The organism is Mesobacillus jeotgali (assembly GCF_900166585.1).
GTDB lineage: Bacteria > Bacillota > Bacilli > Bacillales > Cytobacillaceae > Mesobacillus > Mesobacillus jeotgali_A.
Genome location: NZ_FVZC01000009.1, coordinates 345,311 through 460,653, shown reverse-complemented (window position 1 = coordinate 460,653; position 115,343 = coordinate 345,311). Strand labels below are relative to the sequence as shown.

At 41.6% G+C, this 115,343-nt stretch carries 113 protein-coding genes and 1 riboswitch (1 of these 114 cut by a window edge); of the genes, 34 read left to right on the top strand and 79 right to left on the bottom strand.

Translation table 11 applies throughout. The features are described 5' to 3' along the window. The first annotated feature begins 35 nt into the window (after positions 1 to 35). Together B5X77_RS12260 and def are read left to right on the top strand one after the other, a co-directional pair. A complete protein-coding gene (locus B5X77_RS12260) occupies positions 36 to 161 on the top strand; it encodes a YjcZ family sporulation protein (protein ID WP_079508273.1) in 126 nt (41 codons plus the stop codon). 110 nt (positions 162 to 271) lie between these two features. Further along, on the top strand, positions 272 to 826 hold the full coding sequence (def, locus tag B5X77_RS12255) for a peptide deformylase (protein WP_079508272.1): 555 nt from the start codon (positions 272 to 274) through the stop codon (positions 824 to 826). Between the two features lie 378 nt (positions 827 to 1,204). Here def and B5X77_RS12250 read toward each other — a convergent pair whose 3' ends face one another. Next, positions 1,205 to 1,975, bottom strand: a complete 771-nt coding sequence (locus tag B5X77_RS12250; RefSeq protein ID WP_079508271.1) for a Cof-type HAD-IIB family hydrolase — start codon at positions 1,973 to 1,975, stop codon at positions 1,205 to 1,207. Between the two features lie 633 nt (positions 1,976 to 2,608). On the opposite strand from B5X77_RS12250, the gene B5X77_RS12245 reads away from it, so the two are divergent. Together B5X77_RS12245 and rnjA are read left to right on the top strand one after the other, a co-directional pair. Beyond that, on the top strand, positions 2,609 to 2,821 hold the full coding sequence (locus B5X77_RS12245) for a DNA-dependent RNA polymerase subunit epsilon (protein ID WP_079508270.1): 213 nt from the start codon (positions 2,609 to 2,611) through the stop codon (positions 2,819 to 2,821). Between the two features lie 3 nt (positions 2,822 to 2,824). Continuing rightward, positions 2,825 to 4,492, top strand: a complete 1,668-nt coding sequence (gene rnjA / locus B5X77_RS12240) for a ribonuclease J1 (protein ID WP_079508268.1) — start codon at positions 2,825 to 2,827, stop codon at positions 4,490 to 4,492. Between the two features lie 62 nt (positions 4,493 to 4,554). Here rnjA and B5X77_RS12235 read toward each other — a convergent pair whose 3' ends face one another. The 10 genes from B5X77_RS12235 to B5X77_RS12190 form a co-directional block, all read right to left on the bottom strand. Beyond that, a complete protein-coding gene (locus tag B5X77_RS12235; protein WP_257391802.1) occupies positions 4,555 to 5,502 on the bottom strand; it encodes a DUF4349 domain-containing protein in 948 nt (315 codons plus the stop codon). 99 nt (positions 5,503 to 5,601) lie between these two features. Then, positions 5,602 to 7,419 carry an ABC transporter ATP-binding protein gene (locus B5X77_RS12230; RefSeq protein ID WP_373887810.1) on the bottom strand — a complete coding sequence of 606 codons (1,818 nt, stop codon included), beginning with the start codon at positions 7,417 to 7,419 and terminating at the stop codon, positions 5,602 to 5,604. Positions 7,420 to 7,475: 56 nt separating this feature from the next. Beyond that, positions 7,476 to 9,224: an ABC transporter ATP-binding protein gene (locus B5X77_RS12225; RefSeq protein WP_079508266.1), complete on the bottom strand. Its 1,749-nt coding sequence runs from the start codon at positions 9,222 to 9,224 to the stop codon at positions 7,476 to 7,478. A 1,168-nt stretch (positions 9,225 to 10,392) separates the two neighbouring features. Continuing rightward, the gene (locus B5X77_RS12220; RefSeq protein ID WP_079508265.1) at positions 10,393 to 10,860 is read right to left on the bottom strand and encodes a TlpA family protein disulfide reductase; all 468 of its coding nucleotides are present in this window, start codon (positions 10,858 to 10,860) and stop codon (positions 10,393 to 10,395) included. Positions 10,861 to 10,920: 60 nt separating this feature from the next. Further along, the gene (locus tag B5X77_RS12215) at positions 10,921 to 12,045 is read right to left on the bottom strand and encodes an N-acetyldiaminopimelate deacetylase (protein ID WP_079508264.1); all 1,125 of its coding nucleotides are present in this window, start codon (positions 12,043 to 12,045) and stop codon (positions 10,921 to 10,923) included. A 125-nt stretch (positions 12,046 to 12,170) separates the two neighbouring features. After that, positions 12,171 to 12,881, bottom strand: a complete 711-nt coding sequence (gene dapD / locus B5X77_RS12210; protein ID WP_079508263.1) for a 2,3,4,5-tetrahydropyridine-2,6-dicarboxylate N-acetyltransferase — start codon at positions 12,879 to 12,881, stop codon at positions 12,171 to 12,173. A gap of 131 nt (positions 12,882 to 13,012) precedes the next feature. Then, the gene (locus B5X77_RS12205; RefSeq protein ID WP_079508262.1) at positions 13,013 to 13,906 is read right to left on the bottom strand and encodes a LysR family transcriptional regulator; all 894 of its coding nucleotides are present in this window, start codon (positions 13,904 to 13,906) and stop codon (positions 13,013 to 13,015) included. Between the two features lie 81 nt (positions 13,907 to 13,987). After that, on the bottom strand, positions 13,988 to 15,493 hold the full coding sequence (locus B5X77_RS12200; RefSeq protein ID WP_079508261.1) for an MDR family MFS transporter: 1,506 nt from the start codon (positions 15,491 to 15,493) through the stop codon (positions 13,988 to 13,990). A gap of 56 nt (positions 15,494 to 15,549) precedes the next feature. Further along, entirely contained in the window at positions 15,550 to 15,996 is a 447-nt protein-coding gene (cbpB, locus tag B5X77_RS12195) for a cyclic-di-AMP-binding protein CbpB (RefSeq protein ID WP_079508259.1), read from the bottom strand. Between the two features lie 144 nt (positions 15,997 to 16,140). Further along, positions 16,141 to 16,377 carry a YkuJ family protein gene (locus B5X77_RS12190; RefSeq protein WP_079508258.1) on the bottom strand — a complete coding sequence of 79 codons (237 nt, stop codon included), beginning with the start codon at positions 16,375 to 16,377 and terminating at the stop codon, positions 16,141 to 16,143. Positions 16,378 to 16,559: 182 nt separating this feature from the next. Here B5X77_RS12190 and B5X77_RS12185 point away from each other — a divergent pair, with 182 nt between their 5' ends. Together B5X77_RS12185 and B5X77_RS12180 are read left to right on the top strand one after the other, a co-directional pair. Beyond that, positions 16,560 to 17,522 (top strand): MBL fold metallo-hydrolase, encoded by a 963-nt coding sequence (locus tag B5X77_RS12185; protein ID WP_079508257.1) that lies wholly within the window; start codon positions 16,560 to 16,562, stop codon positions 17,520 to 17,522. Position 17,523: 1 nt separating this feature from the next. Continuing rightward, positions 17,524 to 17,763 carry a glutaredoxin family protein gene (locus tag B5X77_RS12180; protein WP_079508256.1) on the top strand — a complete coding sequence of 80 codons (240 nt, stop codon included), beginning with the start codon at positions 17,524 to 17,526 and terminating at the stop codon, positions 17,761 to 17,763. 40 nt (positions 17,764 to 17,803) lie between these two features. On the opposite strand, the gene B5X77_RS12175 is transcribed toward B5X77_RS12180, so the two are convergent. From B5X77_RS12175 to B5X77_RS12165, 3 genes are all read right to left on the bottom strand, one after another. Next, the gene (locus B5X77_RS12175) at positions 17,804 to 18,478 is read right to left on the bottom strand and encodes a DUF3993 domain-containing protein (RefSeq protein ID WP_079508255.1); all 675 of its coding nucleotides are present in this window, start codon (positions 18,476 to 18,478) and stop codon (positions 17,804 to 17,806) included. 212 nt (positions 18,479 to 18,690) lie between these two features. Further along, positions 18,691 to 18,933, bottom strand: a complete 243-nt coding sequence (locus B5X77_RS12170; protein WP_079508254.1) for a hypothetical protein — start codon at positions 18,931 to 18,933, stop codon at positions 18,691 to 18,693. Between the two features lie 73 nt (positions 18,934 to 19,006). Further along, on the bottom strand, positions 19,007 to 20,215 hold the full coding sequence (locus B5X77_RS12165) for an EAL domain-containing protein (RefSeq protein ID WP_079508253.1): 1,209 nt from the start codon (positions 20,213 to 20,215) through the stop codon (positions 19,007 to 19,009). A gap of 175 nt (positions 20,216 to 20,390) precedes the next feature. Between B5X77_RS12165 and B5X77_RS12160 the strand changes: the two genes are divergently transcribed. Continuing rightward, positions 20,391 to 21,176 (top strand): C39 family peptidase, encoded by a 786-nt coding sequence (locus B5X77_RS12160; protein ID WP_079508252.1) that lies wholly within the window; start codon positions 20,391 to 20,393, stop codon positions 21,174 to 21,176. A gap of 42 nt (positions 21,177 to 21,218) precedes the next feature. Here the strand turns inward: B5X77_RS12160 and B5X77_RS23305 are convergent, their stop codons facing one another. Further along, positions 21,219 to 21,626, bottom strand: coding sequence for a hypothetical protein (locus B5X77_RS23305; protein WP_176167310.1), 408 nt, complete (start codon positions 21,624 to 21,626; stop codon positions 21,219 to 21,221). Between B5X77_RS23305 and B5X77_RS12150 the strand changes: the two genes are divergently transcribed. Continuing rightward, a complete protein-coding gene (locus tag B5X77_RS12150) occupies positions 21,610 to 22,491 on the top strand; it encodes a metallophosphoesterase (protein ID WP_079510219.1) in 882 nt (293 codons plus the stop codon). The genes B5X77_RS23305 and B5X77_RS12150 overlap by 17 nt on opposite strands. Here B5X77_RS12150 and B5X77_RS12145 read toward each other — a convergent pair whose 3' ends face one another. Further along, positions 22,492 to 24,609 carry an EAL domain-containing protein gene (locus B5X77_RS12145; protein WP_079508250.1) on the bottom strand — a complete coding sequence of 706 codons (2,118 nt, stop codon included), beginning with the start codon at positions 24,607 to 24,609 and terminating at the stop codon, positions 22,492 to 22,494. A gap of 196 nt (positions 24,610 to 24,805) precedes the next feature. On the opposite strand from B5X77_RS12145, the gene B5X77_RS12140 reads away from it, so the two are divergent. Together B5X77_RS12140 and B5X77_RS12135 are read left to right on the top strand one after the other, a co-directional pair. Further along, the gene (locus B5X77_RS12140) at positions 24,806 to 25,309 is read left to right on the top strand and encodes a L,D-transpeptidase family protein (RefSeq protein WP_176167412.1); all 504 of its coding nucleotides are present in this window, start codon (positions 24,806 to 24,808) and stop codon (positions 25,307 to 25,309) included. A 105-nt stretch (positions 25,310 to 25,414) separates the two neighbouring features. Beyond that, a complete protein-coding gene (locus tag B5X77_RS12135) occupies positions 25,415 to 25,885 on the top strand; it encodes a YkyB family protein (protein WP_079508248.1) in 471 nt (156 codons plus the stop codon). 45 nt (positions 25,886 to 25,930) lie between these two features. Here the strand turns inward: B5X77_RS12135 and B5X77_RS12130 are convergent, their stop codons facing one another. Together B5X77_RS12130 and B5X77_RS12125 are read right to left on the bottom strand one after the other, a co-directional pair. Next, positions 25,931 to 26,836, bottom strand: coding sequence for a chemotaxis protein (locus tag B5X77_RS12130; protein ID WP_079508246.1), 906 nt, complete (start codon positions 26,834 to 26,836; stop codon positions 25,931 to 25,933). A 160-nt stretch (positions 26,837 to 26,996) separates the two neighbouring features. After that, a complete protein-coding gene (locus B5X77_RS12125) occupies positions 26,997 to 27,470 on the bottom strand; it encodes a DinB family protein (RefSeq protein WP_257391801.1) in 474 nt (157 codons plus the stop codon). 136 nt (positions 27,471 to 27,606) lie between these two features. Between B5X77_RS12125 and B5X77_RS12120 the strand changes: the two genes are divergently transcribed. Beyond that, a complete protein-coding gene (locus B5X77_RS12120; RefSeq protein ID WP_079508245.1) occupies positions 27,607 to 28,755 on the top strand; it encodes an aminotransferase A in 1,149 nt (382 codons plus the stop codon). A 35-nt stretch (positions 28,756 to 28,790) separates the two neighbouring features. On the opposite strand, the gene B5X77_RS23300 is transcribed toward B5X77_RS12120, so the two are convergent. Next, entirely contained in the window at positions 28,791 to 28,967 is a 177-nt protein-coding gene (locus B5X77_RS23300; protein WP_176167309.1) for a hypothetical protein, read from the bottom strand. A 62-nt stretch (positions 28,968 to 29,029) separates the two neighbouring features. After that, positions 29,030 to 29,911 carry an NAD(P)-dependent oxidoreductase gene (locus B5X77_RS12115; RefSeq protein ID WP_079508244.1) on the bottom strand — a complete coding sequence of 294 codons (882 nt, stop codon included), beginning with the start codon at positions 29,909 to 29,911 and terminating at the stop codon, positions 29,030 to 29,032. A 233-nt stretch (positions 29,912 to 30,144) separates the two neighbouring features. On the opposite strand from B5X77_RS12115, the gene B5X77_RS12110 reads away from it, so the two are divergent. Further along, positions 30,145 to 30,813, top strand: a complete 669-nt coding sequence (locus tag B5X77_RS12110; protein ID WP_079508243.1) for a GNAT family N-acetyltransferase — start codon at positions 30,145 to 30,147, stop codon at positions 30,811 to 30,813. A gap of 267 nt (positions 30,814 to 31,080) precedes the next feature. On the opposite strand, the gene ptsP is transcribed toward B5X77_RS12110, so the two are convergent. From ptsP to B5X77_RS12075, 7 genes are all read right to left on the bottom strand, one after another. Next, positions 31,081 to 32,796, bottom strand: a complete 1,716-nt coding sequence (ptsP, locus tag B5X77_RS12105) for a phosphoenolpyruvate--protein phosphotransferase (protein WP_079508242.1) — start codon at positions 32,794 to 32,796, stop codon at positions 31,081 to 31,083. Then, complete coding sequence (locus tag B5X77_RS12100) at positions 32,796 to 33,062, bottom strand: phosphocarrier protein HPr (protein WP_079508241.1); 267 nt, start codon at positions 33,060 to 33,062, stop codon at positions 32,796 to 32,798. The genes ptsP and B5X77_RS12100 overlap by 1 nt, the downstream gene beginning before the upstream one ends. A 312-nt stretch (positions 33,063 to 33,374) precedes the next feature. Then, a complete protein-coding gene (locus B5X77_RS12095) occupies positions 33,375 to 34,634 on the bottom strand; it encodes a hypothetical protein (protein ID WP_079508240.1) in 1,260 nt (419 codons plus the stop codon). Beyond that, entirely contained in the window at positions 34,631 to 35,827 is a 1,197-nt protein-coding gene (locus tag B5X77_RS12090; RefSeq protein ID WP_079508239.1) for a DUF58 domain-containing protein, read from the bottom strand. The genes B5X77_RS12095 and B5X77_RS12090 overlap by 4 nt, the downstream gene beginning before the upstream one ends. Before the next feature lie 4 nt (positions 35,828 to 35,831). Next, positions 35,832 to 36,776, bottom strand: coding sequence for an AAA family ATPase (locus B5X77_RS12085; protein WP_079508238.1), 945 nt, complete (start codon positions 36,774 to 36,776; stop codon positions 35,832 to 35,834). Positions 36,777 to 36,866: 90 nt separating this feature from the next. Next, positions 36,867 to 37,040, bottom strand: a complete 174-nt coding sequence (locus B5X77_RS12080) for an aspartyl-phosphate phosphatase Spo0E family protein (protein ID WP_079508237.1) — start codon at positions 37,038 to 37,040, stop codon at positions 36,867 to 36,869. Positions 37,041 to 37,134: 94 nt separating this feature from the next. After that, a complete protein-coding gene (locus B5X77_RS12075; RefSeq protein ID WP_079508236.1) occupies positions 37,135 to 37,329 on the bottom strand; it encodes a hypothetical protein in 195 nt (64 codons plus the stop codon). Between the two features lie 296 nt (positions 37,330 to 37,625). Here B5X77_RS12075 and B5X77_RS12070 point away from each other — a divergent pair, with 296 nt between their 5' ends. Next, on the top strand, positions 37,626 to 37,814 hold the full coding sequence (locus B5X77_RS12070) for a YkvS family protein (protein ID WP_079508235.1): 189 nt from the start codon (positions 37,626 to 37,628) through the stop codon (positions 37,812 to 37,814). Positions 37,815 to 37,951: 137 nt separating this feature from the next. Here the strand turns inward: B5X77_RS12070 and B5X77_RS23730 are convergent, their stop codons facing one another. Next, complete coding sequence (locus B5X77_RS23730; RefSeq protein ID WP_257391800.1) at positions 37,952 to 38,068, bottom strand: DUF6254 family protein; 117 nt, start codon at positions 38,066 to 38,068, stop codon at positions 37,952 to 37,954. A gap of 125 nt (positions 38,069 to 38,193) precedes the next feature. Between B5X77_RS23730 and B5X77_RS12065 the strand changes: the two genes are divergently transcribed. Both B5X77_RS12065 and B5X77_RS12060 read left to right on the top strand, forming a co-directional pair. Then, a complete protein-coding gene (locus B5X77_RS12065) occupies positions 38,194 to 38,805 on the top strand; it encodes a CPBP family intramembrane glutamic endopeptidase (RefSeq protein ID WP_079508234.1) in 612 nt (203 codons plus the stop codon). A 190-nt stretch (positions 38,806 to 38,995) separates the two neighbouring features. Continuing rightward, a complete protein-coding gene (locus B5X77_RS12060) occupies positions 38,996 to 39,652 on the top strand; it encodes a hypothetical protein (protein ID WP_079508233.1) in 657 nt (218 codons plus the stop codon). Between the two features lie 166 nt (positions 39,653 to 39,818). On the opposite strand, the gene B5X77_RS12055 is transcribed toward B5X77_RS12060, so the two are convergent. After that, positions 39,819 to 40,865, bottom strand: coding sequence for a YkvI family membrane protein (locus tag B5X77_RS12055; protein ID WP_079508232.1), 1,047 nt, complete (start codon positions 40,863 to 40,865; stop codon positions 39,819 to 39,821). A 249-nt stretch (positions 40,866 to 41,114) separates the two neighbouring features. Here B5X77_RS12055 and B5X77_RS12050 point away from each other — a divergent pair, with 249 nt between their 5' ends. Next, positions 41,115 to 43,271 (top strand): ATP-dependent Clp protease ATP-binding subunit, encoded by a 2,157-nt coding sequence (locus B5X77_RS12050; protein WP_079508231.1) that lies wholly within the window; start codon positions 41,115 to 41,117, stop codon positions 43,269 to 43,271. A 127-nt stretch (positions 43,272 to 43,398) separates the two neighbouring features. Further along, on the top strand, positions 43,399 to 46,425 hold the full coding sequence (locus B5X77_RS12045; RefSeq protein WP_079508230.1) for an efflux RND transporter permease subunit: 3,027 nt from the start codon (positions 43,399 to 43,401) through the stop codon (positions 46,423 to 46,425). Positions 46,426 to 46,689: 264 nt separating this feature from the next. On the opposite strand, the gene B5X77_RS12040 is transcribed toward B5X77_RS12045, so the two are convergent. Further along, positions 46,690 to 48,384 (bottom strand): M3 family oligoendopeptidase, encoded by a 1,695-nt coding sequence (locus B5X77_RS12040; RefSeq protein ID WP_079508229.1) that lies wholly within the window; start codon positions 48,382 to 48,384, stop codon positions 46,690 to 46,692. 155 nt (positions 48,385 to 48,539) lie between these two features. After that, complete coding sequence (locus B5X77_RS12035) at positions 48,540 to 48,977, bottom strand: MarR family winged helix-turn-helix transcriptional regulator (RefSeq protein WP_079508228.1); 438 nt, start codon at positions 48,975 to 48,977, stop codon at positions 48,540 to 48,542. Between the two features lie 287 nt (positions 48,978 to 49,264). On the opposite strand from B5X77_RS12035, the gene B5X77_RS12030 reads away from it, so the two are divergent. Then, positions 49,265 to 49,834 (top strand): LemA family protein, encoded by a 570-nt coding sequence (locus B5X77_RS12030; protein ID WP_079508227.1) that lies wholly within the window; start codon positions 49,265 to 49,267, stop codon positions 49,832 to 49,834. Further along, positions 49,834 to 50,571, top strand: coding sequence for a TPM domain-containing protein (locus B5X77_RS12025; RefSeq protein ID WP_079508226.1), 738 nt, complete (start codon positions 49,834 to 49,836; stop codon positions 50,569 to 50,571). The genes B5X77_RS12030 and B5X77_RS12025 overlap by 1 nt, the downstream gene beginning before the upstream one ends. A 113-nt stretch (positions 50,572 to 50,684) precedes the next feature. On the opposite strand, the gene B5X77_RS12020 is transcribed toward B5X77_RS12025, so the two are convergent. Continuing rightward, entirely contained in the window at positions 50,685 to 51,677 is a 993-nt protein-coding gene (locus B5X77_RS12020; protein WP_079508225.1) for a phosphotransferase enzyme family protein, read from the bottom strand. A gap of 143 nt (positions 51,678 to 51,820) precedes the next feature. Here B5X77_RS12020 and B5X77_RS12015 point away from each other — a divergent pair, with 143 nt between their 5' ends. Together B5X77_RS12015 and B5X77_RS12010 are read left to right on the top strand one after the other, a co-directional pair. After that, positions 51,821 to 53,053, top strand: coding sequence for an MFS transporter (locus B5X77_RS12015; protein WP_079508224.1), 1,233 nt, complete (start codon positions 51,821 to 51,823; stop codon positions 53,051 to 53,053). A gap of 109 nt (positions 53,054 to 53,162) precedes the next feature. Continuing rightward, positions 53,163 to 53,357, top strand: a complete 195-nt coding sequence (locus B5X77_RS12010; RefSeq protein WP_079508223.1) for a hypothetical protein — start codon at positions 53,163 to 53,165, stop codon at positions 53,355 to 53,357. A 46-nt stretch (positions 53,358 to 53,403) separates the two neighbouring features. Here the strand turns inward: B5X77_RS12010 and B5X77_RS12005 are convergent, their stop codons facing one another. Beyond that, positions 53,404 to 53,931, bottom strand: coding sequence for a hemerythrin domain-containing protein (locus B5X77_RS12005; RefSeq protein ID WP_079508222.1), 528 nt, complete (start codon positions 53,929 to 53,931; stop codon positions 53,404 to 53,406). 217 nt (positions 53,932 to 54,148) lie between these two features. Here B5X77_RS12005 and B5X77_RS12000 point away from each other — a divergent pair, with 217 nt between their 5' ends. Further along, on the top strand, positions 54,149 to 54,484 hold the full coding sequence (locus B5X77_RS12000) for a hypothetical protein (RefSeq protein ID WP_079508221.1): 336 nt from the start codon (positions 54,149 to 54,151) through the stop codon (positions 54,482 to 54,484). Between the two features lie 398 nt (positions 54,485 to 54,882). Here B5X77_RS12000 and B5X77_RS11995 read toward each other — a convergent pair whose 3' ends face one another. The 10 genes from B5X77_RS11995 to B5X77_RS11950 form a co-directional block, all read right to left on the bottom strand. Then, entirely contained in the window at positions 54,883 to 55,167 is a 285-nt protein-coding gene (locus B5X77_RS11995; RefSeq protein ID WP_023615122.1) for a ferredoxin family protein, read from the bottom strand. Next, positions 55,167 to 56,462, bottom strand: coding sequence for an FAD-dependent oxidoreductase (locus tag B5X77_RS11990; RefSeq protein ID WP_079508220.1), 1,296 nt, complete (start codon positions 56,460 to 56,462; stop codon positions 55,167 to 55,169). Before B5X77_RS11990 ends, B5X77_RS11995 begins: the two co-directional genes overlap by 1 nt. Continuing rightward, positions 56,455 to 57,480, bottom strand: coding sequence for an electron transfer flavoprotein subunit alpha/FixB family protein (locus B5X77_RS11985; protein ID WP_079508219.1), 1,026 nt, complete (start codon positions 57,478 to 57,480; stop codon positions 56,455 to 56,457). The genes B5X77_RS11990 and B5X77_RS11985 overlap by 8 nt, the downstream gene beginning before the upstream one ends. 27 nt (positions 57,481 to 57,507) lie before the next feature. Further along, complete coding sequence (locus B5X77_RS11980) at positions 57,508 to 58,335, bottom strand: electron transfer flavoprotein subunit beta/FixA family protein (protein ID WP_079508218.1); 828 nt, start codon at positions 58,333 to 58,335, stop codon at positions 57,508 to 57,510. Positions 58,336 to 59,017: 682 nt separating this feature from the next. Beyond that, positions 59,018 to 59,263, bottom strand: coding sequence for an aspartyl-phosphate phosphatase Spo0E family protein (locus tag B5X77_RS11975; RefSeq protein ID WP_257391799.1), 246 nt, complete (start codon positions 59,261 to 59,263; stop codon positions 59,018 to 59,020). A 157-nt stretch (positions 59,264 to 59,420) separates the two neighbouring features. Continuing rightward, on the bottom strand, positions 59,421 to 59,954 hold the full coding sequence (locus tag B5X77_RS11970) for a 1,2-dihydroxy-3-keto-5-methylthiopentene dioxygenase (RefSeq protein WP_079508217.1): 534 nt from the start codon (positions 59,952 to 59,954) through the stop codon (positions 59,421 to 59,423). A 93-nt stretch (positions 59,955 to 60,047) separates the two neighbouring features. After that, entirely contained in the window at positions 60,048 to 60,683 is a 636-nt protein-coding gene (locus B5X77_RS11965) for a methylthioribulose 1-phosphate dehydratase (RefSeq protein WP_079508216.1), read from the bottom strand. Then, complete coding sequence (locus B5X77_RS11960) at positions 60,680 to 61,342, bottom strand: 2-hydroxy-3-keto-5-methylthiopentenyl-1-phosphate phosphatase (RefSeq protein ID WP_079508215.1); 663 nt, start codon at positions 61,340 to 61,342, stop codon at positions 60,680 to 60,682. Before B5X77_RS11960 ends, B5X77_RS11965 begins: the two co-directional genes overlap by 4 nt. After that, on the bottom strand, positions 61,339 to 62,562 hold the full coding sequence (gene mtnW, locus B5X77_RS11955; protein ID WP_079508214.1) for a 2,3-diketo-5-methylthiopentyl-1-phosphate enolase: 1,224 nt from the start codon (positions 62,560 to 62,562) through the stop codon (positions 61,339 to 61,341). Before mtnW ends, B5X77_RS11960 begins: the two co-directional genes overlap by 4 nt. A gap of 214 nt (positions 62,563 to 62,776) precedes the next feature. Further along, positions 62,777 to 62,884, bottom strand: a riboswitch (SAM riboswitch). Positions 62,885 to 62,946: 62 nt separating this feature from the next. After that, positions 62,947 to 64,140, bottom strand: coding sequence for a pyridoxal phosphate-dependent aminotransferase (locus B5X77_RS11950; protein WP_079508213.1), 1,194 nt, complete (start codon positions 64,138 to 64,140; stop codon positions 62,947 to 62,949). A gap of 127 nt (positions 64,141 to 64,267) precedes the next feature. Here B5X77_RS11950 and B5X77_RS11945 point away from each other — a divergent pair, with 127 nt between their 5' ends. Beyond that, a complete protein-coding gene (locus tag B5X77_RS11945; protein WP_079508212.1) occupies positions 64,268 to 65,050 on the top strand; it encodes a carbon-nitrogen family hydrolase in 783 nt (260 codons plus the stop codon). 250 nt (positions 65,051 to 65,300) lie between these two features. On the opposite strand, the gene B5X77_RS11940 is transcribed toward B5X77_RS11945, so the two are convergent. From B5X77_RS11940 to B5X77_RS11925, 4 genes are all read right to left on the bottom strand, one after another. Next, positions 65,301 to 65,885 carry a DUF2087 domain-containing protein gene (locus tag B5X77_RS11940; protein ID WP_079508211.1) on the bottom strand — a complete coding sequence of 195 codons (585 nt, stop codon included), beginning with the start codon at positions 65,883 to 65,885 and terminating at the stop codon, positions 65,301 to 65,303. 247 nt (positions 65,886 to 66,132) lie between these two features. Continuing rightward, positions 66,133 to 67,710 (bottom strand): PAS domain-containing sensor histidine kinase, encoded by a 1,578-nt coding sequence (locus tag B5X77_RS11935; protein ID WP_257391798.1) that lies wholly within the window; start codon positions 67,708 to 67,710, stop codon positions 66,133 to 66,135. A gap of 265 nt (positions 67,711 to 67,975) precedes the next feature. Continuing rightward, positions 67,976 to 70,270, bottom strand: a complete 2,295-nt coding sequence (locus B5X77_RS11930) for a thiamine pyrophosphate-dependent enzyme (RefSeq protein WP_079508209.1) — start codon at positions 70,268 to 70,270, stop codon at positions 67,976 to 67,978. Further along, positions 70,270 to 71,283 (bottom strand): 2-oxoacid:acceptor oxidoreductase family protein, encoded by a 1,014-nt coding sequence (locus tag B5X77_RS11925; RefSeq protein WP_079508208.1) that lies wholly within the window; start codon positions 71,281 to 71,283, stop codon positions 70,270 to 70,272. Before B5X77_RS11925 ends, B5X77_RS11930 begins: the two co-directional genes overlap by 1 nt. Before the next feature lie 358 nt (positions 71,284 to 71,641). On the opposite strand from B5X77_RS11925, the gene B5X77_RS11920 reads away from it, so the two are divergent. Together B5X77_RS11920 and B5X77_RS11915 are read left to right on the top strand one after the other, a co-directional pair. Further along, positions 71,642 to 72,685, top strand: coding sequence for an acyltransferase family protein (locus B5X77_RS11920; RefSeq protein WP_079508207.1), 1,044 nt, complete (start codon positions 71,642 to 71,644; stop codon positions 72,683 to 72,685). 145 nt (positions 72,686 to 72,830) lie between these two features. Further along, a complete protein-coding gene (locus tag B5X77_RS11915; protein WP_079508206.1) occupies positions 72,831 to 74,591 on the top strand; it encodes a B12-binding domain-containing radical SAM protein in 1,761 nt (586 codons plus the stop codon). Positions 74,592 to 74,750: 159 nt separating this feature from the next. Here B5X77_RS11915 and B5X77_RS23295 read toward each other — a convergent pair whose 3' ends face one another. Beyond that, entirely contained in the window at positions 74,751 to 74,912 is a 162-nt protein-coding gene (locus tag B5X77_RS23295) for a hypothetical protein (protein WP_023615140.1), read from the bottom strand. A 136-nt stretch (positions 74,913 to 75,048) separates the two neighbouring features. Between B5X77_RS23295 and B5X77_RS11910 the strand changes: the two genes are divergently transcribed. Then, positions 75,049 to 75,396, top strand: a complete 348-nt coding sequence (locus B5X77_RS11910) for a DUF3905 domain-containing protein (RefSeq protein WP_079508205.1) — start codon at positions 75,049 to 75,051, stop codon at positions 75,394 to 75,396. A gap of 35 nt (positions 75,397 to 75,431) precedes the next feature. Here B5X77_RS11910 and B5X77_RS11905 read toward each other — a convergent pair whose 3' ends face one another. Continuing rightward, complete coding sequence (locus B5X77_RS11905; protein ID WP_079508204.1) at positions 75,432 to 76,787, bottom strand: TrkH family potassium uptake protein; 1,356 nt, start codon at positions 76,785 to 76,787, stop codon at positions 75,432 to 75,434. A gap of 274 nt (positions 76,788 to 77,061) precedes the next feature. On the opposite strand from B5X77_RS11905, the gene B5X77_RS11900 reads away from it, so the two are divergent. Beyond that, positions 77,062 to 77,262 carry an alpha/beta-type small acid-soluble spore protein gene (locus B5X77_RS11900; RefSeq protein WP_079508203.1) on the top strand — a complete coding sequence of 67 codons (201 nt, stop codon included), beginning with the start codon at positions 77,062 to 77,064 and terminating at the stop codon, positions 77,260 to 77,262. 59 nt (positions 77,263 to 77,321) lie between these two features. Here the strand turns inward: B5X77_RS11900 and B5X77_RS11895 are convergent, their stop codons facing one another. The 10 genes from B5X77_RS11895 to B5X77_RS11850 all read right to left on the bottom strand — a co-directional run bounded on the left by B5X77_RS11895 (position 77,322) and on the right by B5X77_RS11850 (position 92,545). Continuing rightward, entirely contained in the window at positions 77,322 to 78,386 is a 1,065-nt protein-coding gene (locus B5X77_RS11895) for an anti-sigma factor domain-containing protein (protein ID WP_079508202.1), read from the bottom strand. After that, entirely contained in the window at positions 78,383 to 79,129 is a 747-nt protein-coding gene (gene sigI / locus B5X77_RS11890; protein WP_079510216.1) for an RNA polymerase sigma factor SigI, read from the bottom strand. The genes B5X77_RS11895 and sigI overlap by 4 nt, the downstream gene beginning before the upstream one ends. A gap of 117 nt (positions 79,130 to 79,246) precedes the next feature. Next, entirely contained in the window at positions 79,247 to 80,398 is a 1,152-nt protein-coding gene (locus tag B5X77_RS11885) for a DUF5667 domain-containing protein (RefSeq protein WP_079508201.1), read from the bottom strand. Between the two features lie 196 nt (positions 80,399 to 80,594). Continuing rightward, positions 80,595 to 81,080, bottom strand: coding sequence for a hypothetical protein (locus tag B5X77_RS11880; protein WP_079508200.1), 486 nt, complete (start codon positions 81,078 to 81,080; stop codon positions 80,595 to 80,597). Between the two features lie 243 nt (positions 81,081 to 81,323). Then, positions 81,324 to 82,871 carry an aldehyde dehydrogenase family protein gene (locus B5X77_RS11875; protein ID WP_139378348.1) on the bottom strand — a complete coding sequence of 516 codons (1,548 nt, stop codon included), beginning with the start codon at positions 82,869 to 82,871 and terminating at the stop codon, positions 81,324 to 81,326. A gap of 29 nt (positions 82,872 to 82,900) precedes the next feature. Next, positions 82,901 to 83,998, bottom strand: coding sequence for an SDR family oxidoreductase (locus tag B5X77_RS11870; RefSeq protein ID WP_079508198.1), 1,098 nt, complete (start codon positions 83,996 to 83,998; stop codon positions 82,901 to 82,903). 189 nt (positions 83,999 to 84,187) lie between these two features. Further along, positions 84,188 to 87,454, bottom strand: a complete 3,267-nt coding sequence (locus B5X77_RS11865; protein WP_079508197.1) for an efflux RND transporter permease subunit — start codon at positions 87,452 to 87,454, stop codon at positions 84,188 to 84,190. Positions 87,455 to 88,247: 793 nt separating this feature from the next. Further along, entirely contained in the window at positions 88,248 to 89,645 is a 1,398-nt protein-coding gene (locus tag B5X77_RS11860; protein ID WP_079508196.1) for a Na+/H+ antiporter NhaC family protein, read from the bottom strand. A gap of 677 nt (positions 89,646 to 90,322) precedes the next feature. Continuing rightward, positions 90,323 to 90,805 carry an IS200/IS605 family transposase gene (gene tnpA / locus B5X77_RS11855; protein WP_079508195.1) on the bottom strand — a complete coding sequence of 161 codons (483 nt, stop codon included), beginning with the start codon at positions 90,803 to 90,805 and terminating at the stop codon, positions 90,323 to 90,325. A 165-nt stretch (positions 90,806 to 90,970) separates the two neighbouring features. Beyond that, positions 90,971 to 92,545 (bottom strand): peptide chain release factor 3, encoded by a 1,575-nt coding sequence (locus tag B5X77_RS11850; protein ID WP_306807381.1) that lies wholly within the window; start codon positions 92,543 to 92,545, stop codon positions 90,971 to 90,973. 149 nt (positions 92,546 to 92,694) lie between these two features. Between B5X77_RS11850 and B5X77_RS11845 the strand changes: the two genes are divergently transcribed. After that, positions 92,695 to 93,570: a metal-dependent hydrolase gene (locus tag B5X77_RS11845; RefSeq protein ID WP_079508193.1), complete on the top strand. Its 876-nt coding sequence runs from the start codon at positions 92,695 to 92,697 to the stop codon at positions 93,568 to 93,570. Between the two features lie 30 nt (positions 93,571 to 93,600). On the opposite strand, the gene B5X77_RS11840 is transcribed toward B5X77_RS11845, so the two are convergent. The 5 genes from B5X77_RS11840 to treP all read right to left on the bottom strand — a co-directional run bounded on the left by B5X77_RS11840 (position 93,601) and on the right by treP (position 99,202). Then, positions 93,601 to 93,816, bottom strand: coding sequence for a hypothetical protein (locus B5X77_RS11840; RefSeq protein WP_079508192.1), 216 nt, complete (start codon positions 93,814 to 93,816; stop codon positions 93,601 to 93,603). 234 nt (positions 93,817 to 94,050) lie between these two features. After that, positions 94,051 to 95,229 (bottom strand): alanyl-tRNA editing protein, encoded by a 1,179-nt coding sequence (locus B5X77_RS11835; protein WP_079508191.1) that lies wholly within the window; start codon positions 95,227 to 95,229, stop codon positions 94,051 to 94,053. Positions 95,230 to 95,333: 104 nt separating this feature from the next. Further along, entirely contained in the window at positions 95,334 to 95,744 is a 411-nt protein-coding gene (locus tag B5X77_RS11830) for a YugN family protein (RefSeq protein WP_079508190.1), read from the bottom strand. Positions 95,745 to 96,071: 327 nt separating this feature from the next. Then, positions 96,072 to 97,757 (bottom strand): alpha,alpha-phosphotrehalase, encoded by a 1,686-nt coding sequence (gene treC / locus B5X77_RS11825; protein WP_079508189.1) that lies wholly within the window; start codon positions 97,755 to 97,757, stop codon positions 96,072 to 96,074. A 38-nt stretch (positions 97,758 to 97,795) separates the two neighbouring features. Continuing rightward, positions 97,796 to 99,202, bottom strand: coding sequence for a PTS system trehalose-specific EIIBC component (treP, locus tag B5X77_RS11820; RefSeq protein WP_079508188.1), 1,407 nt, complete (start codon positions 99,200 to 99,202; stop codon positions 97,796 to 97,798). Positions 99,203 to 99,488: 286 nt separating this feature from the next. On the opposite strand from treP, the gene B5X77_RS11815 reads away from it, so the two are divergent. Together B5X77_RS11815 and B5X77_RS11810 are read left to right on the top strand one after the other, a co-directional pair. Then, positions 99,489 to 99,941 carry a YkvA family protein gene (locus B5X77_RS11815; RefSeq protein WP_079508187.1) on the top strand — a complete coding sequence of 151 codons (453 nt, stop codon included), beginning with the start codon at positions 99,489 to 99,491 and terminating at the stop codon, positions 99,939 to 99,941. 188 nt (positions 99,942 to 100,129) lie between these two features. Continuing rightward, entirely contained in the window at positions 100,130 to 100,366 is a 237-nt protein-coding gene (locus B5X77_RS11810; protein WP_079508186.1) for a hypothetical protein, read from the top strand. A gap of 43 nt (positions 100,367 to 100,409) precedes the next feature. Here B5X77_RS11810 and B5X77_RS11805 read toward each other — a convergent pair whose 3' ends face one another. The 11 genes from B5X77_RS11805 to B5X77_RS11750 form a co-directional block, all read right to left on the bottom strand. After that, complete coding sequence (locus B5X77_RS11805) at positions 100,410 to 101,270, bottom strand: carbohydrate ABC transporter permease (protein WP_176167411.1); 861 nt, start codon at positions 101,268 to 101,270, stop codon at positions 100,410 to 100,412. A gap of 5 nt (positions 101,271 to 101,275) precedes the next feature. Further along, on the bottom strand, positions 101,276 to 102,268 hold the full coding sequence (locus B5X77_RS11800) for a carbohydrate ABC transporter permease (protein ID WP_079508184.1): 993 nt from the start codon (positions 102,266 to 102,268) through the stop codon (positions 101,276 to 101,278). 137 nt (positions 102,269 to 102,405) lie between these two features. Further along, the gene (locus B5X77_RS11795; protein WP_079508183.1) at positions 102,406 to 103,698 is read right to left on the bottom strand and encodes an ABC transporter substrate-binding protein; all 1,293 of its coding nucleotides are present in this window, start codon (positions 103,696 to 103,698) and stop codon (positions 102,406 to 102,408) included. A gap of 138 nt (positions 103,699 to 103,836) precedes the next feature. Beyond that, positions 103,837 to 104,292: a hypothetical protein gene (locus B5X77_RS11790; protein WP_139378347.1), complete on the bottom strand. Its 456-nt coding sequence runs from the start codon at positions 104,290 to 104,292 to the stop codon at positions 103,837 to 103,839. Between the two features lie 245 nt (positions 104,293 to 104,537). Next, positions 104,538 to 105,065 (bottom strand): RNA polymerase sigma factor, encoded by a 528-nt coding sequence (locus B5X77_RS11780; RefSeq protein WP_079508180.1) that lies wholly within the window; start codon positions 105,063 to 105,065, stop codon positions 104,538 to 104,540. Positions 105,066 to 105,259: 194 nt separating this feature from the next. Further along, on the bottom strand, positions 105,260 to 105,391 hold the full coding sequence (locus tag B5X77_RS11775; RefSeq protein WP_079508179.1) for a YjcZ family sporulation protein: 132 nt from the start codon (positions 105,389 to 105,391) through the stop codon (positions 105,260 to 105,262). Between the two features lie 26 nt (positions 105,392 to 105,417). Then, the gene (locus B5X77_RS11770; RefSeq protein ID WP_079508178.1) at positions 105,418 to 105,516 is read right to left on the bottom strand and encodes a YjcZ family sporulation protein; all 99 of its coding nucleotides are present in this window, start codon (positions 105,514 to 105,516) and stop codon (positions 105,418 to 105,420) included. A gap of 150 nt (positions 105,517 to 105,666) precedes the next feature. Next, positions 105,667 to 106,032 (bottom strand): hypothetical protein, encoded by a 366-nt coding sequence (locus B5X77_RS11765; RefSeq protein ID WP_079508177.1) that lies wholly within the window; start codon positions 106,030 to 106,032, stop codon positions 105,667 to 105,669. A 267-nt stretch (positions 106,033 to 106,299) separates the two neighbouring features. Next, on the bottom strand, positions 106,300 to 106,599 hold the full coding sequence (locus B5X77_RS11760; protein ID WP_176167308.1) for a metal-sulfur cluster assembly factor: 300 nt from the start codon (positions 106,597 to 106,599) through the stop codon (positions 106,300 to 106,302). Positions 106,600 to 106,798: 199 nt separating this feature from the next. Then, a complete protein-coding gene (locus tag B5X77_RS11755; protein WP_079508175.1) occupies positions 106,799 to 108,271 on the bottom strand; it encodes a UDP-N-acetylmuramoyl-L-alanyl-D-glutamate--2,6-diaminopimelate ligase in 1,473 nt (490 codons plus the stop codon). 197 nt (positions 108,272 to 108,468) lie between these two features. Further along, entirely contained in the window at positions 108,469 to 109,200 is a 732-nt protein-coding gene (locus tag B5X77_RS11750; protein WP_079508174.1) for a protein-glutamine gamma-glutamyltransferase, read from the bottom strand. Between the two features lie 323 nt (positions 109,201 to 109,523). On the opposite strand from B5X77_RS11750, the gene B5X77_RS23725 reads away from it, so the two are divergent. The 4 genes from B5X77_RS23725 (at position 109,524) to B5X77_RS11735 (ending at position 112,020) form a co-directional block, all read left to right on the top strand. Continuing rightward, on the top strand, positions 109,524 to 109,646 hold the full coding sequence (locus B5X77_RS23725; RefSeq protein WP_257391797.1) for a hypothetical protein: 123 nt from the start codon (positions 109,524 to 109,526) through the stop codon (positions 109,644 to 109,646). Positions 109,647 to 109,676: 30 nt separating this feature from the next. Then, entirely contained in the window at positions 109,677 to 109,910 is a 234-nt protein-coding gene (locus B5X77_RS11745) for a hypothetical protein (RefSeq protein WP_079508173.1), read from the top strand. A gap of 195 nt (positions 109,911 to 110,105) precedes the next feature. Next, positions 110,106 to 110,525: a pyridoxamine 5'-phosphate oxidase family protein gene (locus tag B5X77_RS11740; protein WP_079508172.1), complete on the top strand. Its 420-nt coding sequence runs from the start codon at positions 110,106 to 110,108 to the stop codon at positions 110,523 to 110,525. Positions 110,526 to 110,787: 262 nt separating this feature from the next. Then, entirely contained in the window at positions 110,788 to 112,020 is a 1,233-nt protein-coding gene (locus B5X77_RS11735) for an NAD(P)/FAD-dependent oxidoreductase (protein WP_079508171.1), read from the top strand. 58 nt (positions 112,021 to 112,078) lie between these two features. On the opposite strand, the gene B5X77_RS11730 is transcribed toward B5X77_RS11735, so the two are convergent. The 4 genes from B5X77_RS11730 to B5X77_RS11715 form a co-directional block, all read right to left on the bottom strand. Beyond that, on the bottom strand, positions 112,079 to 112,597 hold the full coding sequence (locus B5X77_RS11730; RefSeq protein ID WP_079510215.1) for a M15 family metallopeptidase: 519 nt from the start codon (positions 112,595 to 112,597) through the stop codon (positions 112,079 to 112,081). Positions 112,598 to 112,757: 160 nt separating this feature from the next. Further along, positions 112,758 to 113,465 (bottom strand): GDSL-type esterase/lipase family protein, encoded by a 708-nt coding sequence (locus tag B5X77_RS11725; protein WP_176167307.1) that lies wholly within the window; start codon positions 113,463 to 113,465, stop codon positions 112,758 to 112,760. A 245-nt stretch (positions 113,466 to 113,710) separates the two neighbouring features. After that, positions 113,711 to 114,574: a YsnF/AvaK domain-containing protein gene (locus tag B5X77_RS11720; RefSeq protein WP_079508169.1), complete on the bottom strand. Its 864-nt coding sequence runs from the start codon at positions 114,572 to 114,574 to the stop codon at positions 113,711 to 113,713. 288 nt (positions 114,575 to 114,862) lie between these two features. After that, positions 114,863 to 115,343 carry the 3' portion of a hemolysin family protein gene (locus B5X77_RS11715; protein WP_079508168.1) on the bottom strand. 863 nt of this gene lie beyond the right edge of the window, so the window shows 481 of its 1,344 coding nt (coding positions 864-1,344); its start codon lies beyond the right edge, outside the window — the gene reads right to left on this strand; it ends in the stop codon at positions 114,863 to 114,865.

Here is a 115,343-nt window from a genome sequence, read left to right as displayed (position 1 = left end):
TTGCGGGCGAATTACAGAATAGAGGAGGTTTCCATATGTACGGTTACGGTTATGGATGTGGTTATCCTGCAGCAGGAGTAGGTTATGGCGGTGGATTCGCTTTGATCGTTGTGTTGTTCATCCTTCTGATCATTGTAGGCTGCGCTTGCTGGAGATTCTAATGATGAAAAGAGAGAAGAGATTTGATCTCTTCTCTCTTTTTCGATTTCTAGTTAACTTTTTGTACTACATTTGTTAGACTTAACATTATTACATACCAGAGGTGAAATTTATGTTGACGATGGATGATATCGTCCGTGACGGACATCCCGTGCTCCGAAAAGTTGCGGATGAAGTTACAATGCCTCCTTCACAGGAAGATACCGCAATTCTTGAAAGCCTGATTGAATATGTGAAAAACAGCCAGGACCCTGAAATAGCACAGAGACACGGTCTTCGACCAGGTATTGGTCTTGCTGCTCCTCAGATAAATGTTTCAAAGAGAATGATTGCCGTTCATGTGGCAGATCAAAACAACAACCTGATCAGCTATGCCCTTTTTAATCCTAAAATTATCAGCCACTCGGTAGAACGCTCCTATCTTGCTGCGGGTGAAGGATGTCTCTCAGTCGATGAGTCAATCCCCGGATATGTCCCGAGATATGCCAGAGTAACAGTAAAAGGTATCGACCTGGATGGAAATGAAGTTAAAATCCGCCTTAAAGGTCTGCCAGCAATTGTATTTCAGCATGAAATCGACCATCTGAACGGCATCATGTTTTATGACCATATCAATAAAATCGACCCATTTGCAGACATCCCAGACGCAACTCCAGTGGAACGATAAAAGCCGAATCTGATCAGATTCGGCTTTTCATTTACTTAATTATTCTCACATTGACTTAGCACGGATGCATGACGAAACTTTTGGAGGCTGAACCCAGCCACCAGTCTAAGTTCATTCTTATTCTTGCCTGGTTCGGGGCTGCTCCGTTAACCAATCATAATTCCATGGGGTTTTTGACAGCTTTTGGCCTTATCCCCGTCACCCTGTTTTAATTCCCTGGGTTTCTTGACAGCTTGGAAGCTTTTCTTCGTCAACCTGTCTTAATCCCCCGGGTTCCTTACAGCTTCTCTGGTCCCTCTTTAATCAATTGGAAATTTTTTAACAACTTCTCCGAACTGCCCAGTAAAAATTATCTTAATCCTTGCCGAGGTATTTACCCTAAATCAATTTGAGCTCTTTCAATCCATGCCAAATTCCATCGTCATCCACATCACGTGTTACCATATTCGCAAGCTTCTTCAATTCCGGTACGGCATTTCCCATGGCAACTCCAGTGCCTGCTGCCTGAAGCATTTCAAGGTCGTTAAGGCCATCTCCAAATGCATAAACATCTTCTGGCTTAAACCCTAAACGTTCTACCATCTTCTTTATGCCTTCCGCTTTTGACCCTCCTGCTGGAAGGATGTCAACAGAATAAGGATGCCATCTGATAAAAGTAAATTCAGGATAGTTCTCCCGGTAAAAATTTTCCTGGCCATCTTCACAAAACAAGAGGGTTTGGAATAAGTTCCTGTCAACATAAAAACGATCATCATGTTCCGGGTGGGGGAATTTAAGTCCGCCCAGGCTTGTTTCAATGTAATGGTGGTGCTTAACGGATGACTTCATTGTCTGATGATTCATAAAGACAACCGGATGGTTCTTGTTAGCAGCTTCCCTATAAAGCTCCTCTAATTTTTGGCTGTTCAAGGGATTCTTATAAATTGGTTCTCCTTCAAATACAACATATTGTCCATTAAAGCTTACAAATGAATCTATATCCAGATCGTTTCTAAGGTTCTCAAACATAAATGGAGCCCTCCCTGTAGCAATCGCTACAAATACTCCATTATCCTTCAATGTTTCGATTGCCTCCCTTGTGGAGGCCGGCAGATTTTTATCGTCGTCTAATAGTGTTCCATCAATATCAAAAAATACGATTTTGCTCATGATCTTCTCCTTTGATGCTCTTAATGAAGGTATTCTTCTACCCAAGGTATTTATTTATGTAATCTTGGTAGTCTACCAAATCGTCACGTGCATGTACAGAAAAACGCAGTACCTATCTGTGTCAATAAGATGACAATTATATCATTCCATGAATATCCATGAAAAAATTTGCTATTTCATCATATAATATAAATAAAAAGATAGGAATTTGAAAAATAATCTTTGCTAAACTTTTCCTTGTTTACTTTACATTGGACAAGGATAGTTTAAAATAAGAATTAAGGAGATGATCCACTATGTTAAAGAAGCTAAGAAAAAAGCTTTTAAAACAGTGGAAAGAATTGCTTCGTAAAAAAACAATCGCTTAACTTTTTGAGCCCTTCAAACTTGCGAAGGGCTCCTTCCTTATTGTAAATTGGTTAATAGCGGAAAACATGGCACGGTTGATAATAACAATGGCAACATTGTTCATTTTTTATATAGGGCTTATTTCGAATTGATTTTTTATAGCTATACAACATTCCAGTTGTGGAAAAGATATGAATTCCATCATTTGAATCACGTACTGGCTTAAATCAGTTCAGTGAAAAACATCCTATAAAATAGAAGTTAATTTAAGGAGAGAGATTTTTAATGATTTTTAAAGTTTACTTCCAGGAATCCAACAAGCAAGTACCAGTTCGTGAGAAAACACAGACCATTTATGTTGAAGGTGACTCTGAAAGAGATGTACGGACAAAAATAGCTGACCGTCAGTATAATATTGAATACGTTGAGGCAGTTCAGGGTAACTATCTGGAATATGAGAAGCAAAAAGAAGACTTTGAAGTATTGGAGATCGAATAATTTATGAAATTCGTTAAAAATGACCAAACAGCCGTTTTCGCGCTCGGAGGATTGGGCGAAATTGGCAAGAACACCTATGGCGTGCAGTTTCAAGATGAAATCGTTTTGATTGATGCAGGCATTAAGTTCCCTGAAGATGAATTGTTGGGAATTGACTATGTTATCCCAGACTATTCTTATCTTGTAAAAAATGAAGACAAAATCAAGGGCCTTTTCATTACTCATGGCCACGAGGATCATATCGGCGGCATCCCTTATTTGCTCCGCGAAATCAATATACCGATTTATGGAGGCAAACTCGCGCTGGGTTTGATTAAGAACAAGCTTGAAGAGCATGGCTTGCTGCGCAAGGCAAAGTTGATTGAAATCAAAGAAGACGATATTATCAAATTCCGGAAAACATCTGTTACGTTCTTCAGGACCACCCACAGTATTCCAGATTCATACGGGATAGTGGTGAAAACACCTCCAGGACAAATTGTCCACACTGGTGATTTCAAGTTTGATTTCACCCCTGTTGGCGAACCAGCCAATTTAACGAAAATGGCTGAAATTGGCAAAGAGGGAGTATTGTGCCTGTTATCTGACAGTACAAATGCAGAGGTCCCTCATTTTACAATGTCTGAACGCCGTGTGGGCGAAAGCATTCAGGATATTTTCCGGAAAGTGGATGGCCGTATCATCTTTGCTACCTTCGCTTCCAATATCCATCGCTTGCAGCAGGTAGTTGAAGCAGCAGTGGCAAACGGCAGAAAAGTGGCCGTATTTGGCCGCAGTATGGAATCAGCAATCAATATCGGACAAGATCTTGGTTATATTTCTGCACCAAAAGAAACATTTATTGAAGCGCAACAGATCAACAGGCTGCCCGCCAATCAAGTCACCATCCTTTGTACAGGCAGCCAGGGTGAACCTATGGCAGCTTTATCACGGATTGCAAACGGGACACACCGACAAATCCAGATTCAGCCGGGAGATACAGTCGTTTTCTCATCATCTCCTATTCCTGGGAACACCATCAGCGTAAACAGGACCATCAACATGCTTTCCCGTGCCGGGGCTGATGTTATCCATGGTTCGTTAAACGACATCCATACCTCTGGCCACGGTGGCCAGGAAGAGCAGAAATTGATGCTTCGACTGATCAAACCGAAATACTTTATGCCGATTCACGGCGAATTCCGTATGCAAAAGATGCATACAAAACTTGCTACCGACTGTGGTGTACCTGAAGAGAACTGCTTCATTATGGATAACGGCGAAGTACTTGCTCTTGGAGATAATGAGGTTAGTGTGGCTGGTAAAATCCCTTCTGGCAATGTCTATATTGACGGAAGCGGTGTAGGCGACATCGGGAATATTGTTCTTCGCGATCGTCGTATCTTATCAGAGGAAGGCCTAGTGGTTGTAGTGGTAAGCATCAATATGAAGGAATTCAAAATTGCTGCTGGCCCTGACCTGATTTCACGCGGATTTGTTTATATGAGAGAATCCGGTGACCTGATCAACGATGCCCAAAGCCTGATTAATAAGCACTTGAATAAAGTAATGGAAAGAAAAACAACTCAGTGGTCTGAGATCAAAAACGAGATCACTGATACACTTGCTCCTTTCCTTTATGAAAAAACAAAACGACGTCCAATGATCCTGCCGATCATTATGGAAGTATAATAAAAAACCGTTGCGAAGTCGCAGCGGTTTTTCTCTTTATCATTCCTTCAAAAAAAGTCTGTCTAACTATTTGAATCAATATTATTATTTTGGCCAGGTCTATTCCTCTTTCTTACAATAAAAATAATCGCTGCTACGAACAATCCCACTATGATGATAATCGGTAGATTCCCAACAAAAAATACAATGATTCCCGACCCTGCGGCAAGAAGTATGTTGATATTATCTGCGAACTGTTTCTTGATTTTTTGCCACGTATTGAGATTCTCTTTATCGATTTCCGGTACAGCAACCAGATTTTCCTGCAAAGAAATAGTTACAGTGGAATACGCAGTTTGATTTTCGAGAAACTTTTTCCTCCCTGCAATCTGTTCAATTTCTTCCTGGACATCAGCCAGATCTGAAGATATTTTTAATAAGTCCTCTGTTTTTTGGGCTTCTTTCATAAATTCAAGCAGCCTGGTCTCCACTGCTTTTTTCGATTTTAATCGTGATTCCAAATCCACATACTCCTCGGTAACATCCTGCCCGCTCACTCTCCGGTTATTGACCTGGACAGAGAGACCTTCTGCATCATTCAAAAAAGCATGAAAATGCTCTTGTGGAATCCTGAACGTCATTGCACCGCTTTGCTGTTCCTCATCATATCTGCTTGAATCAGATTGTACTATATAACCATTGTAGCGCTTAGCCTTCTCTTCGAGTCTTTTACGAGCAGTCTCAAACTTTTTTACAGTGATATCCATTTCTGCATTATAAATCACCATTCGCTGGATATCAGATACCTTTTCTGACACACCTGCTTTATTCCCGTCTTTAGCTTTCTCCCCATCCGCATCCTGTTCTTCACCTTCTGACAAACCTATCTCGCCTTCACTTCCGTTCTCCATATCTGCTGACTTTGCATCTCCAGCAGAATTGTATTCACTTTTTTCACTGGATGACCCACCACTGCAGCCGGAAAGCAACACAATAAACATAATAAACAAGAACAAATTCTTTTGTAACACTGAAAGGCCCCCTTGGAATCTTTATCTTTATGGAATAGACGGCATTTCTGTAAAAATGTTACATGCGCCCAATAAAAAAAGCCTTTTAAAAAAGGCTTTTTAAACTGCATCCAGCATATTGAACTGTGCCTTGACCAGGTCATGATATTCTCCCTGGAGGTCCATCAACTGTTCATGATTCCCTCGTTCGATGATCAATCCATTTTCCAGAACGAAAATATTATCCGCTTCCCTGATGGTAGACAGCCTATGGGCAATGATTATTGCTGTTCTGCCTTTCAACAGTGTCTTCAGCGCTTTCTGGATTTTCATTTCTGTTTCTGTATCGATGCTTGCTGTTGCTTCATCCATGATCAGGATACGCGGATTAGCAAGCAATGCCCTGGCAAAGGATAGAAGCTGCCGTTCCCCTACAGAGAGGATATTTCCCCGTTCTTCCACTTCTGTTTTATAGCCATTTGGCAGCTTTTCAATGAACTCGGCTGCTCCTACCGCTTCAGCTGCAGCCTTGACTTCCTCCTCTGTTGCATCCGGCCTTCCGAAAAGAATATTATCATAAATCGTTCCGGAAAAAATAAAGGTATCCTGCAAAACAATACTGATATATTTTCTGAGGCTGCCGATTGAAATATCTTTTAGATCATACCCGTCAACCAAGACTTTTCCTGATGTCGGGTCATAGAACCGGCTGATCAGATTTGCGATTGTGGTCTTTCCTGATCCGGTATGCCCTACCAGCGCCACAGTCTGGCCAGCCTGCATCTCAAGGCTGATTCCCTTCAGTGCTGTACGTTTATCATCATAGGAAAATACAACTTTTTCAAATTTTATTTCACCGCGGAGGTCTTCCAATTCGATAGGATTATCAGCTTCTGAGACAATTGGCTTTTCATCAAGGAATTCAAAGATCCGTTCAGATGATGCCATCCCCATCAACAGCTGATTATACACCTGCCCCAATCTGGAGATTGGTTCCCAAAACATCCCAAGATAAAAGGCAAAAGAAACGAATACGCCAATGGAAATGGTTCCATTTTGGATTAAGCTGGCGCCATACCAGATTAAAACTGCCGTTCCAAGGGCATTTGTTAATTCCACCATTGGCCTGAACATGGCATTTTTTTGTGAAGCTGACTTCCAGCTTTGAAACGTTTCGTCATTAACTCCATCGAAGAAAGCCATATTTTCTCTTTCTTGAGTAAATGATTGTGTAACCCTGATTCCCTGTATGCTTTCATTCAAGTGTGAATTGAGCTTAGATTGCTTCATACGAACATCCTGCCAGGAGCGCCTGATATTTTTTCTAAGCTTTGTTGAAATTAAGAACATTATTGGCAGGATCACCATGATTGCCAATGTAAGCTGCGGACTTAACGAGAACAGGATAAAAAATATTCCGATCAACAGGACCATATCCATCAGCAGATTGATGACACCATTAGTGAACAGTTCCTGGAGTGAATTTATATCATTCATGATCCGGACTAGTATCGAGCCAGCAGAACGCTGATCAAAAAAACGGTGAGAAAGATTCTGCACATGCGTGAACAAGTGCTTACGCAAATCATATATGACATTTTGCCCCAATTGATTCATCCAGCGAATCCGGAAAATATTCGCGATATAGGAGGCTGCATATAATCCCCCAATGAAAGCAACCAGCCAAAAAAGCATCGTTCCATCCTTGTTTTTCACAGCCCTGTCAAGAGTGTAAATTCCAATTAAAATTGGAATAACAAGCCTGACCGCCGTTGTGATTAATACCATCGCAATCGACAGAGGCACTAGTGTTTTATTGTACGGCAGCATGTAACTGAAAAGCCTTAACATCTGTTTCCAGTTAAAAGGCTTATCGATTACTTGATCCGTTGAATAGTGAAACCTTTTTAGCACTTGCGTATTGCTTTTCCTGCTCAAATACATTCCCCCCGGTAAAACTGATTTCAATTCTTATAGATGATTTACAGATTTTATCAGCCAGTTTGCATCACCTTTTTACGGTCTTTGAACTGGATATCATAGATTTTTTGATATGTTCCGCCGTTCTTTATCAATTTTTCATGGGTCCCGCGTTCAGCAATGGATCCATTCTCGAGCACAAGAATTTCATCGGCATGCTTTAGTGAGGAAATGCGGTGTGCGATAATAAAGGTAGTCCGTCCCTTCATGACTTCCAATAATGCCTGCTGTATTTTGAATTCAGTCTCCATATCAACAGCACTTGTGGCATCATCCAGGATCAAAATGCTCGGATTGACACAGATTGCCCTTGCAATGGCAATCCTTTGCTTTTGGCCTCCTGAAAGCCCCATGCCTCTTTCGCCAAGAATTGTATCGTATTGATCTGGCAGTTCCATTATGAAACTATGAGCCTGAGCCCTTTTTGCTGCAGCAATGATTTCATCCATCGTCGCGTTTGGATTTCCATAAGAAATATTGGCTTTAATTGATGAAGAAAACAAGAATGATTCCTGCAGAACAATTCCGATATTGCTGCGAAGTGAACGGAGCGAATAATCCTTGATATCCCTGCCATCAATGAGTACCTCGCCTGAAACAGGTTCATAAAATCTTGTCATCAGCTGGGTTATGCTAGTTTTTCCTGACCCTGTCGATCCAATCAGTCCAATCGTCTGTCCGGGCTTTGCCTTAAAGGAAATATCATATAAGGCCTCATTTTCATCTTCTCCATATCTTAGGGTCACATGATTAAATTCTACCTCTCCGGAAAGCTTCTCTATCTGCAATGCTCCTTCTTTCTCTTCAATATCAGCATCAGCTTCCAGGATTTCTAATAATCTTTCACCAGATGCTTTTGATTGTGAAAATAAATTCACCACAAATCCCAGGTTCATGATGGGCCACATAATGTACCAGACAAGGCTGTAAAAAGCGACTAACTCTCCTGGAAGCAGGGAACCATCCATGACAAGAAAGCCGCCATAACCTAATAACAGTACAACACTTAAATTTCCCAGAAACTCCATGAGCGGAAAATATTTCGCCCAAATCTCTGATGTAAATAGATACTGATCCTTATAATTCCCATTCGAATCATTGAATCTCCCAATCTCATAATCTTCACGTGAAAGGGATTTAACCGTGTTGATACCACTGATATTTTCCTGAACTTTCGTGTTCAATTTTCCAAAAGATTTTCGGATCCCCCTGAAAGCGGGATGAACTGCCTTGTCAAATTTATAAACAACTACTGCCAGAAAAGGAAGTGTCGCCAGGGTCACCAGGGTCAGTGGTATGGAATAATAGAACATCACAGAAAAGCTAATGCCGATTAAAAGAACAAAACGAATCAGTTCAGAAAAGCCAAAGCTAAGAAAAAAGCGAAATCCTTCAACATCTGCAGTGAGGCGAGACATCAAATCCCCTGTCTTTGCATTGTCATAATAACGAAAGGAAAGAAATTGAAGTTTCTCATAAAGCGAGTTTCTCAGTTTATATACAGATAGGATCCCGAATAGGTCCCCTGTATATTGATAAATATAAGTACAAATCCCTTTAACAATCATGAATCCTACGAATCCTGCAGCCAAAACTGGTATCATTTCATACCTTCCGCCAATGACAGCTTCGTCGATTGTTAGCTGAAGAATCATCGGATAAACCACCGTGATTGCCGTTACAATTAACATAAAGAATATCGACCATATAAAGTAGTTTTTAAAAGGCCAATAATACTCCTTCAATTTTTTGAATGTCTCCATTCATTTCCCTCCTTTGGAAAAGCTTAACAAAAAGAAAAGGCACGTATACATTAATATATCGATTTTCGAAATATTTTTCCAGACTTTTTTATGAATTTTTCAATTTTTTTGGATATAGGAATTATCTGACTTTATTTGCAAGTTAGAGATATACAGGGAAATAACTTATAGGAAGCGAAAAAAGAAATAGAGGATTTTGCCGGCTCTATCGGACAATTCAAACATCATCTTCATGAAAAAAAGTCCGATAGCAGTGTTCTATCGGACTTTTAGATGACTGTTTCCTTATAAAGTGTCCGTTATTAGGGCTCTATTGGACATTCTGATGACTATTTTCTTGTAAAGTGTCCGTTAGAAGGACTCTATCGGACTTTCTTATTACTGTTTCCTTGTAAAATGTCCGTTAGAAGAGCTCTATTGGACATTCTGATGACTATTTTCTTGTAAAATGTCCGTTAGAAGAGCTCTATTGGACATACTTATTACTGTTTCCTTATAAAATGTCCGTTAGAAGAGCTCTATTGGACATTCTTATGACTATTTTCTTGTAAAGTGTCCGTTAGAAGGGCTCTATTGGACATTCTGATGACTATTTTCTTGTAAAGTGTCCGTTAGAAGGGCTCTATTGAACATTTTGATCATTATATTCTTGTAAAGTGTCCGTTAGAAGGGCTCTATTGGACATTCTGATGACTATTTTCTTGTAAAGTGTCCGTTAGAAGGGCTCTATTGGACATTCTGATGACTATTTTCTTGTAAAGTGTCCGTTAGAAGGGCTCTATTGGACATACTTATTACTGTTTCCTTATAAAATGTCCGTTATAAGAGCTCTATTGGACATTCTTATGACTGTTTCCTTGTAAAGTGTCCGTTAGAAGGGCTCTATTGGACATTCTGATGACTATTTTCTTGTACAAGTGTCCGTTAGAAGGGCTCTATTGGACATTCTGATGACTATTTTCTTGTACAAGTGTCCGTTAGAAGGACACTATCGGACTTTCTTATTACTGTTTCCTTGTAAAATGTCCGTTAGAAGAGCTCTGTTGAACTTTCAAAAAACAGCAAATTGTCCTAAGGAGTACTTTATCAGACTTTATATATATAATTTTTAAAGAAAACGGATCGATGAAGTGGTGTTACCCGGGCATAGCTCAGGCTGGTACAGTCTTTAAGATGATGTCATATTTTGGTTTTCTGTTTCTTCGACCACTCGGTTTAATCGCTGTTCCAGCATCTTCAATCCGCTTCCGCCAGCCTGGAAATGCCTTAACAACCCATTTTTATCAAAAAGGTAATATGCTGGGACGTATTGGTTTTCAAACAGCTCTGTCAATATATGTTTATCGTCAATGAAGATGGGCTGGATGATGTTATGTTCTGCTGCAATCTGTTTGATTGTTTCCATATTCATGTCATTTTCTGACCGGGGCATATGGACAGCCAAAACATTCAATTTATCTTTGTAATTGTCACGAAGTTCATTCACCAGTGGCATCGCTACCTTGCATAAATGGCAGCTGATTGCCCAAAAGTGGATCAACGTCGGCTTTTCACCAACCAGTTGCTCTCTGGTTACTTCCCCATTCAGCCATTCAGTGGCTCCCGATATTTCTGGCATTGGATGACGTAATCTCATATCTAGCACCTCTTTTTGAAATGTTAATTTCAACTCTTAGTTAAAGCCAGACTGATATTTTTATTTACTTTTATACACAATATATTCTGTCAATAACTCAATGGCAGTTTTGATGGCTTCTTCATCGGGGTTCAATTTGGCATGATGGAGCCCATGACCTGAATTTACACCCAGCCAGAACATGATTCCTGGAATCTCTTTCAGCATGTAGCCGAAGTCTTCGCCAGTCATAGCTTCATTGCAAACCACCACTTCTACGTTTTCCTTTTTTTCGGCGAAGGCGATAAAGTCACGTGCTATTTCCTCATTATTATAAACCTGATGGTACATGGCTCCATAGTCTATTGCAGTTTCACATTGATAGCCTATTTCAATGCCTTTGACCAGTGCCTCGATTCTCTCCTTGACTCTTGCCATGGATTCTACAGACAAAGTACGGATTGTTCCTTCCAGTCTAGCTGTTTCAGCGATGATGTTCTGCACAGTTCCTCCGGTGATTTTGCCGATTGTGATCACAGCACTATCAAGGGGATCAACATTTCTTGAGACAACCGATTGAAGCTGGTTCACAAGGGCACATGCAGCAACGACCATGTCGTTTGTTTGGTGTGGATAAGCGGCATGTCCCCCTTTCCCTTTAAGGTCTATGAACAATTCTGAAGTATTGGCAAATAACAGGCCTTCCTTTGTTGCAATCGTACCCACAGGATATTCAGGGGCTATGTGCAAGGCAAGGATCATATCAGGCTTCCATTCCTGCATGACTTCGGTCTTGAGCATAGGTTCTGCACCACCTGGTCCTTCTTCTGCCGGCTGGAAAATAAACAGCAAATGATCATCGATCGGATGCTCTGTGAAGAATGTAATCAGTCCAAGAGCGATAGTCATATGCAAATCATGGCCACAAGCGTGCATCTGTCCTGGATGAAGGGACTGGAATTCCAGCCCTGTTGCTTCGGATATCGGAAGGCCGTCAATATCTGCCCTGTATCCGATCGTCTTCTTCGGGTTCTTTCCTTCAATTTTAACAAAGATACCCGTTTTCCATGTCCGTACTTCCAGTCGGTCCTGAGGAAGATTTTTTAAAACATCAAGGAGATACGCCTGCGTCTTGAACTCCTTGAACCCCAATTCAGGAATCTGATGTAAATCCCTTCTAATTTTAATGAAAGTGTTCCATTTCATTTTATTTCTCTCCCTTAAAGAGCAAGCACCTTGGTAAGCATGCCAATCGTTGCCCGGCGAAAATTTAACATTTCATTTCTTATAAAAAAAGCGCGGACCAATAATCCACGCTTTCATGCTTGCTATTAAAGCTGGCGAAGCTCCTGCTTGATTTCAGTTTTTGATTTGGTTTTTTCATCGATTTCCTTGATGACACGGGCGGGTGTTCCGGCTACGACTGTGTACGGAGGCACATCATCGATGACAATTGCACCTGCAGCAACCACTGCTCCCTTGCCAACTGTCACCCCTTCAAGGACAACTGCATTTGCCCCGATGACTACATCATCTTCAACAATAACAGGCTTTGCTGAAGGTGGCTCAATAACACCAGCAAGAACAGAACCTGCACCAATGTGGCAGTTCTTTCCGACTGTCGCGCGTCCTCCAAGGACTACATTCATATCAATCATCGTGCCTTCGCCGACGACAGCACCGATATTGATGGAGGCTCCCATCATGATCACGGCGTTATCGCCAATTTCAACCTGGTCCCTGATGATGGCGCCCGGTTCAATACGCGCTTTGATATTCTTCATATCAAGTAATGGGATTGCAGAATTTCTGCGGTCATTTTCAATTACATAATCTTCGATTTTAGCCTGATTGGCTTCGATAGCCGGGTTGATTTCGGCCCACTCACCGAAAATGACACCAGTGTTGCCGGAGATGAAGGACTTGGTATTCTCGCCAAAGTCGATTCCTTCCAGGTCACCTTTAATATATACTTTTACCGGTGTGGCTTTTTTGCTATTTTGAATGAACGAAATAATTTCGTTCGCATCCATCATCTTCATAATCTTAACCTCCAAATATGTATGTGATCTTAGACTCTTTCCCGTAGCCTGTTATTTACCAAAGCAATTGAAGGAAAACAGCCTTTTCTAAAAATTACTTTAACAAACAAAAGTCCTTAAAACAAGAAAAACTAATTAATGGTTTTCTTTGAATCCACTATGTGTTCCTTGACGATTTCAATGAAGGCCTGAACCTGCTTTAATTGGAAAGCTGACTCGTAGCCAAGAAGCCAGGTGTCCCTCCCTAATGGTTCATTGTTTTCGTCGTGAAGAGGGACTTTGAAGATGTCCTTTTCAGCACCATTGAGAGTAATTGCCGGAAGGATTGCATAACCGATGCCATTGAAGGTCATTTGCTTGCAGGTCTCAATTTGGTCGACAATGATTGTTCTTTTAGGCGCTGTCTGGAATTGCCGCAGCCACCAATCCTGAATTTCCTGATAGTAATTAGAATCACTTTTAAACTGGATGAACGGCCGGTCTGTTTCCAACACTTGTTCCGGACTGGTAATCTCAGTGTCAACCAAGTAGAGATTGTCTTTGAAAAGGTGGATCTTGACACCCTTCCAGTCTGGTGTTCCCCTTATGATTCCAACATGAACCTGATCCTCGTAAAGTGCCCTTGATATTTCACTGCTCCAGCCGGTCACCAGCGAAATTTTAGCTTGAGGATAACGGTTAACATATTTCTTCAGCACCTGAGGCAGCCAATTTTGGCCTACAATCGAAGCCACAGCTATTTTAAGAGTGCCATATACTTCCGCATTTAAAGCATGGATTGTTTCTCTCGCTTTTTCTTCCCTGGCAATTGTCTCATTAACAAATTGGAGTACAACCTCTCCCGCGGGAGTCAGGGTTAGCCCCTTTTGAGACCGAAGAAAAAGCTTCGTGCCCCAATCCTTCTCTATGGATTGCAGGCGCTGAGACAAAGCCGGCTGAGAAACAAATAGTCTTTCCGCGGCCTTTCTCATATTCATTTCCTGTGCTAGCACTGATAATAAATGAAATTCTGAAATTGATGACATCTCTTAACCTCTATATTAGATTTCATATTATATAGTACCATTCATATGGGTTACTTCGTAAATAAATAAACTGCAGATATATTAATCTGCAGCTTTTTCTTCTTTTGGCAGGAATAGAATGAACAGCAAGCTAACGACTGAGAATATGAACACAACAATATAAACAGAATGCAGGGCGTTTGTCAGAGCATCCTGGAGAATGCTTTTCATTTCCGGAGATAGCTTCATTCGTTCTGCTTCATTGAGCAGCACGTTAGCTGCATCGATTGAAAGATCCTGATCTTCAGCTCCTTTTCTTTTCATATAGCTCAATATACTGCTGTTAAGCACACCGCCCAGTAAGGCCGCACCAACTGTATTGCCAAGGTTCCTCATGAACATATTGGCTGCTGTGGCAATTCCCCTTTGCTGCCAGGCAACCGTACTTTGGATTGACACAATGAAAGCGGTACTTGTCAGTCCCATCCCCACTCCTACGAAAAATGATGCGGTAGCCGCCCATAATGGACCAGCTTCAGGGGTAAGTGTAACAAACAGAATGCTGCCAAGGATTAATGCAGCACCTCCTAACAGCGAGGTTTTTCGATAGCCAATACTAAGTAAAAGGTTTCCGCTGGCTGCAGATGCAATAGGCCAGCCAATTGACATAGCCGTCAGTGTAAAACCAGCTACGATAGGTGACCTTTCCATGACACCCTGGACAAATGCTGGCAAAAAGCTTGATATGCCAATGAGCATGACACCTGTTGTCAACGAAGTCATATTCGCGATAAAAATCGACCGTTCACGCCAAATATTAAATGGCATCATCGGCTCTTCTACCCTTCTCTCCTGAAGGATAAAGAAAATGAATCCGAGAACGCTCAAGCTGATTAACCCGATTGTTTTTGGAGAAGTCCATGCCCAGTTCGTTCCAGCCTCCACCAGGACAATCATCAATGAACTAACTGATACAGTCAGCAATATAGCTCCTGGATAATCAATTTTATGCTTCTTTTTCTCGACATTCTCATGGAGATACAGCCAGAGTCCTGCAATGGCAAGTATACCGAGTGGAACATTGATCCAAAATACGTATCTCCAGCTTGCATATTCCACAAGAAGGCCTCCGAGTGCAGGTCCTGAAACAGCTGAAATCCCCCACACACTGGAGAGGTACCCCTGAACTTTAGCCCTTTCCTCCCGTGAATAGATATCCCCTACAATCGTTGTAGCTATAGGCATGACAGCCCCTGCGCCAAACCCCTGGATAAACCGGTAAAAAATCAGCATCTCCATGGTTTCTGCAGTTCCGGAAAGGATAGAGCCGATTAAAAAGATAACAATGCCAAATGTCAGGATGGGTTTCCTTCCAAATAAATCGGACAGTTTTCCGTAGATTAGGACCGTAACAGCATTCATAAGCAAGTATGACGAGAAAACCCAGCTGTATAACGCAAACCCTCCTAAATCCCCGACTATTGCCGGCATTGCGGTTGAAATGATGGTTCCCTCAACAGCCCCCATAAACATGGCCAGCATAACTGTTGCCAGGACCAGAGGACGTTTTGTTTCTTTCTTGGCCAGCTCTTGTTCTGCTTGTCCCATACATGCACCTCAAAAGTAAAAAATTCAGCTCCCGAATCCGGGAGCTGCCTCAGACACTATTTTTTATGATTCCTTTTAACATTGTTTGTCATTTTTTGCAAAACGGTTCGCCTTGTCAAAATACCCTCAAATAATCCGGTTTCATCTTCTATGCAAAGGAATGGGTGATCCACCAGCAAATCCAATGATGACTGCAAGTTTGACTTGATGTTGATTCTTGGGATATTTGTATTCATTGCGGCTTCGACTCTTTTGCTCTCAAGCTGCTCAAATTCGATTCTCTCCAGGCCAAGGATAGAATCCATTATGATAGGTGTACTGATCAAACCCATTAAACGATAATGGGGATCCAGAACAGGAATCGCTGTATATCCGCTTTTTGTCAGCACAAGGAGAGCGTGCTCAAGACTATTGCCAACTTGGACATGGGCAACACGTTCAGAAGGAATCATCAGGTCCTTAACCGATAATTCCAAAAACTCAGCGCTGTAAAGACTAATCATGACGAAAACTCCCTAAAATGGATTTCATTCCATTTCATTTTATCATAAATTATATGGTGGTGCTTTTATTTAGGTTCTCCCAGTGAACAATACTGAGAACAAAAAAGGACCGCTATATGGGTCCCTTTGTTTACAGACCTTTCGTTATTGAATAAGGTCAAAGATCTCGATCGTAATCATATCAATGTTATCAAATTGATATTTCTTAGGTTTTTCCTTGTCGTTGTATACTTCCAATTCGTACGTTTCCGTTTTTGGATGGTATGTAACCTGGCATTTGCGCTCCCCATTCACTTCGAAAAAGCGCTGAGAAGGCTCTCCTCCATTAGACTGCTCTTGCAAATTCTTTAAGCGGGTTATTATTCCTTGAAGCTGTGACATAGCTCCCTCTCCTTTCCAAACAAAAACCAATAACTTATCAATAGATTTTGCAATTGGCCTATTTATATCCATGTAAAATGATTTCAGAATTTTCTATACATAATTCTTTACATGTCAATATTAACAGAATAAAATATTGTCAGACGATGTACAAGTAAAAGCTTTGCGAAAGGAGTGTTTTTTTGAAAAAGCCCGTACAATTATCAAAAAATGTCTATCTGATAGATGATTACGACCTGAAAATGGAAGAACGTACCGGTACATATGTTTTAACAGAGGACCGGGTTACGCTCATTGAAACTTCTGCCAGTCCATCCATTCCCTTTATTTTAGAAGGCTTGCAGACCCTGAGAATATCCTCAGAAGATATATCATACATAATCGTTACACATATTCATCTCGATCATGCTGGCGGTGCCGGGTTGATGCTGAAGCATTGTCCTAACACAAAAGTCATTGTCCATCCAAAAGGTGCAAGACATCTCGCTGAGCCATCCAGATTGATACAGGGAGCAAAAGCCGTTTATGGCGACAAGTTTACCGAACTATTCGACCCGATTGTTGAAATAGCGGAAGATCGATTAATCATTAAAGGTGAGGGCGATACACTTAAAATCAGCGAGAAGCTGACACTGGAATTTTTGGATACCCCGGGACACGCCAATCATCATCTCAGTGTTTTTCATCCCATAACAAAAGGAGTTTTCACGGGTGATACTGCAGGAATTTTTTATCCGCAGATTTACCGCGAAGGGATTGAATTCTATCTTCCTACAACCTCGCCAAACCAGTTTAATCCTGAAAAAATGCTGCAATCAATGAATAAATACAAGGAATTGGGAATTGAAAGGATTTACTTTGGACATTACGGCATGTCTGAAAATCCTGGAGAAGCATTCAGACAGGTGGAGAACTGGCTCGATGTTTTCATTAGTGAAGCAGAGCGAGTTTTTTTAAATGAAAACCAGCGGGAGAAGCTGGTCGAAAATATTACCATAAACCTATATAATAAAATTTGCTCCCATTTAAAACAGCAAGGTCTTGCGGAAGATCATCCGATTTACGAGCTGCTCTACCTGGACATCAATGTAAGTTCTATGGGGCTGGCAGATTATCTGACAAAACTAAACGGAGGAAAGCATTAAAATGAATGACATCATTGTATATACTCAGAATGATTGTCCTCCTTGCAAAATCATTAAAATGTTCCTGATGGAATTCGGTTTTTCTTTTACCGAGAAGAATATCAATGATGATGAGACAAGCAGGCAAGAGCTGACACAGACTTACAATTCCTACTCAACTCCTACAATCGTAATAGGAGAAGAAATTATTACAGGTTTCAATCTGGATAAGTTAAAAGAAGTCCTTAATATAAGTGAATAGGTCAAAAAAAGAGGTGCCATGGCAGCACCTCTTTTGACTTTTATAATAAACCAAATAAAATCGTTTTATTTTCGTTCCGGAATATAACTCCTAATTCCATAAACGTTTTCAGTGTGGAGAAATTTGGCCCGAAAACTATTTCCCCGACAAAAGGCTCAGCTCCATTTTCGTTTTTGGCAGCCTGTTTATTTTTATTTTTAACTTTATCAGGAAAAGCCTGATTGATAACTTCCTGTGGTACCTGATCATACAAATAATCCGCTACTTTCCATCCATCCTTTTCTTTTATAAGCTTTAAACCCTCGTAGTGATCTTCATAGCTTACCGGTCCTTCAGAGGCAGCCGGGAAAAACTCAACCACATAAATTTCATTTTCGTTTTCTACAACCTTTGTCTTTTCGGAAAATGCATAAAACGGAATGTAATAAGGAGCAAAATCAGTCCCATATGTCTGGTATTGATTTTCCTGCCCGACAACATTTTCCTTTATGAATTTGGATTTATAGTCTTCAGTGAAATGTGGATCCAGGATAGAGTTAATCTCCTCCAGGGTCCTTCCTTCCTCACTCAGTGAAACCTGAGACTCAAAAGCATTCCCGAGGAATTCAAAAACTTCTTCCCTTCCATGCAACTCTGACTGTGCATATACATTAGCCGGCACCAAAAATATAAAGAATCCAAATAATACAAATAATAGCCTAGAGTGCTTGTCCATGTTCTCCCCTCTTTCTTGATGACTAGTAAATACAATTTTACCAACATTTTCCCTATATGATTACGAAATTCCTTCGAAAAATAACTGCACCATCTGACATAAAAAGCGGCTGTCTATTCTCAAATTACCCAAAACTAACTCGAATTAACGCAAATGCCGAAAAAATTGTTGTTTTATCAAGACAAAAAAAATAACCCCCATTGTTCTGGAGGTTAATATCTGGCTGTTGTCACAGCAAAATAAACGATAAACAACAGGGTAATTGAAAGGACAATTATATACGTTAAAAAGATTGGGTTCCTGATGTAAGCGTGTCCCTGGACTACACCGGGAACCTGGGAATCGAGATTACCCTGAGCACGTTTCTGCCCTTTGCCAAATGCCCATGTATAGAACAGCCCAGCAACCAGTACTCCCGCACCTGCCAATAAAAGCATTGTCGTATAAATACTCAAGTAAATCCCCCTTTATAGAAGGCTGTATCTATAAATTGCGCTTAATTCGCTTTCCTATTCTCTATTCTGCCTGTCAAAATAACCCTTCCCGTTTATGCAAATAAGATGCGCTTAAGTCAACAAATAAAAACTCCTTGTCATTCAATGGCAGCGAAAACGTTCTTATGACTTCCCCTGTTTCGATATCACTGTAGCGATCTGAAAGAATTCCCTTCTTCCCGCTCCTCATGCGGATGATATTTTCGAGGAAGTAAGGGCGCCAGCTCCAATTCTTGTTTTCGTATTTGGGCTGGATAATCCATTCATCGTCTGTTTTGTAGAGATTTGGCGAGAGCTGGAATCCGTCTTCATCACAAATATACATCCGGAAGGCAATCCCATCCATGCTTTCACCAAGGGCCTTCAATAACTCGTTTGAGCTATGTCCTTTTTTATTCCTGTTAATCAAATCCTGAAACTTGCTGTTCAATTCCACTCTCAAATCATAGTATGACTGAAGCCGTTTCTTCTCAGATAAAATAAACCCATGGATTTCAGCCTTCAATTTTTCCTTAAGGATATCTTTTTCCAATAAATCAGTTTGAGGTTTCTTCAAATAAAACCCCTGATAAAACCTGCCCCCGTTCTTCCAGGCAAATTGGAGTTGATACGGTGTTTCTATGTTTTCAAACAAAATCGCTGCGCCAATTTTACGGGCAAGGATGGAAAGGGAATGGAGGACATCAAGATAAGCAGGACCGGAATTATTGGAACGGAGTGAGGACATATCAATTTTTAGTATATCTGGCTCAATACCCGCTATACGGTTTAAATAACTGCTTTCACTGCCTACTTTACCCACCGCGATTTTAATTCCGTAGGATTTGTAGTAATTGATAAGATGCTCAATATGGTTTTGCACGTGACGATCCGATATTTCAAGGACAATATTCTCTGGACGAATGCCTTTTCCTTGAAAGGACAGGATGGATTGTAAAAATCCTTCACCATCATCCATCATTAGAAGACCTGCTTCCCTATTGACGAACCACAACAAATCCTGCTCACCTGAACAGGAAGCAACTTCCATTGCTTTGCTAAAAACCACATTTTCCACTTCAATCCGGTATTCTTCTGGAATCATCTCATCTTGGAAAAAAGAGCCCAGACTTAATTCTTCCTTTTCGCTAACATAGCGGCCCAGAATTTCGTAACCAATGATTTTATGTTCCTCAGCGTTAAAAATTGGCTGAAACAATGGAACTACATTCTCAAGGTCGGTTAAAATATCAAGAGCATCCAATTAATTCAAACCTCCCCATCCTTCAATATCTTCAACATCTTTTAACATTACTTTGATATGAACGATTTTACCACAATATGATTGATCCCTCATTTACACTGTTTCCAATTTTCACAAGTCATAAAAGCATCCAGTTGACTAACACTAAAATCAGAGCTTATGGAAGGATGATGACATGAAACCGTGGCATTTCATTGGCATTCTTCTTCCACTGCTTGGATGCAGCCACGGCTCGCCCGCCGAAAATCAAAAGACACTAAAGTCCGAACTTGAACCAATCGTTATCCAGGAAATTCCTGAACCGATTCAGGAAATGGCGGTCCCGAAACCAAACCAGAACTTAGATTTGCAGCAAAAACGTGACAAGCAGATACTAATGAATGTACCCATGATCGAGCAAAATCCAGAATTAAAGTATGGTTGTGAAGTAACCAGCCTCGCTATGGTACTGAAGTATGCTGGGGCTGAAACAGACAAAATGAGGCTTTTCAATGAGATAAAAAAAGACAGTGACTCTCTGAAACGGACTGCTAACGGGGATATCATAAGCTGGGGGAACCCAGCTGAAGGCTTTGTTGGAGATATGACGGGAAAACGTGCAGGATATGCTGTGTTTGATAAGCCTATGGTTGATTTGATTAATAAATATTTGCCAGGCCGGGCTGTGAATTTAACCGGCCAAGAGTTTGAAGCCGTTCTGGAGCATGTCGCTGAGGGCAATCCCGCGGTCGTCTGGACGACAGGGGACTATCGAATTCCGGATCGATGGGAATCCTGGACGCATGGCAAGGAAGTCATAAAAACGCCACTAGACTTACACGCCGTCGTCCTCGTCGGCTTCAATGACACCTCGGTTTACCTGAATGATCCCTTGTCAGGCCGAAAACAAGTACAAGTAAACAAGAATCGCTTTATTGAGACATGGAAAGCGATGCAATCAAGGGCAGTCAGTTATCGTTAAAAGGTCGGGACATTGGCTGGTATCCAATCCGGCCATGTCTTTTTAACTTCCTCCTTTTTTCTTCTCCAGAGATTTATGAAGTTTGGCAATAGAATGGACAATGGTTCGCTTCTTATTAAAGCCTTTAGCTGTTGCCGATACTCCATTAAAAACAGCTATAGCGTTTCCCCAGGTTCCTAAATGGTTAAAACCGGAAACGAAAACTTTTAAATAGCCATTTTTCATAGGAATGAACATTATTTCCATCCTCATATCATAATATTTCATCAACAACACCTCATTTGCTGAAGGACAAGTCAGTTTTTCCTTTATCTTCCCTGCAGAAGTGGCTGAGAAACACAAAAAGCCTGGCTTCCCTAAAAAAGGCACTTCTTTTTTCCATGTATGTTTGCTAGTATAGTAGAGAAAATTTGGAGATAGGTTGGTATTTTTGATGTCTGAACAAATCACCCGGAGACAGTTTATTAAAAGGGCAGCTGGCACCATATTGGCTATGGGAGGACTCACTACTGGCGGCTATTTTTATGCCCGTGAAGTTGAACCACGAATGCTTGATGTCACCCGGCATACTGTTGCAAGCGCTATGCTGCCTGCTGGTTTCGATGGACTAAAAATCATTCAATTCAGCGACACTCATATAGGCTTTCAATATACGGTTGGTCAATTAAAAAAACTTATTGACCTGATTAATACGCAGAATCCGGATTTAATTGTTTTTACAGGTGATTTGCTCGATGACCCCAGACACTTTACCGGAAAAGACAAGATTATTTCGCTGTTAAGCCAGCTCGAAGCTCCGTTAGGAAAATTTGCTGTATACGGAAACCATGATCACGGCGGATATGGTTCCGATCTCTATAATCAAATTATGGATCAAGCGGGATTCACTTTGTTACTGAACAACGCTTCTGAACTTAAACTCCTCGATGGTAGTTCAATCTGGATATCTGGTATTGACGATGCCATGCTTGGCAGGCCTGATTTAGGAGCGGCTATGTCAAAAATACCGAATAACTGTTTTACTATCCTATTGTCACACGCACCTGACAAAGCAGATGAAGCTGCTAACTATCCTATTCAATTACAGCTTAGCGGACACAGCCACGGCGGACAGATTCAAATTCCCTTTTTTGGTCCGCTTGTCACCCCTCCATTTGCCGAAAAATACGTGGAGGGCTTCTATGGCTCAGGAACCAGCAGTGATTTTAAGCTATATGTAAATCGTGGGCTTGGCACTACCAGGCTTCCATTCAGGTTTTTATCACAGCCGGAACTTGCCGTGTTTACACTAAGCAACGAAAAAACAAGCAGCTGATCAGCTGCTTGTTTCCGTTTTTATTATAAATCTTTCCTCTGCTTCATTTGCTTTCAACGGTCTGGCAAAAAAGAATCCCTGGGCTTTTTCACAATCAGCATTTGTCAGGAATTCTACCTGAGTCTGCTCTTCAACACCTTCTGCAATCACTTCCATGCCAAGGCTTTTCCCAAGGTGGATAATGGTTGTAATGATGGCTGCATCCTTGCCATTGTTTTTTATATCGCCTATAAAACTCTGGTCAATTTTCAGTACATCGATTGGGAACTGCTTTAAATAACTGAGTGATGAATAGCCTGTGCCAAAATCATCCACCGATATCTTTATTCCCAGATTCTTCAACCGTTTAAGGATGGGAATGGTTTCATTCGTATCCTGCATAGCCCCTTCTGTTATTTCGATTTCCAAAAGAGATGGATCAATATTGTACTCCTCAATCGCACTCTTGATAACCCTGACTAAATCAAGCTGAAGAAATTGCTTCGGAGAAATATTAATCGCGATTCTGATTGGTCTGCCGGCCTTGCCTGACCATTCTTTAATCTGGCGGCATGCCCTGTCAATTACCCAGTTTCCAATCGGGATGATCAAACCAGTATCTTCTGCAAGCGGGATGAAATCTGCAGGCGAAATAAACCCAAGATCGCTGCTGTTCCATCGCAGCAACGCTTCAAAGCTGGATATTTCATTTGTAATTAGGTCAACCTGCGGTTGGAAATAGAGCTCCAATTCTTCACGCTCGATTGCTTTTCTTAAATGGGCCTCAAGCGCAATGACATTAATGCCTGTTGATTGCATGTCAGAGCGGTAAAATTGATAATGGGCTTTCCCCTTCTCTTTTACGCTATACAAAGCCTCATCAGCAAATTTAATCAGTGATTCCGCATCCCTGCCGTCATTAGGATAAAGACTGATTCCGATGCTCGGAGTTATATAATACTCCTGGGAATTAAAATAAAAAGATTCATTGAATCTGGATAATATTTTTTGAGCAAATTCACCCGCGGCAAGCCTTCCTGTCTCTTCAAGGACAATGATGAACTCATCCCCGCCCTGTCTGTAAACGGTACAGTTTTCTTTTTGGATGTCCACTAATCGATCGGCTACCTGTTTTAAAATCTGATCCCCTACAAGATGCCCCAGTGTGTCATTAAGGTACTTAAAACGATCGATATCGAGAAAGAGAAGGGCAAATGGAATCTTCTTCTTCTTTCTGTTCTTTACCAGACTATCCAAATGATCGAGAAGCGCGCGCCTGTTGCGCAAGCCTGTCAGCTGATCATGGAATGCCATGTACCTTATCAGCTCGGTGCTCTTAGCCTGTTCGGATAAATCCCGAATAATAATATACATGCCTCTTATTTCAGAATCAATCACGATTGGAATGGTTTTAAGATGAACCGTGAGGAATTTGCCCTTTCGGTGCATGAAACGGCAATCAAGAGATTCCTTTGCATTCCCCAATTTCGTATCCGTCAGCAGCTCATGAAAAGGGGGCAGGTCACTCTCGCAAATCAAGCTGGTGATTTTCCTGGATTTCAGCTGCTTTACTGTATATCCAGTCAATAATTGTGCAGCCGGATTTACATCAAGGATCTTTCCTTTTAAATCAATTGAAAACACAGCATCCAGGTTATGGTCAATAAGGGAACGATATCTTTGCTCACTGTCTATCAATCTGTTTTTTTCCTTAAGAGTTTCAGTAATGTCCCGAGTGACTGCAACAACATATTGAACCTCACCGGTTACATTCCTGACGGGTGTCAACAGCGTCTCACCAAACACCTGCTTATCATGCTCCAGATCGACCTTCTCCTGGAATACAACTTCTTCTCCGGCTTTTGCCGCTTTAGAGTATTGCTTTTGCAAACGGGTGAACCGGTCGAGCGGCAATACTTCCTGCAGCGTCTTTCCGATATCACCGGGAGCCATTCCCGCATGGAGCAGTCCGATTTCATTTGCAAATAAGTAGCGGAATTGATATCCGGGCTCTACCTTCATGATAAAAACAAGATCCTTCACATGTTTAAAGATAATGTCTGAAATCATCTGCTCTATTTTATTGGGAGCCGGCATGCTCCTCCTCTTTGTCATTCGTGATTGCTTCGTCTGATCCATCTAACCATCCTCATTCCAGAAGTACAATAGTACCTGGTCCATGATCCGAAATAGTTTTATATTCCCATTTTACCTTTTTAAAAAAGGAAAAACGATACTATTTTTTAAATTTTTACATTTTTTCGCTAAAAATCGACACCAAGACTCGTCAGGTGCCCTTCCCATCCTTCCAGCATAAACTGATGCAGAGGAGGAGATCTTAATGTATCATATTGTGAAACCAGGAGAGTCCCTTGCCGTGATTGCCTCAAATTACCGCCGCACGCTTCGGCAAATCCTTTCAGTAAATCCCGGTATCATTAATCCGGTGCTAATATATCCCGGCCAGCGTATTTTGATTCCCGGACTCCCGGATCCTTCTGCCATCCCTTACTCGATATCGGTATCTTTAAGCGGTAAGAGGCTAAGTTTATTCCGAAACGGCAGGCTGGTAAAAACCTACCCAGTGGGCATAGGGAAAATGCTGACCCAAACCCCTGTCGGAGAATATGTGATTGTAAACAGGGAGCCTAATCCCGGCGGCCCTTATGGGGTAATGTGGCTATCCCTGTCAAAACTCGGTTATGGCATTCATGGAACAAATAACCCTGCATCCATTGGTAAGGAGGTTTCAAAAGGCTGTATACGCATGTATAACAAAGATGTTCTCGAATTAGCACGACAGGTATCGAATGGAACAAGAGTAAAAATAAGTCGATAGTATCACTTAAATGCTCCTATTTTTCAAATAGCCATATTAAGGGTATAATAGAAATATGGTTAAAAGGACTTGCATAAGCCCTATTCAAGAAAGGAGCCTATTCCATTGAATAATGAAAGGAACTATATTCCTCAACTCCGTCCAACGATTGAGAACCTCTCACAAGCAATCTTCACTGTGAACCGTCATGCCAAGACTGCTCCCAATCCGAAATTTCTCTATCAGTTAAAACATGATGCGATAAAAAAAATGCTTAAAGAAGGAAAAGCAAAAAAAACTGGCCTTCATTTTTCCAATAATCCACGGAACAGCCAACAGCAGTCCGACGTTCTGGTAGCTTGTGGTGAGTATACGTTTCATATCCCGCCAACTAAACAGGATTTTGAGCAGCTGCCCCACCTGGGGAAGCTTGATCAGTCTGTCAGAAATCCAAGATCCTCGATATCTTTGACCACCGCAAAAAAATTATTGTCAACATACACTGGATTAAGGGAATTACAGGAAACCGCAGACACAGCAAGGACCAGAAAATATGCAAAGCCGGTATTTAAAAAACTGGGTGAAAGATATCCGTAAAAGAAAGCTGGAGCCCAGCTTTCTTTTTTTAGATCTAATCTGTCTTTATAAAATCAATTCATCAATTTTTAAAACCAGTTCGCTGATTTCCGGCTTACTGATCTGTGCATCCGCACCAACCCCACTCCCCTTATGGCGGAGCTCATTTGTGATCAATGAAGAGAAAATGATAACTGGAAGTTTTGACAGAGCCGGATTCTCCTTAATCCTTTTTGTCAGATGATGACCATCCATCTGGGGCATTTCTATATCTGTGATCACAAGATGTACTGTCCCAATGAGCTCTTCCTGGTCCCCTGCCAGATGTTCAAGATAAGAGATCGCATCCTGTCCATTCTCAAAGAACTCAAGATTTTGGAATCCAGCTTCACTTAAAGTCTCATATAGCATTTTTCGGAGCATCGCAGAGTCCTCAGCGATTACAATCCTTTTCAAAGAGCGTTCTCTGGGACCAAGTTTCTTGACGTCGCTAACCTTGATTCCAGACTCAGGATTAATTTCAAGAAGGATTTTTTCAAAGTCCAGGAAAAGAACCATTTCTCCTCCCAGCTTGATAACTCCGATAATTTGGCTCTCCTGCCCCTGATACATGCCTGACGGCTTTTCGATTTGCGCCCAGGAAATCCGGTGGATTTGTGAAACCGTATGGACATGGAATACTGTCTTAAGCTGATTGAATTCCGCAACGATGAACTTATCCAGCTGATGATTTTCCGATTCCTGGAGTCCTAGTGCTGCGGCAACATTGATGACAGGCAGCACTTCTCCCCTTAATTCCATAATTCCCTCAACATACGGATGGGCGTTCGGAATCGCCACCACCTGTACTGGGTTCAGGATTTCTTTGACTTTCATCACGTTTATCGCAAATTTATTATGGCCAATGCCAAACTCGACAATTTCCAGTTCATTTGTTCCTGATTCTAATAAAATACTGCTTTCATTCATCATGCTCTTCCTTCACTCTATAAATTAAGTACTATATACCTATTATCGGCAGAATGGCAGTAACTTTTTAGCAAATCGCAACATAATTCTGGCCTTCAAAAGAATTTCAGGGTAATGCGCTCATTAAATAAGAGCAAACCAAAAGCAGTTTGCCCGGTAAAAATCATTTTGTGACTGTCCTGCCCAATACAGCGTCTACTTGTCTTTGATGATGGAGATCATGCAAGATAAAGTCTGTAAAATATGTATTTATTGTCATTTGGTGATCGGAAATCTTAAATGAAACACCAAGCCTTTTACTATCCATTTTTTCTAAGATGCTATGGAACTCTTTCCGAACAGCCAGAAGTTCATCGAGGATTTGATCCTTGCTTGCCTGTTTTTCTGCGTATTCACGTGCCCTGTCGTTCACATACTGAAAATCAGGGTAAGAAGGCAGAATAGCTCCTTCCTTAAAAAGCGGAAATCGTTCTTCCAATGAATATTTATCCCAGAACAGCAGATGGGACACCACCGCTGCAACCGTCCAGCTTCCTTCTGCCAATGGCTTATGCCACTCGCTGTCTTTCAGGTTCCTCAATGATTCGATCCAGCCATCAAACTTCACATAATGTTCTTTCATATGTTCTAATACCAAATGGAACACCTCTTCCCTGTTCTATTTAGATAATAATTCGCTATTTTGCTGCTTTACCCTTTTTTACTTGCGGCGGAATTTACAACTTTATGCTTCATCATGGTAAAATAGTGATGATATCGGAGGGATGAAATACGTGGAACATTTAATTAATAATCGAGTTAAAAACATAGAAATTTCGGGAATCAGAAAGTTTTTTAATATGGTTGCACATGTCGAGGACATGGTCTCTTTGACTATAGGACAGCCGGACTTCCCAACGCCGGAACATGTTAAAAAAGCAGGCATGAGAGCTATAGAGGCAAATATCACTACATATACTCATAACGCAGGACTCATTCAGCTAAGAGAGGCAGCGGCAGACTTTTATCGAAAAAAGTATCATGTCGATTATTCAGCAGATCATGAAACAATTATTACAGTTGGTGCCAGCGAAGCAATCGATATTGCCTTCAGGACCATTCTTGAGGAGGGATGCGAGGTCATCATTCCTGGCCCAGTTTACCCAGGATATGAACCAATCATCACGCTCTGCGGTGCGATACCGGTCTATGCTGATATCCGGAAAACCCAATTCAGGATGACCGCCCGATTAATTGAAAGCCTGATTACAGATAAAACAAGGTGTATAGTCCTGCCCTATCCTTCCAATCCGACAGGCGTGAGTCTGAACGGAGAGGAATTGAAGGAAATAGCAGATTTGCTCAAAGACAAAGAAATATTCGTGCTGGCAGATGAAATATACAGTGAACTTGTATACGACCAAAACCATATTTCAATCGCCAAGTTCATGAAGGAAAAAACAATTGTAATCAACGGTCTCTCAAAATCACATTCCATGACAGGCTGGAGAATTGGAATGCTTTTTGCACCTCAGTATCTTGCAGGGCATATTTTGAAGGTGCATCAATACAATGTGACATGCGCAACGTCCATTACACAAATGGCGGCTTTGGAGGCCTTGACAGCGGGAATTGATGACGCCTTGCCAATGAAGCGGGAATACCAATCAAGACGCGATTATGTATTCAACAGACTAAAGGCCATGAATCTTGAAGTTATCAAGCCTGAAGGCGCATTTTACCTTTTTGTAAAAATCCCTCAGGCCGGTATATCGTCTTTCGATTTTTGTATAAAACTCGTCAATGAGGCTAAATTGGCTGTGGTACCAGGAAGCGCATTTTCTGAACTTGGCGAGGGATATTTCCGCCTTTCCTACGCTTATTCAATGGATACGCTAAGTGAAGGTATGAATCGACTTGAACGATTCCTGGAAAACCAATAGGAAAAAGGCCGTTCCTCGACAGGAACGGCTTTTCATTACCCTTTATATTTCCCGTTATTCTTTGGTGCTTTTTCCTTCTTTGCTTTATCCTTGTGAATCTTGTTAGTTGCTGCACTGCCCATTTCATGGGAGAATTCAGAATCAATTACAGCAGAGTCAAAACCCTTTTTGTTTTTTTGCTGCGGATCGTTCTTTTTAGTCCTTTTAGCCATTTAAGTCCCCTCCTTTAGGTTTTAGTATCTTTACCTGGGAAGAGATATATGAATAGCAAAAATTATGATTGTTTCCAGTACTTATATAATGCCTGTGTACCGCTGTTTTCTTCTCCCTTTTCAGCAAGCAGCTCATACAATGAAAGAGCAAGGGATAGTCCAGGGACCTCCATGTCCATACGTTTTGCTTCGTCAAGGGCGATTTTCATATCCTTGATGAAATGCTTAATAAAGAAACCTGGCTCGAAATTGCCGGCAATCATTCTTGGTGCAAGATTGGATAATGACCAGCTGCCTGCAGCACCGGTCGAAATACTTTTTAATACAGTCTCAGGATCAAGGCCCGCTTTCTCAGCATAGATGATCGACTCGCAAACCCCTATCATATTGGATGCAATCGCAATCTGGTTAGCCATTTTAGTATGCTGCCCAGCGCCCGGCTCGCCCTGATGAACAATATTGGTGCCAAGTATATTTAACAGTGGTTCTACCTGTAGGAATGCATCATCATCGCCGCCTGCCATAATCGCGAGCCTTGCTTCCCTGGCGCCTACATCCCCGCCGGATACAGGGGCATCAATCGCATGAAGGCCCTTTTCTTTTGCTTTTTCATAAATCTTCTTAGCAAGGGATGGCGTAGATGTTGTCATGTCTATTAAATAACTGCCTTGCTTGGCATTTTCGATAAGTCCATCCTCACCTAAATAAATTCCTTCAACGTCTGATGGGTATCCCACAATCGTAAACACCACATCCGCCTTTTGCGCAATCTCACGCGGCGACTCGGACCAGTCAGCACCCTTTTCAAGCAAACTTGCTGCCTTTTCCTTTGTTCTAGTATAAACAGTAAGCTGATAGCCTGCATCAAGCAGATGACCTGCCATGCTTTTCCCCATTACACCCGTACCGATAAACCCAATAACCGTATCTTCTTTGGACAGCATATGTATTCCTTCTTCCATTTTTAATTTTATTTATATTCTAACATTATAAAATAAAAAAGACCGAGAAATTAATCCTCGGCCTCCAGTACAATCTACACTTTTATGCGCTTCAATATTTTACCCGATCAGGTTTGTTTTCAAACATCTCTTTTTTGCTTTGGAAAGATATAAATTTGACCAGGCATGTTAAAAATTTTTATACTGGGTGTATTACTAACTTTTGAGGTGGGCGTATGTTTTATAAAGAGATATATGTTTACGACAATGACAAACCTGTTAAAGCAACTTTCAGAAACTATACCAAAGACGATTTTGGACAATTGATACGAGTACAACAGGAAGCCTTCCCTCCTCCATTTCCAGAGGATCTTTGGTGGAATGAGGAGCAGCTGACAAATCATATCAGCTTTTTCCCACAAGGAGCTATATGCGTTGAAATCGACGGCAGGATTGCAGGCTCTATCACTGGCCTGATTGTCAACATGGAAACTGGCGACGAAGATCATTCTTGGGCTGAAATCACTGACAACGGCTATATCCGGAATCATGACCCTGAGGGTAATACCCTTTATATTGTGGATATTTGTATCAGTCCTGCCTACCGGAAACTTGGATTAGGTAAATGGATGATGCAATCCATGTATGAGACAGTCGTCCAGCTAGGGCTGGAAAGACTACTCGGGGGCGGCAGAATGCCGGGGTTCCACCGGCATTCTGCTGAACTGACAATTAATCAGTATGTCGCGAAGGTATTGGCAGGTGAATTGAAAGATCCAGTCGTTTCATTTTTGCTCCGCTGTGGCAGAACACCCGTTAAACCCGTCGCCAATTATCTAGAAGATGAGGAATCCTTAAATTACGGAATGCTGATGGAATGGAGGAATCCATTTAAACGCTCCTGAAAAGCTCCAGATTAGCAGCTTTTTTTATTTGAAAGTGGAGCCTTTATTTCGAATACCGTTAATTAATTGGTTCTGCCTCTCTTTTTAACAGTTAAAACAACAGCAGCCTAAGTGTCTTGTTTATAAATAAAAAAATGCCGGCTGATAAACAGCCGGCCAAATCTGGGGGAAAATGAGAATGATTAGCTTACTTTCAGTCTAACCAAAGTGCTTACTCATCTATACCCGCCTGATATAGGTTAAAACATTTTTTATATTACAAAAATATTACAAAGAAACTTTTTTATTTACCGCCTCGACTACTTCGTCTGTTGTGCTCATGTTCAATACCTCAGAAGCGAGCTTTTCCATATCAGCTTTGTTGAGGTTTCTGATTAGAGAACGAGCTTTCAGGATGGAAGAAGCACTCATGGAGAACTCATCAAGTCCAAGTCCTAACAAGATTGGTATTGCCGTTTCGTCTCCGGCCATTTCACCGCACATGCCGGCCCATTTGCCTTCTTTATGGGCTGCATCAATGACCATTTTGACAAGACGAAGAATGGAAGGATTGTATGGCTGATACAAGTAAGAAACCTGCTGATTCATCCTGTCCGCAGCCATAGTGTATTGAATCAGATCATTTGTTCCGATACTGAAGAAGTCGACTTCCTTAGCGAACTGGTCTGCAAGAACTGCTGTAGAAGGAATCTCAACCATTATGCCAAGCTCAATGTGGTCAGCAACCTCAATGCCCTCCTGTACAAGCTTCAATTTCTCCTCTTCCAGCATAGCTTTTGCTTCCCGGAATTCGTTAAGGGTGGCAATCATCGGGAACATCACCTTTAGGTTGCCATGGACGCTCGCACGCAAAAGAGCACGCAGTTGTGTCCGGAAAATATCTACTTCTTCAAGGCATAGTCGAATAGCCCTGAAGCCTAGGAATGGATTCATTTCTTTAGGTAAATTAAGGTATGGAAGTTCCTTGTCGCCGCCGATATCTAATGTACGGACCACGACTGGCTTGCCTTCCATGCCTTCTAGTACAGCTTTGTATGCGGTGTACTGTTCCTCCTCGGTAGGAAGCTGGTCCCTGTCCATGTAAAGGAATTCTGTACGGTATAGGCCAACTCCTTCGCCGCCATTTTCGCGCACACCCTTTAAATCCTTAGGAGTTCCGATATTTGCGGCAAGTTCTACATGATGGCCATCAGCTGTAACTGATTTTTCATTAACAAGCTTTGACCATTCTGCTTTTTGCTTTTCAAAATCTTCCTGTACCTTCTTGTAAGCTTCAAGCACCTCAGGAGTCGGATTAAAATGGACTTCACCTTTCAAACCGTCAACAACGACGATGTCACCATTATTAATTTCTTCTGTAGCTGCCTTCGTTCCTACAACAGCAGGGATTTCCATGGAACGGGCCATGATGGCAGAATGTGACGTACGGCCGCCTATATTGGTTGTAAAACCTTTTACAAACTGGCGGTTTAACTGGGCTGTATCTGAAGGAGTCAAATCTTCGGCAACAATGACTACTTCTTCCGCAATCATGCTTGGATTAGGAATCTGTATTCCTAAAAGATGTGCCAGCACGCGCTTTGTTACATCGCGAATATCTGCGGCACGTTCTTTCATGTACTCATTGTCCATAGACTCGAACATGCCGATGAACATGTCAGCTGTTTCTTTCAATGCATGTTCTGCATTGACATTTTCAGTTGTGATTTTATCTTCAATGGGTGAAATCAATTCTGGATCGCTTAAAACTAGAAGATGCGCATCAAAAATAGCTGCTTTATCCGCACCTAATGCCGTTCCGGCATGATCGCGGATTTTTTCAAGCTCCGCCTTTGCTGTTTGAAGTGCTGCCTGAAAACGTGCAACTTCTTCAACTGGAGCATCAACCGTCTTTTTTTCAAAAGAAAAATCAGGCTCTACAAGCTTGTATGCTTTTGCGATGGCAATGCCATTTGAAGCAGCAATACCCTGGAGAAAGCCCATTATTCAGCTAAACCTTCTCTTTTAAGTGTTTCTTCTAGTGTGTTAAGAGCATCCTGCTCGTCGCTTCCTTCAGCGATGATTGCGATGTCCGCTCCCTGGCCGATTCCTAATGACATTACACCCATGATTGATTTAAGGTTTACCTTTTTTTCTTTATATTCTAAGTGGATTTCTGAATCAAACTTACTTGCAGCCTGAACAAGCAGCGTAGCAGGGCGAGCATGGATTCCTGTTTCAGCAACAACCTTGAATTGTTTTTGTACCATACTGGATCATTCTCCTTTTATATTAAATATTTAAGATGACCATACATGATGCCTTCCAAACCAAATGGTTCAATTCAGCGAAAGGTCAAAATCTGGCCTGGCTAAAATGATAGTTGTATTTTACCCATTTGTGTTATTCTTTCACACCATATATTGTTTCCAATCATTTCCTCAGTAATATTGATTGGCATCCCACACAAAAGAATAGCATTTCACTCTTGCATAAACAATGAAAAAACCCTGATTTTTAAAGGTTTTGATCATTTTTTTTAGTAAAACGTTTTCATTTTAACGAAATTGTGACAAAAGGTTCTAATTTCGTTTTAAGACTTTTTTTAAGGTACCTTTTAACCCCTGCTTTTGTTCCTCTTTACGTGATTTTTCTAAAGTGATGAACTGTTTTTTGATTCTTCTGATATCGTCTTTGAACCAGCCAGCAATATGCTGTTCCTCATATTCACCATACCTTACCTTTTCGTAGGTATGGACGGTCCTTGATTCAGATTTAATGCCGAGCCTGTTGAACCATTCTTTTATTGATTCATGATTAAGCCTGCCCAGCCCTTTCTTATGAGCAAATTTCTCAAGCAGGAAGATTTCCTTCCTAATTTGATTGACTGGGGCAACTGAGCGTCTATTTAATAGCTGGTTGCCATGAGCTGGATCATTTAATTGTGCACTGGTAATAAAGCCGGGCTGCACATTACCCGAAATTTGTTCCTTCTTAAATAAACTCGATTTTTTAAAAATAAGATAGAAGGTGATTCCGGTTATAATAGCAAAAAGAATTGGTCCCCAGAATTCAGGATTAAAAACCGGCTTTGCCGATTCAATCGAAGAATCATATTCGGCATTAGGGTTTTGATGGGAAAATACTTCTGCAGCTCTTTCCTGTATGGACCGCGAAGTAATCCAGGAGAAAAATGGATATAACATCAGGGAAAGTACCCACCCAATTGTCTGCAGGACAAGAAAAAATAATTCCTTTAAAAGATCTCTGCCAACCGTAAATACCGCAACCAAAACCAGTGTCCAACCGAACAGCTTGGAATAGGAGATAACAAACCTTCTTTTCGAGGCAGTTTCAAAATCCAGCCACTTTAGCAAGAATTGCCCCCATAAAATAAACAGTAACTGAAAAATAAGGAGACAGCCTATTTGAATTAAATATTTTCCTCCATAAAAATACGCAAGCGGAGAGATGAACACTCCAATCAAGAATGTGACGGCCAGCCACAAACTCTCAGAGTGACTAGTAGTATCTTCATGGAATTTAAGGATTCTCCAAAAAATGAATAAAGCCATTATGGTTCCATAAAAAAGCTCCAGGCCGCTGACATTTCCTATGAAGACAATCAGCGGGAAGATGATCAGGAAAAACAATGGCTTGCCAAGATGCGGCTTTTTGTTCAACGAAATAGCAAAAACAATCGATCCAGCCGCCGATATCCCCATACTTGCAGTTAAGGGGAATTGCTGGGAAGATAGCAAATGGAAAATGACAAAAATCAGGCTGATAAACGTCCATTCGATATAAAAACGAAAAAAGACATGCAGGACCCGTAGATTCATTTGCCCGCCACATCCTTTGGCATGATGGTTAGCTGCTCCAGGTATGCACCTTGATTATGATGCTGTAATTCAAAAAGCTGCGTCCCTTGTCTTGCCCACTCATTAATATAGTCATTGGTCCTTAGTGTCCGAATCCCTGCATGAACCATGAGCGGAGCCATTGGAAAATGCCTTTTATAGAAGAAAAGAAGTTGTTCGTGCGGTATTGTCGGTGAGTGGAAATCTGCGATCGCCAATAAATCCATAAGCTTTTGAAGATGATCCTTTCCGGACCCTAGTGGCAGATAAGTAAATGGTGTCGATCCTGCAGATCGAATATTCATGCATAGCGAGAAGGGAATATTATTCCGATGGAAATAATATCCCATTTCAGCAATACTGCTCATTAAAAATTCAAGCTTGCTTGTTACCGAAAAACCGTCAGAAATATTAACCATTAAAACAGCCCCAGCTTCATTAAGCCTCTCAAATTCCTTTGTCTGCAATGTCATTTGCCTGGCACTTGCTTTCCAGTTGATCCTGTTAAAGCCGTCTGTCGGCAAATAATCCCTTGTTCCAATTGGCCCCATATTATCCTCAAAAACGGAAAAAAGGGATGGACTGGTGCCAGGTTTAAAGGATTTGTGCCGATTAATATTGCTGACCGGTATCGGCCGCGGAAAGACAAGTGTTTCCATATTGATTACATCTCTAAACTCGAGAATCGTGTCGCCGAAGCCAAAAAAATGAGGTATATGAATCTCCAATTTCCTTATTTTCGATAAACCCCGCTTTTCAGCGATAAAAGGGATATCGACAATGATACTTTCTTTATGTCCAATCGAAAATGGCAGGCTGACATCCACTCTTGATTGATGGATATGATATTCACCGAGAGCGGGGACTACTGGGCTGTCAAAAAAGACGAAGAGGTTTCCTTTCATGATAGGCAAACCTTGATTGACGAAATGAAGGCTCCAACCACTGCTGTCACCGATAAAAAACCGAGTGCGCTTCCGGTTATTTTCAAAAAACAACCCTTCTCCTATATGCTTTAAATAGTAAGAATTCGATCCTGCCAAGAAAATGATCATAATGCCGGTACCGAATAGCATCCGGGAGTTTATGTAAAAGCTTGCGATAATCAATAAAATACCGAGAAAGACCAGAATGGATAAAAAACGATCCTCAATTACGATTTTATTCCACTGCATTGCATCAAACCTCAGCTTCTACCGGAAGGGCGATGGATTCCAGCAAATCCTCAACTACCTTTTCAGGTGTCTTCGTCAAGGAGGCCTCCGCGGATAGATAAATCCTGTGGGCTAACACAAATGGAGCCATTTCTTTCACATCATTAGGCAAAACATAGTTTCGTCCCTTAATGAGCGCAAAGCCTTGCGCCGCTTTAACCAAAGCGAGCGTTCCCCGCGGACTGATGCCTAATTCGATTGAAGCATGATTCCTTGTTTCCCTTGTGAGCCTTAATAAATACTCCTGAACCACCTCGGATAGCGTGACATTTTTAAGTTCCTGCTTAAGATAAAGAATGTCATCTTCATTAAAAACAGCCTTATTTTCAATGGTACCAGTTCCAAAGCGATGTTTTTTAATCATCTCTCTTTCCTCATCTATTTCAGGATAGCCAAGAGAAAGTTTAATAAAGAAACGGTCCAATTGAGCGATTGGCAGCTGGAAGGTACCTTGCTGGGATTCCACAGGGTTTTGTGTTGCAATTACAAGGAACGGAGTTTTCAAGGGAATAGTATGTCCATCGATTGTTACCTGATGTTCTTCCATTGCTTCCAACAGACTGGACTGGGTTCTTGGTGTAGCACGATTGATTTCGTCTGCAAGCAGGAGATTAGTGACAACTGGCCCTGGTTTTAATTCAAACTCCTGAAGTTTTGGGTTAAAAAACTGAATTCCTGTTATGTCACTTGGCAAAACGTCAGGTGTAAACTGAATCCTCGAGAACTTGCCAGATATGGAGCTTGCGAATGTTTTCGCAAGAAGCGTTTTTCCTGTTCCCGGGACACTTTCCATAAGAATGTGGCCATCATTCAAAAGGGAGACAACCATCATGTCTACTTCCTTGTTCCGCCCGACTACAACCTTGCCTATTTCCTCCTTGAGCTGCTCAAGCTTATAAATCAAATTCATCCCTAATCCCCCTCTAATCATTATATCTCCCTCTAGGACAAGAAGTTCACATTAGAACAAAAGGGACACTGCTTGAGTGTCCCTTTGATGTTATTTTGGCAAAACCTGAAGTTCTTCCTGAAAAATATTTAACAGCCGGTCAAGCTCCTGGCTGGCCGAAATGGTCTGTCCGCTTTGAAAACCAGTTTCCTTTGCCGAAAAAATCATTTCTCTTCGTTTTTGTTCGATTTCTTCCTTTATTTTTTTCGGGCACAAAGTTTCCATCTGCGTTCACCTCATCAGTCTATTTTAATATTTTACTACTATTCCACTAATAGTCATAGTGCATTTTTCCTCTAATTGATTTGTGTACCTTAGGTCAGCTCCTTGGGTCATCCATATATTGATAGATTACATCCCCGCCTCTTTGAGCAATCCCTCTAAAATGTTTAAAGTCATCCCTTTTCACGAGCACCTCTCGGAAGTTCATAAAATCCTGCCTTGCAACAAATATTTCTTCAACTTCTCTATTTTTCAGGCTTTCAAGCATCCTAAAAGCTTGTTCCTTGTCCAAATCCTACACCCCTTGTCACTTCTAAGTTAAAACTATTTTATCTTCTAATGCTGAATTTGCAAATTCCTAAGTTGGCATCTGAATGATCCGAATTGATTAAATAGTAAATGCATTAAAAATTTCCTCTAGATGGAAAAGACATTTATATATATAATAAGTATTATATATTGAATTTTCTAACTTTTAAATTTGAAAATTTCGTGAACATTTTAAATTTATCACGCATTTTCCTTTACGCTTAATAATATTTAAGGCAAAATGTTAGTAATTCGAATTATGACGAAGGAGCGAGTTATTTGAAGAAAGCTGAAGTTGGAAATGTAATCGAATTCAAAGAAGGATTACAGGGAATTGTGGAGAAGGTCAATGAGAATTCTGTAATTGTTGATTTAACTTATATGAACAATTTTAGGGATCTGGAACTCGACCAGCGCACAGTGATCAATCATAAAAACTATAAGATTGTAAAAGAAACAGCCTATTAATATACTGGAATCACTGAATAAAAAGCAGCCCCGGCTGCTTTTTATTCTTTTTGATCTGACTTTAACGCTTTTTCAGAAATGTACAGGCTGGTTTTGAATTCCAACATAACTCTTACTTAATAGAATGCAACTTTATCTTATTCCTTTGTTTCTTTGCCAGCCAGTTCCTTGTATGACTTCACTTTGCCATGAGGATGCTGTTCCTGTTTGCGGACTGTCCAATTGCGCTCCTTCTCACGCTTTGATTGAGACATGCTATTCCCTCCTATCTTTTATCGTTCAGTCTTAACATTCCCCATCTGGTAGAAATCATTTCCTTACAACTTTAATGAATTATTTGGTACAATAAATTTTGTTTGTGGAAAGGGGTTTTTGAAGAATGAAGAATTGGATGGCGGATCGCAGACTGATTACAGGTATCTTGATCGCGCATCTGCTGATGTTTTTTACCTTCGAAGATAAAAACGTATTCTGGTATATATTCACAGCTACAATGCTTGTTCTTATCAGCTACTCCATCATTAATGAGGAAATAGAGGACAATACATCTGCCCTCTCATTCTTAACAATAGGGATTGCTTCGGGAGCAGGATTATTCGGGCTCTTTTGGTTAGGCAGCTTTTTGATCGAGCTGCTTAATATCCCATTTTCAAGTCAGATTTCAAGCCTGTACAGCAGATTCTCTCCAGATTTATTATGGCATTATATTGTCCTGGTATTGATTATAGCTCCAGGTGAGGAAATATTCTGGCGTGGTTTTATTCAAAAACGCCTGAGCAGATTTTTTGGAATGAAAATGACTATAGGTCTATCGGTGCTTTTATATGCCTCTGTCCACCTCTATTCTGGACAGTTCATTCTGGTTCTTGCTGCAGTGATCGCCGGACTAGCCTGGAGCATTTTATATGCATGGAAACGGAGCATGCCACTCATTATTGTTTCCCATATTGTCTTTGATCTATTATTGTTTGTTTTTCTTCCTCTAAGATAACACCTGTTCCAAATGAAATCTGGAATGCTAAAAATGATCCATGCGCTTTCAGGCTTATGGGTCATTTTTATTATTGTTATGTATGCTTGTCCATGTTATTTTGAAAAGCGACAGGATTGTAACATTCTTTCTTTTTTTTCGTCTAAAATTGTAGAAAACAGCAAATGAAATGACAGGGGGCAATTTTTCCATGAACAAACTAGCAAAACCATTCGCACTCATCGGATTATCAGCATTTATGATCGCTGGATGCGGTGGCGCAGAACAATCTGAAAAAAATAAGCAGACTCCGCAATCACAGCCCGCTTCTGCACCAGAAACTGCGAAAGAAGATCAGCAGGCTGCAGAACAGGAAAAGCACCAGGAAGAGGGCCTGATCCGGATCATGGAACAAAACCTTGACTATACTTTGAACGGCCAGGAGAAACAGCAAACTGGCTTCCTCAAGTACAATGATAATCAAAACTATTCAATGTATGTCATGCCTGATTATGAATTGACAGCAGAAGAGCCGAACAAAGATGTTCTGATGTGGAACGAAGATGACAGCATTTTCATGAGAATCGAATTGCTCCCCGCTGATGCAGAATGGTCCTTGGTTGAAGAGAATTCAAAAGCCCAGTTAGCTGCAGTCGGACCAGAGGTAAAAGAAGCGGAAACACCTGAGGATCCATTCTTCAAAAATGCATGGGCGATGGAAACAAAAAACGGTCCGGACATTGTCACAACTTACCTTATTAAAAACGAAGATCAGCCTTTGAAACTTACCCTTTTTACCAAAGAAGGCGCTGACCACCGTGATGCCTTCACCCAAATGGCAAAGACAATCTTGAAAGAAGAAAAATAATATTAAAAAGAAGGGGAATTCCCTTCTTTTTTATTTTGGCTGTTTTCGTAAAAATTGTTGTTAACGTGATAAAAGCCATTTTGCAGGTCGGTATTTAGTTGGCAAGCTCTCTTAATAAGCGTTAATTTTTTGTAGTCAATAGCAACAAAGTTTAAGAAAAGAGCCCTTATTTTTTCTTCAAATTAATTGGTTTCAACCATAATAAAATAATGAAAATTAAACTGATATAGCCGAAAACAGGATATAGTAACGAAAGAAGTGTCCCATATTCGATCAAACTGATGAAATAACAAATAAGGAAGAGAAAGGACACGACGAGCATACTTGGCAATTTAATATGTTTTTGAATCTGTCTTTCCAAACCATAAATATTGCCGATTACAGATGTAAAAATCTCTCCGTATACGACTAAAACAAAAACCCAGTAAAGCCCGGCTGCCAGCTGCTTCATAACCACGGCCATCGGAATTCCGAATGTTTCAAACCCTGGAAGCATAATCAATGTCAAGTGACTCGAAAGCAAAATGATTGTGAGCGCGATTCCACCAATTATTCCCCCCCACTTGACTGTATTATCGTCCTTCATCTCAGCCGCAACAGGTACCAGCACAGCCTGTGCAAGCGACAGATTCAGCGCAGTATATGAAAAGGGGCCGATAACGGCCTTCCAGCCATCCTCTGCATAGGGAATAAAGGCAACCTGTTCCATGAATCCGGGCAATTTAACAGACAGGAAAAATAGTATCAAACTGAATGTGACCATCATTGGTACAACAAAGGTATTGACAGCAAAAACACCCTTCAAACCGACAACCATGACGGCAAGTGACAATGCAATGGTAACAAAGATGCCAAGTGATTTTGTCAATCCAAGCTGCTCCTCAAACACGGCCCCTGCACCCGAAAGCATAACAGCGCAAACACCAAGAAGCATGAACAGCATCATTATATTGATGATCCTTCCAAAAAACCTCCCGAATAAATGTATGTTCATTTCTTCATAAGAACTGGCTCCTATGGCCGCAGCCATACGCATCAATTTTGCACCCATATATGTAAGAATGTATCCCGCCATAAAAATTCCGATTAAACCAAATAAACCAAATCTGGAGAAGAATTCAACGATTTCTCTCCCTGTAGCAAAGCCGGCTCCTACCACAGTGCCGACATAAACTGCGGCAATTTGAAAGGCAGCACCCCAATTTGTTTTCAAAGCGTTCCCCTCCCTCTTTTTCAATATATGTAAGGATAGACAAACCATGACGAGCTTTTTAAAAGGGAGCAATATATACAGCTAGTTTTTTTAAAAGAATTAAGGTCTGGATAAATTTCCAATAACTTCCGGAGGCAAACAACTTGAAAGTCAAATTTGGTCAAAGTATAATAAAGTTAAAATGATCAAAGATAGTCAAAGTCAAAAAGACTATTGGTCATAAAGAGAAACTTTGAAGGAGGAATTTAAATGCTTTGCCAAAATTGTCAGCAAAATCATGCCACTATTCAATTTAAAGTTAGTATAAATGGTAACCAGAAGCATTTAATGCTCTGTGAAGAATGCTACCAAAAAGAGAGAGAGAAATTAGGTGCTTCCTTTGGCAGCCCAATGTCCGGTTTTAACGGAATTGGAGGTTCGCCATTTAATGATATGTTCAATCAATTTTCGGGGAATCTGATTAACGGTCCCCAGAACCCCAAACCTGCTGCGGCAGAAACTAAAGCAGCTGGCGGAGGAAATGGTTTTATTGACCAATTCGGCAAAAACCTGACTCAAATCGCAAAGACAGGCTTGATTGACCCGGTGATCGGCCGTGACGAAGAAGTGAAGCGTGTAATTGAAATTCTTAATAGAAGAAACAAAAACAACCCGGTACTTATTGGTGAACCGGGTGTTGGTAAAACAGCAATAGCAGAAGGACTTGCCCTGAAGATCGTCGAAGGAACGGTACCAGAGAAATTGAAGGGTAAAGAGGTATATCTTCTCGATGTTGCTTCCATGGTATCCAACACCGGAATCCGCGGCCAATTCGAAGAACGGATGAAACAATTGATCTCTGAACTACAGGCTCGGAAAAATATCATTCTTTTCATTGATGAGATTCACCAGCTTGTTGGAGCAGGATCGGCTGAAGGCTCAATGGATGCAGGCAATATCCTTAAGCCAGCACTCGCCCGCGGTGAACTTCAGGTAGTCGGGGCTACAACCTTGAAGGAATATCGTCAAATTGAAAAGGATGCTGCACTTGAAAGGCGTTTTCAGCCAGTGCATGTCCTTGAACCAACAATGGACGAGGCAATTGAAATCCTGAAAGGTATACAATCCAAGTATGAAGATTTCCATCAGGTAAGCTTCCCAGAAGATGCGATTAAGGCTTGTGTTCAACTTTCTCACCGATATATCCAGGACCGCTTTTTGCCAGATAAAGCGATTGATTTAATGGATGAAGCAGGCTCCAAGCTTAACCTTCTCACAGGCTACACTGGCAAAAATGACGCTGAAAGCCGTCTCACGGAAATTGCCAGAGAAAAAGAAGCTGCCTTGAAGAATGAAGATTATGAAACAGCTGCAAAGCTTCGTGATGAGGAAACAAAGCTAGAAAAAGCGATTTCTAATGACAGTAACTCCGAGCGTCCCATTGTTACCGTCCAGCACATTCAGGAAATCATCGAGCAAAAAACCGGTATTCCTGTCGGCAAGCTTCAAGAGGATGAACAAGAGAAGATGAAAAACCTTGCAGCCAACCTTAACAGCAAGGTCATTGGCCAGAAGGACGCTGTAGAAAAGGTGGCTAAAGCAATCCGCCGCAGCCGTGCAGGCCTAAAATCGAAGAACCGTCCAATCGGCTCCTTCTTATTCGCAGGGCCAACAGGTGTTGGTAAAACGGAACTGACCAAGACTCTCGCTGAAGAATTATTTGGTTCTAAGGATGCGATGGTTCGGCTTGACATGAGTGAGTACATGGAGAAGCATAGTGTCTCCAAGCTGATTGGTTCCCCTCCGGGATATGTCGGCCACGATGAAGCAGGACAACTGACAGAAAAGGTACGCCGAAACCCATACAGCATCATTCTGCTGGATGAGATTGAAAAAGCACACCCTGATGTCCAGCATATGTTCCTGCAAATCCTTGAGGATGGCCGTCTGACCGACAGCCAGGGGCGCACTGTCAGCTTCAAGGATACAGTCATTATCATGACTAGTAATGCTGGTGTCGGCTATAAGACAATCAAAGTAGGATTTGACCAAAACACTGCAGTCACTGAATCAAACATTCTTGATTCACTAGGCGGATTCTTTAAACCAGAATTCCTGAACCGCTTCGACAGTATCATAGAATTCAAGTCTCTAGAGAGAGAACACCTTCTTCAGATTGTTGATCTAATGCTTACTGAACTCAATGTCACACTTGCTGAGCAGAACATCAGCCTTGAAGTGACAGATGAAGTGAAGGTTAAACTGGCTGAGCTGGGATATCATCCTGCATTCGGCGCCCGCCCGCTCCGCCGCTCGATCCAGGAACAATTGGAAGATTCCATTGCCGACTTCATCCTGGAAGAACCGGAAGCCCAACAATTGATAGCGACCATTAAAAATGATCAGATTACCATCAAAGCAACATAATAAACTATTTTTAGCCCGGAGTCTGAGACTTCGGGTTTTTTATTTTTTACAGTTTAAAAATGAATTTTATATAAAGGGCATATAGAATAGAGTCATAGCTTTTATAAAAGAAAAGGGGTAAAATTCCATGGGATTTTTGACAAAATTCAGCCTTAAAAATGCTTTTGCTGTTTTCATTATTTCATTTTTACTGATCCTAGGCGGCCTGTACTCCTTCACCAGGCTTAAAGTTGATTTGCTGCCAAATATCGAATTTCCTCAGCTATCTGTAGAAGTCATCTATCCAGGGGCCTCACCACAGGATATCAATGAACAGGTAACGGAAAAGCTTGAAACGAAATTCAAAGGCATCGATGGAATCAAGAAAATGCAGAGTTCTTCATTTGAAAGCATTGCGATCATCAATCTTGAATTCCCGTTCAATACTGAGTTAGATGATGCGGAACAACAAGTCAACTCATTCATAAAGGAGGCCGGACTGCCTGAGAATGTAACGACTAATGTAAACCGTTTTTCATTTGGAACATTCCCGATATTCAATATCTCTCTGTTCGCAAAAGATAATCAAGATCTTGAACAGCTTGTAAACGAAGAAATAATCCCTGAACTGAACAAAATCCAGGGAATCAACAGTGTATCTGTTGGCGGCATGACAGAGGACATCCTCCAGATTACCGTTGATCAGGATAAAGCTGCCCGGCTGGCACTTAGCCTGAATGACATTAAAGAAACACTTAACGAAAAGAAATTCAGCTTCCCGGCTGGCAACTTGAATGAAAATGAAATCCAAGTGCCGGTAAGGGTACAGGAAAAAATAGAAAAAATCAATGAACTGGAGAATCTGGTCATTCAATCTAAATTCTCAGCTGATGCTCCTCCAGTTAAATTAAATGAAATTGCGGCGATTGATGTAGTAACTGAAAAACCGGAAATCACGCGTTATAACGAAAAAGAATCTTTATCAATGGCCATTACGAAAAAGCAGGATGCGAATACGGTCGAAGTGGCTGACAAGGTTATGGCTGTAATCGGCAACTATCAAGACCGACTCGAATACGCAATTGGTTTCGATTCTGCTGAAGGAATTGAAAAATCGGTCAATACTCTCGTCAAGGAAGGGTTGCTCGGAGCACTGTTTGCTTCAGTTGCTGTATTGATATTCCTGAGGAATTTCCGTGCGACAATTATCGCGATTGTATCCATCCCTCTTTCTCTATTGATTTCGTCAATCTTCCTGAATCAGCTGGATATTTCATTGAATATCATGACGCTTGGCGGAATGGCTGTAGCGGTGGGACGTGTCGTAGATGACAGCATAGTTGTTATTGAGAATATTTTCCGAAGAGTCCGCAAAACCAATCAGGGAATGACAGATGATTTGATTCAGGACTCAACAAAGGAAATCCTGAAAGCCATCACTTCATCAACAATCACCACCGTTGTGGTATTCCTGCCACTCGGTCTTGTCGGCGGAATTACAGGAGAATTCTTTCTGCCATTCGCATTGACGATTGTGTTTTCGCTGCTCGCATCCTTAATTGTAGCTGTTACAATCGTACCGATTCTGGCAAAGTTCTCATTCAAGAAGGTTCCAACGGAAGAAAAAGAAGGGGCAATGCAAAGAGCTTATGCTCCTGCTATAAGATGGTCTCTGAACCATAAAGCTCTTGTCATCTTCCTGTCGATCGCCTTGCTCGGAGGTTCAGGATTCCTTGTCAAAGGACTTGGTTTCACTTTCATTCCCAATGAGGAGCAAAAATTACTGGTGGCAACATTCCAGCTGCCATCCTCGACATCAATTGATAAAACAAATGAAGTTTCCCTGCAAGTCGAGGATATGTTCGCAGAGCAAAAAGAAATTAATGATGTCACCGTTGGCATCGGCAGCCGTGATTTCCAGACTGGCCTAAAACGCCAAAACCAGGCGAACTATTTTATCACCCTTGGAGACGGTGCAAGTGTTTCAGAATTTATTCCTAAGCTCGAAAAAGAAATGGAAGAAATCGTCCTTTCAATTGAGCCGGATGCAAAAATCGGAATTCAGGAACAATCTACAGGAGGCCCTCCTTCGAATAATAACGTCAACATCGACTTGTATTCTACTGACCTTGCAGCCCTGCAGGATGCGGCAGCAGAAGTCGAAGATTATATGAATAAGCAGGACGACTTAAAATATGTAACTAATAATTTCTCGGAAAAACAAAAACAAGTAATAGTTGATATCGACCCGGAAAAAACTGCACAACTGGGAGTATCCGGCTTCCAGGTTCTAGGTACGATCACTGATAAAACGAAGCCAATCGATGCTGGCGCAATGGAGCTCAATGGAGAGGAACGCAAAGTTTCGATTACCTATGATGAAAAGACTGAAACAATCGATGACTTAAAGACCACAATGATTTTTACACAACAAGGACCTGTTCCAATCACTGAAATCGCCGATATCACTGAGACAGAAGCCTTTACCTCCATTCAAAAATTGGACGGTAAAATATTCGCCCGGGTTTCTGCTCAGATTGACGCAAATGATATCAGGGCTGTTTCAACAGCTGTTATTGAAGGTGTTAAAAATGATATTGACCTTCCAGATGATGTGTCACTTGAAGGCGGCGGCGGAAGTGATGAAACGGTTGAAACATTCACTCAACTGGGAATTGCCATGGTAGTGGCCATCGGCCTTGTCTACTTAACCATGCTCATCACCTTTGGGCAGGCAAGGATTCCGTTTATCATCCTGTCATCCCTGATTTTTGTCCCAATCGGTTCGCTTCTTGGTCTGTGGATTGCAGATGAACCGATGTCAGTAAGTGTAATGATCGGACTGCTGATGCTGATTGGAATTGTCACAACCAATGCAATCGTCATGGTCGACCGAATCGGCCAAAACCGAACCGAAAAAGGAATGCCAATCAGGGAAGCACTTATAGAAGCAGGAATTACAAGGCTGCGTCCAATCCTGATGACTGCTTTCGCAACCATCGCTGCCTTGATTCCATTGGCGCTCACCACCTCATCAGGCACCCTGATTTCCAAGGGTCTGGCAGTAACAGTGATTGGAGGACTTACCTCCTCCACCCTGCTGACACTGATCCTGATACCGGTCATATATGAATTGTTTTTCTTCAGGCAAGTGAAAAAAGAACGCAGTATGTAAAATGGAAGCCCGCATCTTCATGCGGGCTTTTAAAATTTAATTTACAGTTTCCGATGGATATATTACCATTTGAGCTCATTCTATAATTTTCAGGAAATGCAGCGACTCTCATTTTACCGTTTTAAGCCCAGCCCCCTTTTTTCGGGCAATGCAACAGTAACCGCCGCCTCTAAATCAATGGAATATGAAAAAAAGACTGCAAACAACCGATTTTCATCGAGTTTGTCTGCAGTCTTTGCCAAAGCCCCAAGGCTTTGAATTCTTTTACAGTTTGCTATCATCCACTGATTCTAACCAGCTATCAATCTCGCCGATTACTGACTGGACGCATCCTTCTTCAAATGGTGAGATCAGGTTGGCTTCTTTAACCAGCTCGGTGAATGCCATACTTCCACCCAGTTTGCAAAGGTGGGTATAGTCTTTCCATGCTTCTTCCTGATTTTCTCTTGAACGCTTCCAGAATTGGAAGGCACAAATTTGTGCAAGTGTGTAATCAATGTAATAGAACGGTGAATTGTAGATATGGCCCTGACGCTGCCAGAATCCGCCTTCTTCAAGATATGTGTTGCCGTCATAATCTTTGTGCGGAAGATATTTTTTCTCAATTTCCCGCCATTGTTGTTTTCTCTCGGCAGGAGTAGCCTCAGGGTTTTCATATACCCAATGCTGGAATTCGTCCACCGAGACGCCATATGGCAAGAACAAAAGGCCGCTGCTTAGATGCGAGAATTTATATTTATCTGTATCTTCTTTGAAAAATAAATCCATCCATGGCCATGTAAAAAATTCCATGCTCATCGAGTGTATTTCACAAGCCTCGTAGGTCGGCCAGTTATACTCTGGAATTTCAAAATGGCGGCTGGAATATACCTGGAACGCATGACCTGCTTCATGTGTCAGGACATCGATATCCCCTGAAGTTCCATTGAAATTCGAAAATATGAACGGTGATTTATAGTTTTCAATAAATGTGCAGTAGCCTCCGCCGGCTTTGCCTTTCTTGGCAACGAGATCCATCAGGTTGTTTTCGATCATATAACGGAAGAACTCTCCTGTTTCAGGGGAAAGCTCATCATACATCTTCTCGCCATTTTCAATGATCCACTCAGGACTTCCCTTTGGTGCAGCATTGCCCGTCTTGAAATCAAAAGGCTCATCGTAATATTTCAACTCATCTACGCCTATCCGGTTCTTCTGACGTTCCTTGAGTTTTGTCGCTACTGGCACAATGTATTTCTGCACCTGTTCCCTGAATGAGGCTACCATGGTGCTGTCATAATCGGTACGGAACATCCGGTAATATGCCAGTTCAACAAAATTGTTGTAACCAAGCTTATGCGCCATTTCCGTCCTGACTTTTACAAGCTCATCATATATCTCGTCGAACTCTTCACCATGCTCTGAAAAGAATGCGAATTTAGCTTCACTGGCTTTTTTCCTTGTTTCACGATCTTTGGACTCTGTAAAAGGATCAAGTTGCGCCAGGGTCCTTTCTTCTCCCTCGAACATAATTTTTGCCGAGGCGACAAGCTTTGTATACTGGGTTGAAAGCTTGTTTTCCTTCTGCATCAACGGAACAATCTCAGGAGAAAATTGTTTTAACTGTGCCTCCGCAAGGGCAAACAACTGCTTCCCCCATTTTGCTTCAAGCTCTGCACGGAATGAGGAAGACACAAGTGCTTCATAGTATTTTGTTACCAGACCTTCTACCTGAGGAGCCAATTCATCGAGAAAATCCTGCTCTTGCTTATAAAATTCATCTTCCGTATCAATTGAATGGCGGATATAACAAAGATTGAACATGGTTCCAACGTCATTCCGCAAACCATTGATTCTATCCATTGCGATACTTTGTTGTTCAACCGACCCAGCATTTTTAAACTGTTCAAGCAGCTGGTCAAACTTTTTGGTTACTTCGTCCAATTCCGGCCGCGTATATGTATATTGCTCAAATTTCATTCCATTGCCCCCTTATCTGTATAAGAGTGAAAGTCACCCATCTTCATCCTATTCTACGAACAGTCCCTTTTTTCCTGTTTTTGAATAGCATTTTCGAAATATTTTTAGGCCCTTGAGATTTTCCGTACAACAAAAAAAACGGCAATTTGCCGTTTTTAATATTTGCTTACAGATAATCCAAGCTTTTTTAACAGCTCAATCGCAGTGCCTTTTTCATCATCAGACAGGCTGTCCATTAATTCGTGAATCAATGCACTATGTTCTGGAAAAATTTCTTCTATCAATTTTTTGCCGTCTTCTGAAATTTTTGCGTATGTCACTCTTCGATCTTTTGGGCAGGCAACCCGATTTAGATAACCCTTTTCTTCGAGCTTATCGACTACATAGGTAATACTGCCGCTTGCGAGCAGAATTTTCCCGCCAATCTGCTGAAGGGGCTGCTCCCCTTTATGATACAGGAGTTCAAGAACGGCAAACTCGGTTGGGTTTAGTCCATTCTTCTGAATGACTTTGTTCACTTTTTCATTTACTGCCCGATAAGCTCTGGACAATACAATAAATAATTTCAAAGATTTTTCTGTCTCATTGTTCATGCGTTATTTCATTCCTTTACCTTAAACGACTAATCCATAACTAGAGTATATCTGAATTCGCGGTTTTTATCAGTAATTCCCTCTATTTTATCAAGAAAAACTATTTAAGTTCAATATTTGGATGTTTTTGATTAAAACAAGGCTGAAAAGATTGTGTAATGAAGAAAGTTTAAAAACCTGTCCATTAAGGGAAAATACCCGCATCTGCACCATTCACGGTTCTTTTCGTTAAAACCTTAATTATTTTAGCGAAAACAGCCTACAACAAAGAATTAGGAGTGTCTTCAATGAAAAAAGGTTTAGGAATTGTTATTGGGTTATTAGTAATTCTCGGAATTTTCATCATGATGGGGGTTGGCAGCTACAATAGCTTTGTATCTGAAGAAGAGAATGTCAATCAGGCTTATGCCCAGGTAGAAAACCAGCTGCAAAGAAGGCTGGACTTGATCCCGAACCTGGTGAATTCAGTCAAGGGATATGCAGCACATGAAAAAGAAGTTATCAAATCAATCTCAGATGCCAGGGCAAGATTAGCAGGTGCGAATACACCCGAAGAACAGGCTACTGCCAATGCTGAATTATCGGGCGCACTTAGCAGATTACTGGTGGTTGTTGAAAATTATCCAAATCTAAAAGCAGACAAGCAATTCACTCAATTGATGGATGAGCTTGCTGGTACAGAAAACAGGCTGTCAGTGGCGAGGAAAGATTATAATGACCAGGTGTCCATTTATAACAAAAAGGTTAAACAATTTCCAGGTGCCCTTATCGCAAATATAACAGGATTTGATGAGAAGGAATACTTTAAAGCAGACCCAAGGGCACAGGAGGCTCCAGAGGTTGACTTTGGAGGCTGATGATGAGTCATAGGATATTCCCCGGATTAGCAGCTTTTCTTGCCATCCTGCTCTTGCTGCTTCCATCCGCGGCATCCGCGGCACCAAGTGAGATACCGGCACCTGTTGGAGATATCTATGTTCAGGACTTTGGAAATATCTTAAGTGATACCGATGAAAACCAGCTAAGAAACATTGGCAGGTCGATTGATGACCAGACAACTTCCCAGATTGCGGTTCTGACCGTAGACTCGATTGGGGAGAGAAGCATCGAGGAATACTCAGTTGATGCCTACAGAAAATTCGGTCTCGGAACAAAAGAAAAAGATAATGGCGTTTTGCTCGTCATTGCCATGCAAGAAAAGAAAATCAGGATTGAAGTCGGCTACGGTCTCGAGGGTGTTATTCCCGATGGCAAGGCGGGGAGAATACTTGATGAATTTGCCATTCCCCATTTAAAAAATGGCCAGCCAAACCTTGCAGTGATGAATACGTATCAGGCACTAGCAAATGAAGTGTCAGGGACTAATGAATTCGGAAGCCCATCGCAGGGTGACCAGGGTCAACAGGATTTACCTATCCCTTCCTGGCTGCTGATCGTTATTGTTATCGGTGTGATTGTCCTCGACTTCATGTTCTTTGGCGGTACCCTTACCTACCTGCTATTATCTATAATTTCCAGAGGCGGCGGAGGCGGAGGACCCCGTGGAGGAGGCGGCGGCTCTTCCGGCGGAGGCGGAGCAAGCCGGGGCTGGTAGTTAAAAAAATGACCGCGCCCTATCTTTAACTTCAACACCACGAAAACACCAGAAGCATTTGCTCTGGTGTTTTTTGTTAGTCTGCCTTCATTTTTTATACCTATTACAAAGCATTAATCAATATTCACAATTGGTTGTTTATTTTTGATCCTGTCCGCGATTTCTTCCATCATGGCCAGTAAATTGTCATTCCTGTCCTCTGGAGCGATTTTCTTATGCAGTACTGCATACAGGACAACATCCCTGAGCATGAGGAACAAAGGGACTTGTTCCTTCCAGCCTTCTGGAAGCGTATTCCCTTTCTCATATCCATGGATAAAAGAGTCCAAAAATATTTTCCCAAAACGCTGGCGTTCCTCTCTATCAGTGACAGGAATTCTATAAAGTATGGAGTAATATAACGGTATCGCGATGTCCGATGCAAACCAATGGTAACTAGCATCATCAAAATCAAAAACCTGAATCTTTTCTCCATCATAAAAGAAATTACCGGAATGGATATCTGTGTGGATGACTCCATAGCTATCGATATTTTTCGAAAGTGTAGTTATAGCTGATATTACTTCTTCTGCATTCCTTACCAAGTCCCGCTCTTTGTCGGGGTAATACTTTTTGACCTGAAGAAGGTCATCATCGTCCCAGCTGCCACGTCTTTTGATCCCTTCTGATGGATGGTAGGTTTTGGTCGCACTATGCATCTTCCCTGTCATTTCTCCCCATTTTTCAAATAATTCAGTGTTGAATTGCTCTGAACGGACAGAGACAGGGTTCCCTCCCGCTTTAGCGTATAAGCAGCAGAAGAATAGACTTCCATCTTCTGCAGCTGCCTCTTCAACTAATTTTCCGCTTTTCGACTGGAAGACCTCTGGAACAGACAGGCCGTTACTGTGCAGATGTCTCATCCAATCCAGTTCGGATAGAATTTCATCCTTGATCCGATGAGAACTATGAGTGATTCGCATGATATATGGATGGCCCTTCTGATAGGCTTCAAAAACATAATTCTCGAAATCTCCCAGCTTTTTTACTTCCGGCTCTAATCCATAACGCTCCAGGAAATCATTCAACAGTTTCTCGCCCATCAGCGATTCCACTGCCTTTTCCATATTCGCTCCCCCTTTTAAATAATCTTTATTTTCTTAAATTATATTAGACAATATATTTGAATACAAAATCTATTTTTATCTGGTGACTTTTTTTGTAAAATGATATGTAGGAAACCGAAATACTTTTTTAAAAGGAGACAATCATGAGCCAATCAGCTGCTGCAGTCAAAGTAACACCCCAGAATCAAAATGAAACAACGTATAAAATACTTTTTATCATCGGTTTAGTTCACTTGTTGAACGATTCTATCCAGTCTGTCATTCCGGCGATGTTCCCAATTTTGGAGAAATCGATGGGTCTTTCATTTACCCAATTAGGAATGATCGCCTTTTCATTGAATATCGTTTCTTCCATTCTTCAGCCTTTGATTGGAATGGCAACCGACAAAAAACCGATGCCATATGCCCTTCCGCTCGGCCTGACCTCAACAATGTTCGGCGTACTTGGCCTTGCATTCGCTTCGAGTTTTGAATTGGTCATCCTTTCTGTTTTATTCATCGGTCTTGGTTCTGCTGTTTTCCATCCCGAAGGATCGCGGGTTGCCTATATGGCAGCAGGCCCTCGCAGAGGGTTGGCCCAATCCATTTATCAGGTCGGCGGCAATTCCGGGCAGGCACTTGCCCCGCTCATTACAGCGCTGATTTTAGTCCCGCTTGGCCAGTTCGGCGCGGTATGGTTTACGCTTGTTGCGGCAATTGCAGTTGGACTGCTCCTATATATAGCTTCGTGGTACACCCGCAAATTGGATTATGAAAAAATTGCGGCCAAAACCAGCCTGGCCACCAAAAAATTTAATAATGGCATCTCAAAAAATATTAAAATGGCCCTTATACTGATTCTATTTTTAATCTTTGCAAGATCCTGGTATATCTCTGGCATGACGAATTTCTATGCCTTTTATGCGATCGACAAATATGGACTTTCGATTAAGGAAGCCCAGATGTTCCTGTTCGCATTTCTTGTTGCCGGTGCGTTCGGGACATTCTTCGGCGGCCCGCTCGCAGACCGTTTTGGAAAAAAGAACATTATCTTTATTTCCATGGTGGCGACTGCACCTTTGTCGGCAATCATGCCGTTTGTACCTAGTTCGGTTGCCTTCTTCTTGTTGTTGATGAGCGGATTTATCTTGATGTCTAGCTTTTCAGTAACGGTTGTCTATGCTCAGGAATTGGTACCGGGTAAAATCGGAACGATGGCCGGCCTGACAGTAGGCCTGGCGTTCGGAATGGGTGCTATCGGGTCTGTCGGACTTGGATATCTCGCAGACTTGATTGGGCTGCCCCTGATGATAACATGTGTCGGTTTCCTGCCTTTACTTGGAATCTTAACTATTTTCCTTCCGTCAGATCAAAAACTGGCTGAATGGAACAGGTAGACATATCGGGTGTCTCATCTCTATTAATATTTTCCATTTGTACATTTATGTTTAGGCATGCTCCTGTTAAGGAAGAAATATAAAGAGGATAAAATGAAGGGAGATTATCATGTCTAAGTTTAATATTAATTATTTTTTTGAAAAAGATTTTAAAGTTTCTAGACCAATCGAAGTGGAGAACATTTCTGAGGCTATCCAGGATGCCAAGGACCAGGAGGGCTTGATTGAATTTACTAGTGAAGATAATGTTTTTTATAAATTCAATACAAAAGACATTAAGCTAATCACGATTACCCAAGCTTAATTCTATATAGAAAGGGTGAAGCCGGCAGCTTCACCCTTTTTTCTTGTTATATCAACTTAATGCGCTCGGCCAATTCTTGCTTTTCTTCCACACTTAGCATATTCTCTGCCATTGGGAACAGTATGCTCTCTTCCTTAGAGAAATGGCTTACCAAAGTATAGTTTGCATTCTTGATCAATTGAGCATTTTCGACCATCTGCTCCTTGGTGAATCCTGCAGCTCCATCCCTTGTGTTATGCAGGAAAGTCCCGATGAAGTGTTTAGCCTGATCATGCTCATACTCCATAACGGCAATAGGACCCATTTCCCTGCCTATATAAGCTGCCATCATCTCAAACAAAACACCCTCTTCACGCTCAGAATGCGGTTCCAGCGCAGCGAGGAACTGGACTACGAGCCTCCTGAGCTCTGAAAAGTTGTTGTCCATTTGCTTTCCTTCCTCTATTTCCACTGAAAGATCCAGAAGTTTTGCCAGCATTGCTAATAATGGCGGATGTTCATTTTTTAACTGTTGAAGACCCTCACTTAATACGAAACTTGAATCAGAGTTTAATCCGCTTATACAGCCTGTCATGATTATTGGCCTCCTATATATCTTGATACTTTCATTATAGGAACCAATCCACTTACATGTTGTGATGGGAATCACAATTTGTCTTTCAGACCTGAAATTGTGAAAGAAATATGACACTTCGGTAAAATTTCTAAAAATTTTAACAATTAGCCTTCAATAATATTAAAACCTTACATATAATGAAGTTATAGCCTAATGCAAAAGGAGTGAATGTAGATTGCAGAACTCTTTATATCGGGATTTCTATGTAACATCACTTGTCCCAGCTGGTGTAACTGACCAAAAGAACTTTCTGGATATACAGCCTGATTTGATCCTGACACATTTAATGATTGGATTGCAGGGCCATCAGGAAGAAGGCAAAGATTTTTACCATTGGAATGTAACGATTTATAAATCGGACCAAAATGGAATCTACGATGGTGTAAACCCTGTATATGCCTCAGCACTGTATGAGCGTTTTGATGATGCTGTGGATGCAGCGCGGAGAATAGAAAAAGATATCCGCAACGATCAGCTTCACTTAATGCACCTGCAAGAAAAAATCAGCTAACCCCTCTTTTGTCCCCTCTCATATAGCTTCACTCTTTTTAAACCCATTTGTGAATAAACTTACATATTATGATAATAGAAGTATCTAGGTGTGGTATGCTGTTCCCATGCTGGTCTGTTCCCATTTCAAGCAAATTGATTCTTAAAACTGCTATGTGTTCTTTTCTTTTTTCTGACTAGCAGCCTCCTTTCTCAATTTACCCCTACTTACATATTCTCACTTAAGCCCTGTGGCCCCCCTTGTGCACTTAAGCCTTGTTTGCCTTATCGTCAATGCTCTCCGCTGTTCCAATGTTGAGTCAAATGTCATGTAGTCTCCTTTAGGCACCAAAAAAGCATTAATAAAAACACACAAAAGCTGGGGACCAAATACAGTCGCCAGCTTCTCCTGATTTTACATTATGCAAGCCTGAAAACGATGCCATGACCGCCCTTTGGATATTCCCATTTGATGTTCTGGTATGGGCAGCCAATCCGGCAGCTTCCGCACTCATGACAGCCTTCGTAGCCTACCTGCATCCTTTTCCCTTCCCACTTGTAAACCTCAGCCGGACAGAATACGGTGCAAAGTTTATCCGGGCATTGCGTCATGCAGACATCATGGTCCAGGACTGTCAGATGTGATTTTGTGTCACACTTAAACCTTAAAAGAAATTGTTTTTCCTCGATGTTTGTCGTTGACATTATTTCACCGCCTTCCAGGCACGATAAATATCTTGCATAACCTTAAAGGTTCCTTTTTCGGCCGTTACGCTGCGCATGATTTCTTTTTGTTTTTCTCTCTTTGGTGTCCCATCCACTGTAAAGAACTTGCTCATTGCTTTGTTCATCATTGGCAGGTATTCCTTGAAGTACTGGGGGTATGTCTCAAAGGTATGTGCAGCATCCTTATACTTTTCAAGATCCTTGATGATGAAGCTTCCGAATAATGCTTCCTTATAGCGGTTCAGGCTTTTCTCGCTGAAGTCGCCATCTTTTTTAGCCTCTACGATTGCTTCAGCAGCCATCTGGCCTGATGCCATCGCCATATTGGAACCCTCACGGTGAATCGCGTTGACAAGCTGTGCAGCGTCTCCTACCACGAGCACTCCATTGCCGGCAACTCGCGGGACCGAATGGAATCCTCCCTCAGGAATCAAGTGGGCAAGATATTCTGCAGACTCGCCTCCCTCTAGATAAGGACGCACCATTGGATGCTTTTTAAGATAATCCAGCAGCTCATATGGCTTTAGCTTTGCTTTGATCATGCTTGATAGTGTTGTTCCTACTCCAATATTCAAGCTTTCTTTGTTGGTATAGAGGAATGCTGTACCCAGGTTACCTTTTGTTGAATCACCGAAAATCTCGATTGTGGTTCCATGATTGCCTTCAAGGTTGAATCGTTCATTGATTTTATCCTTAGGAAGATTGATAACCTCCATAACTGTCAAGGCAACTTCATCAGGACGGAATTCCCTGTGGAAACCAAGCTGCTTGGAGAGCAGGGAGTTTACCCCATCAGCAAGGACTACGACATCAGCAAATGCTTCTCCATCAGGCCGGTCTGTACGGATGCCAACCACTTTCCCATTTTCAACAATACATTCTGTAACAACTGTTTCATTGATCAATAATGCACCTTGCTCGACTGCTTTCTGTGCGAACCACTGGTCGAACTGTGCACGCAGCACGGTGAAATTATTATATGGTTCAGCAGCCCATTCAAGACCTTTATATCCAAACTGGACGACCGATTCCTTATCCATCATCCAGAATCGCTGTTCTACGACTGGTCTCTCAAGCGGCGCTTCCTTCCAGAACTCGGGAATGATATCTTCCATTTGCTTGCGGTATAGAACACCACCCATAACATTTTTCGAGCCAGGATATTCACCGCGTTCAATCAACAGTACTTTCAGTCCGCTTTTCGCACAATTGTAGGCACAAGATGTTCCAGCAGGGCCGGCTCCTACGACGATGACATCAAATTTTTCAGACATAGCTCATTTCCCCGCCCTTCTCTTTGCTGAGCTCTTTGAATTGCTTAATCAGCTTTGGAACGATTTCCAACGCATCACCGACAATCCCATATGTTGCGACATCGAAAATTGGTGCATTTGGATCTTTATTGATAGCGATGATCAATTCGGAATTTTTCATGCCCTCCACGTGTTGTATTGCCCCAGATATCCCGATGGCAAAATAAATTTTAGGTGTTACAGTTTCTCCAGTCTGTCCAACCTGCTGTTCATGCTTCAGCCAGCCTGCTTCTACGACATCTCTCGTGCCGCCGACGCTTGCTCCTATGACTTCAGCCAGCTCATGAATAAGCTGGAACCCTTGTATATCGCCTAATCCTTTTCCACCTGCTACGATAACATGCGCTTCTGCCAGGCTCGCTTTTTTTGTTACGTCCTTCACAATTTTAAGCACTTTAGTGCGCATGTCCTCTTCCTTTAGTTCCAGCTCTTCCTGTATGATGACTCCCTTTCGGCCAGTATCAGGTTCAATGGCTTTCATGACCTTCGGGCGTACTGTAGCCATTTGTGGTCTATGTTTTTTACAAAGTATGGTGGCCATAATATTTCCGCCAAATGCCGGACGGCTTGCCTCAAGCAGCCTTTTCTCAACGTCAACATCAAGCATTGTTGTGTCAGCAGTCAGCCCTGTACTTAGATCCGTCGCAACTGCACTCGCAAGGTCCTTTCCATTTGGAGTCGCACCATAAAGGAAGATCTCCGGCTTATATTTTTCTGCCAGTACACACACACCTTTCATGTATGACTCGGTCCGGTAATCTTTCAGTACCGGATGGTCTACAACATAAACCTGGTCCGCTCCAGCATAGATTACTTCGTTTGCTAAAGGGAGGACACCTTCACCAAGCATCACTCCGGCTAGCGGAACATCCAGCTTGTCGGCAAGCTTCCTTCCAGCACCCAGTAATTCAAGTGACACGCCTTCGATTTTTCCTTCATTTACTTCAATGAATACCCAGACTCCCTGGTTTTCTTCCATCCTTTTATTCCCCCTTTAAAATTGGAATCAAGAGTTGGCTGTATTTAATTTCAATAAATCTTTTCGTTCCAACAATACTCCCATCAGCTGTTCTACCTGAGAATCCGTGCTTCCTTCAAGTCGTTTCCCTCCTTCAAGCTTAGGAGGACTGAACATTTTGCCAACGATTGTTGGCGACCCTTTTAGGCCCAGCTGTGTTCTATCAACATCCTCAAGGTCATTCACCGACCAGATCACTGGTTCAAATCTGGCAGCCTTGATCATATTTGGCAGTGGTGCATACTCTATGTCATTAATCTCCTTTTCAACTGTCAACAGGCAAGGAAGCTGAGATTGGAGGACCTCATAGCCATCTATTTGTTTTCGTTTAATATGAACATATTTTTCATCGCTATTAACCTCTGAAACTTCTATAACATTCGTAATGGGCGGAATATCAAGCCGACGGGCAATACCTGGTCCTACTTGTCCTGTGTCGCCATCAATGGCATGCTTACCGCAGATGACAAGGTCAATCGGATTATCCTTTGAAATCTTTTCGAGTGCTTTGGAAAGGGCATAGCTTGTAGCCAGTGTATCTGCACCCGCGAATGCTCTGTCAGAAATCAAGTAACCCTTGTCAGCGCCAATTTCAACACTCTTCTTTATGACAGCGACGGCCTGAGGCGGGCCCATGGATAGAACCGAAATCGTACCGCCTGTTTTATTCCTGATTTTCACTGCTTCCTGGACAGCATGGGCATCATAAGGATTCAATATGGCCGGTGCACTTCTCCTGTCCAGAGTATTGGTTTTGGGATTAATTTTAATGATTTTTGTATCGGGCACTTGCTTGACACATACGACAATGTGCATACTATCTTTTCCCCTCCTCAAAATGTAAAACTATTAATTTGTAAGCGATTACTTTCTGCTGTTTTCTTTTTAAAATCGTTTCTATAAATGAGGGAAATTTAATAAGGAAGGAATTTTTGATACCAAGAAAAGTCCTCCAGATTAGCTGGCAATAGCCCTTGAAAACGATTAGGATGAAAACAGCTGTAATAAAGGCATATGTGACATTATTTTTTATAATGAAGGCAGCAAGTTGCTTTTCACACAGCCTTATATAAATAAATGCTATGTAGTACGATATATGACTCGTATTACATGCATAGTACCAACAATTAAAAAAGTAGATAACATAGGTGATATTGTTTTGTTTAAAATGAGGTTAAACAATCATAAACAAATTAAGTCCGCTGGAAAAATGAATGAAAGTAAAAATATGAGGTGCGAATGCAGAATGATGATAAGAAGCTATCTATGTTAAAAATATATAAAATAAGCTTATAAAAATATGATAAAAATCACACAAAGAAATATTATCGTGAAATTTTGAGCAAATTGTTAAATTTTTTATCAAATGCTCTGTAAATTTTGTATGATTTATTCCATATATAGTTTTATCGTTTATTCCAGGATTTTGCCTATAAAACATTTTAGCCACTGCCGGTTTATTGGCAGTGGCTAATTTTTCCGATATGTCTGAATGTACTTACGCATGCGATAAAATATATTGTTTCTTTGTAAGCAGGATCATCTGTCTGAAAAGGATTCTTGTTCTCTGCCGCTGTAATTCCGTCTCCCTGCACAATGCTTGATATTCATAAATCAAAGTGTCAAGTTCCTGGCTGCGACGGACTGTTTCTGCACTTGTATATCCAGTTTCCAGTGCAGCAGCCATCATCAATTCCCTAACGCGATCAATTTCTTTCAACAAAGCATTTTGCGATTGATACACTTCTATATCTCCTCTACTACTTTAATTGCTTAATAAAATAAATAGATTACTTGAAGAATTATGGCAAATGCTTGGATGAATGTAAATAGATTCGCAAAATAAGACAAGATTTACTGCCGAAAAAATTTACTTCGACAAAGTTTGCGCTCCGTTATGATCACTGGCTGATTTTTTCCTCTTCGTAAATTGGCACCCAGCCTTCAGTTGTAACGAAAATTCTTACCGCAACTACTCGGCGGTCATCCTGAAGGGTGAAATAATGACGTGTATTTTCAGGGACTGAAATTAAGTCTCCTGGATTCAGGAACACTTCAAAAAATTCGCCATCCTTCCCCTGAATGACAAACACCCCATGACCGCTGACGATGAACCTTACTTCATCATCTGTATGGTGGTGTTCCTGCTTGAAATTCGCAAGCAGCTGATCAAGATTAGGTGTATTGTCGGAAAGTGAAATTACATCCTGTGCTTTATATCCCCTGCGAGCTGAGATATTTTCTATTTCTGTTTGAAAAGCATTAAGGATTTGCTGTTTTTCTTCATCAGATAACAAAAACTTCTCTTGAAGATGTGCTGGCAGTTTAGTGATATCCCATTTTTCATAGATGACTTCCTGCGTATTTAAAAATTCTTCTACTTGCTGTTCGTCAACGATTCTTTCCTGTGTGTTTTGCTTTACGATGTATGCCATCTGAATCTCTCCCTTTGTGTTTAATGATTAGCTTTGTTAGATTCTGCTGTTGGATCAATGCCTTTTAGAAGGATATTGATTTTTAATTATTATTTAAACAACCTTGAACAATTGGAATGGCTTGTGCTCCAGCAGCCTTAATTGATAACGGAATAGAAATTCGGTTGCTTCAAGGATTTTCTTTGCTTCAAATGCATTCCTTCCCCAGACTGTAATGCCGTGGTTCCGGATCAGGACGGCACCCGTATCGCCTTTTACGTGCTCTGAAAATGCTTTAGCGAGGGTCGGTATATGCGCATAATTAGGAATAATGGGAATTTTAAGAACAGCATCTTCCTCCCAAATATCGAAAGCTTTAATCAATTCCTGTCCCTGGAATTGCACTTCTCCCCTGTCCCCATAAACTTCCGAGATAACATTGTTATCAATGGTATGGACATGCAGGCTGCAGCCAGCATGTGTTTTCTTGTATACTTCGACATGAAGCAAAGTTTCAGCGGAAGGCCTAAGATGTGTTTCCTCGACTGGCCGGCCATATTCGTCAACTAACAAAAAGTCTTCGTCTGTCCGCTTTCGTTTATCTTTTCCACTCGCAGTCACAAGGAATTCTACTGGGTCACTATTTACTTTAATTGCAAGGTTTCCACTGGTTCCCATAAACCAGTCGCGTTCAGCCAGTTCTGCTTTCACGTCAGCCAATTCTTCCCACTTCGTCTCTACACTGCTCATCCTCTCACCCCTATCTGAAATTTAAGAGCTTCAATACAATCATAGAATGTCTCAAAAGGCGTATATGGAATCTTCCATTCTTCACATTTATCTTTCAAGTAATCTCTTGCTAATACGTAATCTCCCTGTTTCGCCGCTTCCAAATCGGTCACAGAATCACCGATGACGATTTTGTATATTTCGCTGTGTTCGAGTTTCCTCATGATTGATGGCTTACAACACCCACACTCATTTGAACATCGATCATCACAACTATTTGGCCATACAATTTTTATAGTTTCTCCGGTAAAATCAGAGCCATTGCAATAAATGTCCGCAATCGGACCAAATGGCTTGATGATCGGCTCCAGGAAGAAATCAATGCCGCCGCTGACAATATAGACCGGAATTCCTTCTTCTTTTGCGAAATCAAGAAATTCTTGAAAACCTGGACGGATCCTCGCATTCTTCAGGGCAAATTCAATGATTTCATCCTTCAGGCCGACAGGAAGGAGTGAGAACATTTTGCCGACTCCTTCCCTGATGGAAATAGTACAGTTCAGCACTCCTTCCTTAATGTCTTCCCAGCCCTCGGGAGCAAACCGGTTCATGATAGCAATGATGTTATCCTTTTCGGTAACTGTTCCATCGAAATCGCAGAATATGACTGGCTGGCTCATTTTGCTACTGCCTCAGTTGAGCCCCAAAGGTCTATTGCAGTTTTTAACTCCTCGTATTCAAGAGCGCCTTCTTCAAGCGATTTACCTCCGAGCACAGTGTCAATAGCCTGCCTGAAGGCTTTACCTCCGCCCTGTGCTCCGCCAGGATGGCCATGGACACCTCCGCCAGCATTGATGATTGAATCTAACCCGAAATCCTCTACTAGGAGGGGTACCATTCCTGGATGGATTCCTGCGGACGGTACAGGGAAGGTTCTCTTGAAGCGGTCCTCAACTGTCAAAGCCTCAGCAATCGAAATGGCCTGCTGCTTTTCAAGAGCGACACTTCCATATGGCGATGGGAACAATGAAAAATCAGCGCCAGCATATCGGAGAAGCTTGCCGAGCAGCAATGAATGCGAAAAACCATACTCAGCAGCTGATGTGAAAGCCCCGCTAACCGCTGGATGCGCCATAATGGGTATGCCAATTTCATCGTCTTCCCTTAACTCCTGCAGCACATCGAGACCATAAGCAAAAACATTGAACAGCAGAGCGTCGGCTCCAAGCTCAGCTGCTTTTCTTGCTTTGTCCCTCAGTTGAGTTGTTCTGCCCGTCAGATTAGCAGCATACAAGGTTCTGTGACCAGTAGTTTCATATACTTCCTCGAGAACCTGTTTCCCAGACGTGATTCGTTTTTCAAATGGAGCAAGTTCATTTTCAAACAATATTTCGTCATCCTTAATAAGGTCTACCCCGCCAAGACTTTGTTCTTTTAACTGCTTCAACAGGTAAGTAAGGTCGCGGCCGATAACCCCTTTGAAGATGCTCATCAGCAGCGGCCTGTCATGCACATTCACCTTATTTCGGATTCCTTCAATTCCAAATCGCGGACCCGGGAATGCCTTTTTCAATTCATGCCCGAAATCAAGATCAATCAGTTTCACTTTTCCATCGAGCGATAGCTTGCCAAAAACTGTTGTAAGAATCGCCGGAATGTCTGCGGAATAATTAATTGCCGGATAAGCGATTTTAATGGTCGCCACTGTTTCCGAATTGGCATCTAAACTGGATCCTTCAACAGAAACAACTCTTCCCTTATGCTTTTTTAATTGTTTTTGGTCGAGTTCTGGCAAATCGGTCCAGGATCCTATAGTCAAGCCAAGCGCTATGCCCTCTGCTTTTTTCTGCGGATTATGCTTATCGTCATGGACTATATAAGTTGCTGTAATTTCACTCATGAAAAATCAATCCCTTTCTGTTAGAAAAACGCAAGCGCCTTGTCCTGCCCTGACAAGCGTTGGAGAGCCTGTCAGTGAAGTCGTTCCTTGACTTTATTGACAGGACCGAAGCGTCTCGAGGGGGCTAGGCGCTAGAGCTAGTCATTAATCAAATTGTAAAAAACACATAAAAAAACCTCTTCGAAAAGAAGAGGTTAGAACGTTCACTAAACTCTCCTTATCTATCAGCTTCCGCTGCAAGAATTAGCACCGTGCCCAGCATAATGCTGGATCGGTTGCCGGGCTTCATCGGGCTCGTCCCTCCGCCTGCTCTTGATAAGAAAATAATTTAATTAAGTTATTTAATTGGTTAAAGTAAATTTATTAATTAGGATTATGTCAGGTTCACAAATCATTGTCAATATTTTTTTTGAAAATTTCTAAGCTTTTAATTCTGTTGACTGCTTCCCTCAGTCTTTCTTCAGATGTAAGAAGACCTACCCGCACATAGCCTTCACCATACTCTCCAAAACCGATTCCCGGTGCCACGGCAATATGGGCTTTTTCCAATAGAAAATCAGCGAACTCAACTGAGGTAAACTGTTCCGGAACCTTAAGCCAGGCGAAAAAAGACCCTTTCGGTGCAGTAACCCTCCAGCCAATATTTGTTAACCCTTCAATGAGCACGTTTCTTCTGGATTCATACAAATTATTCAGCCCTGATACACATTGCTGGGGCCCTAGCAATGCTTCTGCCGCTGCTTCCTGCACAGCACCAAACAAACTGACATACATATGATCCTGAAGTAAATTAATGGCGGCAATTACACTCTTGTTTCCTGCAGCGAAACCTACACGCCAGCCGGCCATATTATATGTTTTCGACAATGTATAAATCTCGATTCCAACCTCTTTGGCTCCCTTGGATTGCAAAAAGCTATATGGGCGTTTCCCGTCAAAACCAATAGCCCCATAGGCAAAATCGTGGACTACACATATTTCATTTTTTTGGGCCAGTTCGATTGTTTGATCAAAAAACTCTTTATCAGCAATTGCACCTGTTGGATTATTAGGATAGTTCAAAAACATTAATTTTGCTTCGGCAAGTTCCTCTGGACTTAATTCAGTGTAATTTGGAAGGAAATCATTTTCTTCACGCAGTGGCATTTTTACCATTTTGGCCCTGGCAAGTTCAACTCCAGACCAATAGTCGGGATATCCTGGATCAGGAACAAGGATTGTATCTCCTGGATTCAAAAGGCATTGAGGAATTTCAACCAAACCAGCCTTTCCGCCAAACAGGATGGCGATTTCCTCTTCAGGGTCAAGATCAACACCATATTCCCTTTTATAAAACGCAGCCGCAGCTTGCTTTAATGAACTTAATCCCCGAAAAGGAGAATATTTATGGTTCACCGGATTTTCCGCAGCAATCTTTAATTTCTCCACAATATGTTCTGGAGTCGGCTGGTCGGGATTTCCCTGTCCAAGATTGATGACATCCGCCCCTTTTTCAGTGTACGAGCCCACTTTTTGCACGAGTGAAGCAAAAAACTGCTTGGGCAGGCTTTTCAATAACTCCGATTGTTTAAATTCCATTCTCTCACCTGCTTATTAATTTATATAAGATTTAAAATTTTTAATTTGAAATTCTAGTCACAAATGATATAACGTAAATAGGAACTTGTAAAGAAATAATTTTCAGACATTATGGCGGTGAATAAATATGAAATTCAAGATAGCGTGCCTGCAAATGGACATTGCTTTTGGCAACCCCCAAGAAAACTATAGCACTGCGTCTCGTATGATAGAAAAGGCCAGCTTGCAAAATCCAGATATCGTGGTACTTCCTGAGCTCTGGACAACAGGATATGATTTGACCAATTTAAATGGCACAGCTGATGAAGGCGCCAAAGAGGCCAAAGTATTTTTCCGGGAGGCAGCTGTGGAGCACAAATCCCATTTCGTCGGCGGTTCTGTTGCCAACAAAACTGAGGCTGGTATTGAGAATACAATGCTTATTTATGATAAAAACGGTGAATTTGCCGGAGAATACAGCAAGCTGCACCTTTTCCAGCTGATGGATGAACATTTATACCTTTCTGCTGGGAAGGAAAAAGGTTTATTTTCATTGGAGGGCCATAAATTTGCCGGCTTGATTTGCTACGACATACGATTCCCTGAATGGGTGCGCGCTCATGTCCTGCAGGATGTCGAAGCTCTCTTTATTGTCGCAGAATGGCCTATCCAGAGGCTTGAACACTGGCGAGCATTGCTAATTGCCCGTGCCATTGAAAATCAATGCTATGTCATCGCATGCAACAGGGCAGGCTCAGATCCAAACAATACTTTTGCCGGCCATTCTATGATCATTGGTCCCTGGGGTGACGTGATAGCGGAAGGCGGGGAAGGAGAGGAAATCCTTTTCGCCGAAATCGATCTCGGCCAGGTTAAGGAGGCCAGAAGCAGGATTCCTATTTTTGCTGACCGACGTCCCGAACTATATTAATTAGCAAGGCTCTTTTCTCAAAATTTGCTGCTATTGACTACAAAATAGGATGGAATTACCTCAGTTTCTTTACAAAATTAACGCTTATTAAGAGAAAAGAGCTTGCAAACTTAGTACCAACCTACAAAATGGCTTTTATCATGTTAAAATCGGCTTTAGGATTTTAACCACAATCTTTACGAAAACAGCCATTAGCAAAAGACCGCCACAGACAATGCTCGTGGCGGTTTTTGAATTGTTCTTGGGAGCATCACTCTGGTTTTGCCCACATCTCAACCGGATTAAGTTCGTATATCCCATTTTCGCGATACATATAGTGATTGATGATAAATTCACGCCTGATTGTCGCATAGTCCTCATGAAACTTTTTAATATATTCGTTCAGCTCCTTCTCGGGATATTTTTTCCCCGCCTTTAAGCCGCTGACCATGTATTCGAATACCATAAGCTTCTTCTTCCGCTGGGCAGGAATGTTTTTCAACTTACCGTCTTTTGTCATGAAGTTCTCAATGATCTTCTGTTTATCGATGTTGTGGCTGTCCAATGCTTCCCCCTCCTCTTCCTTTTTCGTGATTAACCGTCCAAGCGACTTAGCCTGTTGCTTTATAACCGACTCGTTCAAATGAAAATAAATCGTGTTCTTATCCCGGCGTTCAAAAATAACGTTAATATCACGCAGTTTTTTTATGTGATGAGTGATCGTGGGAGGGGTAAGTCCCAGTTTGCCTGCTATTGCCTGGCCATGAAGCGGGCCCTTTGCCAGCAGTGCCACAATCCTTATCCTGGTAGGGTCACCCATCGTTTTATGAAAAGCGACAATTCTGTCCAGTTGCACTAAAAACACCTCTTCTAATTTCACTGATATCTAATTAGATTTATATCTAATATATAATATTTTCCAATCTTTGAAAAGCTTTAAAATTATTTTTTAGAACTTTAACTGTAGGGGCAAACAGCAACTTAACGTTCAGGTCATCTATGAATAAGGATAGTTATAAATAAGACCTGAAAAGCAGCCATAAGGATAGAGCCTTACTGGCTTAAGGAACTCAATATGAAAAAAAACGCCTGATTGAAAACTTTCAATCAGACGTTTCTTCAGTGGTTGGCAAATAAATATGGAAGTTGGTTCCTAACCCCACTTCACTTTCAACTTCAATAGTTCCCCCGTGTTCTTCAACAATCTTGAAACTAACCATCAATCCAAGGCCGGTTCCTCGTTCTTTCGTTGTGTAAAATGGTTCCCCAAGCTTCTTGATTTTGTCAGGCGGAATCCCTTCCCCTTCGTCTTTGATCGAGATATGTATTCTGTTACCTGGCGCCATGCTGACTGTAACGTACACGAAACCGCCTTTTGGCATGACTTCTATTGCATTTTTTATGATATTTATAAAGACCTTTTTTAATTGATTCGGTTCACAAAGCAGCTGTGGTAAATCATTCTGATAAACAGTCCTGAATTGGACATCATGGAGGACTGCCTGTGCGGTCAGAAGATCAACGGTCTCCTTCATTATTTTAGGGATATCTTCCTCTACATACTTGATTGCCTGTGGTTTTGCCAGTATCAAGAACTCATTGATAATGGAATCAATTCTCTGAAGCTCTGATTTGATCACCTGGAAATACAGGGAGTAAGCATCACCCGTGCTATTCTCGAGCAGCTGGATGAAACCCTTAAGAGCAGTCATTGGATTCCGAATCTCATGAGCTATTCCTGCTGCAAGCTCACCAAGTATATTCAATGTATCAGACTTTCGAAGCTGGGCTTCCATTTCAACTTTTTCTGTGATATTCCTGAAGATAATTAAATTTAAGCTGTCTGCGAGATGGCGTTTGACCGTATATTCAAAATGCTTCATCCTGCCTTCTTCATAAGGAATGGTAATCCTTCCATCCAGCCTCCCTTTCCGGAGCAGCTCCTCAATCTTTTCATCAAGCAATCTCTCGGATATTCCAAGATTAACGAATAGCTTCCGGAAATTTTCCTCTCCAAGATCCTCTTGCTTCAATTCTAACTTTGCCATGCCGGAAGGGTTGATTTCATAATGTTTGCAATTTTCGTCCCAGAGGATCATTCCCTCGATAGATCCTTCAAAGATTTTCCTGAACCGCTCTTCACTTTTGCGGACTTCCTGTTCCATGCGGAATTTTTCACTTACATCACGCAAAATTGTCATATGGTATCCTTCACCAGCATTTAACTTCACAGTAAATTCCAGCAGCCTTTTTTCTCCACTCGGGAGCAGGAAGAACGCTTCTTCACGAAGGGCTCCTTTTTCATGGAGAATTTTTTTCATTTTGCTATATTTATCATCTTTTTGGTAAATAAAATCAGAGATATTATGCCTTAATAACTCCTCCCGGGAGAGTCCAAAAATCTTGCAGGTTGCTTCATTCGCTGAGATGATTCGCCCGCACTTCCCCCAAAAAACGATTCCGTCCAGAGTGTCGTGAAATAAGCTATTTAATAAGCCCTCATCTTCGAGAAGTCTTTCTTCAATAATTTCAAATTTGTCCACTGGTGATGTGTGAAAAGAACAGTCGGTGGCTGCCTGCTGATCTTTAATTTTCTTTTTTAAAGAGGAATTTTCTTGTTCTAAAGCGGCTATTTTGTTCTTTAGCGCCTGAATCTCATCATGTTCGTTAGCACTCCCCACCAGAAAGCCTCCTTGCCGTATTCCCATTTTTCTAGTTATTTCTACATTGATGTTTAAAATTCCTTTTAATTCGTGATTATTTCCTGTTTAAAAAAGAAACTAATAATAGAAAAAAGCCAGGAATATCCCCCGGCTTCTTAGTTCATATAGCAGTTTTCTCATTCATTCTCGCCTTCGACAACCTGCAGATGTTTTCAGGGTCAGACCACTGAATCAGAATTACTGGAAGGGTTGTGAAAGCTTAAAAAAATGAAAAGAACTTTTCTTATAAATATTCGTTTTCGTGCTTCGCTTTTAAACGCTGCCATCTTTTATCTACTTCTTCTTCAAATTCAACAAGCATGTCTTTGTTTTCTTCTTTTAACAAATGTTTGGTCTTGCCCATATATTTCAGCCAATCAGACAAGGGAATCTTCTTGTTCTTCGCTTCAGGGTCATAAGTTATGTTCGTAATTCCCTGTTCCACTTCATAAAGCGGGAAAAAGTTTGAATTGACCGCTGCCTCGACAATTGTCTGGCCAAAACGGTCTTCTGATTTCCAGTTAAGCGGGCATGTTATCAAAAGCTTGCCGTACACAGTACCTACATTTTGTGCATACCATTGTGCCTTCGCTGCTTTTTTAACAAGGTCCTGTGGGAATGCTTCCGTTCCGGTGAATACATAAGGAATATTGGCAGAAGCCATGATCTGCGCTGTATCCTTATGGTGGAAAGCTTTTCCCTTTTGCGCTTTGCCTACATTTGAAGTGCTGGTCATATGGCCAAATGGAGTAGAGTATGAGAGCTGGGAACCTGTATTCATATATCCCTCATTATCATATTCAAGCATGATCAGCTTGTGTCCGCGAAGTGCTGTACCGATAGCCGATCCCATTCCAATGTCCATTCCGCCATCGCCTGTCACCATCACGAAAGTTGCCTCTGCTGAAATTTCGATTTCACCCCGGCGTTTCAATTCAAGGAATGCTTCGAGTGTTCCTGATAATGTCGCCGCCCCATTCTGGAAAAGATTATGGATCGTCGTCTGCTTATGCGAAGTATGTGGATAAGCTGTAGTCACAACGTAAGCACAGCCCGTTTGGAACAGAATGACGAGGTCACCTTCAATTCCTTTAAAGAACAGTTCAAGTCCTCCGAAGATACCGCAGCCAGGACATGCGCCATGACCTGATGCAATGCGTTTCGGCTTTGAGGTAAGAGCCCTCAATGGCGGAATTTTGACATTCAGTTTATTCTTTCCTTCATCTCTTGTTACCTGGATAAGTCCTGACTTGTAGACATCGCCATGCTGTGGCTCAATGACCTGCTTCAATGCTTTTTCAGGCTCACCAGCAACCTGTCCGTAATAGTCGAACGGTTTTTCTGCAACTCCCTTTTCCATGGCATCAATTGCCATTGTGAAAAATGCTTCCGCATCATCCGCATAGAAATCCTTGCCGCCAAGTCCAAATACCCTGCTCTGGACGATTGTTGCATTGTTCTTGTCTTCCTGGAGAGCAGATTTAACTTCGTGTGTCAGGTTTGGCCCGTGTCCGCCATAGGAATCAGCACGCTCACCTACAAGAAGCGATTTTACATTCTTCAGTGCATTCCTGATTTCATGTGCCGGGAATGGACGGATGATATTTGGACTGATGACGCCAGCTTTGATTCCCTTTTCACGAAGCCTGTCGACAACATCTTTGGCAGACTCTGCAGCTGAGTTCAACAGGAAAAGTGCTACATCCGCATCTTCCATTTGATAAAGGTCAAGAATATCATAATTGCGGCCTGATAGTTTTGCATATTCTGCAGCAATTTCCTTATATACATCCTTCGCTCTGTAAATCGCTTCTGATTGCTGGAAGTGGTTGTTCATCAAGTCGTCGCCATTCATGTGGGCTCCAATTGTCAGCGGCTTCTTCGGATCCCTGGCAAAATTATATTCAGTCGGTGCCTCGCCCACAAATCTCTGGACTACCGCCCGATCTTTAAAATAGTTCACCTTGCGCTTTTGGTGGGATGTAAAGAAACCGTCGTATGCAACCATGACTGGAAGGCGTACATCTGAGTGTTCGGCAATTTTCAACGCCATGATGTTCATATCGTAAACTGCCTGGGGTGTCCTGGCAGTGAGAATTACCCATCCTGTATTTAAGGCGAAATACAAGTCTGAATGGTCGCCGCGGATATCAAGCGGACCGCTGATTGAACGGGTTACCAGGTTAAGGACCATTGGATAACGTGTTCCAGACTGCACCGGAAGCTGCTCCAGCATATACATCAACCCGTTTGCACTGGTCGCATTAAAGACGCGCGCTCCAGTTGCTGCTGCACCGTAACAGATCCCTGCCGAACCGTGTTCTCCATCTGCAGGGATCAATTTAATATCATGCTCTCCTCTGGATTTCATCATATCCAGATATTGCGCCACTTCCGTAGAAGGGGTAATCGGAAAATAGCCCATAATATGATAATTGATCTGAGCTGCAGCCATAGCCGCCATTTCATTTCCGGATTCAAAGGTAGTCAGCTGTTCTGCTGTACTCATCGATTTTACATTTTCTTCAAGAACGGACATTAAGAAACCCCTCCAGTCACATAAGGATAGTTATGTTTAACTTGATTCTCCTCAGCGTAGCCAATCATTTCCCTGAGCTCACTTAACGCAGTAGTTGGACATGCCTCTACACACTTCAGGCAGCCTTTGCAATATTGATAATCGATTCCCTTTAAGAACATTTGCTTTCTGCCGCGTTTGTCTTCTCCTTCTTCCCAAACAAAGCAATAATCAGGACATGCGGTATCACATGCAGCGCAATTTATGCATTCCTGCTGGTTAAACTGAGGCAGGAACCCTTGTCTGGAACCGCTCAGATCCTTGAGGAGACTATTTGCCTGGGCTGTGATCACTCCGCCTATCTCCTGTGTTTCATATCCAAGAAGCGGAGTTGGGCGCTTGTATTTCTTGCCTTGAGCCCCTTCCTCTGGTTCGTATGTTTTAAATTGAACTTGATTGTAGCCTCTCTCGAACGTTCTGATATTTGGCTCAACTAAATGAGGATATTTCTTTTCAAAAGTTTTTCGGATCACATTTTTCATCGCTTCAGGATCAAGGAAATCAATGATGCGGTACAACGCTCCAAGCATCGCTGTATTCACCTTCGTTTTTTCCTCAACGGCGATTGAAAGGGCATCAACAATCGCCAGTGTTCCATGCTCAAGATGAAGGTCATTTTTGATGTCGTCAAAGTCTCTAGTCGAATTCACCAGCAGGATTCCATCTGGACGCAATCCGCTGACTACATCAACCATTTTATAGAGCGCCTCATGGAATACACCAACCACATGCGGCTCCTCAATTGGACTGTGGACCCTGATTTCAGTTTCAGGTTCACAGAAACGGACAAAGCTCTTAACCGGTGATCCTTTTTTCTCTGATCCATACGAAGAAAAGTTGGATCCATTTAAACCCAGACTCAGGACACCTGCCTCGGCAAGCATCTTTCCGGCTAAGTTAGCACCGAGTCCCCCAATCGATTCAAGTCTGATCTCATAAAAGCCTATGTCGTTCTTTTTCGGTAAGATAGACATATTCTCCCTCCCCATTTTTGTAAGGTTGCTTAATTTGAACATTCCCCACTAATAATTTTATAGAGTCTCACAATATTAAGCTGTGACTTATATCAACATTTAAACTTTTTTAATGAAACACACCCAAAAATATACGAATATGGCCGTATTTTATAATGGCTTTCTTTTATATAACAGATAGAAATATGTAATAATACAGAATCCATGCCTGATTAGCACAGAGTTCCTGTACATGGAACATTTTCCTCAGCTTGGTTCAGGTTCCTTAATTTTGAGCAAATAGCCTGGTTTGTTTTCATCTCAATCAGGGTAAAAAAATGTTAGTATGTTCTGGGGGTCTCTAATTAAGGGAGGAATTATGAAACAACGAGATTACTACTTTGACAATGCCAAGTTCATCTTGATTTTTTTCGTGGTATTTGGCCATCTTCTGCGCTCGTTCATTGAAGATAATGAAATGATATACAATATTTATAAAGTCATATATACATTCCATATGCCAGCGTTCATCCTAGTCTCAGGTTTTTTTGCAAGAGGTTTCAATAAAAAAGGTTATGTGATGAAAATAGCCAAAAAGTTGATTTTGCCCTATTTTATTTTCCAGCTTATTTATTCAATTTTTTACTATTTTCTGTACAACAAATCGACCTTTACAATTGATCCGCTGAATCCACACTGGTCATTGTGGTTTTTAATCAGCCTTTTCTGCTGGAATCTGATGTTGATTGGTTTCGCAAGACTGAGCGCACCAACAGGCCTTTTGATTGCTTTCGGTTTGGGACTTGCCGTCGGGTATGTTGACTGGATATCCAACTATTTAAGTCTTTCAAGGACCTTTGTTTTCTTTCCGCTGTTCCTGCTTGGATTCCATTTAACCAAAGATCATATTAAGATTCTGACAAGGCCAGCATTTAAATTTGGAGCTCTTGCAGCCTTTACAGTCGTCTTTTTAGGATTTTATTTTAATCCTGAGATAGACTACAAGTGGCTCCTTGGGTCCAAGCCATATTCAATGCTCGAAGCTGCGTCTATTACCAGCATGTTCACTCGTTTAGGCTTTTATCTTTTAAGCGTTATGATGGTATTCAGCTTCCTGACAATTGTTCCAAAAAAGCAATATTTCTTTACGGATCTGGGCAAAAATACCCTTTATGTGTATCTGCTTCATGGATTCTTTGTCCGTACCTTCCGCGAAAGCGAGGTACAGAACTTCTTCCACAGTCCAGAGCGTTTTATCCTGCTGGCGTGCATTGCCCTGCTGCTGACCTTCCTGCTCTCAAGCAAGTATGCAGCCGCGTTTGCTCAGCCGCTAATTGAATTCAAGACTTCCAGAATCAATCGTCTGAAAATCAGGGTTGCTGCAATCGTGCGATTCTATCGCAGGAAGCTATTGAGCGAGTAGGCAAATATATCTTGACTGACTTAGAGCCATTCAACAGGAATGGCTCTTTCTTTTTTCTCGGCTGGTTTCGGCCTGTCTTTTTTGTATAAACTGAGGTATAATTATAAGTTGATTTACTGTGGATTTATACAAAGGAGATTTTTTAATGAATATTGTCTTAACTACGCTTAATGCGAAATATATACACACGAACCTTGCCATCAGATACCTGAAGGCATATGCCCAGCCGGAATTTGACGCGAGGATCGTTGAATTTACCATTAAAGACCCTGTAATCAACATTGTTTCAGATTTAATACAAAAGAAACCCGAAATCATTGGTTTCAGCTGCTATATTTGGAATATTGAAGAGACTATCAAAGTCATCAAAATGATTAAAAAAATCAACCCCGAAATCCTGATTGTTGTGGGAGGCCCGGAGGTTACCTATGATGTACAGGACTGGATGGAGCAAGTCCCGGAATTTGATGTGATCGTCATCGGTGAAGGTGAACAGACTTTCAAGCAGCTTCTTGCTGGATTTGCAGCGGGACAAGATTATTCAGACGTGCCTGGTATCGCCTATCGAAAAGGAGGCAGCATACATGTCAATCATCAGCGCAATAAGCTCGACTTAAAAGAGCTCCCCTCTCCATATCGATTCGAAGAGGATATTGCCCATCTTCCCAAGAGGGTCTCATATATCGAAACTAGCCGCGGCTGTCCGTTCAGCTGCCAATTCTGCTTGTCCTCCATCGAAGTCGGTGTCCGTTACTTTGATAGGGAAAAGGTCAAGGAAGATATTCGTTATTTAATGGCAAACGGCGCAAAGACCATTAAATTCGTCGACAGAACCTTCAATATCAGCCGAAGCTACGCAATGGAAATGTTCCGATTCCTGATTGATGAACACTTGCCGGGGACTGTGTTCCAATTCGAAATCACTGCTGATATCATGAGGCCAGAGGTCATAGCATTCTTGAATGAGGAGGCTCCTGCCGGATTATTCCGCTTTGAAATCGGAGTCCAATCAACGAATGATTATACAAATGAGCTGGTCATGAGAAAACAAAATTTCGAAAAGCTCCAAAGGACAGTTACAATGGTCAAGGAAGGCGGCAAGATTGACCAGCATCTGGATTTGATTGCTGGTTTGCCTGAAGAAGATTATCATTCCTTTAAAAAGACCTTCAATGATGTGTTTAAGATGCGGCCAGAAGAGTTGCAGCTTGGTTTTTTGAAGATGCTTAGAGGGACTGGGTTGAGACTGAGGGCTGCTCAGCATGACTATGTATATATGGACCATTCTCCCTATGAAATCCTCGGGAATAATGTCTTGAACTTCAATGACATCATAAAAATAAAACAGGTAGAGGATGTACTTGAGAAGTATTGGAATGACCACAGGATGGACCATACAATCGAATTCCTCGTCTCCAAGGTATTTCCGTCACCATTCGATTTCTTCCAGGAATTCGGCACCTATTGGGAAACGAAAGGTTGGTCGAGGATCGGGCACCAGCTAGAGGACTTATTCAAAAGACTTTACGAGTTCCTGAAGGAAAAAGAAATGGAGAATCTCGAAGCCATTGAAAGCTTAATGAAATATGACTACCTCGCCAGCATGAAATACAAACCACGTAAGCCTTGGTGGGAGCTGAAATCGGACAAACAGCAGCGTTCTGAATTGTATCGAGGAATTCTTAAGGATCCTGCTGTACTTGGGCGGCATTTTTTAGAGTTGAACATCGGTGAAAAGGATTTGTACAAGCATACTTTGATTGAGGACATCACAATTGATCTGAAGAAACTGAGAGAAGATGGAATAATTGAGAGTTCCTCTGCTCATATGCTTGTCTATTTTGACTCTAAATCGGAAACACCACAATTTTTCACATTTAACATGGAAAACATGAAGCCGGCTTGATTCAGCCGGCTTTTTACTATTTGCAATCTTTATCAGTTCTGTCTTTAACCTTTTTTCCGGAAAAGGGCAGTTCATAAAGTTTACTTGCGTTTATATCGCCAAATTCCATGCCGAACTCCACGTTTAACGGCTTCCGGTGCCGGCCTTGATGCTTATTCATCATGATCTACCTTTCCTGCCCTGCTTTGAATTCCTGTTAGCAAATTTTCCGGGATCCTCACCATGGGCAAATTCTGCAGAAAATTCACTTTCCTGAAGGTTTTTCTTAGGAGTGTTTGTATATTTAGCCAAAGCATTTCTTTCTGCCTTCCGTTTAGCCATTCTAACCACCTCCATTCATTATTTTTTTCAATCAATGATTTGCTATGTATTAAATTGATTACCTTATTTTACAAAGAGAACTGTCTTATAAAAAGCTGCATTCAACAAAAAATAAACTCAAAAAGGAGGAGCTCAAATGGATGTTAATGATCGGAGTCTGAAACCATTGGATATTGAGGAGACACTGCCCCATCAAATAAGCGCCCCAAGCTTCAAGGATACAGGCATAGAAATGAAGGCGCCATATAAAAATGAGCACGGTGTGATAATCGGGGACAGCCTATATGCATCCAAAAATTCACCGTTGGAAAATTGGAGTGACGACACGGACCCGGCTATCATGGCTGGTGATGAATGGGTCCACCCTACAAATGATATTGGCTGGAATACATCAGAAAACAAGGAACTGCTCGAGGAAAAGAGGAAGCCTCAGGCCTATCCATTCATGCATCCAACCAAGGATGTAAGCAAAGGGCAGGATTAAAAAAATCCGGGAAAATTCCCGGATTTCTTGTTCCTTTATCCAATGATTACTCGTTCTTTAGGATAATGAATGCTTTCCTTCTCCGTCTTCCCACCGATTATCAACAGGAAGGAAATGACTCCGACTCTTCCGATGAACATCAGGATAATCAGAACGATTTTTCCAATATCGGAGAGGTCTGGAGTGATTCCCATTGATAATCCTGTTGTCCCAAAAGCAGAAGCGACTTCAAAAATAATCGCGAGTAAAGCATGATCTTCTGTTACCATCATGATAATGACAGCCAGAAAACAGATCAGCACGGCCATAATGGATACAACAAGGGATTTAATAATATCTTCCTGATGCAACTCCCTGTTGAAAATTTTGATTGCTCTTCTGCCACGTGCAAAATGGTAAAGGAATAATAGGTTCAACGCGAAAGTTGTTGTTCGAATCCCACCGCCCACTGAACTTGGAGAAGCACCGATAAACATAAGAGCTGCCATCAGGAAAAGCGTAGGGTCCGTAAAATCATTGACATCCATTGTCGCTAAACCGCCGCTCCTGGTTGTCGTAGATTGGAAAAATGCATAGAAGAATGAATCGAGCAGTGATTTATCCGATAAAAAATGATTAAATTCCAATGCCCATATCGCAGCTGTGCCAAAAATCAGGAGCATTAGAAAAGTCAAAGTAGTGATCTTAAGGAATAGGGAAAAATGGAATGGAACAGATTTTTTTCTTCTAAATAGGTAACTTTTGAACTCAACTAATACAGGGAAACCAATTGCTCCAAGAGTAATCAATATTATATTGATGGTCTGAACAAAATAATCCTGTGCGTAGGGAATCAGGGAGGCTCCAGTGATATCGAATCCTCCATTCGTCGTGGCACTTACGGACGCAAACAAACCATGGAGAAAAGCCTCCTGCCAGGTCGGAAAGTATTTGAGAAAGTATAAGCTTAGGAGCAAAGCACCTATCAGCTCAATAATCACAATGATAATAAGAATATCTTTAAGCATTTTTACCAGTCCGGACATAGTCGTCTGATTCTGATCCAGCATGATCAATCTCCGTTCCTTCAAACCGATTTTCTTCCTGATGATCAGCCAGAAAAATGTACCAAGGGCCATGACGCCGATACCACCGAACTGAAGGACAAACATGAGTATAAAAATTCCTGGCACAGTAAAAGTATCGCGAATTGTAACGACAGAAAGACCAGTAACACTGACAGCACTCGCAGCAGTAAATAAAGCATCCATGAAAGTCCATTTTGCGCCGGGCTGTATGGCAACCGGCAAACTCAATAAGCTCATTGATACAATTACCGCTATTAAATAATAAGCTACGATAATTTGTGCCGGAGATAATTTGTCTAACCTTCTTCTTAGATTAATCTTCATACTCTTATCCTTTCAACCCTCAATTCATTACTAACTATAATAAAGAAACTTCAACGAATAATAAAGTGTTTTCCTGCAGCCTCCTAAGTCAATGCACAGGTGTCGGTTAAATTTATCCAAAATCCCGGGTGATTTCATACGTTAACTACTATAAAGAAACAATTTAACCGAACCAAGATATAAAAGTTACCAGTCATGAACTTGCTTGCAATGTTCAAACTATCTAGTACAGGGATATAATTTTCTCTGTAAACCCTCAAAAGGAGACGATCACATGGCACGTAATTCAAATAAATTGCTTGTTCCTGGCGTGGAGCAATTCATGGACCAGGTTAAATATGAGATTGCACAGGAATTTGGCGTAAACCTGGGTTCTGACACAGTTTCCAGAGCAAATGGTTCAGTTGGAGGAGAAATTACTAAACGTTTAGTTCAGCAGGCACAGGCACAGCTTTCTGGCCAGAGACACGAATAAAAAATTGAATATTGACATGGAAAAAAAGTCCGGAATGAATTCCGGACTTTTGAAATTTACTATTTATTGTTGTTGTTGCCTTTTCCATTCCCTGCTTGTCCTTTTTGGTTACCTTTGGGATGCTGATTTGCGTTTGGATTTTTTTCATTTTTATACTTTGGGCCGTGCTGGTTAGGCTTAGCAGCATTTTTATTGCCTTTATAAGCATGTTTATCGCTTGTATGACCATTGTTATTCATGCCCGAGTTTTTATCCTCTTTGTTTTTTTCAGGTGAGGGTTTCCCTTGCTGGCCTGAATTCCCTTTTTGTTCCCCGGGATTTTCCTTCTTAGTTTGGCCAGGTGCTTCCTTCTTTTGCGGCTCTTGTTTCACAGGCTTTTGTGTTGGCTCTTGCTTTTCGGGCTCTGGTTTGTCTTTCTTTTCATTTTCAACTGGTTTCACTGAAGGAGCTGGAACCACTTTTTGCTTTTCTTTGTATAGACCGGTCGTGAGGCCTTGCTTAATCGCTTTCTCCCTGTCTTCACGCGTTGCTTCCATTACCTTGAGATTCAAATTTTCTTCACTTGTTGTTTTTTTAATTTCAGCTATTTTATTTTCTAATTTCCTGTCGACTGATTCCTTTGAGTCACTATTTGGGATTGTCGCGATAACAACGTCATTCTTATTTTTAAAATACCCTTTGGCTTCAATCTTATCAATCACCATTTCAGCCACAAGGGCAGCATCTTTCTTTTCCCAGCCCTCTATTTCAGCGATGATTTGCTTTCCCTCAGGGTTGTAGCCTTTCATTTGAAGAACCCTCAAATCATCATTGATCGACATTTCTATGCTAGGGTTAACATCTATGGACATATATGCGTAGACCTGTCCGTTCTCGTATACCGGAAGAAATGAGGTCATAACAAGCATAAGGACAGCCGCAAGCACAATCGCCCTAGCCTTGAAGCTATTTAAAATTGAAACGCCGAATCTTTTTCTCTTCACGGCTTCTGTTTCTGGAAAAAAGTGAATTTCTTCTCCTACCTGATAATCTTGTTGATGCTTTCGGGCACGTAAAAACTCGCCTTCGGGGGTCAACAACGTTAGGTAAAGATCATTTATTTCAAGGATAACTCCTTTTTTCATGTCTCCAACACCCCTTTAATATAATCCTTTAGATACACATAATCCCCAATTAAAATAAGTGCGATAGCTATTATATATTTTCTGTTTCGCTCTATTGTTTTTCTGCTGACTTTGACCCTATCCTCCAGCTGCTTGATTGGCAAACGCTTTTTATCAAGCAACAGATTCTTTAATTCTTCGTTTTCCACCATGGATTTGGCAACAAGCATCGCATTTTTACGGGCATCCGCGTGTTTTGGCGATTGCTCGAGCAAGTCCTGGAAAGACAGGTCAAAATCCTTTAGTATAGTTTGGAATTGAATGATTTCGTCTCTTCTAAGTTCCTGTTCTGTTTTTTTACGGAACTCATCCAGTGACAGCTCATCTTCAATGGTTGAACGCTGCTGCTCTTCCTCATTTGGATCACTTGATATATTGAAGCTCAGGTTTTGATTCCGGCTTTGCTGGCGGATATAATCAATCACCCTGCGCTTAATCATTACTTCAGCAAAACTTAATAAAGAATTTCCTTTTTCAGACGAATATTTCTGGATTGCCTCATTAAAAGCGATGAGGCCAATGCTAAATTCATCGTCAGACTCATGTATGTATCTCTTGCAGACCGACGAAACAGTCTTGGCAATAAATGGCTTATAAGATTCAATTAATTCTTCTCTTAATGCAGCATCCCCCTGGTGGATTTTCTCTACCGTTTCTTCCAGTGGCCTGCGCTTTTTCTTTGCCATGAACAATAAACTTAGCAATAGCCTCACCTCTTTCCTCCCCACATTATATCATGCCTGTCAATTTATCTATTGTGGTTTGGCAGTGAAAAGATAGCCTCCCCTGGCTATCTTTTCGAGTCTATTGTTCAAATTCAATTAGTTTTTGTCATTGCCTTTTCCGTTGCCATGTCCTTTTTCTGCTTTGTTGCTTGTTTTCTTTTCCTCTTTTTTATCTTGTTTAGCCTGTTGCTTTACTTCTTTGATTTGCTGCCTGGCCTCTTTGCGCTCCTGTTTCACAGCAGCCCTTTCAGCCTTACGTTCTTGCTTGGCTTTTTCTTTCTCCGCTTTTACAACTGATACTGCTGATACTGCTGTTTTATCGTCATCTGCTGGCATGGTTTCCTCGGTCTCTGCAGAATCATTATCTTCAACTTCAGGAGTTTCATCTGCAGGCTGAAGGTCTGACTCAACAACTGGTTCCAATTCAACTTGCTCAGTTGTTTCGTTCTTTTCTTCCTCATCCGGCTTTTCAGCATACTTTCCTTCTAATTTTGCCAATTTCTTTGCCATTTTGGCGTAAGTCTTGTCAATATTCTTTTGGAGTTGCGCCTTTGCATTCTCATTACCAACGTGACCCATAGCCGCCTTCAATGCTATGATATTCTGTCGAAGCATGCCTTCGATTTCTTCGAATGGATCTTCACTGATTACCTCTTCGTTTTCGATTACTTCTGCAGAATCATCTCCAGACGCTGATTGGTCCAGGGACTCTTCTGATTTTGTTGCAGCCTCCTTAGAATCTGTTTCTTCTACAGCTTCTTCAGAGGGTGTTCCGTCTTCAGCTAAGGTTTCCTCTTCCCCCTCATTTGAGGTTTCCTGATCGACGATGTCCTGTGAGGATTCCATGTATTCTACAGCAGCCTCAATTACTTTTAAGGCTTCTTCTTCTTCTCCTTCAGCGAACAATGCCCCAGCTTCTGCAAGTCGTTCTGCTGCATATGTAGCAAGCAATTCTGCTTCTTCCGCCTGTTCGAATGTAAAAGCAAGCCTGATTTTCTCCAAGGCAATTTTCGCAAAGTAAAAGAAATCTCCGGGAATTAACGATGGATTAATTTCTTCAAGCTCTTCAACCTGTGACTTTGCTTCTTCAACCTCTTCCGGGCTGACATTTTGCATTTCTACCGTTTCTAAATCGGAATAGTTTTCTTCTGCCATTGCGATTGGGGAAAAGGTAAATGTACCTGCAAGCACTAGAGCTAGAGTACTCTTTGCGATTTTTTTCATCTCTGGGTTAGATAGTTTCTTCATTCTCATTCCACCTCAAGTGTTTTTAGGAGCGGCCGCTTTAATCACTACATGGTTACGTTCGCACTTTGGAGGTTTATGGGGGTTTCCTAAAAAAAATAAAAAATTCCAGTCCTTAACCGACCAGAATTTCAATATCCCTATCATAGTATAGTAAATTCAGCTATTTTTCATCTCTTCATCAATAAGACACAGATATTTAATCTTTATAGAACCTTATTATTATCTTCCTTATCAATAAACCGATAAGCACACCGGGAATCACGAAACTCATCGGCAAAAAAACAGGGCCTGGAAATATGCCAAAAATCTTGACCTTTGGTGAGATCATCAATCCGACCGTAACAAAATATGCTGAAAAAACAAAAGGAAGGAACGTAATTTTTTCATCTTCGGGCATCACGCTCCTATATGCATCCCACATGGCGAACATATATAAACAAGGGTAAAACATCAGCCATTGGTAATCCAGGACATACATGGCTTTTTCTGTCTCCCCAAGAAAGCTGTACATGATTCCTTTATTAAAATGACTATTCACGTTAACAAGGAACTCCAGTATGACAAAAAATATGCCCTTTACAAGATTGCCAGTCAGCAACTGTGCAAATCCGGGAAGAGCAATGCTCCACATTACCGCTTCTAGTTTGGTTAATTTCTTTTTTATCGCCACGTCAAGATTCATCCTTTAATCATATTATTGGGGCTCTTGCTGTGTGTTTGCCATATTTCTTGCAGACCGGACAAAGGTCAATGAAGTCGATCTTTAGCTCATCCGTTTCGTAATGCTACTTGTTTAGAATGTCCAAATTGTGCCTCTAATTATCATTTTTCCAGTTAATTGTTAAAATTAATCTCAAGTGCATTATAAAAACCAAATTTAAGTAACAAAAAAATGCCGTCCCTGCCTGCTGGGACGGCTTCAATGTTATTTATTGCTTTTTAAAAGTGTGATATAACTTTTGACAAAGGTCACCCAATCCCTTTTCTCAGAAAAATAACTCTTGAAAAGACTTAAGAACAATGGATACTTGCCCTTATAAGGGTACCATTGAATTTCTGATTTCATGAAACCCCTGTCTTCCATGATTGATTTTTCATGGCAAAAGACCCGCAACCCAGCTTCGGAATGGTAACGCCCAATCCCGCTTTCTTTTGTTCCTCCGAACGGAAGGCCATGGTTGGCTACAGTGATGATGACGTCATTTATTACGACAGCGCCTGACACAAGCCGGCAAGCGACACGGCGTGCCTTCTCCCTATCCCTGCTCCACACACTGGCATTTAATCCAAACACAGTGCCGTTTGCATAGGCAATTGCTTCTTCTTCGGTATCAAACGGAACAACAGGCAGCAATGGGCCAAATGTCTCCTCCTGGATGATTTTCATATCCTGATCAACTTCGGTTACGACTGTCAGCGGCAAGAACATGCCTTCCTTCCAATCCTCTGGTTTGAGTCCAGTTTCTAATTTTGCACCTCGTTTAAGAGCCTCATCCAGCTGTTCCTTCACTACGTTTATCTGGGCAGGAAATGTCATAGAACCAACATCAGCATTTATTCCATCACCTTGTTGAAGTGAGTTCACTTCAGTTTTCAATTTCTCAAGGAATTCATGATAAACCGCCCGTTCTACATACAGGCGTTCTGCACTCATACAAACCTGTCCGCTGTTGGTGAATGCACCCCAGGCAGCCGCCTTTGCTGCCCTCTCAAGATTGGCATCTCCGAAGACTATCATCGGGTCCTTGCCGCCGAGTTCCAGAGTAGTTGGAATCAAATCCTTAGCTGCCTGCTGTTGAATGATTTTTCCTGTCCGGACAGAACCTGTGAAAAAGATATAATCCGGTTTTCCAGCGGTAAAAGCTGCTCCTACCTCTTTGCCCCCATGTGCTACCTGGATTGTGCCTTGTGGGAATCCTGAGCGCATGAACAAGTCTTCAATACATTTTCCGACTAGCGGTGTCACCTCAGACGGCTTTAAAATAACCGAGTTCCCTCCTGCAAGGGCGCTGATCATCGGAACCATCGCCAGCTGCAGAGGATAATTCCATGGAGAGATTACAAGTACAACACCACGAGGCATATATTCAATAAATGATTTCTTGCCGAACAGCAGCAATGGTGTTTTAACTCTTCGCCTCCCCAAAACCTGTCCGGCATGCCTGATGATATGGTCAATCGCATCGAGTGTCGGCATGATATCGGCCACAATCGCTTCAGTCAATACTTTGCCTGTATCATCTGAGATGACCCTGGCAATCTCATCCATCTCATCAACCATCAACTGTTTCAGCTTCCTTAAAAAAGCGAGTCGCTGGGTAATAGGCAGAGAACTCCATTTGTCGAAGGCCTTCCTCCCCTGATCATAAAAGAGGGGAACCTCATGGACAGGCGTCTCTTGAATTTCCGCAATGACCTTCCCTGTTGCCGGAGCTATTACTGCCAGCTTCCCAGCGTATTCAACTGAATGCACGTTCATTCACCTGCCTGAATATCAAGTCTTCAAACGATGTTAATTTGATAATGGGGCTTATGTTTATTCTCCCGATAAAAAGCGGCCATCACGGCAATCCCTTCCTTAAAATCAGGACATACGATTCCTGATCCCTTAAGGTCGTCCTGCGCCTGGGAAGAGTCGAAAGTGCCTCGCCATGTAAAATAATCGAGCGCCTCTTTTTCAACACCCAGGTATCTCCTCAAGCCCCTGAAGTTTAGCCCCGCTTTTGCCAGGGACAAAGGCACAGAACCTTTAGGCTGCTTTTTCAATAATTCTAACATCATCATTTCATATAGTTCTGATACTTTATAGGGATTCGGATCAGTAAGATGATACGTCTTACCTGCACCGATGTCTGCGAATGTCAAATAGGTGGTAGCTTCAATAATATAATCTACCGGCACTAGATTGACTACAGTATCGCCCTTGCCAAGAGTGGGTAAGAAAGGCATGAAGCCGAGCCGGTCGATAAAATTCATAATGAAATACGGCCCATCGAATTTTATCGTTTCCCCTGTCTTTGAATGACCCTTGACGATGCCTGGCCTGATGATGGTTACTGGAATCTCTGACTTAACTGATTCCACCAGGACCTCTGCTTCGTATTTAGTCTCCTCATAGAAGTTCTTAAAACCGGGTGGCTTTATCAATTCATCCTCATATAGGATTCCTTCACGTTTGCCAGCGACAAATGCCGTGCTGAAATATGTGTAGCGTTGAATATTTTTTAATGTTGTCGCCCAATCATTTACATTCCTGGTACCTTCCACATTCACCCTGTAAGCTATTTCCCTGGGTACTGCCAGGTCGTATATAGCCGCCAGATGGAAAATGTGAGTAATCTTTGCCCCAAGCCGAGCATTTACTTGCTGGTCAATCCCTAAACCTGATACTGTAATGTCCCCAGTAATAATTTCGAATTGATTTTCCTCTAGGTTAATATCCTTAATAATTTTAGCTCTCTCAGATTCCGCCTTTTCAATCATATTTGGCAATACCAGTACATAAACCGTCCCCTGGCCAGTATTTCTCCGAAACACCTCTCGGATTAATTGATTGCTTATGAATCCCGGAAAGCCTGTAAAAAAGTAGCCGTGCTCCATGACCGTCCTCCTCAATGTTAATTAGGTACATTTTACCGATAAGCGCTTACATCCGCAATGACTTTGCTGACTATTCTGAAAAATACTACAAATAACGGGGTGTAACCTTATGAGAAAACCCTTCTTATTTCGTGAATTTCCCAGTCATTATAAAAAAATGCCTGGCTAATCGCAGCCAGGCATAGCACTTTATCTTCGTCTTCTAAAATCCTGATTTGTATCTTCTTCTTTTATAAGGTGAAGAAGTTCTTCGAGCATACCGGCCATTTCTTCTTTCGAGTATTTCCCTTTCTGGAAGTCTGGCGTCCGTTGGTCTGCTTCAGTTGCATATTTAGAGTCTGTATGTTCTGTGAGCAGATAGGCTGGAACAAGATGGCCGTCCGGCGTAGCGTACATTTTATTCCTTCTTCTGTAGTCCCTGTCAAAAAAGCTGTAAACCACTGGAATGACAAACAGTGTCAGGAAGGTACTGCTGATCAGGCCGCCGATGACAGTAATACCCATTGGCTGATTAATTTCGGTGCCTTCTCCTATACCGAGTGCAAGCGGGACCAATCCAAGAATAGTCGTCAATGCAGTCATCAGGATTGGGCGTGCCCGGTCTTTTACCGATAGAACGATCGCTTCATGCGGATTCAAACCCCGCTCTTTCTTTTGATTGATGTAGTCGACCAGCACGATTCCGTTGTTTACTACAATCCCTGCGAGGACAATCACTCCAATGATAACTGTCAAACTGACTGGCGTTTGTGTGGCCGTCAATGCAATTGATATACCAATTACAATCAGCGGAACCGTAAACATGATGACAAATGGATATTTCAAGGATTCGAACTGGGCAGCCATCACAAGATAAATCAGGATGATTGCCAGAACAAAAGCAAGAATCAAATCATCAATTGAAGATTCCAGAAGCTCTCTTTCCCCGCTGAAGACTACTTCAGTTTCATCAGGCAAATCAAGTTCTTCTATTTTTTTATCCACTTCCTTAGAAATATCGCCAAGGTTTGTGGAAGATTTGTATTTCATCGTGAATTCAACTGCGCTTTGCTGATTAATCCTCTGCAGTTTAACAGGGCCTTCACCTATTTCAATATTGGTAATTTGCCCTAAAGTGACATAACTTCCATCAGGTTTCTTGATGAGTAACTGTTTTAACTTATCAATGTTCTGGGTTACATCCCTGTCATATTCTACATAGACACCAAGAATCTCTTCATTCTCTCCAGACATTTGTGTTGCCATGTCCCCTCTGGTTACATTGTTGACAACCATTGCAACTTGAGCTGGAGCCAATCCCTGAGCAAGCGCCTTATCTCTGTCCACGGTAATCTGTACTTCTTCCACCGTGTCATTTTGGCTTGTAGTCAGTTCGTTAACATCCTCAAGCTCTTTCAGGGAATCGTAAATTTTTTCAACCGATCCGTTCAGCCTTTTTTCACTGGAATCACGGACATTGAATGTAAGTGTGTTTGGTGCAGATCCCGAAGTAGATTGCATGTTGAAGCTTAGTTCAGCAGTGCTGTTTGCTTTGGCTGCAGCTTGCTCAAGGTCTTTTTTCACATCATCAACAAACTGGAAGGTACTGACTTCCCTTTCCCCAAGCTCATCCATTTTCACATACAACTCACCGACATTCGCATTCGTTGTCCCTCTGAAGGATGCTTCCTGGGTCGTGCCGACCAAACTTACGTAAACATCAACATCTTCTTCGCCTTTGAGCTCATCTTCCAATGCTTTTAGAACTTTTTCCGTTTCTGTCAGTGCTGCTCCATTTTCAAGGTTAACCCTTACGCTGAAGAAGCCTTCATCTGTTGGCGGAATAAATTGCGTGCCGACAGTTGTAACCCCATAACCGCCAGCAGCAAGCATCAGTAAAGTGACCAGAATGACGACAAAACGATGACGCAGTGACCATCTGACTGACTTCTCCAATCCTCTCATCGACCTGGATCGTTGCCTTCTTGCCTCGATGTTTTTCTTAGGTGCTTTCAAAAGTCTGCTTGCCAGCATTGGAACAACTGTCAATGCCACTATTAAAGAGGCAAAAAGGCTGAATGAAATCGTCAAGGCAAACTCTGTGAAGAGCTCTCCAATGATTCCTGAAATAAAAACAACCGGCAAAAACACAGCTACTGTCGTCAAAGTTGATGCGGTAATGGCCGCCCCGACTTCCTTGGAGCCATCCCTGGCAGCTGTTTTCGAGTCTTTGCCCATCGACAGGTGACGGTAAATATTTTCGATGACCACAATGGCATTATCAACGAGCATCCCGATACCGAGTGCCAGTCCGCCAAGTGTCATGATATTTAAGGTGAAATCAGCAAAGAACATCAATACAAAGGTAAAAATAACGGAATAAGGAATCGCTATTCCAATGATGAGCGGGCTTTTCACATTCCTCAGAAAGAAGAACAGCACCACCATCGCCAATAAACCTCCCACAATAAGCGAGTTTGAGATATTGCCGATAGCTAATTTTATATAATCGCCCTGGTCAAAGAGAATATCCGACTCGATTCCAGAATATTTATCCCTTTCAAGCAAGGTATCAAGTTCATCCAGGAATGCTTTTGAAACCTCTGCTGTATTTGCATCGGACTGCTGAAGGACACTCAGTAATACTGAGGGAGTCTGGTTCGTCCTTGTTATTGTCCGGTCATCCTGCTTTTGCAGTTCAACCTTTCCTACATCTGCCAGCGTTACCTTTTGCTTGGATACCGGATTGGTGAACACTGTCAGATTCTTCAATGTATCAAGTGAATCCAAAGTACTTATGATCCTCGTAGTCAATTCTTTGCCATCAGTCAATATCGTATCGCCTGGCATTGAAACATCATTTGCTCTGATGAGGTCAACAATATCAGATTGGCTCAGTTTATAATCTCTTAACTTTTGTTGATCCAGTTCAATCCTCACTTCACGTATAGATGTACCAGAGAGGTTTACGCTGGCAACACCTTCTACCTTCGTGAGCTCCAGCTCCAGTTCTTCCGCGAGTTCCCTTAAAGCTGTTTCATCCTTATCCGAGCTTAACGAAAGCTGGATAATCGGGAATTGTGATGGATCAAACTTTATGAATCTTGGCTTGTTAGCATCATCCGGCATTGGAGTCATATCCAGCCTCTGGATGACTTCATCCTGGATATCGTCAAGATTGGTTGTCCAGGAAAACTGCATCAGGATCAGGTTTGCACCTTCCTGTGAAGTCGATGTCATCGTCTTGATCCCCGGCAGAGTTGCCAGATTCGCTTCTAGCGGCTTCGTCACCTTCTCCATGACTTCCTCTGGACTTGCTCCCTGATAATTGGTCACTACCACTCCGACGGGTGGATTTATATCGGGAATCAGCTTCAAAGGAATCCTCATCAATGAAACCACACCGAGTATCAAGACCAAAAACATGGTCACTAATGTAAAAACAGGCCTTCTGATCGAAAAATTGCTGATTTTCATACGCTAACTCCTTTCGGCGGTAAAACACAATGACTGACTGGACGATTATTAAGATTACCATCCTTTAATATAGATAAGCATCCAGGGCAATTCAAATATCTAGATGCAACTTTCAAGATTTTAAACGCAGAAGCATACCCTTCATTTTAAATGAATCGAAGGATTAATGAAACTTTTAGGCGCCCACTGCCACCAGTTTTATTTATCGTGCCCAAACATAATAGTTTTTGAAAAAACGACGCATTTACTGACTTAAAGCTTACCCAAAATCTTAAGTCCGCACGGGGTTCGGGCACATATCCTCGTATTATGTTCCCCATCTCTCCGGTTCGCACAGGGTTCGGGCACATATCCGTGTATTATGTTCCCCATCTCTTCACTTCTCACAGGGTTCGGGCACATATTCCGATATTATGTTCCCCATCTCTGAAGTTCTCACTGGGGTTCGGGCACATATCCGCGTATTATGTTCCCCATCTCTTCAATTCTCACCGGGTTCGGGCACATATCCGCGTATTATGTTCCCCATCTCTCCGGTTCGAACTGGGTTCGGGCACATATTCCGATATTATGTTCCCCATCTCTCCGGTTCGCACTGGGTTCGGGCACATTTTCCGATATTATGTTCCCCATCTCTCCGGTTCGAACTGGGTTCGGGCACATATCCGCGTATTATGTTCCCCATCTCTCTGGTTCTCACGGGGTTCGGGCACATTTTCCGATATTATGTTCCCCGTCTCTTCAATTCTCACTGAGTTCGGGCACATATTCAGCATAAAAAAAACGCGGAAGCCTAAGCTACCGCGTTTTTGCTGATTTTTGACAGTGATATTCCGGTAAACCCTGCAGCCAGTGTCAATATAGGTGACAGCAGACAAAAGAATGCAAACGGAACATATTCCATTGTGCTTACTCCCAGGACGCTGGTGAGGAAGACACCGCACACACTCCAGGGAACAAGGGGATTCGTTACCGTCCCAGCATCCTCGAGGACACGGGACAGGTTCTTCGGGTGCAGACCAGCCTTTTCAAAATGACCTGCAAATGTATTCCCAGTCAAAAGAATTGACAAATACTGTTCTCCGATCAGTAAGTTAATTCCTAGAGCAGAAATTGTGGCCGAACCAATAAGGATTGGCCCTTTTTCTAGACTTCCTGCAAGACCTTTCAGTAAAGCTGGAAGGACACCAAGCTTGAATAGCAGCCCCCCCATGCTCAACGCAAGGACAACAAGAGTTATCGAGAAAAACATGCTCTCAATTCCGCCTCGTGACAACAGGGAATCCAGCTGAGCACTTCCACTTTCAGATACATAGCCAGAATACAATATCCCTGTAAGCTTACCCCATTCTTGCATTGGGGTAATGATCATGCTGACCGCCATGGCAGTGATCGTCCCTGCTGCAAGGGTTAATATTGATGACACTTTTTTTACGGCCAGAACCGCTATTGCTGCAAGTGGAATCAAAGAGTACCAGTGCACCAGATTCATCTTCATTAGGGTACTTTGCAAGTTTGCCAGTTGGGTAAAGTCAGCAGAATTAAGTTCCGGCGATAAAATCCCAAACAAGAAAAGAGAAATGAAGAATGCAGGTATCGTTGTCCAGGACATATTTTTAATGTGTTCAAATAGATCTACCTTGACTGTAGATGAAGCTAGCACCGTCGTATCTGAGAGGGGCGACATCTTATCCCCAAGGAAGGCGCCCGAAATTACTGCCCCAGCAGTAATAGCTAGGGAAAAGCCTAGTGTTTCACTGACAGTGATGAAAGCAACCCCAATCACGGCTGAAGTAGTCAAGGAACTTCCTATGCTTAATCCCACCACAGAAGTGATGATAAAAACAACTGCGTAAAACCATTTGCCAGTTACCAAATCAAATGATAAAAATATCAAGGTCGGTATAGTCCCTGCGGCAATCCAGCTGCTGACCAGCATTCCAATAAAGAAAAAAATCATTACAGCCCCAAGACCGGCCCTAGCTCCGTCAACCATACTTCTTTCCAGGTCGCCCATCTTGATTTTTTTCAGTAAACCATAAATAATTAACGCCATGATTCCCATGATGACAGGAATGTGCGGCATCAGTTCAAGCTTTATCATGCCAAAGCTAATACCGGTCAAAAGCAGAAAAATTACCGCAGCTGCTTCAGAAGTTTTTAATGAAACGATTTCGTTTTGATGTATCATGCTGATTCCCCCAATTAGTCATAAATCGCAAAAAGCTCCTCAATCTGTAGGGACGAAGAATCTCCGCGGTACCACCCTAATTGGCAAACAGCTTTGTCTACCCACTTCATTAACAGTGCCTATTGTGACAGGTGTAATTCAAATCCGCCATTGCCTGGATTTTCAGCAACCATCCAGTTTCTTTTTGCTGCTCATGGGGATTCTAGTGAGTTCTGTCAGCACCAATCATCTCTTTTTCACTTAAACGCTTTTATGCATAAAAGCGATATAGAACATTACTAATATAGTATGAAAAATCTAGTTCGTCAAGTAAAACACGGGGAGTTTGCCCTGAGTTATGATTTAACAGAAAAGTCACTAGTCTACGAGAGATTCCTGACGAAATAAATGCAGGAAATTTTGGGCGGAAAACTCTAGTATGTTGCGGAAACGTCATTTTTGCTTAAACCAGACAGAACTTAGACAGAAAATATCAACTCATCTGAATCTCTGGCTCAATAATGCCGGTCCCAAAATAATTCGCCCAAAGGGACCATAAAAATAAAAACCACCCGTGAGAACGGGTGGTTTTCTCTGCGGCTGAAAGCCTTTGTTACTGACCAGACCCTAAAGGGCTACTGAAAGGTTCGCCAATTGTACTACTTCTACTGGCCAGACCTCAAAGGCCTTCTCCCCTTTTAACTTCTTTTCTTTTTCTTCACTTCTTCTCCTGTGAATGGATCAATGTACTCCATCATCGTTAACTGCTCTGCGACTATATCATCCTGTATTTGATTTCGAATGTATTCTTCTATTACCTTTTTATTTCTACCTACTGTATCGACATAATATCCTGTACACCAGAATTTACGGTTTCCATATCTGTATTTCAGGTTTGCGTGACGATCAAATATCATTAAACTGCTTTTCCCTTTTAAGTAACCGACAAAAGAGGACACACTTATTTTGGGCGGTATACTCACTAACATATGTACGTGGTCCTTACAGGCGGTTGCTTCAATTATTTCTACACCTTTTCTTTCACATAATGTACGCAGTATTTCCCCAATATCTTTTTTGATTTTCCCATAAATGATTTGTCTCCTATACTTTGGGGCGAATACGATGTGATACTTACAATTCCAGGTAGTGTGTGCTAAACTGTTATTGTCTTTAGACATGGGACTTCCTCCGTGCTGATATTTTTGGTTGGCGAACCAAAAAATATTTTAGCACCGTGGGGAAGTTTTTTTAATACCACGCTGAAAGCTTTTTGGAACCCCAGGCATAGCCCGGGGTTTTCATTTCCACAAAAAAGAGCCGGCATAATATGCCGACTCAATTTATTATGATGCATCCATAGGATTATAAAGTTTCACATCAGGATTCTTGTCCTGGAACCATCTTAACGCAAATTCATTCTCGAATAAGAATACTTTTTTGTCAAAGCGGTCAGTTACCAGGAGGCTTCTTGAACTTGACAGGTTCTCATTTACTTCGTCGCCTTCAATCCAGCGGGTGATTTTGGAGCCCTGTCTCTCCATGATGACTTCTACATTATATTCGTTTCGCATTCTTGCTTCAAATACTTCAAACTGCAGCTGACCGACAGCCCCAAGGAGGTACTCTTCCGTCTTCAAAGTCTTGAACAACTGGATGGCTCCTTCCTGTACCAGCTGCTGGATACCTTTGTGGAAGTGCTTTTGCTTCATGACGTTCTTTGCTGAAACCCTGACAAAAAGTTCTGGAGTGAATTGAGGAAGCTTTTCATACAGGTATCCTTCCTTTCCGGAAACAATCGTGTCGCCAATCTGGTATGTGCCCGGATCATATAGCCCGATGATGTCACCAGCTACAGCTTCTTCGACGGTACTTCGGTCATCTGCCATGAACTGCGTGGATTGTGCAAGCTTCATCGGTTTCCCTGTCCTGCTAAGCTGGACAGTCATTCCGCGCTCAAATTTGCCCGAGCAAATGCGCAAGAAGGCAATTCTGTCACGGTGGGCCGGATTCATGTTAGCCTGGATCTTAAAGATAAAACCGGAGAATTCCTCTGATAATGGATCGATTTCTCCTGCAGTGGAGTTCCTTGGCTGCGGCGGCGGCGCAAACTGCAAGTAGGAATCCAGGAATGTCTGGACACCGAATGTCGTCAAGGCACTGCCAAAGAATACCGGTGTCAATGTCCCATCGGCAATCCGTTCTTTTGAAAATTCATTCCCTGCTTCATCCAAAAGCATGATTTCCTCTAATGTCTGGTCATACAGTGAAGAATCTTTAATGGAATGGTCTCCATCTATTTCGCCTTCTTCATTAAGGGCAATAAATCGTTTGTCTTCATCCACACGGAATTGCTCAATACGATTATTATAACGGTCATAGATTCCAAGGAACTCTTTGCCCATTCCGATCGGCCAGTTCATTGGGTACGATTCAATACCAAGAACCTCTTCAAGTTCTGCCAATAATTCCAAAGGTGCTTTACCCACCCGATCCAGCTTATTAATGAAAGTAAAGATCGGTATCCCTCTCATGCGGCAAACCTTGAAAAGTTTTAATGTCTGATCCTCAATTCCTTTTGCTGAATCGATGATCATTACAGCGCTATCGACAGCCGTCAGGGTTCTGTAAGTATCCTCAGAGAAATCCTGGTGGCCTGGTGTGTCAAGGATATTTACCTTGAACCCATCATAATCGAATTGCATGACACTGGACGTTACCGAAATGCCACGCTGCTTCTCGATTTCCATCCAGTCACTCGTTGCAAACTTCCCGGTCTTCTTTGCTTTGACTGTACCAGCATCACGAATGGCACCGCCAAATAGCAGCAATTTTTCCGTGAGCGTCGTTTTACCCGCATCCGGGTGGGATATAATCGCAAAAGTTCTGCGAGATAATACTTCATCTTGTAATTTTTTCATCATTAAATGTTTCCTTTCTGTTTAAAGGCAAATTCCTCATAAAATTAATCTTATCTTTCTGGAGGAAAGTTTGCAATCCTGCATTTGTATATCAGAACTTTTAAAAATCTTCCTGCAAGGATTATAATGTAATTTCAGGGGGTGCAGAAGTGGATTCGATTACTCATACTTTATTCGGGTTAGCCCTTTATGGGGCAGTTGATAAAAAAGATATGGAGAAAAGTCAAAAACGTGCCTATTTGCTAACAGCTGTGGGCGCAAGCCAGATTCCGGATATTGATGTCATATCCCAATTATGGGATAGTGAAGGTCTTTACCAGATGTGGCACCGGGGCATCACCCATTCCGTGTTTTTGACACCAGTTTGGGCATTGTTATTTGTATTGCTGTCTTTTCTGTTATTTAAAGTGAAAGATCTTAAATTATTTTTCCTAGGCTGGCTGGCCGTCTTCATTCACAATACCAGTGATCTCTTCAATGCATGGGGGACAGGCTATCTTGAACCTTTTTCAAACATCCGAATCACATTTGGCACAATACCCATTATTGATTTTGTATTCTGGATCATTATCGGCACGGCCTTTATTGCTTCCCGGAAAAATAAAGCAAAAAGCTCTTTTTATTTTAAATTTGCATGGGCATTCATTGCTCTGCATATTGTTATCCAGAGTGTCCAGGGCTGGTTGATCTATAATCAATACGAAAATGATTATAAACAGATCGCCCTTTCTGCGGGTTTCATCCCTTGGACATACACGGTTATTACCAAGAATGATCGCGATATAGCAATTTTCCAGGACAGCCTGTTCACTGAAAGAGAACTGCAATACGAGCTCACTTCTGATGAGGAGGCAGACCTGGATATGCTGTTTTCGAAGAAGCCTGAAGCAAAGACTCTTACCGAATGGTCTCCATTTGTTGTCATCGTTGATGATGGTAAGAGATTGGGCGTCTACGACCCGCGCTTTTACCGGAATGGACAGTCATTCTTGTTTGAATATATTGATGAAACCCAAATCAAATAAAAGAGCAGCCCAATGCGGCTGCTCTTCTCATTATTCCATTCTCGCTTCTATATCGTCCATAAGTTCATCTATTGTGACAGTGATTTCATTTGTTTTCCTGGCTACCGCAATGGTGAATTCCAATAACTCTTTATATTTATCTACCGGAATCATTGAATTCGTCTTCTCGTATTCATTCACTTTAAGACCGAGATTTTGCAGGATCATGATTGCCTCTTCTACAGATCCTCTCTCAATTTCAAACATTCTGATTCCCCCTATTTCTCTGGTTGAATTCCATTATGAGGGAGTTAAACCTATTTTTAAATGGTAAAACTTTCATCTGTATCCAATAACATTGCAAAAAATAGGTTATAAGTCTCTTTTTTTCAATATATTTGGAAGGGAATTATTTTGTAATAACCTTTTCTGTGAAAATCACTACTTAAGAACCATGACCATCAACCTGTAATCCGCTTTATTTTTCGTTATTTGTTTAAATTACTCGATGAACAAAAACATTTGATTGATGAATTCCTCACCAGAAACCAATCGGCCTCCGCCCTGAACAAGAAAGTCGTTTCCTCCGCCTTTACCGTCAATCAAGGCCAGAGCTTTTTTTGTCCATTCCTTTAAGTTCCCTTGTGATTCCTTTCCCCGGGCAAAAACAAATTGCAGTTTGTCCCCGTTTTCAGCGACTAGTAAAAACACTTTATTTTCTGCTAGTTCAACCAGCAGCCTGGCTAGCTTCTGAAGCTCCTGAATACTTCTGTTCTGATAAACACGGCTCACGATTTTACCCCCATATGCCGCAGCCAAATCAGCTGCTTCATATTGCAACAGCTTGGTCTTCAGTTCCTCGATTGATTTCTCCAATGCTTTTTTCTGGTCAAGAAGTCTATTGGCTGAGGAGACCATATCCTGTTCAGGTGCATTCAGCAAAGCTCCCAGCTCCTTGATAACTTCATGCTTCTGCCCAAGCTTGCTCAATACCCGATTTCCACAGATAAACTCGACCCGTACTATTTTCTTTTGTCTTTCCCACCCGAGGATTTTCAGTGAGCCGACCTCAGCGGTATTTCGTGGATGTGTTCCTCCGCAGCCATTATAATCGAAGTCCGGGATAATGACGAGCCTGATATTATCAGATACAGATAGTGCTTTCCTTAGTTTGTATTGATTTAATTCCTCCTCATCGACCCATTTAGTGATGATTGGGCGACTCTCAAGGATCACCTGGTTAGCCAGAGCCTCAACCTTTTCCGCTTCCGCCGCTGAAAGATTTTCGGTATCAAGGTCGATTGTCAGTGTATCTTTCCCTAAATGGAAACTAAGGGTTTTATATCCATATATATCTTCGAAAGCAGCCGAAAGAATATGCTGTCCTGCATGCTGCTGCATATGGTCGAATCTGCGGTCCCAATCTATCTCCCCTTGGACGGAAACCTCTGCCAGCGCTCTGTTTATGTAATGGCGTATTTCTCCGGAAACTTCCTCAACATCCACAACTTCAACTCCGTTAAGTATGCCAGTATCAAAGGGCTGCCCGCCCCCTGTAGGGTAAAAAGCTGTCTTGGACAATACAGCATACTGCCTTCCTGACTCATCTGCTCCCTGCCTGACCAGCTCTGCGGTAAATTTCTTAAGGTATGCATCTTGATAATATAACTTATTCTCCATGGCTAATTTCACGCTCCAGATTGCAACTTATATTTTTCAGTATACCATTTTTCTCTATGTCAAAATAAATGACAGCTTCCATACCCGAAAGCTGTCTGCATAATTTATGAAGTTCTCAATGCCTGCTCTGCCTTATTGATCAATACCCTGCCTCGATCTACAAGTTCCTCCGGAAATGGAGCGTCCTTGTCGGCAGGAGATTTAAATTGGTCGAATGAACCAGTCAGGGCGCCAATATTCCCTTCATCATCGACATCTGTTTCAAATTGGTGATCCAGTAGGAATGGAGTCCCGATTTGGACAAAGGTGCTATCATCGTCCAGCGGCCCTCCCGTGGACTTGAAGGGAATCCTCACGTACTGTCGATCACCATGGTCATCGTTCAACTTGTAATCAATATATGCGTGGTCATATTCCCACTGGCCATTTACATTGAAGCCAAGCGGTCCAAGCTTTTGCTTTAATTCGCCGACTGGAACCTCTTTACCGTCTATATTTGATTGAATTGGGATCATTATGCAAACCTCATTTCGTAATGGATTAGTATATTAGCTTTTTCCACCAAGATAAGGTTATCAAACATGCAGGAACACACTGATAAAAGGTATATTTCCATCTAACAGGACACTTTTAATCTTAATAAGATATTGAAACTACTATGAAATCGGTTAAATCTCTCGGAGTTTGCATATAATCTCTCTGGTTTCATAGATAATCTCTAAGGTTCCTGCCCTAATCTCTCAGAAATCCGCGTAATTTCTACAGAATGGACAATAATCTCTACTTTTTCCAAATAACAGAAAAAGTGGAGGCACTATCCAGGGCCTCCACCAATCATTTATTTATTTAGTTAGATGATATACAACAGATTCATACGGACGAAGATTTACTTGAGACACATCATTGCTGGAGTCAGGGTAGTTAGAGAGCAGAATTTGTACTTTATAGCCCTCTGCTTCAACTGTACCAGGCAATTCAAATACTGATTCCTTGCCATAAAAATTATTTACAACTAGAAGCTTTTCATCCTGTCCATTCCTGACATACGCAAATAGGTCAGGATGTTCTTCAAGAATCAGCTGATAATCACCAATTGTGATAATGTCGTATTGTTTTCGCAATTGAATCAGCTTTTTATAATGGTAGAAAACTGAATTCTGATCAGCGAGCGCGTTTTCAACATTGACTGTCTGATAATTTTTCGCTGCATTGATCCATGGGGTGCCTTTTGTAAATCCGGCATGTTCCTTTGAATTCCACTGAACAGGTGTCCTTGAGTTATCTCGTGATTTACTCTGCAGAATGTTAAGGATTTCCTCCTCAGGCATGCCTTCTTCCAATTTTATTTTATACATATTCAAGGATTCCACATCGCGATAATCCTCGATTTTTTCAAAATAAGGATTGGTCATCCCAATTTCTTCACCTTGATAAATATAAGGTGTTCCCTGCATCATATGGATTGCAGTCGCCAGCATTTTGGCAGATTCCGGGTGGTATTCACCGTCATTCCCATAACGGGAAACGACCCTCGGCTGGTCATGGTTGCACCAGAAAAGCGCATTCCATCCGCCGCCTTTATGCATTTCTTCCTGCCATAGAGATAAAATTCGTTTAAGTGCCATAAAGTCGAAATCAGCAAGTGTCCATTTATCCCCATTTTCATAATCTACCTTTAAATGGTGGAAGTTGAAGGTCATGCTCAATTCATTTCGCTCAGGATTCGAGTATTTTATGCAGTTCTCGATTGTTGTGGAAGACATCTCGCCTACAGTCATGCTGTCATATTTTGAGAATACCTCATGATTCATTTCCTGCAAAAACTCATGGACCCTAGGACCATCGGTGTAAAACTTGCGGCCGTCACCCGGAGGTACAGAGCCATCATCATCCGGGAAGTCCTGGTCCTTAGAAATCAGGTTGATGACATCAAGCCTGAAACCATCCACTCCTTTTTGAAACCAGAAGTGCATCATGTCATACACATCATTTCGCAGCTGTTCGTTTTCCCAATTCAAGTCAGCCTGGGTCACATCGAATAGGTGCAGATAGTATTGTCCTGTGGCATCATCGTACTCCCAGGCATTCCCGCCAAATTTGGATTCCCAATTAGTCGGGGCGCTTCCGTCTTCCTTTGGATCCTTCCAGATATAATAGTTGCGATACGGGCTGTCCTTGGATTTCCGTGCATCCTGGAACCATTCATGCTCAGTTGAAGAATGGTTCACCACGATATCCATGATCAGCTTTATGCCGCGTCGATGAGCCTCTTCAAGAAGACGATCAAAATCTTCCATCGTGCCGTATTCCTCATATATCTTGAAATAATCCTTAATATCGTAACCATTATCCCGTTGTGGTGAATCATAAATTGGCGTCAGCCATATTACATCCACACCCAATTCCTTCAAATAATCCAGTTTGGCGATAATCCCCGGAAGGTCGCCTGTTCCATTGCCGGTTGTATCATAAAAACTCTTTGGATAGATTTGATAGACAACCGATTTTTTCCACCATGGTTCAGTCATGATATAACATCCACCTCCATCAGGATTAATCTAGCTGTTTATGCTTCTTGTTTCTTTCTAGTCTTTGCCATAATGAATGTCAGTACAAATGGTACAACGAGGGCAATGCCCATTCCGATAAAGAACACACCCCAGAATTCAGTGAAGATTGAAAGGAATGCCGGCAGGCCTCCTACACCGATTGATGGTGCCATTACACCTCGGAGCGTGATGACAATTCCCGCAATTGCAGAACCGATGATTGCGGCAATGAATGGATATCTGTAGCGAAGGTTCACCCCGAACATGGCAGGCTCTGTTATACCAAGCCATGCAGATATTGCTGAGGTCATAGAAAGGCCTTTTAATTTTTCATTGTTTTTATCGGCAAACATCATCGCAAAAGCCGCAGATCCCTGTGCAATATTGGAAAGTGCAACCATCGGCCAGAGGAATGTTCCTCCAATTGATCCGATCAGCTGCAAATCAACCGCAAGGAAGGTATGGTGCATACCAGTGATAACGAGCGGTGCATATAGTCCGCCGTAAATCAATCCGCCAATGGCAGGTGCAGCATCAAAAATTCCGACAACACCGTCTGTAATCACGTTTCCGATGGCAAAAGTAATCGGCCCAATCACGATGAAGGATAGGAAACCTGTTACCAATAAAGCAATCGGAGCGACCGTCAACAGCTGAAACGCATCAGGGATACGTTTACGCAAGAAAATTTCCATTTTCGCAAGTACATATGAAGCTAATAATACCGGTAATACTTGTCCTTGATAGCCAACTTTCTCAACAGTCAATCCAAATAAATTCCATGTAGGAACCTCTTTTGCTGCCCCGTATCCCCATGCATTCAGCAGGTCTGGGTGGACAAGCATTAGTCCCAACACAATACCGAGAAGCGGACTTCCGCCAAATTTATTAACCGCACTCCATCCAATCAAACCAGGAAGGAATACAAAAGCAGTATTGGCAATTAGATTAATGATGCTCGCAAAATCAGCCCATCCAGTGTAAACATCGATCAAAGCCTTGCCTTCAAAGAAAATGTCCTTGCCAGTCAGGATATTGTTGATACCCATCAGCAAACCGGCAGTAACAATCGCAGGAAGAATTGGAATGAAAATATCCGCCAATGTCTTAATTGCCCTTTGAAGAGGATTCAAGTTTTGCGCTGCAGCATCTTTGATCTCTTCTTTTGATGCTTCGCCGATTCTTGTAATCGCCACCATTTCAGCATATACCTTATCGACAAGCCCCTGGCCAATGACTACCTGGTATTGACCGTTTGCAGAAAACGATCCTTTTACAAGATCGATATTCTCTAAACTATCCTTATTGACTTTTGCCTCATCCTTCAAAGCAAAACGAAGCCTTGTTACACAATGAGTAGCAGCGGCTATATTCTCTTTGCCGCCTACAGCATCAACAATTTGTTCAACTGCTTTACGATCCATATTCGCTCTCCTCCTGTTACCGTTTTCATTAAATTTTAAAAAATATTGCTTTTACAAAAAACTTGTATATACATGATGATGTTTACGGTTTCATTTTACTTGTATATACAAGATAAGTCAATCATTTTAATCATCCTTTAAATTCCCCAAAACCATGAATAAAAACCGCCAAATCTGCTTTGTGTGAAACTTGCACAAAAAATTACCAAAAAAACAAGGTAGTTTTGATTAAAGAGATTTAAGGGTAAAAATAAGAGATAAGGATTACGAGATGGAGGGTGTTAAGATGTTAGGCACTAAAAAACTTGGAGAAGGCTATAAGAGATTTGAATCTAAAGCAAAAGAATATATTGGACGCCCCGAAAAAACAGATATTCTATTAAAAGATGCGAATAAAAAGGCTGATGAACACAAAGGATCACTTGAAGGAATCTGGGACAACCTTCAGCTGCTTTTCGATTTAGTCGGTGCCTGGCGCCGAGGAGAATATCGAAAAATTCCAACCGGTTCAATCGTAACCATTATCGCTTCGATCATATACTTTGTCTCTCCCATTGATTTAATGCCTGATTTTCTCATTGGTCTGGGAATAGTTGATGATGCAGCTGTGATAGGGTTCGTTTTAAAACAAATTACTTCTGATTTGGAAAAATTCCGTCTCTGGAAGGAAACCCATGAGGCAACAAATATGGTGATAGATGAGTCTGTACCCGGAAATAATAGACCGAGCCTGAACTAGCCCTTGAGATAAGGGCTTTTTTCTTGGGAAAATCACTTTTATCCCCCTAGTATAAAAGTGGGATAGCAGCGAATAAATATTTGGTCCTATTCTAATTCCTGGTACTATTCCGTACCTTAGAATAATAGTAAATTTTTTACAGAGTTTACTATAGGCTTTAACCATAATAGAAATAAGGGGGAAGAATCATGCAAAAGTTGTTCATGTTGACATTTGTTTTAATACTTGTGTTCTTTGGTTCTGTCATTGCCTCTTCTGCTCAAGATTTAAACAGAAATAACAATCCTGCCGGGGGTTACCAAAGTAAGACTGGAGTAAATGCTGAAGGCTACTCATGCTGGCAATGCACTAAATACGCCTACTATAATGGTTACAGAACATGTGTCTCCGGCGTATGGCTTACAACCTGCCCTGTCACTAATTAATCTACCGAAAAAAGGATGCTGAAAGTTTTCAGCATCCTTTTTGTCATCCTTTTGTGCCCGAGGAGATATTAGAACCTTCAATGAAGTATTTTTGGAAAAAGAAAAATAGCAGAATGACAGGAAGCAAGACTGTGACAGACATAGCCATTAAATAATGCCACTGAGTCTGGACAGTTCCCTTAAAGGTTTGAAGTCCAATCTGCAAGGTGTACATACTTTCATCATTGATGTATAACAATGGTCCCAATAAATCATTCCAGGCACCATTAAAAGAGAAAATTGCTACCGTAATCAAAGCCGGCTTAGTCAACGGGAGCATGATATTCCACCAGATTTGTAAATGGCCGGCTCCATCCAATACCGCCGCCTCGATCAATTCATTCGGAATTCCCATCATGAACTGACGCAGCAGGAAAATGAAAAAGGCACTGCCAAGGAATGCGGGCACCAGTAATGGAAGGTATGTGTTCACCCAGCCAAGCTTTGAAAACAGGATATATTGCGGAACCATAGTTACAAATCCTGGAATCAGCATGGTGGATAGAACCAATACAAAAAGTGCATTTCTTCCCTTGAATTTTATCTTTGCAAAAGCATAAGCGACAAGAGAATTAACAAGTACGCTGCCGATCGTCCCGACTGTAGCAAGGAAGAGCGTATTTAAAGCCCATCGAGTGAATGGAGCAGTCTGCCAGGCCTCGATATAATTATTGAAATGGAACTCTTTCGGGATAAACGTAGGCGGATATTGTGCAATTTCTGCTGGTGATTTTAGCGAAGTTGAAATCATCCACCATAACGGCATAAGGATTAGCGTGCTGCCGGCAAGGAGAAGCAGCGTAACGAATGAAAGTCTAACCCTGTCCTTGAACTTTTTAGTCTCGTAAAATTTTGGCGCAGTCATCGAACTCACTTGCCATCTCCCCCTTCATAATGCACCCATCTCTTGCCAAGTTTCATATTTACTGCTGTCAAGATCATGACAATAATGAACAATAGCCATGCCATTGCAGATGCATATCCCATGTTAAAGACTTCAAATGCGTTATTCCACATATGCAGATTATAGAATAGCAGTGAATTTCCAGGACCGCCGCTTCCGTTTTCCGTCATGACATATGCTTCCTGGAAGATTTGGAAGGCACCAATTGTACTCGTGATCACATCAAAGAAAATGATAGGAGATATCATTGGAAGGGTGATATGGTAAAACTTTTGCCATGGTGATGCACCCTCAATATCTGCTGCTTCATACATTTGAGGAGATACCCCTTGCATAATTGCCAGGTACAAAAGCATTCCCCCGCCTACACTCCACATTTTCATTAATAGCAATGCCGGCTTTGTCCATTCTGGATCGAACAGCCAGGCAGGACCATCTATTCCGAACCAGGCAAGCATGGTGTTCACAAGACCTGTCGATGGACTTAAAAGCTGCATCCAAAGAAAATAGACCGCAACACCGGATAACACGGCCGGCAGATAATAGATTGTCCGGAAAAACTTCATCCCCTTGATCTTCTGATTCAACAAGACAGCCAGAATGATAGCTCCTGCAGTTGTCAATGGAACCGAGAAGATCACATAATATAGAGTATTGAAAAGAGAAGTGCGGAATAAATCGTCCATCGTAAACATGCGTTTATAGTTATCCAAACCAGTAAAATTCATTTTTGAAGTAATATTATAATCTGTAAAACTAGCCGCCAGACTAAATAACAATGGCCCTAAGGTCAGACCGAGAAACCCAATGATCCATGGAGAAATGAATAAATAGCCAGCCAGATTGTCCTTAGCTTTTCTGCTGAGACCCTTTGGTCGGGATGCTTCTGCAGTTTTACGCTCTCTTATGACTTTAGGCCCAGCTTCTGTGTGCACTAGTGTGCTTTCTGATGACTTCATACTTTCCTAAACCCCCTTGTTGCGTTTAACTTAGAATGCCATGACTATTGGAATCAGCTATCCATTAATTAGTCTCAAATGCGCCCTAAAAGCTTTTCAAAAAGAGAAGGGCGTTATGCGCCTTCTCTTTTGATTCACTACTTCTTCATTTTTTCGATATCTTCTTCCGCTTGCTTCAATGCTTTTTCAGGAGTTGTCTTTCCTAACAAAGCGTTATCGATATGCGGATTCAGCCTGCTATGATAATCTGGATATTCAACTGGTACCGGGAACATTTTGGTTTGCTCCAGATTTTTGACAGTAGCTTCATAAACCATCTTATCCGGTCCTTTAAGATCATTAAGGGCTGCCTCTGCCGCTTCACTGTTCGCTACATTGTCATAGTTTTTGACTGCCCAATATTTCTGGGCTTCCATATCTGTCAAATACTTAATGAAATCCATCGCTTCTTTTGGATGCTTGGACCCTTTAGGAACTTCAACAACAAACCCGCCGCCTTCTGCCCAGTTTCCTGAACCTTCTTCATAAGCGGGAATCGGAGCTACACCAAATTCGACATCCTGTCCGTAATCTCTCAATTGGGTGTAGAATGTACCCACATCAACCCACATTGCTACTTTTCCTGCAATAAATGGATTGGATTGCTCACTGCCAAATTCCGCCTGGAAAGCCTGCACAGTATTTTCGCCAAGACGATCTTTCCAACCAAGAATCCAATTCAGCGCCTCAGCTTTTTTTGGAGTGTTGATTGCCAACTCTCCATTCTCGATAAATCCTTTTCCACCATCTGCATTCGTCATCCAGCTTGATGCACCCATACTTCCCCATAGTGGATAGAAACCAATTCGATCATATTTATCGCCAGTCTTCACATCTAATTTTTTTGCATATTCTTCTAATTCAGCCCAAGTTGCTGGCGGCTTGTTCGGATCGAGCCCAGCTTCCTCGAAGGCCTTTTTGTTATAAAAAAGAAGGCGCGTATCAGTATTGAAAGGTACCGCGTATGTCTTTCCATCGTGTTCAACCGTATCCCAAAGATGCGGATAGAACTTCTGCTTGAATGAATCATCAACATACTTGCTCAAATCTTCAACCTGTTTGTTTTCAGCACGCTGAGCAACAGTGTTGATATCATTGACGATGACATCCGCTGGATTACCGGCTGCAACTGATGCAAGGTTCTTAGTCCAGATATCACCCCAAGGCAGGAATGTGTGTTTTACAAAAACCTTGTCCTGGGAATTATTATAGTCATCAATGATTTTTTCAATGATTGGCCGGCGTGTCTCTGATCCCCAGAATGTCCAGAAATCCACGACCACTTTACCATCTTTCGTTTTTTCAGCTTCTGCGTTTTGCCCCCCTGAGCAACCAGCAAGTAAGCCGATGAGCAGCGATGCTGCTAAAATGAATGCTAGACCCCTTTTCATCTCTAATCCTCCTGTATATTCAAGTTGATTTATAAGTACAACCCTGCTTTTACCACGTTCTTCGACACTCTAAACATTTTTCGTCATTATTTTTTAAAATAGTTCTTAAGATACAATTTACATATAAGAAAAACAGGCTCAAAATTGAACCTGTTTTTCCATATCCAATATCATCGAGATGATCATTTGAGCTTTTTCTTCTTCCATTTTAAATACCTGTTTATCTTTTAAGCTTTTCATATATACATTGTCTTCATGTATCCATAACTTGCATTTCACAGGCTTCCGGTTCTCATATATCAATAATAAATCATATCCTTTTTCGATTGCCGGTTGATCCTCGACCCTATTTCGTCCGTTAACAGTCCTATTCAGCGACTCCATCCAGTTAGGCTCATCAATAATGGAAACTCCCTTTCTGGTAAGGTTCGAGTGAAGGCTAAAATGCTCTGCTGAATCCGACTTGGCGAGATATGTAATGACAGGAACGCTTGCTTCCAATACCTGTGGCGGTTCAAGAGCGGTTTGCCTATCTTGCGCAGGAGCTTTAATTTCATTAAAGAGGAAGGCTGTACAAGCCAAAATCAACACCAAAGTGAGGAAACCGCCTGTGTTCAAGAGCGGTTTGCCTATCTTGCGCAGGAGCTTTAATTTCATTAAAGAGGAAGGCTGTACAAGCCAAAATCAACACCAAAGTGAGGAACCCGCCTGTCCAATTCTTGACCATGGAGAATATATGTCTATCCGTACTCGGGGTTTGGATGATGGTATTATACGTTTTCCTCTTTTGTATTTCCGATCTAGGAATTTTGTTTAGGTGCCTGAAGCCATCTTCTAGTTCAAATGATTTCCTCAATGAGTTCCCCTCTTCTCTTCAACTCTTTTTTTAAGGCTGCCATTGCCCTTGATGTGGTTATTTTCACCTTACTTTCGCTCCAGCCAAGAATCAGGGCGGTCTCCTTAATCGAAAATTCTTTGATTTTCCTTAAAATCAATACTTCCTGATAGTTAAGTTTCAATGCTTTAATCGCTTTATACAGAAGAGATGTTTTTTCTCCCTTTACGATGATCTCTACAGGAGAAGGCTGGCTCGATTGGATTGCATACCTGTCCAATGAAAAAAAGCGCAGCCTTCTCCCTCTTCTTAAATGATCAATTGCCACATTTCGAGCTATTTTCACCAACCAAGTGAAAATTTGTGAATCACCATTAAATTGATGGATATTCTTGTATACTCTTAAAAAAGTTTCCTGGGTTAAATCCTCTGCGACTTCCTTTTTACCGGTTAATAACAGCAAATAGCCGTAAACCTTATCACTGTATTCCTCATATACCTTTTGGAAATGAATGCTGTAATAATCGCTCAAATTTCTCCCCCCTTTTACAAACAGTTAGACGAACGAGCACGAAAAAAGAAACACCGTTTTCGGAATATTTTTAATTTATATAAAAATAACAGGTATTCACATTTTTTTCATCATGCTTTGTAACCAAAAGAATTAGAACCTTTAAAATAAAAAAGTGCTTGAACCAGCGGCCCAAGCACCATTTTATTTTAAAATTAGAAATAGCATGCGCAGCCGACGATGATCAAGAGGATAAACAAGACAACGATTAAAACAAAACCGCTGCCGTAACCCACTCCTCCTACACCGTAGCCGCCATAACCACCGCATCCGCCATATCCGTACATTTTAAAACCTCCTAACGAAGTCTACTTTAGTAACCGAAACCCCAAGACGCTCCGATAATGATTAAAAGAATGAACAATACAACAAGCAAAGCGAAACCTCCGCCGTATCCGCATCCATCTGACATCGTAACAACCTCCTTTTTTTATGTCCCTACATCCTATTCAACCCGGGACATTTGTGCAATCAAACAGCAAAAAAAATACAAGCCCATTTCAAAATACTGCTGACAAGAACATAAAAAAGAGAACCTTAGTTGGTCCTCTTTCAGTTGCAGCTATCCAATTTTTTGCACTTGTTTGTCTTGATTTTCAGTCATGAATTCATATGTAATCAAAGGATTTACCGGAATTTCCAGCCATCTTGATACTCCATGGCTTGTGAGTTTCTCTCTATAAACCGGCTTGCAATCTTCAAGCAAACAAATCTTTAATGTCTCGAATCCGCTTAATTCCTGGACAGTCTTTTCAATTTTTGTTCTCTCTTCCAGGCTGGCCAGTACTTTATCTTTTTTGGGCTCAAGCAGGACAACAATTAATTCCTTACGCATTTGTTTCTCCAGTTCCATCCTGGCAAAAGCCAACTTTTTTAGTGTCCTGTTCAATTTCCACATGCTGATTCCCGATATTTTTCTATAAATCATATATATGCCTCCATTTTTCCCCCAACTCACATTCTAAAAGACAATTCGTTTAAAAGTAAACTTATATTGGGGTATGGAAGAAATTCCAAGTGTTCTTTTGTTATTGTGGAATTCGGGACGGCTTATGTAAGAAAAGCGGAAGCGCCCTTGCAGGGTTGAAAACTGGCTAGGCGCTGTAGCTGGACAATTCTCGAAGTGAACTTATACCTTCCTATATTACAAAAAAAGATTGCAAATAAAGTGCAATCTTTTCCTTTTATGTCTATTTTAAAGATCCAGAAGATATTTTGCGTATCTGGACATGCAATCCTTATTCCATTTAGGGGCTGAAACGAATTTAATGTCGACATGCTCAAGGTTTTTTATCTTTCCCGTCAACTGTTCACGGGCAGAAAGGGCAATGTACTCCGCCAGCATGCTATCCTCATTCCTTGTCGTCATCACAATTTCCACATCATACTCATCTTTAAAACTTACTTCATACACAAGGCCAAGGTTCACAATATCGATTCCCAGCAGAGGCTCTTTTACCTCTTCAAGCATTTTATAAATGTCTGTTTTATCCATATTGAGTACCCCCTCCCGAGATTTCATGTCTCAAGTTTTTCTTATTTATATCATAAGAGATAATGGAAAAAATTTGGAGTGCAGTGCGTCACCTTTCAAATTATTGTCAATTTTAGAAGGCGAAATTGTGTCATTATAAGACAAGCAACTTATTACTTAAAAAAGCGACAGGCTGGAAAACTTTCAGCCTGCCGGTCATTCAACCGATTATCTTTTCTTTACCATGCTGTTTTTGCAGATATAATAGCGTATCTTTATCGGATGATGCAGGGAGTTCATACAAAGACTGGTATTCTTCAGGACCCTTTCCGGTGATGAGGATCCACTCTCCCATATTTGCGTTTTCCCATGCATACTGGATTGCCAGTGTTCTGTCGGTGATCACACTTCCTTTATTCATCCCAAAACGCTCGTTCAATTCCTTTAACTCATTTTCCATATCTACCTCGGATACACCGTTCAAATCATCGAATGTCAATATGAATTCATCACTCATTGCTGCAGAGGTTTTAACCATATGCTCCCTTTTTGTTTTGTCCCGTTCTCCCCGGAATCCGAATATATGCTTTATCTTCACTGCATCATGCTCCTGTGCAGCATGCAGGCAGTATTCTAAGGCGTCCTCCGTATGGGCATAATCAACAATGAATGTAGCACCCTCCGGATGTGAAATCATTTCGAATCTTCCAGGCACACCGGGAAATGTTTTTAAAGCATCTGTAATTACTTCAGGGCTAATACCAATTTTAATTGCAGTCAAAAAGGCCATTGCGGCGTTATAGACATTGTGCTGACCAGGGGAAGGGAATGTCAAAGGATAGACGACCCCTCCCATTTGGACTTCGAACCTGGTTTCTCCGTTCAGTCGGATATCCTCAATATTCAGATCATAGTTGCCATCACTGCCCATTGAGTAAACAGGTATCTCCTTAGCCTTCAATATATCGGCCAGCATGTCTCCCCATTCGCTCAATCTGCTAACAATCGCCGAACCATCTGGTTTCATATAATTGTACATCAATGTTTTTGCCTCAAAATAGTCTTCAATTGTGGGATGATAATCAAGGTGATCATGGGCTAAATTGGTGAACAGCCCATAATCCAGTTCTAATCCTTCTATCCTGTATTGCTTCAAGGCATGAGAAGATACCTCCAGAACAACAAACTCATCATTGCTCTTGGCCATCAATTCTTGTATTTGCAAAGCATCCGGGGTGGTATTCGAAGGCTTGTACACTTCATTATTTATTATATAAGACACAGTACCGAGCAAAGAGCAGCTTCGGCCGGCATGTTCAAGAATATGTTTTAAAATGTAAGATACCGTGGTTTTTCCATTTGTTCCAGTAATTCCAATGACTGTATGCCTTCGCGACGGATGGTGATAAAAAGCGCTTGCTGCCCTACCCAGAGCAAGCCTGCTGTCAAATACCTGTATATATGGGACGTTAAGTTCAAGCTCATTTTCCCCTATTACAGCAGCGGCACCTTTGTCTATTGCTTCTTGGATAAACCGGTGACCATCAATTTGAAAGCCAGAAATGGCAACAAATAAATCCCCAGGATTCACTTTACGTGAATCCATTTGGATTCCCGTCAATTCAGGATCCGCTTCATCTATGTATTTTTTCAGACTTCCGCCGAGGGCTTCAAGCACCTTTGATAATCTCATTTCCAAAACTCCCTTTTTTAACTGCCTATAAGTTCCATATCCGGAACCTAACGTATAGAATTTGTCTCTTTTTATATTCCCCTATTTTTTTAAACTATGCCTCGTAAATTCTATAAGAAATACTTTTAAAAAAAATGAGGAGAAAGAAGCAGAAAAAAAGACCGGCAATAAAGCCAGCCTTTTACTTTTTTATGGGATTATCTGTCTGAAAACTGGGATAGATACTTGAAATTCAGCCGACTGTGCTGCTGAAGCATAAAAGCAGATGTGGTCGACCCTTTCTTTCGGAGTGTATTAAGAGCTTCAATCATTTCTTCAGCCGTTCCAATTCCTATGCCATGGCCATAATATAGTCCTTTCCCCAAAACTACAGCATTTTCACCCCGCCAGATTGGTTTTTCAAAATCCGGATTCATGAAATAGACCACATCACCCGGGATAAATTCATTCCCTTCCAAAGTAATGATGGCTAAATCAGGGTCATAGTTCCAGTTCCACACAAGCAATCCCCTGAACAAATAGTTGAAATCCGAAACCCTAATGGAATCAAGCACTGCTTTATAAAAAATGATTACCATTGCGGTTGAACATTCAAAAGCATATTCCTGTCCATTTTCATAAATATCGGATATTGCATCGGATGGGCGGACATTTGGATTCAAAAGATACCCCACTGGCCCTTTCGTCCAATAAACAGGATTGAACTTTGAGTATTTAAAGGAAGTAAACGCCACTGAAGCATCCTTAAGTTTCAGGGCTGCTGCAATGATTTTTTCCCGAAGCCTGATTTCAAACAGGAGCTGAAAGGTTGAATCATACTCAAACATCGTGAGGCTATTGTCTAAGTGGTTGTATATTTCCCTCTGTTTTCCAGACAGTTTCTGCAGCTTCTGACCGCTGGCAGCTTCCGGAAACCGGATGATAATCATCACGTTCCCCCTCCATATTCCGATTATTAAACATATATTGTATCTATATGAAGGTCTTTGGAACAAAAGACATTGGACAGATTGTTAATTAGAAATATGGAAATAAAGTTTGAGTGTAAAAGCTATAAAATATTGGGTGATCTGATCTGAGCACTGCTTTTACCCGAGACAACTTACGACTTCTATTCAGACAATGCAGGGGTGCAGCCTTTACACCTATGATTTTTTCAAAGCGACTCAGTATTATAGCGCTTTGGGGGTTTGTTTTAATTTCATGTAAGAGGGTATTTTTATTGTAACGACAAAGATAAGGAGGTTTTAACATGACAGAAAAAAAGCATAATGATGGTTCACCAGAACAGGAGAATAAACAAGCTCATAATAAGGATATTGAGCCTCAACGGGATCCTGTGAAGCCTCAGGAAGAGTCGGAGACTAAAAAATAAGCAATTTTAAATGATCGGGAGGTGAACACTATGGAAGATAAAAAACCCATTCCAGTTGATAATACTCAAAACATGGACAATCCAGAACAGTATGAAACCCGGACGAAAAGTCTTCATGATAAATTCAAAAGTGAATTGACAGTAGATACCATTCCGATGGAAGATCTTAACCAGGAAAAAAAAGAGGAAAAGGATGGACATCATTCAAAGGATTCTTCCTCTAGTGAAAAGAAATACAATGTTGACATTGATAATGAATTATAAGAAAAGTGCAGCGCATTAGTAAGCCTCAAATGCAGACCGGCGAAGTCGTGCCTGACTTCATTCTGCGGAATGTAGTCATAAGTAAAAATTCAAACTTTTAATCCTTTAAAAAAAGCCCTGGATATCCAGGGTTTTTTGGTTTATCTCGTCTATTAAAGAGAATAGTAAATACAGGAACAAAAAGGAGGAAACAAAATGGACAAGCATGGTTTAACGAAAAAAATCACCCAGGTTTTAAGTGAATCAAAGGTAGGAACACTAGCCACAGTAGTCGATAACAAACCACACACCCGTTATATGACTTTTTTTCATGAGGATTTGACAATGTATACCCCGACAAGCAAAGAAACGTATAAAGCTGAAGAAATTGAAAAGAATCCTAATGTCCATATTCTGCTTGGGTATGAAGGTGATGGATTCGGTGATGCTTATATTGAAGTTCAGGGCAAGGCATCGATTCATGAAGAGCAAAGCTTAAAGGATAAGTTTTGGAACGAACGAATGAAAAAATGGATTGACAGTCCAAGTGATCCTGATTTCATTATATTAGAGATAAAGCCCGATACAATCAGATTGATGAATGATAATGGCGAGCCTGAAATATTGAATTTATAGAATCTGGCGGAGAGGGTTGATATCCCCTCTCCGCCTTTTTTGCATAAGATAACTACGTAAGCCTGTTACATTTTTGTCAATCTTTTGTTGAAAATAAACGCTTTTATGCCTTGATACAAACATAGTAATATTGTAATCTATTAATATAAATTATGTGAAATTATTCACAAATCTTTTCATACATGAAACTTATTCAGGTTTTTATTTTTTTAATGTCACATGTGAATTTTTTCACAATAACAGCCAGAAAGAAGGAAATAACATGCATACCCCAAAAATAGTCATTTTAGGTGCTGGATACGGCGGCCTCATTACAAGCCGACAACTTGAAAAAACATTAAAGAACGGCGAAGCTGAAGTAACTTTAATCAATAAACACGATTATCATTATATATCTACCCAATTGCATAAAACAGGCGCAGGAACTGCATCAGATGATAAAATCACCTTACACATCCCAGACTTGCTTAAAACAAATAAAATACAGTTTAAAAAAGCTACTGTACAAGATGTTGATTTCAATGAAAAGAGAGTCCTTCTGGATTCCGGCGATAAAATTGATTATGACTACTTATTGATCTCACTGGGATTTGACGTTGCTACTTTTGGAATCCCGGGAATAGAAGAGAATGCTTTTAAAATCCGAAGTTTCCGAAGCACCAAGTCCATCTTCAATCATATTCTTAGACAAATGGCTGCTTACAAGGAAGACTCTGATCCTTCCAGGCTTACCTTTGCTGTTGCTGGAGCAGGATTTACAGGTATTGAAATGATTGGCGAACTTGTTGAAGCATTGCCAAAACTTTGCCGAAAATATGATATTCCTGTTTCTGAAACCAGAATTATCAACATTGAAGCCTCACCCACCGTGCTTCCAGGCTTTGACCAGGAAGCGATTGATTTCACAACGAATTATTTAAAGGAGAGTGGTGTTGAGTTAATGACCTCTGCTAAGATCCTTGAATGTTCTCCAACATCCATTGAATTGGAAAGTGGTGAGGTGCTTCCGTCAAGAACATTGATTTGGTCAGGCGGTGTCCGTGGGAATACCCTCCTTGAAAAACTGGACTTGCCTATGACAAGAGGCCGCATTGAGGTTGATGAATATTTGCGGGTTAAAGGTGTTGAAAATGTTTTCTGTATCGGGGATGCAGCGCTATTCATGAAGGATGATAAAAACCCCCTTCCTCCGACTGCGCAGGTCGCCATACAGCAGGCAGAGCTGTGCGGACCAAATATTATTGCCACTCTGAGAAATGAAAAGCTTAAATCCTTTGTGTACCACCATAAAGGTACTGTGGCTTCCATAGGGAACAAGGCTGCCGTCGGAAAAGTTTTCGGCATGAAAATCAGCGGTTCCTTTGCTGCCTTAATGAAACAGGTAATTGAAGCTCGCTATCTCTTTGTGCTCGGTGGACCTGGACTAGTTATGAAGCAGTTCCTTAAAATCAGCAAACCTTCTTCGGAGGTTTCCGTTTTTTCAAATCAGAAATAAAAGGTTTGCATACGAAACATAAACAAAGCATCGGAGCCTGCTGCATCCGATGCTTTTGTTAATTTCTTGAGGCCGACAGTGAGTCTTCCGAAGGACGTTTTCCCCGTTTCAGATCATCAATCGACAATCCAAATCGCATTTCTAAATGCGGATAATCCTTAAAGTGTTTCCAGTCTCCGCCCCATTGAAACCCAAGGTCCTTTGCAATGGAAACCACCTCCATCCAATCGGATTTACCATTCCCATTACCATCATAGCCGGTATCCCATAAGGCGTTCCCTTGATTATCCAATAAAGCAAAATCTATTGCCAGGCCAAAGTTATGATACGAATCCCCGCCTTTTGCGTGGGTCACAATTTGGCCTTCTGCAGACCTTCCCTTTTCATATAATGAATTCTGTTCCTGAAAACTTCTGAAACCATCTGTTACTATCACTCTGATCCCTTTATCAGCAGCTTTTTGAATTAATACTTCCTGATTCTGCCTAACAACCGGATGGAGGTCTGCTGGCAAGGGAACCTCTTCATTGATCTCAGGCCTGGTAAGGAACTGATAGTATAACAGGAGCGCCGCCATAACCAGCAAAAAAGTGACGAATGCATTCCCAACAAGCCTTTTTTTCACGGTAAAAATCCTTTCAGTTTTTAATCTATTATATTACGAATGAACTCCTCTATAGGTTTCATGTTAGGTGAAAAACAAAAACCTGGCTAGTTACTCTGCCAGGCAGCCTGTCCTATTCAAATTGGTACTTTTCTATAATGCGGTCAGTGACTAGCTTGTAACCTTTATCATTAAGATGGAGCGAGTCACTGAAGTATTGTTTCTTATTTTTACCTTTAAACAAATCATTGGTCGGGATGTAAACAATTCGTTCTTCATCTTTAATAATCTTATTGATATCATTATTCCATTCATCAATCACAACCTCAATGGCTTTGCTGTCTGGATAAGGGTTATAAAGTCCCAGCAAAAGGATTGGAGCCTGCTTATTTTTATTTGTCAGTGTTTTGATAATGGAATTTAAGTTTTTTAAATAGTCTTCTTTACCCTTGGCGATTTTTTCAAGCTTTAGGTTATTCAGATTCCCGCCATTGCTGTTGATTAAATCGTTCGTCCCGATAAATAGAATGAAATAATCCGCTTCATCGATTTTAACTCTCTCTTCGACATTTGACAGTTGGGTAAGAATTCCCGATGATTCCAGACCATAAATAGCTTCATTGTCAAAATTGTATTTTTCTTTGTTATGGCTGTTCAGTCTTGTTTTGAGAGTATCTATATATCCAGAACCTTTTTCATCCCCGTACCCATACGTAAGTGAATCGCCGAATGCGATTACAAGTCTCTCTTCGTCTCTTTCCTTTGTATTTCCATAAATGCTGACGACAGCCAGCAATACGGCTACAGCAGCTAGTGATAAAAAAATCTTATTTTTTTTCATGATGTATCCCTTCTCTGTTTGTATTGATTTTTTCATACCCCTTTATCACAGTTCCTGAAACATGATGAGTCCTGCATAAAAATTCCACTTGCTAACCAAGCTGTAAAATGCTATATTAATCAAGCGATGAGCTGAATTGTGTAAGCCGACAGACACTCCTTCATGGAAATGCACGATGTGGCGTGCAGTCAGTCGCCTCAATACGCAGAAAAGACGCCTTTCTGGCGTCTTTTCTTTTTATCCTTTTATCGATCTTTATATCCATCACGATCTGTCAGATTTCTGCGTTCGAGATCCCCATCAACGACCCGGTCGTCATCTGCCTCAAGGTAAGCCTCCTCACGCTTGACACTTTCTACGACCTGTTCAGTATCGGTGACTTCTCGCTTGCCGATGACAATTTCTTCAGAAACAACAGGTTTCTTCGTGACCTCTACTTTTTCTTCCATGATTGGCACACGGATTGTTTCACCATCATCAATTGTAGCGTCAGTGCCAGAAGCCGCCTCATTCACATCCCGTCTTTCAATATACACTTCCTCACGGGTTACCGGAATGTTGACCTTCTGCTGGTCTTCAACTACTTCTTTATGAATTTCAACTTCACCTGCCTGGAAGCGTTCCTTGGAAACATCCAGTTGTTCTTCTCTTAATCTAAGTGTTCGTTCATCTGTATCCGTATAATTTCCTGTTACTGATGTGTCAGTAATATAGCCTGTATCTTCAACATTAAGACCTGAGGCTGTTGTTTCTGCCAGAAGAATAATACGGCCAGCTCTTACATCCTCTTCATATTCCCTTGCTGCGTCATCAGTCAGTCCTACACTGACAAGACGGTCGGAAATAGATGGTTCATTGCCTCCAAGGTTTCGGTCTGCATCGAATGTCGTCATCAGGCTTTGCCAGAAGCCGCCTTCTTTATGATCATCCCTATCTGTTCCAATCGTTTCAGTCGTTACACCTGTCCTGCTTTCCAGTGCACTTGAGATGTCATTCGTATCACCAATGATCGAGAAATCCTGAACAGCATAGCCCTTGTTTTTATACTCTTCAATCGCTTCAATTAGTTCTGTTTGATTATCGTATACTCCAACTACTTTTTTAGCCATTTTACATTCCTCCAATTCAAGTAAGATTCACCCGGCTGCACCGGTAGTGTATTCATACCCGGAATGGACAACCACTCAAACTTTTCACGGCATACCAATATTAGCCACCATGAAAAGACGGACAAATAAGACACCGCATGCGCGAGCGGCGAAGATGAAGCCGAACGCCGGCCCCGCGGAAAGGAAAGTGCCTGAAAGGGGATCTACAGCCGGATTCCAGTAAGAACCAAAAAAAGGACTGTAGACAAACACGATTTTCATCGAGTTTTTCTACAGTCTGAAGCTGATTTACACCGGCTTTACACCTTCCTCAATTTTTATTACCTCTAAATAAGCAATATGGTATTCATCAATTTCAATAATTTTAAAGAGATAGCCCTCCTCTTCAATTACATCTCCTATTTTGGCATCAATATTTTTTGTCATCACCCAGCCGCCAATAGTATCAACATCTTCCTCAGATATATGGATGCCAAGCAGGTCATTTACCTCATCGATCAATACTCTTGAACTGAAAAGATAGTGGTTCTCTTTTACCTTCCTTACTTCGGCGATTTCGTCGATATCAAATTCGTCACGGATATCTCCGACAATTTCCTCGAGGATATCTTCAACCGTCACAAGGCCGGATGTTCCGCCATACTCATCAATCAGGATTGCCATATGAATGCGCTCTTTCTGCATCTTGACGAGCAAATCATGTATGGGAATCGTCTCAATCACTCTTATGACAGGCTTTATAAATGAAGATAAAATCGCTTCCTTCTGA

Bases quoted from the DNA above. Each gene is read 5' to 3' on its own strand.
- B5X77_RS12160 (WP_079508252.1), top strand. From the start codon at position 20,391: ATGAAACCGTGGCATTTCATTGGCATTCTTCTTCCACTGCTTGGATGC.
- B5X77_RS23295 (WP_023615140.1), bottom strand. From the start codon at position 74,912: ATGGCTAAACGGAAGGCAGAAAGAAATGCTTTGGCTAAATATACAAAC.
- treC (WP_079508189.1), bottom strand. From the start codon at position 97,757: ATGACTGAACCATGGTGGAAAAAATCGGTTGTCTATCAAATCTATCCA.
- B5X77_RS11745 (WP_079508173.1), top strand. From the start codon at position 109,677: ATGGAAGATAAAAAACCCATTCCAGTTGATAATACTCAAAACATGGAC.
- B5X77_RS11990 (WP_079508220.1), bottom strand. From the start codon at position 56,462: ATGTCTGAAAAATTTGATGTCATCGTCGTAGGAGCCGGCCCTGCTGGA.
- B5X77_RS11965 (WP_079508216.1), bottom strand. From the start codon at position 60,683: ATGAGCAGTGTAGAGACGAAGTGGGAAGAATTGGCTGACGTGAAAGCA.
- B5X77_RS12060 (WP_079508233.1), top strand. From the start codon at position 38,996: ATGAACAAACTAGCAAAACCATTCGCACTCATCGGATTATCAGCATTT.
- B5X77_RS12180 (WP_079508256.1), top strand. From the start codon at position 17,524: ATGAATGACATCATTGTATATACTCAGAATGATTGTCCTCCTTGCAAA.
- B5X77_RS11740 (WP_079508172.1), top strand. From the start codon at position 110,106: ATGGACAAGCATGGTTTAACGAAAAAAATCACCCAGGTTTTAAGTGAA.
- B5X77_RS12215 (WP_079508264.1), bottom strand. From the start codon at position 12,045: ATGAAATGGAACACTTTCATTAAAATTAGAAGGGATTTACATCAGATT.
- B5X77_RS12205 (WP_079508262.1), bottom strand. From the start codon at position 13,906: ATGTCATCAATTTCAGAATTTCATTTATTATCAGTGCTAGCACAGGAA.
- B5X77_RS12145 (WP_079508250.1), bottom strand. From the start codon at position 24,609: ATGGATCAGACGAAGCAATCACGAATGACAAAGAGGAGGAGCATGCCG.
- B5X77_RS23730 (WP_257391800.1), bottom strand. From the start codon at position 38,068: ATGTCTCAATCAAAGCGTGAGAAGGAGCGCAATTGGACAGTCCGCAAA.
- def (WP_079508272.1), top strand. From the start codon at position 272: ATGTTGACGATGGATGATATCGTCCGTGACGGACATCCCGTGCTCCGA.
- B5X77_RS11765 (WP_079508177.1), bottom strand. From the start codon at position 106,032: ATGATTTATAGAAAAATATCGGGAATCAGCATGTGGAAATTGAACAGG.
- B5X77_RS11725 (WP_176167307.1), bottom strand. From the start codon at position 113,465: ATGAAAAAAAATAAGATTTTTTTATCACTAGCTGCTGTAGCCGTATTG.
- B5X77_RS11925 (WP_079508208.1), bottom strand. From the start codon at position 71,283: ATGTCTATCTTACCGAAAAAGAACGACATAGGCTTTTATGAGATCAGA.
- B5X77_RS11995 (WP_023615122.1), bottom strand. From the start codon at position 55,167: ATGTCAACGACAAACATCGAGGAAAAACAATTTCTTTTAAGGTTTAAG.
- B5X77_RS11760 (WP_176167308.1), bottom strand. From the start codon at position 106,599: ATGGATAAAACAGACATTTATAAAATGCTTGAAGAGGTAAAAGAGCCT.
- B5X77_RS12045 (WP_079508230.1), top strand. From the start codon at position 43,399: ATGGGATTTTTGACAAAATTCAGCCTTAAAAATGCTTTTGCTGTTTTC.
- B5X77_RS11960 (WP_079508215.1), bottom strand. From the start codon at position 61,342: ATGAGCCAGCCAGTCATATTCTGCGATTTCGATGGAACAGTTACCGAA.
- B5X77_RS11800 (WP_079508184.1), bottom strand. From the start codon at position 102,268: ATGAAGTCATCAGAAAGCACACTAGTGCACACAGAAGCTGGGCCTAAA.
- B5X77_RS11860 (WP_079508196.1), bottom strand. From the start codon at position 89,645: ATGATACATCAAAACGAAATCGTTTCATTAAAAACTTCTGAAGCAGCT.
- B5X77_RS11850 (WP_306807381.1), bottom strand. From the start codon at position 92,545: ATGAAAAAATTACAAGATGAAGTATTATCTCGCAGAACTTTTGCGATT.
- B5X77_RS11905 (WP_079508204.1), bottom strand. From the start codon at position 76,787: ATGAAGATTAATCTAAGAAGAAGGTTAGACAAATTATCTCCGGCACAA.
- B5X77_RS12005 (WP_079508222.1), bottom strand. From the start codon at position 53,931: ATGACAGGCTGTATAAGCGGATTAAACTCTGATTCAAGTTTCGTATTA.
- B5X77_RS12190 (WP_079508258.1), bottom strand. From the start codon at position 16,377: ATGTCACAGCTTCAAGGAATAATAACCCGCTTAAAGAATTTGCAAGAG.
- B5X77_RS12110 (WP_079508243.1), top strand. From the start codon at position 30,145: ATGTTTTATAAAGAGATATATGTTTACGACAATGACAAACCTGTTAAA.
- B5X77_RS12130 (WP_079508246.1), bottom strand. From the start codon at position 26,836: ATGATGAATGAAAGCAGTATTTTATTAGAATCAGGAACAAATGAACTG.
- B5X77_RS11795 (WP_079508183.1), bottom strand. From the start codon at position 103,698: ATGAAAAGGGGTCTAGCATTCATTTTAGCAGCATCGCTGCTCATCGGC.
- B5X77_RS12065 (WP_079508234.1), top strand. From the start codon at position 38,194: ATGAAGAATTGGATGGCGGATCGCAGACTGATTACAGGTATCTTGATC.
- B5X77_RS11900 (WP_079508203.1), top strand. From the start codon at position 77,062: ATGGCACGTAATTCAAATAAATTGCTTGTTCCTGGCGTGGAGCAATTC.
- B5X77_RS12115 (WP_079508244.1), bottom strand. From the start codon at position 29,911: ATGCTGTCCAAAGAAGATACGGTTATTGGGTTTATCGGTACGGGTGTA.
- treP (WP_079508188.1), bottom strand. From the start codon at position 99,202: ATGGATCGTAAAGCAGTTGAACAAATTGTTGATGCTGTAGGCGGCAAA.
- cbpB (WP_079508259.1), bottom strand. From the start codon at position 15,996: ATGATTAGTCTTTACAGCGCTGAGTTTTTGGAATTATCGGTTAAGGAC.
- B5X77_RS11970 (WP_079508217.1), bottom strand. From the start codon at position 59,954: ATGGCATACATCGTAAAGCAAAACACACAGGAAAGAATCGTTGACGAA.
- B5X77_RS11920 (WP_079508207.1), top strand. From the start codon at position 71,642: ATGAAACAACGAGATTACTACTTTGACAATGCCAAGTTCATCTTGATT.
- B5X77_RS11985 (WP_079508219.1), bottom strand. From the start codon at position 57,480: ATGGAAGAAAACCAGGGAGTCTGGGTATTCATTGAAGTAAATGAAGGA.
- B5X77_RS11930 (WP_079508209.1), bottom strand. From the start codon at position 70,270: ATGTCCGTTCTTGAAGAAAATGTAAAATCGATGAGTACAGCAGAACAG.
- B5X77_RS12010 (WP_079508223.1), top strand. From the start codon at position 53,163: ATGTCTAAGTTTAATATTAATTATTTTTTTGAAAAAGATTTTAAAGTT.
- B5X77_RS11980 (WP_079508218.1), bottom strand. From the start codon at position 58,335: ATGCACATTGTCGTATGTGTCAAGCAAGTGCCCGATACAAAAATCATT.
- B5X77_RS11775 (WP_079508179.1), bottom strand. From the start codon at position 105,391: ATGTACGGATATGGCGGATGCGGTGGTTATGGCGGCTACGGTGTAGGA.
- B5X77_RS11870 (WP_079508198.1), bottom strand. From the start codon at position 83,998: ATGGAGCACGGCTACTTTTTTACAGGCTTTCCGGGATTCATAAGCAAT.
- B5X77_RS11915 (WP_079508206.1), top strand. From the start codon at position 72,831: ATGAATATTGTCTTAACTACGCTTAATGCGAAATATATACACACGAAC.
- B5X77_RS11885 (WP_079508201.1), bottom strand. From the start codon at position 80,398: ATGAAGAAACTATCTAACCCAGAGATGAAAAAAATCGCAAAGAGTACT.
- B5X77_RS11770 (WP_079508178.1), bottom strand. From the start codon at position 105,516: ATGTCAGATGGATGCGGATACGGCGGAGGTTTCGCTTTGCTTGTTGTA.
- B5X77_RS11945 (WP_079508212.1), top strand. From the start codon at position 64,268: ATGAAATTCAAGATAGCGTGCCTGCAAATGGACATTGCTTTTGGCAAC.
- B5X77_RS12035 (WP_079508228.1), bottom strand. From the start codon at position 48,977: ATGAACAATGAGACAGAAAAATCTTTGAAATTATTTATTGTATTGTCC.
- rnjA (WP_079508268.1), top strand. From the start codon at position 2,825: ATGAAATTCGTTAAAAATGACCAAACAGCCGTTTTCGCGCTCGGAGGA.
- B5X77_RS11730 (WP_079510215.1), bottom strand. From the start codon at position 112,597: ATGGCGGCGCTCCTGTTATACTATCAGTTCCTTACCAGGCCTGAGATC.
- B5X77_RS12095 (WP_079508240.1), bottom strand. From the start codon at position 34,634: ATGAATCTACGGGTCCTGCATGTCTTTTTTCGTTTTTATATCGAATGG.
- B5X77_RS12100 (WP_079508241.1), bottom strand. From the start codon at position 33,062: ATGGTACAAAAACAATTCAAGGTTGTTGCTGAAACAGGAATCCATGCT.
- B5X77_RS11805 (WP_176167411.1), bottom strand. From the start codon at position 101,270: ATGACTGCGCCAAAATTTTACGAGACTAAAAAGTTCAAGGACAGGGTT.
- B5X77_RS11950 (WP_079508213.1), bottom strand. From the start codon at position 64,140: ATGGAATTTAAACAATCGGAGTTATTGAAAAGCCTGCCCAAGCAGTTT.
- B5X77_RS12080 (WP_079508237.1), bottom strand. From the start codon at position 37,040: ATGGAAACTTTGTGCCCGAAAAAAATAAAGGAAGAAATCGAACAAAAA.
- B5X77_RS12040 (WP_079508229.1), bottom strand. From the start codon at position 48,384: ATGAAATTTGAGCAATATACATATACGCGGCCGGAATTGGACGAAGTA.
- mtnW (WP_079508214.1), bottom strand. From the start codon at position 62,562: ATGAGTGAAATTACAGCAACTTATATAGTCCATGACGATAAGCATAAT.
- B5X77_RS11815 (WP_079508187.1), top strand. From the start codon at position 99,489: ATGTTAGGCACTAAAAAACTTGGAGAAGGCTATAAGAGATTTGAATCT.
- B5X77_RS12200 (WP_079508261.1), bottom strand. From the start codon at position 15,493: ATGGGACAAGCAGAACAAGAGCTGGCCAAGAAAGAAACAAAACGTCCT.
- B5X77_RS11720 (WP_079508169.1), bottom strand. From the start codon at position 114,574: ATGGCTAAAAAAGTAGTTGGAGTATACGATAATCAAACAGAACTAATT.
- B5X77_RS12245 (WP_079508270.1), top strand. From the start codon at position 2,609: ATGATTTTTAAAGTTTACTTCCAGGAATCCAACAAGCAAGTACCAGTT.
- B5X77_RS12175 (WP_079508255.1), bottom strand. From the start codon at position 18,478: ATGGACAAGCACTCTAGGCTATTATTTGTATTATTTGGATTCTTTATA.
- tnpA (WP_079508195.1), bottom strand. From the start codon at position 90,805: ATGTCTAAAGACAATAACAGTTTAGCACACACTACCTGGAATTGTAAG.
- B5X77_RS12150 (WP_079510219.1), top strand. From the start codon at position 21,610: ATGTCTGAACAAATCACCCGGAGACAGTTTATTAAAAGGGCAGCTGGC.
- B5X77_RS12090 (WP_079508239.1), bottom strand. From the start codon at position 35,827: ATGCAGTGGAATAAAATCGTAATTGAGGATCGTTTTTTATCCATTCTG.
- ptsP (WP_079508242.1), bottom strand. From the start codon at position 32,796: ATGGGCTTTCTCCAGGGTATTGCTGCTTCAAATGGCATTGCCATCGCA.
- B5X77_RS11755 (WP_079508175.1), bottom strand. From the start codon at position 108,271: ATGAGATTATCAAAGGTGCTTGAAGCCCTCGGCGGAAGTCTGAAAAAA.
- B5X77_RS12085 (WP_079508238.1), bottom strand. From the start codon at position 36,776: ATGAATTTGATTTATAAGCTTGAGCAGCTCAAGGAGGAAATAGGCAAG.
- B5X77_RS12015 (WP_079508224.1), top strand. From the start codon at position 51,821: ATGAGCCAATCAGCTGCTGCAGTCAAAGTAACACCCCAGAATCAAAAT.
- B5X77_RS12260 (WP_079508273.1), top strand. From the start codon at position 36: ATGTACGGTTACGGTTATGGATGTGGTTATCCTGCAGCAGGAGTAGGT.
- B5X77_RS11840 (WP_079508192.1), bottom strand. From the start codon at position 93,816: ATGTTTGAAATTGAGAGAGGATCTGTAGAAGAGGCAATCATGATCCTG.
- dapD (WP_079508263.1), bottom strand. From the start codon at position 12,881: ATGAAGATGATGGATGCGAACGAAATTATTTCGTTCATTCAAAATAGC.
- B5X77_RS12250 (WP_079508271.1), bottom strand. From the start codon at position 1,975: ATGAGCAAAATCGTATTTTTTGATATTGATGGAACACTATTAGACGAC.
- B5X77_RS12050 (WP_079508231.1), top strand. From the start codon at position 41,115: ATGCTTTGCCAAAATTGTCAGCAAAATCATGCCACTATTCAATTTAAA.
- B5X77_RS23725 (WP_257391797.1), top strand. From the start codon at position 109,524: ATGACAGAAAAAAAGCATAATGATGGTTCACCAGAACAGGAGAATAAA.
- B5X77_RS11880 (WP_079508200.1), bottom strand. From the start codon at position 81,080: ATGAATCTTGACGTGGCGATAAAAAAGAAATTAACCAAACTAGAAGCG.
- B5X77_RS12020 (WP_079508225.1), bottom strand. From the start codon at position 51,677: ATGGAAAAGGCAGTGGAATCGCTGATGGGCGAGAAACTGTTGAATGAT.
- B5X77_RS12220 (WP_079508265.1), bottom strand. From the start codon at position 10,860: ATGAGATTACGTCATCCAATGCCAGAAATATCGGGAGCCACTGAATGG.
- B5X77_RS11835 (WP_079508191.1), bottom strand. From the start codon at position 95,229: ATGGAGAATAAGTTATATTATCAAGATGCATACCTTAAGAAATTTACC.
- B5X77_RS23300 (WP_176167309.1), bottom strand. From the start codon at position 28,967: ATGGCTAAAAGGACTAAAAAGAACGATCCGCAGCAAAAAAACAAAAAG.
- B5X77_RS11735 (WP_079508171.1), top strand. From the start codon at position 110,788: ATGCATACCCCAAAAATAGTCATTTTAGGTGCTGGATACGGCGGCCTC.
- B5X77_RS11810 (WP_079508186.1), top strand. From the start codon at position 100,130: ATGCAAAAGTTGTTCATGTTGACATTTGTTTTAATACTTGTGTTCTTT.
- B5X77_RS11895 (WP_079508202.1), bottom strand. From the start codon at position 78,386: ATGAAAAAAGGAGTTATCCTTGAAATAAATGATCTTTACCTAACGTTG.
- B5X77_RS11910 (WP_079508205.1), top strand. From the start codon at position 75,049: ATGGATGTTAATGATCGGAGTCTGAAACCATTGGATATTGAGGAGACA.
- B5X77_RS11750 (WP_079508174.1), bottom strand. From the start codon at position 109,200: ATGATTATCATCCGGTTTCCGGAAGCTGCCAGCGGTCAGAAGCTGCAG.
- B5X77_RS12225 (WP_079508266.1), bottom strand. From the start codon at position 9,224: ATGGAGACATTCAAAAAATTGAAGGAGTATTATTGGCCTTTTAAAAAC.
- B5X77_RS11830 (WP_079508190.1), bottom strand. From the start codon at position 95,744: ATGATCCCAATTCAATCAAATATAGACGGTAAAGAGGTTCCAGTCGGC.
- B5X77_RS12025 (WP_079508226.1), top strand. From the start codon at position 49,834: ATGATGAGTCATAGGATATTCCCCGGATTAGCAGCTTTTCTTGCCATC.
- B5X77_RS12030 (WP_079508227.1), top strand. From the start codon at position 49,265: ATGAAAAAAGGTTTAGGAATTGTTATTGGGTTATTAGTAATTCTCGGA.
- B5X77_RS11865 (WP_079508197.1), bottom strand. From the start codon at position 87,454: ATGAAAATCAGCAATTTTTCGATCAGAAGGCCTGTTTTTACATTAGTG.